The organism is Phenylobacterium sp., from assembly GCF_031984885.1.
GTDB lineage: Bacteria > Pseudomonadota > Alphaproteobacteria > Caulobacterales > Caulobacteraceae > Phenylobacterium.
In genome coordinates this window covers 166,834-276,214 of record NZ_DAMABV010000003.1, presented here as the reverse complement: position 1 = coordinate 276,214, position 109,381 = coordinate 166,834, and the positions used below count along the sequence as shown (strand labels likewise).

Genomic DNA, 109,381 nt, shown 5'->3' with positions numbered 1-109,381 from the left:
GCTCGCGCCCCAGGACTGCGTTGGCCGCCCGCAGTTCGCGGGCCAGCGCGAGGCGCCGGCTGTCCGGCTGCGGCATGGACCGCACGAACGCCTCCACCCTGGCGCCCAGCGCTTGGTCTGTCGTGTCGGGCGAGCGGCCGAGGAACTGGGCCTGGGCGAGGTAGAGGCCGCGCACCCTAGCTTGGCGCTCCAGCAACCGGGTCTCCCAAGGCGTCCGCGCGACCTCGCCGCCGAACGCCGCCCTGGCGGCCTCGCAGTAGGCGGCGCGCTGCACTCTGGCCGGCTCGCCCAAGCCCGCTTCGTGGCGCTCGCGGATTTTTCTGAGCGGTGTCCGCTCGGCCTTGCGGGTGATCCCCCGCGCCCGCCGGGGCGTCGCCTCGGCCTCAACCCCTCGGTCCCGCATGGCCTGGGCGAACACCTGCCGCCATGCCTCCAGATCGGCCTTCTTCGGGTTCAGCCGTTCGCCGTCGTCGCCCAGCGTGCGGACGGCGATATGGACGTGCGGATGGGGCGCGTCGGTATGCAGGGCGAAGGCATAGTCGAACCGATCGGCGAACACCTCGCGGGCAAAGGCGCGGGCCGCGTCGCGTACGATAGTCGGGTTCGTCTCGGCCGGCATGGACAGGATCAGCGACAGGCTGACGGGCGTGTTCGCGCGACGCCGAGGATCGGTCATGGCGAAGTCGCTCCAGTCGTCAGCCAGCTCGCGGACGGCCGCCCGGCTGTCGAGAATGGCGCCGTCGCGGTCCTCCATCTCCAGGGCGCCGTTGCGGCAGATGTAGTCCATGTGGGTGCGCAAGTGGCCTGGGTCTCGGGTGCGGCCCGTCACCTTGACCATGACCTCGGGCGCTCGGCCGGCGACCCGCGCGAGTCGGGGCCGGACTCCCTCGTCGGCGCCGCGCGGCGACAGGATCGCGCGCGGCCGGACATGGCGCGGCCGGGCCGGTGGACGCCAGACATCCTCGAACCCGTGGACGGTCTGGCAGTCGCTCATGGCCCCGCGTCCCAATAGGCCAGGTTGCCCTCGAACGCCTCGCGCAGGGCTAGCATGTGGCCCCGGACTTCGGCGCGCAGATCGTCCAGGTAGGCCAGCTCCAGCTCAAGCACCTTGCCCTCCAGAACGGCCGTGTTGAGGGCGCGGGCGATCTGGTTGGCGTTGACGCCGATCCGCCGCAGCTCGGCCTGCATCGCGGCCAGCGCCAGGGTCTCGGCCGGGCTGAAGGTCGGCCGGCCGGCGAGCCTCCGGCGGATGAGCGCGGCGGCCCAGGCGTTCGGCGTCAGGCCCATGTCGGCCGCCGCCGCGCCGAGGCCATGGGCGTCGGACGCCGCCAGCCGCACGGTCAGTTTCACCGGCCTCCGGCCGAGTCGAACCGCCCCGGGCTGGGCGGCCGTGGCGCCCCGCGAAGTCCGCTCGATGAGATGACGCAGCGCGGGCGAGCGGCCGCCATGGGCGCCAGCCCAGGCGTCGAACCGGGCCGCTAGGTCGTCGGGCACGCGCACGTTGAAGTTCGCCATCGGCCGCCGTCTGCGTAAAGACCCGCCGCCGCTAAGGCTATCCTGCCATAGACAACGGCGGGGCCTAGACTGGCGCCTCCCCTCGGCGACGGCGACACGTAACCCTACGTGCTCTCCATCGCTCGCCCGCCGCCGCTGCGCGGCGCCCCAGCCGCGCCAGGGCGTCACTTCAACCCGGCGATGAAACAGACCAAGCTTGACGGCTCGCGCCCGATTCGGCGAGGCCGCGAGCAGGAGCCTTGGGAACCACCGCGCACGATGAGCAGCCTTCGCACCATTGACCTCGGCGTCGTTGACGACCTTGTCGACTTCATCCGTGGGCGCGGCTACGTGCTGAACTTCTCGGACGCCACCTTCTCCCGGTTCTTCGCCGACGAGCTGGACATCGACATCGACGACCCGGCCTATTCGGACATGGGAGGGTCGAAGGGAAAGCGGCTGAGGCGCTTCTTGCAGAAGGTCGATGATCGTACCGCGCTCCGAACCCTCAAGGCGCTCTGGGAGCAACGGGTCGACTTCCTGCTGCGGACAGCTCAGGACGATCCGGTCAACAACGCTGAAGCCCGATACCTCGCCCTGGTCAACCGGCTGGGCGGCAGCCCCGATGCGGCGCAAGGTCCGCAGGAGGCGCCCAAGCCGGCCTTCGACCAACTCAAGATCGCGGCGCTGAGAGACGAGGTCGTGCGCCTCAGCAACCTGACCGCCCAGGCCCGTGGCTACGCCTTCGAGGGGTTCCTGAGATCGCTGTTCGAGGTCTACGGTCTGAAGCCGCGCGAAGCTTTCCGTAATCGCGGCGAGCAGATCGACGGCAGCTTCGTCCTCGCCAACGAGACCTACCTGCTGGAGGCCAAGTGGCAGGGCGCGCTGACCGGCGCGGCCGGCCTGCATGTCTTTCAGGGAAAACTGGACGAGAAGGCGAGTTGGGCGCGCGGGCTGTTCATCAGCCACAGCGGCTTCACCGAGGATGGCCTGGCCGCATTCGGCCGCGGCAAGCGGGTGGTCTGCATGGACGGCCTGGACCTCTACGAGATGCTGCAAAGGGCCTTGCCATTCGATCACGTGCTGGACCGCAAGGTCCGTCGTGCGGCGGAAACCGGGAAGCCCTTTGTTAGCGTGCGAGACCTGTTCCCGGCGTAGCCTTCCGGCGCCCGCCGCTAGGGCGGGCGCCGGTTCGGCCTAAGCGGCGTGCTGCTGTCCGGCTTGTAGCCGGTGCAGATAGTCGGCTGCCCGCTGGGCGTGGGCGGCGGCGGTGAAGATAAACCGCCGGTCGTCCTTCAGCACCTCCAGCCAGCTTGCGATGTAGCTGGCGTGGTCGGCCCTGGGGGTCAGCTCCAGGCCGAGGTCGGCGCAGAGGAACGCCGCGCCCAGCTCGGCGACCAGCTCCTCGCGGGCGTAGCCGTCATCGCCCCAGCGCTTGCGGCCGAAGTCCCGATCCAGACGTGTCGGGTGCCGGGTCCAGTGGGTGCATTCGTGGGCCAGGGTCGCATAGTAGGCCTCCGGGTCGGCGAAGCACTCGAACGGCGGCGTCTGCACGTAGTCCGGTTGCAGGGCGTAGTAGGCTTGGTTCCCGCCGTGGCGGACGTCGGCGCCGGTCGCTGTGAAGAAGGCGTCGGCGTGGGCGATCCGCTGGGCGGCGTCGAGCTGAGGTTCGGCCACAGCGTAGAAGTGCGGCGGCAGGCCCTCGACCTGTTCGACGTTGAAGACGGTGTAAGCCTTCAGGAACGGGATCTGGCGCTCGACGTCCTGGCCGTCGTCACCCGCCTCGGTGCGGACGATGCGGTTGGCGTAGACCACCGTGGAGCCCTTCTCGCCCTTGCGGACGTGGCCACCGAGCGCGAGCGCCTGGCGGAAGGTGATCCAGATCGGCGCCGTGTAGCCCTGGGCGACGGACTCGGCCCAGAGCAGGACCACGTTGATGCCGCTGTAAGGTTCGCCGGTGGAGCGGAGCGGCCGGGTGATCCGGCCGGCCAGATGCTCGGCGGACCAGGGCTTGGTCCAGGGCCGGACCCCGGTCTCCAGGTCGGCGATGATGGCGTTCGTGACCCGGCTATAGAGGTCCGGGCGTGAGGTGTCGGATGCGCGCGACATGGCGGCCTCCTGTGATGATCGGTTGTGGGGAAAGCGGCGCCCCGCCGGGTTCCGGCGGAGCGCGCTGTGGTGAGGGTCAATCGGCCTGGCGGCTGCGCGCCCAGATCAGGCTGTAGCCTTCCTCGGCGTCCACGAGGCTGGCGTAGATCGGAGCCGGGAAGCTCGGATCGTCCAGCTTGACCGACAGGTAATCCCGGTTCTCGCGGCTGGTCTTCTTCCAGGCGGCGCCGAACTCGGTCTGGCCGGAGAAGATGCGGAAGTCTGGGGCCTTGTCGCTGTCCTTCTCGACCTGGCGCAGGACGGCGGACTTGACGTTGAGGGTCAGGGTCTTGATCGCGCCGTTGTAGTTGCCGGCGCCGTCCTTGGTGAAGGTTCCGATGGTGGCCATGTGAAGTCTCCTTGGTCCTTCGGGCCGCGCCCATCGCGGCCTCGATGGCGATCAGGTCCAAGGGGCGTCGTCTTCCGCGGCCTTCAGGCCCGCAGCGCAGCGGAGAACGCCATGGGCGGCGTCTTTCTTGTCCCGCGAGGAGACCGAAGGTCGGGGAAGAAAGTCGCCGCCGGCGTTGCGGCGGACGGCGGGGCCGCTCGCGGCCCGTCCCTTTGGTCCGATCAAGCCGAAGAGGCCGTATGGGTCGGATCGGAGGTTCGGGGAGCCCCCCTGTGGCCAACCCCTTCGCCCAGGAGGGCGACGACGACGCCCTCAGCGCATCGCCTGCCCGACGGCGCGCTCACAGCGTCCGCCGCGCCCAGCCGGAACCCGGCGGCATGGGCTCCGCTGGCCATCCCCAGGGACGGGCCTTCGGCGCCGCCTGGAAGAACATCGACCGTCCCGCACGAGGGGACTCCACAAGCGCCAGATGTTCCGCCTATGTTCACGGCCGGAGGTCGCGCCCATGCCCGAGCCGAGTCCGCACCTGAGCGGCGTCCCGTTCCTGCCGCTGCACCACCACGACGGCCGTTTCATCCGGGCGGCGGGGCTGTTCGCCTTCGCCCGCCGCGACGCGCTGGGCGGCGGCCATGTCGTGCTGCACCTGGAGCTGGCCGAGGCGATCAACCGGGCCGCCGGACCCGGCCATCCCCGGTGGGCCTGGGCGCTGGGCCACGGCATGAACACACTCCTGATCCATGTCGCCGGCTGGAAGGCGGACCCGGCGTCGGGACCGGAGATGACCTGGCATCCGCAGGCCCAGGTCGCATTGGGCGAGGTCGCCGCGCCCGAGGACGCGGCCGCCGCCGTGATGGCCCAGGCGCTCCGCGCGGGCCTGAACGCACAAAGAAAGGGCCGCGCGCCCGAAAACGCACGGCCCGAAGGTGTCAGGGAGACGGGGGCCGCAAGGTGCGCGGCCCCCGCCTTGTCTCAGGCGGCTTCCTCGATCACAGGCTCGGCCTCGACGGGCTCCGCCTCGGGCTGGGCTTCCGGCTCGGCTGCAACCGCCGTCCGCAGCACGCTCGGCAGCCAGCCCTTTCCAGCCAGCAAGGTCTCGGCCTCGGCCGCCATGTCCGGCTTCTTCAAGCCGCCGATCCGCTCGGCCGCCTCGTCCGAGACGGCCTCGCGCACCGCCTCGGCGATCCTCGCCTTGGTGACGCGCCCCAGGTAGCTCGCCACGGTCGGCGTCCAGTAGCCGGTCATGTCGAGGCTCACGGCTTCGGCCAGCCGGTCGGCGTGCGCCCAGACGCCCGGCTTGCGGTCGTGCGGCCAGCGCACCGCATTGACCGTCAGGCTCGCCGCATGGGCCAGGAGGTCCAGAAGGTCGGAGGCCCCGAGGCCCTGGACGTAGGCCCACAGGTCCGCCGCTTCCCTCGGCAGGCGCACCGCCCAGGCTTCGTGCCGCTCCGCGACCCGCCGCCCGGCGGGCGTGTCGTCCAGGCCCGGCGTGTGGGCGCCGAGGTCCGCCACCACGGCCTTGATCCCGAGGCAGGTGGGCCGGTCGTAAGCCGGGTAGAACACCGACAGCGCCATGGCGTGGACCACCGCCGACAGGGCCGCCGTGGAGTCGGCGCCCAGGCGCTCTTGCAGGGCCATCGTCCGGTGGGCGGTCAGGTCCATGACCAGCCGATCCGGCAGCGGCGCGCCCGCGTCCTCCTCGGGCTCGCGCTCCCCGGACTCGCCCTTCGCTTCGCCCTCCGGCTCACCCTCGCCGGAGTCCGGCGCGGCCTCGGGCTCGGGGTCCGGCTCGGGCGCCGGAACGTCCTCCGGCCGGATCAGGCCGCGCTCGACGCGGGCGACCCCATCCTGGCCGAGGATGACGAACACCCCGCCTCGGGCGATCTCCTCGGGATCGTAGGCGGTCCCGTCGCCGAAGGCGTCGAGGGCCGCGTCGATCTCCTTGAACCGGGCCTCCACCTCGGGCGGCAGGTCTTCCACCGCATCCCACTCGCTGATCAGGGCGTCATACTCCTCGGAAAGCGCGGCGATCTGCGCCGCAGCCTCTTCCGACCGCTCGACGCTCCGGGGATAGACGCGGGCAAGGCCCTGGGCGCGGGGATAGTCGATATGGGCCTCGGCCCACTTCCACCCCTCGCGCTCGCGCACCGCCTGCGCCATCGCGGCCAGCTTTTCGGCCGCCAGCCGGTCCAGCAGGCCCGCATCCTCGAACCAGCCGCCGCCGTCCTCGGTGAACAGGTCGCGCAGGATGACCCCGCCCGATTCGCCATAGACTTCGGCGCCGACGAACAGGGCGCGCCGGTCCTGGGCCGAGACCTTGGCCTCGGTCATGGCGCGGCGGATCACATGGGGCGGCCGATCCGCCCCATACTGCTCAAGCACCTGCTCCTGGCGGGCGTGGTCCTCCGCGACGGCGAAGGCCATCATCTGATCCAGGTTCAGTTCGCCCGCCCGATAGAGCGCCATGAGCGCCGGGCTGACGGCGCCGAGCCGAAGGCGCTGGCGCACCACCTGGGCCGAGACGCCGAAGCGGGCGCCGATCTCCTCGGCGCCGAGGCCCCGCCGCTCGGCCTGTTCGCGGAACGCCTCGAACTCGTCGGCCGGGTGCATACGGAAGCGGGTGACGTTCTCGTCCAGGCTGATCTCGTGCGGGTCGTTGGTCAGGTCCACGACGCAGCGGACGGGCTGCGTCTTCTTGATCTGCTTGCGCTTGGCGCGCAGCAGCAAGGCCAACCGGCGGCCCTCGCCGATGGTGACGAGATAGCCGCCGGTCACGGCGCCCGCCGCATCCGTCTCGGGCTCGACCACCAGCGGATGCAGCATCCGCTTGGCGCCGATGCTGGCGGCCAAGGCCTCGATCTCGGCCGGGGCGTGAGGAACGCGCCGTGCGTTGCGCGGCGACTTCTTCAACCTGTTCAGCGGCACGTCGATGACATCGCCGTCCTGGTGAACGATTTGAGCTTGATCGGTCATTGTCCTGCTCCTTGGGGCATGGGTTGCAGGCGCAAGGGCGCGCCTGAAACCCTGCCCGTCGGCGAGACCGGGTGTGCAAGTGTCGGGCGGCTTCGCGGGGAACCGGCTGCGGGCCTGGCCGCCGTTGCAACCGCTCCAACCCTGCGAGGCCCGGAGCTGGGCGGAAGCCGCTCGACGCGCGCCGAGGGCGGAGCCCTAAGCACGGCCGCGCGCCAGCGCGGCGCAAGGAAGAAGATCCCATGGGGCGGGGTAGCGCTCCAATCGGTCTCCAGCAGAGTGGGGCGCGCTGCACCATCCACCCGCCGGAGCCCGCCTGATGGAAGACCAACAACCTCAAGACTACAGCGCCATCCGCACTGACCTCGGAGCGATCTTTGTGTCGCTCGAACTGAGCCGCTCAACTTGGCTGATCACCTCGCTGTCGCCTGGCGCTGGCGAAAAGCTGTCCAAACATTCGACCCAGGCCGGAGACATAGCCGCCTTGCTCGCGCGGTTCGCACAGCTCCAGCAGAAGGCGTCCGCTCGCCTCGGCAGGGTCTTTCCCATCATCGCCATCCAGGAGGCCGGCCTAGACGGCTTCTGGATTCATCGCGTCCTAGAGAGCGAGGCAGTCGAGAGTCATGTCGTTGACGCGGCGTCGATCTTGACCTCCCGTCGCCGCCGGCAGGCCAAAACGGATCGGATCGATGGCGAGACCTTGGTCCGCACGCTGCTGGCCTACAAGCGCGGAGAGCCGCGGGTATGCTCGATGGTCCGGCCACCGACCGCGGACGAAGAGGACCGACGTCGCGTCTGCCGGGAGCGCAAGACGCTGCTTGCGGAGCGCATCGAGCATACCAACCGGATCAAGGGACTCCTCTGCGCACAGGGCGTCTTTGACTATGACCCCCTGCTCCGAAACCGGCGGGCGCGCCTCGACGATCTCCAGACTGGAGATGGGCGCCCCTTGCCGACCCGTCTTAAGGCCCAGATCAGTCGCGAACTCGACCGGATCGAGTTGTTGATGGCTCAGCTCAAGATCGTTGAGGCGGAGCGCGACGTCTTGCTTGAGCCTGCTGGCGAGACGGCTCCTACGCCGGCCATGATGCTGGCGCAGCTCAAGGGGATCGGCTCTCAGATCGCCACCATCCTGTGGTCTGAGGCGCTCTACCGGCATTTCGACAATCGACGACAGGTTGCCGCCTACGCCGGCTTGGCCCCTACCCCGTGGAAGAGTGGCTCGATTGACCACGAGCAGGGCGTGTCGAGGTCTGGCAACCCGCGCCTCAGGACAACGATGATCCAGGTGGCGTGGCTTTGGACGCGGCACCAGCCCGCGTCGGCGCTCAGCCTCTGGTTCCAAGAGCGGGTCCAGCGCAACGGCGGCAGGATGCGCAAGTCCACGATCGTGGCACTGGCGCGCAAGCTCCTGGTGGCGTTCTGGAAGTACGTCAGCAGCGGTGTGGTCATCGAAGGCGCAGTGATGCAGACCGCCTGACCATCACAACTCTCGCTATCCCCAGGGCCTGATCAGCCTGACGGATCCAGGCGGGCGGACCGATTGCAGCCGTGGCCCTCAAACAGCCGCAGATGAAGAATGGTCCCGTCCTCCTGAGCCCAATGCCCATCGAATGCGGGAAGTTGGTTCAGCCGCTATGAGCGGCAACCGAATGTGAGGTTGATCTGGCCTTGACGGTCAAATCGCTTGGGGGCTCAGACCTAGGATGCCGATGGGTGTCGCCCTTTGATAACCGAGCGCGAGCCCTTCTGTGGCCCGCGCCCGGCTAGGCCGACTAATGCGCCCCGGCTCCGGCCGGCAGGTGGCTCTTGTCATGCTTGCCGACCTGGTCGACCAGTGTCTGACCGGCCCGGTTCATGCCGATCAGCTCAACCTCGGCGCCCTGACGCCGATAGCGGAACACCACCTTGTCGACGGCCGCGACACCGGTGAGGTCCCACAGGTGCGCGTCGGTCATGTCGATCTCCACACGCTTGGGATGGCCGTGGTGCTCGAAGCTTGCCGCGAAGAGGTCGGCGGAGGCGAAGAACAGCTGCCCGCTGACGCGGTAGCGCAGCACGCCATCCTCCGGGGTTTCGATCTCTTCGACGGCGATGGTCTTGCCGACCTTGCGCATGAAGAACACCGCCGAGAGCAGCACGCCCAGCACCACGCCCTTTGAGAGATCGTGGGTGGCGACCACGGTCACCGTGGTGGCGACCATGACGATGGAGGACTGAACCGGCGTCGAGCGCAGGCGAAGCACCGAGCCCCAGTCGAAGGTGCCGATCGAGACCATGATCATCACCGCCACCAGGACCGCCATCGGGATCCGGGCGACCCAGTCCTGCAGCACCAGGATCAGGAACAGCAGGAACAGCCCCGCCCAGAGCGTGGAGAGCCGTCCACGGGCGCCTGAGGTCACATTGATGATCGACTGGCCGATCATCGCGCACCCCGCCATCCCACCGAACAAGCCGGAGACGATGTTGGCGATCCCCTGGCCACGCGTCTCGCGGTCCTTGTCAGACGGCGTGTCGGTGATGTCGTCCAGCAGGTTTGCCGTCAGCAGCGACTCCAGCAAGCCGACGAAGGCCAGCGTCGCCGAGACCGGTGCGATGATGGCGAAGGTCTCCCAGGTCAACGGGATCATCGGCAGGTGGAACATCGGCAGGCTCGAGGGCATCTGGCCCATGTCGCCGACCGTCCGCACGTCCAGGCCCGTGTAGATAACCAGGGCGCTGAGCACGACGATGGCCACCAGCGGCGACGGCACCGCTTTGGTGATCCTGGGGAAGGCGTAGATGATCACGAGACCGCCCGCCACCAGGGCGAAGGTCTGCCAGTTGGCGCCGATCAGCTCCGGCATCTGGGCCAGGAAAATCAAGATCGCTAGCGAGTTGACGAAGCCGGTCATGACGCTGCGCGAGACGAACTTGATGTAGCGGCCGAGCTTCAACAGGCCGACGATGACCTGGAACACGCCCGTCAGGATCGAGGCGGCGAACAGGTATTCCACCCCGTGATCTTTCACGAGGGTCACCATGAGGAGCGCCATCGCGCCCGTGGCGGCGGAGATCATCGCCGGACGTCCGCCGACGAAGGCGATGGTCACGGCGATGACGAAGGAGGCGTAGAGGCCGACGGCCGGGTCGACACCGGCGATGATCGAAAAGGCGATGGCTTCTGGAATAAGGGCCAGCGCCACAACCGTACCCGCCAGCAGGTCGCGGCGAGGATTGGCGAGCCACTGCTGGCGCGCAGATGCAAAAACAGACATGAGAATGGGACACTTCTTCGCTGTCCCGCCTCAGCGTCGGAGGCGGCGAACGACAGCTTGTAGATTTCCCCGGGGGATCGGCGCCCAGGATAGCCACCCAGTTGAACCGGGTCCTTGTGATGGGGGCCCTTGTGCTTTGTTGCACTGCAAAACGCAACCGTCTTCGCGACGGCGGAGCCTCGCCAACGATTGTCGGTCAGTTCGAGTTCGCCTCGGTTGACTCAGAAATCCCCATGTGAGGCTGCAAGGAGCCTGCGCGACCCGACTGCAAGGAGGGGGCGCTGCACGGCGGGACGCGCCGTCGAGCGGCCGGCGGCGCCGAAGGCGCCCGCAGGGGCGGACCCGTAGGAGCCGCGGAACGCGGCGGGACCGAGCACGCCCGCCGGTCGCTCTCCGTATCCGGGGGCGTTGCGGGGGAGTCCCCCGCTCGAAGGGGTCGGCCGAGACAAAGGCTCGGCCGCAGGGGAAGGCTTTCCCCATGCCAAGCAGACAAGAAGGTCTATGAAGATGATCGAGGACCACTACGGGCACATCACGCAGGTGATAATTGGGCTGGGCCGTGGAAATGGGAACACGAGTGAGGGTTCGAATTCGTAGAAATCAGCGGCCTGTCCCGACACGACAATCTAGACCTTGCATACCCGAAGCAGGCGAATAATCTGACGTTTAGCTATCAGGCTGAGGGTCACGTCCGCAGCCAGGCCGGCGCCGCTTCGGTGTGCGAATCCGGTCCGACGCCCGTCGATAACCTGGCGTCACGACCGCTTTGTTCGATCCATGTCGAGAGCCGCCGTGACCCGGACGTTTATGTTGAATAGCCTGCCCCAACTCGATTCTTCCGGCTATACGCGCGGACCGGACCTGATCTGTCCTCAACGCTACGGCGGAAACCTACACGTCAGCCTCACGCTCCTTTGGAGAGCCGCGCCGCTCAAGGCCGGATACGAAGTCCCCACCGAGCATCTTCTCACTGTGCCCATCCTGAACGCCGCGGTCGCCTTTGCGACCCGATGCGTGGCGATAGCCATGCTCCTGAACCTGTTCGGGCCGCTGCGCAGCCCAACTACCGGCCCCGGCCCCCTGATTGCCTGAATAGAATATGCTCAGCCCTCGCCAACTCGACTGCCTGAACCTAGCCGCTCAGGGAAAGAACTCACCTGAGATCGCCGTTCTGCTGAGGATTTCATCGCGGACGGTGGATCAGCATATCGCCGAAGCCTGCGAAAGGTTGAAAGTGCGCAACCGGACTCAGGCCGTGGCCGAGGCGGTGCGGTTAGGCCTGATCTGACATTCACACAATCTGGGGCCCCGCTTTGCGGAGGAAACCGCGCCTTGGCGTCAGGGAACTCGGAGGATCACTAGCAACAGATGGAAGAGAAGCGTGAGCGTTCCTTGTCAGTTCTGAAAACTCTGTTGCTCGGTTACGTTATCGGCGCGACGATGACCTTTTCGCAAGTTATGCCGAGTGAACGAGTTGCTAATGTAGTGGATCAGACAATCACCATAGCAACTGCTATGGTTATATCACTGACTTGGCCATTATACTGGGGTTGGCGGCTTTCTGGCAGCTAGAGAGCGACGAATCCTGGTGAGTTTTCCATACTCCAAAGCGGTCGACGGTTCAGTCGCTCACGGCGCCTAGCGTCCGAGAGAGGATGAATGAGAGAATCCCTATGCTTCCATCCCATATCATACGTGATATAAAAGAGGTGTGCGCGTGAGCTGGTCGGTACTGTTCGTCAACGCGGCGGCGCAGGCGGAATTGGCAGCTATCCCTCCGGACATGCGCGCTAAGTTCGAGCACATCGTCACCCTGATGCGCGAGCTTGGTTTGGAGAAGGTGCGCGAGCCCTACGTCAAGCATCTCGAAGACAAGCTCTGGGAGATGCGGCTGACGGGGCGCGATGGGATCGCCCGCTCGATCTACGTGACGGCTTCCGGGCGGCGGATCGTGATCCTCCGCACCTTCGTCAAGAAGACCGAGAAGACGCCGCGGCGTGAACTGGAGTTGGCGCGGGAACGCGCGAAGGAGGTCGAATGAGCCGCAAGATGATCCCGGTCGAAGAGAGCTTCGCGCAATGGCGCAAGGACCCCGCCTATGGCGAGGCCCATGCCGCGCTTGAGGAGGAGTTCGCCCTGGCCAGGGCGCTGATCGACGCGCGCACCGGCGCCGATATCTCCCAAGAGGAGATCGCCAAGCGGATGCGGACCTCCCAATCGGCGGTGGCCCGCCTGGAGAGCGGGCGCGGCAACCCCTCCCTCGACACACTCCGCCGCTATGCGGAGGCTACCGGCGCCCGCCTGCGTATCGTATTTGAGCCGGTCGCTCCCCAACGTGCGAAGCGAGGATAAAGCAAGGCTGGACTATCTCTGCCGCTCGCGGCCGCGATCCGCTTCCGGGGCGGACCTTCCCATCCGGAGGGGACGGAACTTCGCCCCGTCCCGTACCAGGTCGGACACCCGCTCGCGCGCCGCAGCCAGGATGCGATCCTGCGCGGCCGGCTCGACAACGCGGGCGCGGACGACAGCCTCAACCATCCGGAGCTGGTCGCGCCCCTTGTTGGACTCCCGCTTGCGCTCCCGCTCGGCGGGCTCGACTAGCGAGCGCGCCTTGCGGGCATGGCTGCGGACCTGTTCGGTGCGTTCACGCGTCTGCCGCCGGTCGATCCGCCGGTCCAGCTCCTGCACGTCCCGCTCCGTGGGTCGATAGCCCTGCACCTCGATCCCGAGCGCCCGGCCCGCCAGCCATGCCTCCCGCCGAAAGCTGGGAGACCCTCGCACCACCACGATCGTCCAGCCGCGATGCTGGGCGATTATGGTCATGTCTCGGATGGCGTTGGGGTCGGACCTGGCGGCGGCGAGCTGGCGGCCCTGGTCGCGGAACACCGGCGCCTTGACGCTGGCATCCGCATAGAAGCCCAGGCCGGCCCCGCCTCGGCCGTCTAGGTAGTAGCGGCGGCGTAGCCGCTCGGGCACGTCGCCCTCGGCGGTCGAACGGCCACGGACGCCCGGGCTCAGGCTGTTCGGAACGGCGGGATCATCGGGCATGGTCGATCTCCTGGGCGGCGGGTTTGACGGAGGCGTCGATGAACCGCTCGACCCAGGCTTCCACCTGGGCCTCGCTGGCGCCTTCCGGCGGCAGCGGCTCCAGGCCGGCGGTCTCGAGCGCGGGCGTCACGAGGTCGAGCGTCAGATCGGCCATGTCATCTCTCATCTTGGCTTGCGGGCGCGCCGCCGGCTTCGCAGGAGCCACGACGGGCGACGCCTTCGGCCGCGGATTGGCGATAGCGGGATGGGCGGTCACGACGGGCGGCGGCAGGACGCGCTTCGCGAACGCCCGTTCGCGCCAGTAGACAATCTTCTTCCCCCGCACCGGCGGCATCCCGGCGCGCAGCACCAGGAGCCGGCTCGGCGGCATCTGGATCAATTCTTGGGGAAGCATGAGCGCGCGGCGCTGGTCGGACTCGCTGACGCTGCGATGGCCGCCGGAGAGCCCGCTTGGGCGGCTGCGGGATCGACCCTGAAAGGTCCAGTAGCCGAGCCGTTCGGAGAGGTCTTGGGCGACTTTCAGCTCCTTCGGCGCGAACGCGATCTCCACCCCGCAGTTGGCCATGATCTCCTCGGCCAGGTCGGGACCGTATTCGGCGCGGAGCTGGGCCGGGGATTGCAGGACCGGCAGCAGGCGCAGGCCATAGCCGGCGACGTAGGAGAAGCTGCGGGCGATGACCGGCGCGTGGCCGATCCTACCGAACTCGTCCATCAGCATCAGGACCGGGACACGATGGCGGTCCCCGGTCGGCAGCTCGCGGGTGTTCAGGTCCACGAGCTGCTGGAGGAGCAGGTTGTAGAGCGGCGCCACCCTGGCCAGGTTGTCGGGCGAGACGCAGAGGTAGAGCGAGATCCTGCGCTCCCGAAGGTCGCGCAGGTCGAAGTCGCTGGCCTCGGTCGCCGCGCAGACGCGGGGATTAAGCCACAGGCCGAGCCGGCTGGTGATCGTCTGCTTGACGCCCGCGAAGGTGTTTTCCGAGGCAGAGCAGAAGTCCGACAGCGCATTCGCGCAGCCGGCCGAGAGCGGCTGGCCCGCATCGACGCGGGCCGCCATGACCGCCGGCAGTCGGGTCCGAGAATCGCCTTCGGTCAGCTCGGCGTAGATCGCACCGAAGCTGAATGGCAGCTCCGGCGTCTCGGCCACATAGGCACCGACCCCGATCAGGCCGACCCGCGCCGCCTCTGCCCAGAACGGATCGGTGTGGGGCTGGACCGGAAACAGCATCACCGCGAGCTTTTGGAGTTCGTCCAACACAGCGACGGGATCGGCCCGGTCGATGTGGCCGAGGGGGTTGAACCGCGCCGTCCGGCCTTCCGGGTCAAGGGGATCGAACAGGATCACCGTCTGGCCGTGGGCGGCGCGGAAGCCGGCCGTGGCGGTCCAGTTCTCCCGCTTGATGTCGAGGACCACGACCGAGTCCGGCCAGGTCAGCAGGTTGGGGATGACAACCCCCACGCCCTTACCGGAGCGTGTTGGCGCATGGAGCATCACATGCTCCGGTCCGCCGAAGGTGAGCAGCCGGGCGCCGCTCCAGCCCAGCACGATCCCCTGGAGGGCGCGTAAGCCGCCTTGCGTCAGCTCGGTCTCGCTCGCCCAGCGCGCCGCGCCGTGCAGCGGCGGGCGCAGGCTGCGGGCGACGCCCAGGGCGACCACAGCCGCGAGGCCAAGCGCCGAGACCAAGCCAACCCCGGCCCACCGCCGGACCTCGGGATCGCCGCGGAAATACCAAAACCAGGCCGGGACGGCGGCCGGGTCGATGTCGCTGGAGAGCCGCTTCAGGCCAGCGAGCGCGATGAGCGCGGCCAAGCTCAGCAGCAGGATCGCGGTGCCAGCCGCGAGCGCCGTCACATAGGCCGCCTTAAGCGGCCAGGGCGCGCTTGCGAACCGGGTCATACCAGACCTCCGAAACCCTAAACCGGCCGGCCTCGCGGCGCATCTGCACCACCACATCCACCAGCAGGTGCAGCAAGGAGCGGATGTCATCGCGCGCCAGGTCGCGGCCGCCTTCGGACTCCTTGACCAGCAGCGTCAGTTGCTCGAAGGCCAGCATGGCGCTGTCGGCGTGGATCGTCGTGATCGAGCCCGGATGGCCGGTATTGACGTTGCGCAGGTAGAAGAACGCCGTGCCGTCCCGAAGCTCCTGGAGCAGGATGCGGTCGGGCCGCATCCGCAGCGCGGACTCCAGGAGCTGCTTAGCGCCCACCCTGGCGAGGCCCTGGCCATCCTTGGCGTAGAGCAGGTGGACGGCGTTTCGGTGCGGCAGGGTCAGCTCGCGGGCGTCCTCTATGGTCAGTAGGCGTTCGTCCGCCGGGATCAGCCGCACCAGCCCCTTGGCGAAGGTGGTCTTGCCCGAGCCGGTGGCCCCGGAGATCAGGATGTTGCGGCGGGCCTGGACCGCCAGGCGGAAGAAGGCCGGCCAGTCTCCGGCATCGCGCAGGCGCACCAGCCGGTCCTCCGCCTCCGATAACTCCTCGCTGGCCACGGCGACCGCATCGAATAGCCCGGCCTCGGCGAACGCCTCCAGGTCGAAGGTCGCGGCCGAAGGCTTGCGGATGGTGATGGAGAGCCGTTCGGCGGCCGGCGGCAGCACGAGCTGGCACCGCTCGCCCTGCGGCAGCACGGTCGAGCAGATCGGCGTCTCCTCGGTCACGTCCTGCGTCGTGTAGGCCGCCGCAGCCTTCGCCAGCGTCGCCAGCCAGGTCTCGGTCAGCTCCGGCGCTTCGCGCCACGACCAGCCACCGGCCCGCTCGATCCCCAGCTCGCCCGGCCGATTGACCACCAGCTCGGTGACGTCGGCCGGCTCCAGAGCGTGTTGCAAGGGCGCGAGGTAGTGCTGGAGGATCGAGGCGTCCTGGGCCATGTCACCGCGCCTTCAAGCCATAGACGCCCGAGAAGTCGAAGTCCTGGGCGACGAAGATGGAGACCTCGGCGCCTTGCGGTTTGGTCAGGGTCGGCGGGATGTTGATCGAGCCTTGCAGGGCGATGCCTGCGGCGTCGGACGGTAGGCGTGCCGTGCCGTACTGGTTGTTGTTCCCGGCGATGGCGTAGACCCCATCGTCCACCACGGAGAGAAGCAGAGCCCCGCCGAAGCGGTCCCAGAAGTGGGTGTCGATGTCGCCGCCGAACCCGGCGCGGCCGAGCGGATCGGCCGCGGGCGAAGCCACGCTGATCGCCACCCCTCCCGGCGTGACGGCCCGCGTCCACAGGACGAACAGCCGCCGCTGGCCCTGGCGCATCCCCGAGCGATATTCGCCGAGGACGCGGGTTCCCTTCTCCATCAGCACCACGGCGCCGTTGTCTGAGTAGACGTCGCGGGGGATCAGGCAGCTCACATAGCCGGGCGCCCCGGTGTCCATCGCCGTCTGGAGGATGCAGGGGATGGCGGCGCCGGCGACGATCAGGAAGTTGCGGTCGGGGAGCCGGCTGGCGCGAGCCCGGCCGACCGCCGAGCCGCGCCGGAGCTGGTCGAGTTCCGTGGGTTCCGCAGCGGCCTCGGCCTGGAGCATCTGCGGGGACGGATCTGCCGAGCCGCCGCGACTGCGGTTGAAGGCCAGGATCGGCGCGCCGCGGATCGCCGCCAGCTCGGCCCGCCGCTGGGCTTCGGGGTCCGCCGCCCCGGAACCGCCCACGCCGGGTTCCAGGGCCGGAACCTGGGGGCCGTCTGCTGCGAGGACCAGGGCCGGCGCGTCGGGGCCGGGCGCCGCCAGGGTCGGTTCGGCCCGCAGCGGCTCGAACGGCACGACCTGGCGGGCCGGCTGGACTGGCGCCCGCTCGGGCTTCGGCTTGTCGTCGCCCCAGGTGGCGGCGACGAACACGCCGCAGCCGGCGACCAGGGCGGCGAACACGACGGCTTTGCCGGCGAAGCTGGAGCCCAGGCGGCCAGCGACCGGCGAGATCGCCCGCTCGGCGGCGGGCGGCGGCGCCGGATCGGGCCGCGGATCGGCGTCGGTCATGGCCTTCCTCCTCGGTCGGTCCGCTCGACGTCTTCGGCGGCCGTGCCCGTTCCCGGCCGCGAGCCGTAGGGGTCGAACGCCTCATTGTAGATGCACAGCACCTCGCGGCCTCGGCGCAGGCGCAGTTCGCGGGCGACCACATGGACCACCACGAACTCACCACGCACGTCGAACGGAACCAGGCTCTCGGTCCCGCCGGCTTCCACTTGGTAGAGAGCCGGGACCGGCTGGTTGGCGGGGAAGCGCATGACCGTGAAACGGCCGTTGTCGCTGACCTCGGAAGGCTGGAGCGCCGTCGATCCCTGGACGGCGTAGGCGAGGTTGCGCCGACCTTCCACCACCGCTCGGTCGAGCTTCAATTCGAGCACCTTGCGCTCAAGGGCGGCCTGCTCGGCGGTCAGCGCGGCGACGGCCTGGGCGGCTTCGTCCGCCGGATAGCGGAATCGCAGGCCGAACACCGTGTCGGCCGTGCCCCGCGCCGACGAGCCCGCCCGCGTCGCCAGCTCGAAGGTGTAGTGGCGCGTCCCGCCCGGCCGGCTGGTGGTGACGAGGAGGTTGGTCGGCGCGCGCGGGGCCTTCGGCTTGACGAACAGGATGGCGCCTTCGGCCGCCACGTCCCAGCCGGTCGTGTCGCCCACGGCGACATGCTGGATCGCCTCGTCTTCGCCGAACAGGATTTGGGTCGCTGTGCGGAAGACGCCGGTGATCTGAACCACCGCCCAGGGGTCGTAATCGACCACCTTGATGCGCGGGTCCGAGGGGCCGGCCTGGGGCGTGCTCTGCGCCTGGGCCGCTGATGCGGCCGCCAACGCTAAGACGCCCAAGATGGCGGCCAGCCGGTTCACCGCACCGCCTCCGGGTCGGCCCGGTAGCTCGTCACCTGGAACCCCAGCGGGTTCTTCAGGCGGTCGCCCTCGGCCATCGGCGCCTTGGTGTAGGCAAAGGCGACGGTGGCGATCCAGTCGCTCTCGGCCACCTGCGGCCCCTGGCGCACCGTGCGGTGAAACCGCACGCTGGCGACGCCATCGGCCACGAAGCTGATGGCGCGGATGTCCACCTGCGCCTCCCCGGCCGGACCATAGATCACCTGCGGGCTCTGCGGGTTGGTCGGCCGGAAGGCGTCGCCCCAGCGCTGCTGCTCAGCCGGAGTGGACATGATCGAGACTTGGCGGAAGTTGGCTTCGGCCGCCGGCGCCAGCCAGCCCTCGCGGGCGCGGACATACTGCGCGACGAAGTGTTTGGTGACAGCCTCGTCGTAGCTCAGCGGCTTTTCCGACCTGAGCGCGGTCATCACGTCCACGGCCCCAGTGGCGCGATCCACGCGCACCACGAACGGCTCGACGGTCTTCAGCGGCGCCAGGGCGGCGACGGCGCCCACGGCCACGGTCGCTACCACGCCCGCACAGCCGGCGACGATCCAAGCGAAGCGGCGCGAGCGCTCGATGCTACGCGCCCAGTCGGCGTTCCAGCTCTTGGCTTCGTCGTAATAAGCTTTGAGGTCGCGCGGCTGGCTCATGCGCAGCTCCCGTAGGTCGCCGGCAGGGCCGAGAGCTTGTCGGCCGCCGCCGTGGGCGGGGCGGCGGGGTCCAGCACCGAGCCGTAGAGGTTGGCGGGCCGGCGGTGCTTGCCGTCGCAGACCGGCGCGGTCTCCTTGCCAAGACTGGCGCAGCCGGCGAGCGCCAGGGCGGCGGCGATGACGGGGACGACAGCACGCATCACCGGGCTCCCGCCGGCCGGATCGTGCCCCCGCCGCGCGGCGCGCTGCGGGCCGCCTCCTGCGGTCCTTGCGGCGAGCCGGAACGCGGGACGCCGCGCAGGGAGGCGGCGTTGGCGAAGTCCGCCAGGCCCGCGCTGGCCCCACCGGCGATGCCGGCGGCGATGGACGGGAGCTGGAGGAAGAAGATCGCGGCCAGCAGGCAGACCGCGATGAAGATCAGCCCGCCGACCGTGGGATCACTTCCGTCGATCGCGCCCCAGAACGTGCCCACCAGCGACAGGATGAGCTGGAACAGGGTGATGATGAGGGCGAACAGGACGAGGTAGTTCACGCCCTGGGAGAGCCAGCCGAAGAAGTAGCGGCGGGTCGCCTCGAACAGCGCGCTGGCGATGAAGATCGGGCCGAGCGCCACGAGCAGCGCCAGCGCCACCTTGGCGAGCAGCACCACGCAGAACCCCAGCACGGCTGCGAAGCCGCCAAGGAGATAGACAACGGTCGACAGTATCCAGGGGCCGAAGTTGATGAGGCTGGCCCGGTCGGCGATCTTGTCGGCGAGGTAGGCCGCGCGGTTGTAGAAGTCGTCGAAAGCCGACCCCACGTCCGGCGTCCCGGCGCCGCTGATCGCCTGGGTCAGGACGTTCGGCAGGACGTGGAACAGCGGGTCCGTGACCCAGCTCGAATAGGCCGTGGTCGTGGCCAGCAAGTAGATGATGGCGAGCTTGATGCTGCGAACCGCGAAATCCATGATCGGCTCGGCGATGGCGCCGCGCAGGATGGCGAAGCCGTAGAGCAGCACATAGAGCACCAAGGCCGCGCGCATCGGCCCGGAGACCACGGCGATGACGGCCGAGGCCCGTTCGTTCAGGAACACGCCGAGCCTGTCGTCCACGAAGCCGTAGGCCGGCTGAAAGAAGGTGATCGGCTCCAAGCGTCAATCCTTCGAGAAGCCCTTGCGGAAGGCGTTCATGCGCTCGGTGCGCTGAGCCGCCGCCACGCCGGCTTCGGCGTTCACGCACTCCTGGCCCCGGTGCGTCCCGGCCTTGCAGGCGTCGGCCACCTTCGCGGCCTCGTCAGGATGGGCCTCGAAATAGCTGGCGCTACGGGGTTCGGGCGAGCAGGCCGCCAGGCCCGCAAGCGCCAGGACGGCGACGAGGCGGCCGATCATGAGAACCCCCGCTTGAAGGCGGCCATGCGCGCCGCACGGTCGGCCATCATCCGCTCGCGCTCGCGCTGGGCCTGGAGGCGGTCTTCCGCCGCCTGGGCCATGGCGAGGCCCTGGAGCCGCATCTGGTCGTTGGCGATCATGGCCTGTTCGGTCGTGGCGCGGGCCTGGAGGTCCATGACCGCGCGGGCATTTGGTGCGCTGTCGATGGCGGCTTGGAGTTCCTTCAAGCCCTCCAGCCGCTCCTTGCCGGCGGTCGCCACCGCCTCGCCGAGCGCCAGGTCGCGCGCGGTCCGGTCGCCCGCCGCCTCGATGTCGGCGCCGACCTCGTCGCCATCGGCCGGCGTGTAGAGCCGAGCGGCCGACCTGATCTCGTCGGCGCGCTCGCCGATCTTCCCGAGCGAGGCCAGGTCGCCCTTGGCCGCCGCTGTCAGGGCGTCGATCTCCGGCAAGAACTCCCGCAAGCTCGGAACCCCGAGCTGGCCGGCGATGCTGCTGACGATCGACGCCTCGTTGAGGCTGGTGAACAGCTCCTGGCCCTGTTGCACGCGGGTCTTCAGCTCATTGAGCTGGTCGAGCGCCGTCTGCGCCTGGGCGATCAGCTTGGCGTAGCTGGTCGGGTCGTGGACGATCATCTGCGCCTGGGCGGCGGTCACGCCCACGCCGAGGACCAGTGCGGCCGAGGCCGCTACGAGCGTCTTCTTCATCACATGGCCCTCCGGGCTTGGTGGAAAGGTTCGAGCCAGGCGGCCGGATCGTCGCCGTGCTCGGCGCGGATGCGGTCGAGCACGGCCACGGTCTCGGTGCGGCCGGACAGCACGGCCAACTCATCGTCCAGGCCGTCGAGCCTCAACTCGGCGACCACCGAGTTGAGGCCCTGTCGGATGAGGAACTGGCGGGATTCCGGCGCCAGCTCCTCGCGGACCAGGGCGAACTCCCGCTGAGTCAGGCCGAATCCTTCGACGTAGTGCTTGGCCTGGGCGTAGGGGTTCGGAAGGTAGATCTTGGTGAGGCACTGTTCGAGGATCGTCGTGGCGATCTTCGATTCCATGGCGTCGGCCACCGATTGCGTCCCGAACACCACCATGGCGTTCTGCTTGCGGAAGGTCTTCAGGCCGTTCTTCGCCAAGTCCTGGAAGGCCTCGTCGTCCAGCACCTTCCAGAACTCGTCGATGTCCAGCACCAGGCGCCGCCCGTCCATCAGGGCGGCCAGGCGGTGGAGCAGATACATCATGATCGGGGTGCGGATTTCCGCGTGGTCCAGGAAGGAGGTCACGTCGAAGCCGATGAAGCGGGCGTCGAGCGAAAGGGCGTCATCGTCGTTATCGAGCACCCAGCCGAGCGGGCCACCCTTGCACCACCGCTCCAGCCGCGCCCCGGCGCCGCCAGCGTCGCGCTGGCCGAGTAGCGCGCGCAACGCCGAGAACGACCGCTGCGCCGGCGGCAGGGGCGCCAGCGAGGCGATGGCGTCCTCGATCGCCCGATCCTCCTGAGCGGTCAGGCTGCGGTCGGGAGGCGTGGCGAGCTTGCGCACGAGGTCGGCCAGGAAGCGGCGGTTGGCCGCCGTGAAGTCGAGCGCCTTCAGCGGAGCAAAGCCCGTGGGCTCGCCCATGTTCAGGACCAGGTAAGTGCCACCGCAGGCGCGCACGAAGATCTCGGCCCCGCGATCCTTGTCCACGAACACCATCTGCGGCGCGAACTTCTCAAGCTGGGCCAGCATGAAGTTCTGCACCACCGTCTTGCCGGAGCCGGTCGGGCCGCAGATGAAGGTGTGGCCGGCGTCGCCGACGTGGAAGCTGAAGTGGAACGGCGAGCCCGCCGAGGTGCGCAGCAACGCCACCGCCGGACCCCAGTGGTTTCCGTCCGCCTTACCCGCGGGATAGGTATGGAAGGGCGCGAAGCTGGCGAAGTTGCGCGAGGTGATCGCCGCCGGCCGCACCCGGCGGCTGAAGTTGCCCGGGAACTGCGCCCAGAAGGCCGCCTCCAGGGCCAGGTCCTCGCGCGCCGCCACCAGGCCGGAGTCGGCCAGCAAGGCGCGGGCCGCCGAGAGGTTGTCGGCGAGCTGGCGCGGATCGTCGCCATAGACCAGCACGTTCGCCTGGTGGTCGCCCATGGCGAAGCGGCCGGACATCAGCTCGTCTAGGGCGTCGCTCAGGCCCTCGACCTGCGACGCGGCCCGGTCTCGCGCCGACAGCATCTGGTTCTGCTTGCGCTCCATCACCGCGCGGGCGGCGGCCTTGGAGAGGAAGGCGAAGGACTGGCTGGCGACCAGCGGGAAGCGCGCCGAAAGCAACCCGTTCCATAGGCCCGGCCGCGTGGTCGCCGGATACTCCTTGATCCCGAACATGCCGGCGTAGCGGGCCTCGGCGGCGGCGCGTATCTCCAGGGCCTCGCGGCCGAAGATCACGCGCTCGGTATAGATCGCCGAGCCAAGATGACCGCGGATCAGCGGGACGCGCTCGCGCCGGCCGGTCAGGACCAGGCGCAGCACCTCCATCGGCTCAGAGAACCACAGGCTATTGTGCTGGTAGAGCCCGAGCGGCCGGACGCCGTAACGGCCAAGGTATTGCGCCAGGTCGCGGCCGGCGTCCTCTAGGCGGCGGATGGCGTCGTCTTCACCTCCGGTCGCGGCCTGGCGGCGCAGGAGCCAGGCCCCGGCCCGATCCGCCGCGTCGCGGCCGGGATGCAGCACCAAGGTGACGTAGAGCTCGTTGACGAACATCTGCGTCGCCCCCAGCCGGGCGCGGTAGCGCGCATTGAGGTCGGCGGCGAAGGCCGAGCGGAAGCGGCCCTCGGGGTAGCCGTGATGCTCGCGCCGGACGAGGTGATGCCAGACCGCCAGCCGGTCGTCGGCGAGGTTGCGCCAAGCGCCGTTCAGCTTGGCGTGCCAGTCGTTGAGGTCGCGGACGTCCGCCGTCTCGAAGCTTGCCCCGTCGAGCTGGAAGCTCATCATCAGGGTCTGGGTGTCCAGGGCGATGATATGGTCCGTGACGTGGCGCGCGTAGGGAAGGCTCGCCCGTGGATCGAGGTCGCGCGCCAGCGCCGAGGTCGTCGGCCGGGGCTGGAGGGCGAGCCTAGCCACGCAGCGCCTCCTGCAAGGTGTAGCGGCGCTTCAGCGGCAGCGGCGTCGCCGAGCTGCCGCCCCAGGCGGCGCCGTTGCGCGACCGGCCCTTGGTCTCCACGAACATCCACAGCACCCGGAAGGCGTTGTGGTCGTGCTTGCAGATCGCCCGGAAGACGACGTGCAACACAGGTGCGATCAGCAGCCAGACAGGCGAGTGAGCGGCCAGGAACACCGTGGCCGAGACGATCAGGTTAAGGCCCACGGCCTCCATCGGCACGCCGCCGACCATCGCCGGCCGAGTGCAGGCCAGGAACAGCACGTCCTCCGCGAGGCGTTCCTCGGGTTCGGCGGCCATGGCCTCAACCTCCGCCGCCGGTGATGAGGTCTACGATAGTGGCGGCCGAGAAGATGACGATGATGCCGACAATGACCGTGCCCGCTCGGCGCAGGTCCAGGTGACCGAACATCCAGGCGATGCCGGTGACGATGATGGCGATGATCGCCAGCCCCCGGATCACGTTGCTGTTGAGAATGTCGATGAGATTTTGAATGAAGCCGCCGATGTCGCCGCCGACGGTCTGGGCGTAGGCAGGTCCTGCGGCGAGCGCGATCGCTCCGGCCAGAACCAGGAGAGCAAAGGGGCGGCGGCTCACGGCGCGTCCCCCGGCACCGACACTCGGATCACGAAGCTCGCGGGCGCGGCCTGGCCGAACACGTCCCAGGCGGGCGGCGAGGACTCGGCCGTCTCAGGCGTCGGCGAAGGCAGCCGGACGGGCTGCGCCTGAATCGCCGGGACGACCTCTGCTGCGGCCCGCTCGACCTTGGCGACATACCCGTTCGTGAAGCCACGTCGGGCGTCGCCGGTATTGTACCGGGAGAGCGCCCGGCGCAGCGCCGGCTGCGCGTCAGCGCCGCCCTCATAGCCGGCCTGGAGCACGCGCGCGCCGGCGGCCAGGTTGCGGCAGGGATCGAACGCCGCTTCGACGCTCAGGCCCAGCCAGCCGAGGTTCTTGCTGTTAATCTGGGCGAGGCCGAGATCGACGCTGCGGCCCGCCGCGATCAGGGCGGCCGCCTTGGTGGCGGCCTCCTGCGGTGTCGAGGCCGACACCGTGACTCGCGGTGTGCCGTTGACGCCGATGGCGAGGGGGTTGAAGCGGCTCTCCACCTGCACGATCGACAACAAGGTTTCCGGCGCGACGGCCGGCGCACATTGAGCGGCGAGCGCCAACACAGCCGGCAGCGTCAACGTCATGACGCACTGTCCGAGTGCTGGGCGGATAGAGAATAGGTGAACCTGAACATGAGCGCTCCTCCTGCTTTCAGCCTCGCGCGGCGTTACAGGGCCACGCTAGGCGTAAGGCTACGCGCTACGGGCGCGTAAACTTACGGCGCGGGTCGATCAGGCCGAGGTCGCGCGCTCTGAGCAGTGCCTGCACGCGGGTCTTCACCCCAAGGTGCGAGCAGATTTTCAGGAGGTGGCCTTCGACGGTGCGCTGCGAGATACCGAGGATGCCGCCAATATCGCTGGCGCTCTTGCCTTCTTCCACCCAGGCCAGGCATTCAAGCTGCCGCTTGGTGATTTCGCATAGCAGACGGCCCCGATCGGGCGGCGCGGGCGGCGTCGTGAGCCCGCCCTGGGCTGTTGGGGCACGGGATACGATCAGATCGTTCATGGACATAGGGGGTTGCTCACCACTTTGGCGCTCCCCCCGGTGCGCCTCCTTAAGCTGTCTTAACTACAACCTATTGAGTTGACACTTGAAATAGCGCCACCATTGATTGTGTTTCCCCGTCAACAATGAAGCAATCCGGAAAATTGCGGTCTGTAGAATTGCGGAGGCGCCACTTTATATCCTGGACGATCGAAGCCATCCGTTTTGATCGCGGCGATAAAAATGGCGCGTGGTGCGGGCGGTCGGACTCGAACCGACACGAGCCTTGCGGCCCTACGGATTTTCGTACCACTTCGGCTTTCGCCGCCGCCTCAGGCGTTCGTGGTCTGGACTATCCCTTCGCCTTGGCCGTCAGGCTGTAGGCGCCGCCCGTCTAGTCTCTACACCTTCCCCATTGGGGCTTGGCTCGGGATCGCCATTTCACAGGGTTCCCCGAATTTGAGCGGTTCTACATCCGGGATTTCTCCCGGCGCACTCAGTCTTTGGCCTAAGTCCGTTGCGTCTACCAATTCCGCCACGCCCGCGTAGCGGGTCCGAATTGCCATAATCCTCAGGGGTCCGTCTACAGGAAGCGACAGTAGGCGTTCGCCCGGCGGCGCTTAGGCGTTCGCCAGCGCCTTTGCGGAAGGTGCCTTCCGCGATTTGGGTTTCCTGCGCACGTTGATCGCGGCCGCGTCCAACGTGTTCTTGATGTGCGAGGCGTAGTACTTCTCGATCATCTCTACGCTTGTGCGGCAATTTTTGGCTACTTGGTAGATGTCGGCCCCCTCCATCAGGCGCAGGCAGATGTAGGTGTGTCGGAGGCTGTAGGCGGTGCGCGCGTTACCGTCGCGGTCCTTCTTCAGGTCGAGTTCGCCCAGCACTGCGTTCAGCAGCTCGCGCTGAACCGGCCCGAACACGAGTTCGGTCGGCCGACCGTTCTTGCGCTTCTTGACCCGCTGGAACGGGAGCACCGCGCCGGGCATGCTCTTGCAGTAGCCCACGCCGCGCTTGCCTCGCACCTCGATCTCGAGGATGCGCTCTCCGGTATCTGCATCGACGACGACCGAGACGTCGCGGAACTCTAGGCGTTGCGCCTCGTCCGGCCGCAGTCCGGTATTGACCATGAACAGCACATAGTCGTGGAACTGCTCGCACTCGCCGCGCCAACGCTCTTTCTTCGGATTCCGCGCCCGCTCGCGCGTCGCTTCGAACAGGCGCTTGTACTCCCCGGGGGAGAACCAGGCGCGATGGCTGATCTTGCCGGACGCGCGGTATGGGCTGGACATATCCGGCAGGGCCGAAATCCAGCCCTTGCGGTTGGCAGCCTTCAGAACCTGCCGCAGGCACACGATTTCATTGTGGAGGGTTTGTCGGCTCGGCCTCATCCACTTGCGTGGCTTGCCGATCAGCTCGCGCCCTTTCACTTGGTAATGCGCCGGCTTAACCTCGGTGGGCGGGGTGACGCGGTGCAGCCGGTACTCCTGAATCCTGCCTGCCGTGACCTGCGAGATCGGCAGGTCGCCGAAGAACGGCAGCAGGTAGAGCCTGAGCACGCGACCCTTGCTTGCGACGTAGCTGGCGTTTCGTTCGCCTAGCGTCATGGCCTCATACTCCCGCTGGAATGCGACGGCCGCTTCGCGGAAGGTCTTCTCGCCAGGCAGCCGGGGCTTCACATACTCGGGCGACTGGACGGGTATCCCAGCCGGAGCAGGCAGCACGCCGCGGCGGCGCAGCCGGTCCTCAGCTACGCGGTCAAGGTACCAGTCCCGTGCAAATTCAAGCGCATAGGCGATGTTGTCCTGCTTCGTCGATTGGCGGTGATTTCGGCCGCTCAGGTAGGTCGCGCACTGCCAGAAGCGGCTGTTTTCTCGACGATACACATGAACCTTGCCGTCCATGATCGTGTGGCTCTCGGACACAACGCCTCCTCGCCGTCACCGGCGTATGTGTAAGGCATGTGTAAGAGTCTAGGCCAATTAACCCGCTGAATTCACTAGGTAAGTTTACGGGTTACGATTTTAAGTCGCTTGCGTCTACCAGTTCCGCCATGTCCCCAAGCGCTGGCGAGCGGCACGAAGCATGCGCCGCCGCGCCGATGCAAGGGCGAACTTGCCGGGAACCGATCGGCGCCCTGCTTGCTTTATCCACCTCCTCAGGTCCCGTTTCGAGACGGGTCTGGTCCAGGAGAGGCAGATGGGCGAACTGGCCTATGCGATCGATCCGGCCGACCATGGCTGGCGCTGGCGCGTCTTCGACTACGAGGGCGAACTGGTGGCCGGCGGTGTCGCGCCCAGCCAGGCGGAAGCCGAATCGGCCGCCGCCGCCCTCTTCGACAAGGGCGCCGTCCCGGCCCCCTCCAACTAGCCTTTCGGCAGCCCGGCGACGGCCTCACGCAGCGCCGCCAGCCTGGGACCGTCGGCCGGGTGGGTGGACAGCACCTCCGGCGGCTGCGGCCGCGTCGCCCCCTCCGCCGCCATCCGCTCGAAGAACCTGACGGCGCCGGCCGGGTCCATGCCCGCGCGCTGGGCCAGGTCCACGCCGATGCGGTCGGCCTCCAGCTCGTGATTGCGCGAATAGGGCAGGATCACCCCATAGAGCGCGCCCATGCCCAGCGCCCCGGCGATGTCGCCCGCATGCTCGGCGTACTCGCCGTTCGCCAGGATCGCCTGCAGCACCCCGACCCCCAGCTCGACGGCCATCTGCTGGCTGACCCGCTCGGAGGGATGGCGCGCCAGCACGTGCCCGACCTCGTGGCCGAGCACCCCGGCCAGCTCGTCGTCGTCACGCACGAACTCCATCAGCCCCCGGAAGGCGCCGACCTTGCCGTTCGGCAGGACGAAGGCGTTGATCTCGGGCCGCTCGAAGACCACGAACTCCCAGTCCAGGTCCGTGCGGCCGCTGGCCTCGACGATCCGGCCGCCGATGCGCCCCAGCCGCCCCTGCATCGCCGGGTCGGCCGCCGCCGCGCTCTGGCCGCGCAGGTCGGCCCAGGCCTGGTCGGCCATCTGCATCAGGGCCTCGTCCGGAACCACGGCGAACTGGCTGCGGCCGGTGGCGGCGTTCTCCGAGCAGGCGACCAGCACCGCGCCCGCGCCGAGCAGCGCCAGCAGGTTGCGGCGCGACACCGGGCGCGCCGCCGGCTCCCCGCCGCAGCCGCACGCCATGCTCACGCCTCCGCCCGGGCCGCCGCCTCCCATTCGCGAAACTCCGGCGTCGCCAGCAGGCGTGTGACATAGGCGCCGCAGGCCCCGTCGTCTCCGTAGTCGGACAGATGCACGCCATAGGTGCGGAACCTCGTCGCCACCGGGGTGTAGAACGCATCGGCGATCGACCACGCCCCGCCCAGGAACGGCCCGCCCGAGCGGGCCAGCAGGTCCCCCCACATCGCCACGATCCGGCGCACGTTCTTCTGGGTCGCCTCGGACAGGGTGGCGACCTTGGGCTCGGTCTCCAGCGCCATCGGGCATTCGCCGCGCAGCGACTGGAAGCCGGAATGCATCTCCGCCGCCGCCGCCCGGGTCAGGGCGCGCAAAGCAGGGTCGCTGGGCCACAGCTTCGCCTCGGGAAATTTTTCGGCCAGGTATTCGCAGATCGCCAGCGAATCCCAGACGGTCAGGTCGCCGTCGTTCAGCACCGGAACCAGCCCCGAGGGCGAGTGCGGCAAGATCGCGGCCTCGGTGCGCCCGTCGTCCTGGCGCAGGCCGATCAGGGTCTCGGTGAAGGGCGCGCCGGTGCGTTTCAGCGCAAGCCAGGGTCGCAGCGACCACGTCGACCACCGCTTGGTTCCGATTACGAGTTCCATAGGCCGCTCCTTTTCGTTACGTCAGCCTATTGCCCAAGCCCCCGGCGCCTCGTCTAGAGTGCGCCGACAATAAGAAAATTCAGTTCGCCCTATTTTGCAGGAAACGCCTTTCATGACCGAGACCGCCGCGCCGTCGGTTGAACCAGCCGCTCCGCCTGTCGCTCCCGCGGTCAGCGCAGCCCCATTTTCCGCTTCTTACACCCGGTATGCGATGTTCCTCCTCCTGGGGATCTACATCGTCAACTTCCTCGACCGGGCGGTGGTCAACATTCTGGCCGAACCGATCAAGAACGATCTGGGGCTCGCCGACTGGCAACTGGGCCTGATGAGCGGCCTGGCCTTCGCCATCTTCTACACCGTCCTGGGCATTCCGATCGCCCGCCTGGCCGAGCGCAAGAACCGCCCGATGATCATCGGCACCGCCGTCGCGGTCTGGTCGGGCTTCACCGCGCTGTCGGGCATGGCCCAGAACTTCGTCCAGTTGGTGATCTTCCGCATCGGCGTGGGCGTCGGCGAGGCCGGCTGCACCCCGCCCGCCCACTCGCTGATCGCCGACTACGTGCCCAAGGAGAAGCGCGCCTCGGCCCTGGCCTTCTATTCGATGGGCACGCCGCTGGGCGGCCTGCTCGGCCTGGTGATGGGCGGCCTGATCGCCGACGCCTACGGCTGGCGCGTGGCCTTCTTCGTGGCCGGCGCTCCCGGCATCCTCTTCGCCCTGCTCTGCTGGTTCACCCTGAAGGAACCGCGCAAGATCATGGCCCAGCACTCGGCCGCCATCCAGGCGACCCAGGCCACCTTCGGCGAGACCCTCAAGTACCTCGGCAAGAAGAAGACCTTCTGGCTGATCGCGCTCGGCGCGGCGATCAAGGCGTTCATCGGCTACGGCCACGCCCCGTTCACCGCCTCGTTCTTCCTGCGCGTCCATGGTGAAGAGGTCGCGGGCCTGGCGTCCTTCTTCAACCTCCAGTCCGTCGGCTTCCTGGGCCTGGCGCTCGGCCTGATGGGCGGCACCGCCGGCGCCATCTCGGCCTATCTCGGCGGCCAGATCGCCGACCGCTTCGCCAAGACCGACCTGCGCGGCTATGTGTCGGTTCCGGCCATCGCCTCGCTGCTGGCCGTGCCGATCTACATCCTCGCGGTCAGCGTCCCTTCGGCCTCGGTCGCGCTGTGGATCCTGGTCATCAACGGCCTGCTCGGCTCGCTCTGGTACGGCCCGGTCTACGCCATCGGCCAGTCGATCGTGCCGCCGCACATGCGCGCCACCACCTCGGCCATCCTGCTGTTCACGATCAACCTGATCGGCCTGGGCCTGGGCCCGCTCGCCGTCGGCATCCTGTCCGACGTCATGAGCAACGGCTTCGGCCTCGGCTCGGCCCAGGGCGTGCGCTGGGCGCTGATGCTGTCGACCTGCTTCGGCTTCCTCGCCTTCGGCCTCTTCTGGATCGCCCGCAAGACGATCCGCGAGGAAATGGTCAGCTAAGGACCTTGCGGGGGCGCCGCCCGGCGTCCCCGCACCCCTCGCCCCGCCGGGGCGAGGCTAATGCGGCAGCAGCACCAGCCACGCGGCGGTCGCGCCGAAGATCAGGCCGAACACCAGGTTCAGCCACCTGGCCCGCCGCACGGGCCGCCCCAGCGCCGCCTGGACCAGGAACACCGCCGCCGCCAGCGCGCAGCCCGCCCCCGCCAGCCAGAACTTGGCCGGCGGCGCCACGAAGATCGCCCCCGCCACCATCGCCAGGGCCGCCATCCGCCCGATCAGTTCCGGCGCCAGCCGCCTGCCGGAGTTCCCGCCTGTCATCGTCTTGCCTCCTGCCCGGGGCCGGCGCGTCCAGCCGACGCGCCCAGAAGCCACGGACGCGCGCCCAGGTCGAGGCCCGCCTGACCGCCTAAGGCTCGGCTGCAACCGCCCGGGCCGGCGGCGGCGGCGCGCTCGCCGCCTCCTCGATCAGCCAGTCGCGGAACGCCGCCATCACCGGCCGCGCGTTCGCCTTGGGGGCGATGAAGTGAAAGCGCGCCGGCGTGCGCACGAACCCATAGGGCGCCGCCAGCCGCCCCGAGGCGATGTCGCCGGCCACATAGATCCAGGGCGAGACGCCGGCCCCCAGCCCCGCCACCGCCGCCTCCAGCATGTAGAACAGGTGCTCGTACTCGCGATGCTCGGCGCCCTCGCCGACCGTCACGCCGGAGTGCTCGGCCCACTCGCGCCACGCCTGCCGGTGCGGCCGGGTGTGCAGCCGCGGCGCGCCGGCCAGCCCGGCCTCGGCCAGGCCCGGGGCCATCACCGGCCCATGGAAGTTGTCGAGGAACGGCGTCGCCTCCAGCCCCTCGCCGGCGATGGTCTCGGCCAGCCGGATGGCCGCGTCGAACGGGTCGCGGCCGAAATCGACCGGGCCATAGGCCTCCGTCACCCGGATGTTCAGGCCCGGATGCCGGGCGTGGAAGGCCGGCAGCCGCGGGATCAGCCAGCGCATGGCCAGGGTGCCGACGCAGGAGACGTGCAGCTCCCGGTCCGCCGCCGACCTCAGGGCCGTGAACGTCCGCTCGATCCCGTCGAAGGCGCCGCCCAGGCTCTCGGCCAGGCTCAGCCCCGCCTCGGTCAGGCGCAGGCTGTTGCGCGGCCCTTGCGTCAGCCGCACCCCGCACAGCCGCTCCAGGCTGCGCACCTGCCGGCTGATCGCCCCGTGGGTGACGCACAGTTCGTCCGCGGCCAGGTTCATCCGCCCCAGTCTCGCGAACGCCTCGAAGGCGCGCAGGGCGGTCAGCGGCGGCAGGTTTCGCTTAGGCATGTGACCTCAGATCACAGACATACCGTGGTTATACGCTACGCCCGTCCCTGCGACAGCAGGCTTCACTGATCTTTCGCGCCACGCCCCTGCAGCACCCGCATCCACGCCTCCGGCGGGTCTTCCAGGCACGACCGCGGAATGAAGTGCTTGGCCGCCACATGCGCCCTGACGATCCACCAGCAGCAGGCCCACAGCCTGTGCAGCTCGTAGATCGCCCGGTCCAGGAACCAGCGGGCGATCCCGCGCTCGGGCGCCCCCGTCATCGACATCTGCTCGACCAGCATCGCTCAGCCCTCGATCCACGCCGACAGGATGCGAAGCGCCGCGCGCCGCCGCAAACGATGAGTTCGCCGCCTGTTCGTGAGCTGGCATCACGAAGCCGCCGCCGACCTGAAAGCCAAAAACCCCACTTCTGGTCGACTAGGTCCTCGCAGGTCCGACCAGCGGTTTTATAGTCGGCCCTGTCGGGAACGGGCGCCTCCGCCCGTCCTTAGGGAGAACGGGACAGACCCATGCGCTACGCGATCCTCTGCTACAACGACGAAGCCGTCACCTCCGCCTGGACCAAGGAAGAGGACGACGCGGTCATGGCCAAGCTCGAAGTGGTGCAGGAGCGCCTGCGCCAGGAGGGCAAGCTCGGCCCCGCCATCCGCCTGCTGCCCACCACCTCGGCCACCACCCTGCGCAAGGCGCAGAACCTGGTGGTCGACGGCCCCTTCGCCGAGACCAAGGAACAGTTGCTCGGCTTCTACATCGTCGAGGTCGAAACCCTGGAGGACGGCCTGCAGATCGCCCGCGACCTGGCCGCGGCCAACCCCGGCGGCGCCTACGAACTGCGCCCCATCGCCCTCTTCCTGCCTGGAATCGAGATGACGTGACCACCGACCCCGCCTGGATCGACGCCGCCCTGACCTCCGCCCGCCCGCAGGCGGTCAGCGCCCTGCTGCGCTACTTCCGCGACCTCGACCTGGCCGAGGAGGCGTTCCAGGACGCCTGCCTGCGGGCCCTGAAGTCCTGGCCGGAAAAGGGCCCGCCGCGCGATCCGGCCGCCTGGCTGATCCTCGTCGGCCGCAACAGCGGCATCGACGCCACCCGCCGCCGCGCGCGGCTCCAGGCGCTGCCCTCCGAGGACGTCCTCTCCGATCTCGACGACGCCGAGGCGCCGCTGGCCGAGCGCCTCGACGGCTCGGACTATCGCGACGACATCCTGCGGCTGCTGTTCATCTGCTGCCACCCGGACCTGCCGGCGGTGCAGCAGGTGGCCGTCGCCCTGCGCATCGTCAGCGGCCTTTCGGTCAAGCAGATCGCCCGCGCCTTCCTGGTCAGCGAGGCGGCCATGGAACAGCGCATCACCCGCGCCAAGGCCAAGATCGGCCAGGCCAAGGTGGCCTTCGAGGCGCCCGGCCCGGTCGAGCGCGCCGAGCGCCTGGCCGCCGTCGCCTCGGTGATCTACCTGATCTTCAACGAGGGCTATTCCTCGACCGTCGCCGAGGCCGACGCCCGCGCCCCCTTCGCCGAGGAGGCCATCCGCCTCGCCCGCCTGCTGCTGCGGCTGTTCCAGACCGAGCCGGAGATCATGGGCCTGACCGCCCTGATGCTGCTGCAGCACTCGCGCGCCGCCGCCCGCTTCGACTCGGACGGCCAGATCGTGCTGCTGGAGGACCAGGACCGCGGCCTCTGGAACCAGGCGATGATCGCCGAGGGCCTGGCCCTGATCGACAAGGCCCTGCGCCACGCCGCCCCCGGCCCCTACCAGGTCCAGGCCGCCATCGCCGCCCTGCACGCCCGCGCGCCCCAGGCCGCCGACACCGACTGGCGCCAGATCGACCGGCTCTATGCGGCGCTGGAGCAGATGAACCCCTCGCCCGTCGTCACCCTCAACCGCTCGGTGGCGATCTCCAAGACCGAGGGGCCGGAGGCGGCGCTGGCGATGATCGAGCCCCTGGCCGCTCAGCTTTCCGGCTACTTCTACTTCCACGGCGCCCGCGGTAGCTTCCTCAAGCAGCTCGGCCGCAGGGAAGAGGCCCGCATCGCCTTCGACCGCGCCATCGCCCTGGCCAACAGCGCCCCGGAGGCCGCCCATATCCGCCAGCACCTCGACAGCCTGGCCGGCGAGGCCGGTTGAAACTTTTTCCAGGCCACGCTGTCGGAACGCGCTAACCTCGCGCGTCCTCGGATCAGACGCCCCGCCCGGGGCCTGCCAGGAAGGATCGACGCCATGTCCGTCACCGCCACCATGGAAACCGCCGCCCAGCAGCTCGCCGCCATCGAGGCGCCGCCGATGACCGGCGTCACGCCGCACCTCAACCTCGTCGGAGCCAGCGACGCATCGGAGTTCTACCAGCGCGCCTTCGGCGCCACCGAGCTCTTCCGGCTTCCCGCCGACGACGGCCAGCGGCTCCTGCACTGCGCCCTGGTGATCAACGGCGGCACGCTGATGATCTGCGACTGCTTCCCGGAGATGGGACACGGCTTCGAGCACCAGCCGTCCGGCTCCTTCACCATGCACCTCCAGGTCGAGGACATCGACGCCTGGTTCAAGCGCGCGGCCGAGGCCGGCGCCGAGGTCCTCCAGCCCGTCGAAGCGATGTTCTGGGGCGACCGCTACGCCCGCCTGCGCGACCCGTACGGCGTCCACTGGTCGCTCGGCGAAACGCCCAAGGCCGCCTGAGCGCGTCACAAGGAAACCCCATGCTCACGACGCTCGTCGCCATCCTGATCCTCGCGGTCCTGGGCCTCGTCGCCTACGCCGCCAACCACCCCGGCGACTTCCGCGTCGAGCGGACGGCCACCGTCCGCGCCGCGCCGGAAACGCTCTACGACCTGATCGAGGACTTCCACCGCTGGACCGCCTGGTCGCCTTACGAGAACATCGACGCCGACCTCAAGCGCACCTATGCCGGCGCCGAGCGCGGGGTCGGGGCGATCTACGGCTGGGAAGGCCGCAAGACGGGCGTCGGCCGCATGGCCATCACCGAGGCGGTCAGGCCCTCCCAGGTGCTGATCGAGCTGATCTTCCTCAAGCCGTTCCAGGCCCACAACACCGCCGAGTTCACCCTCGAACCGACGGGCGAGGCCACCAAGGTCACCTGGGCGATGAGCGGCCACAACGGCCTGTTCGCCAAGCTGATCAGCCTGTTCTTCAGCATGGACAAGATGGTCGGCCCGCAGTTCGAACAGGGCCTGGCCAAACTCAAGGCCCTCGCCGAACGCGAAGGCTCCGAATAGCGGGCAAGGCGTCCGAACGCGCCCCCCCTCGTGTCATCCCGGTTTCGGCCATCGGCCGAAGACCGGGACCCATGAACACCTGATCCCGCCAGCCATGGCGCACCCCGCGCCATTCCCCCAACACCGCGTCGCCGGAAAAACGCCGACAGCCACGCTTCGTTGCGTCCCGCCGCCGCCCGACGCATGGCCTCTTCCCCTCGGCCCCGGCTCCCGCCATGCTCGCCGCAACGAACATGTCGGGGAGAGAACCACACCCATGGCCGCCACAGATGCGGGCGCCGCCGCGCCGCCCCGCCAGCCGCTGTTCTCGGAGGGCTACAAGCAGTCCGTCCTATGGCTGCTGGTCCTGGCCTACACCTTCAACTTCATCGACCGGACGATCATCTCGACGATCGGCCAGGCGATCAAGGTCGACCTCAAGCTGACCGACACCCAGCTCGGCCTGCTGGGCGGCCTGGCCTTCGCCCTGCTCTACACCACCCTCGGCATCCCGATCGCGCGGCTCGCCGAGCGCCACAGCCGGGTCAACATCATCACCATCGCCATCGTCGTCTGGTCCGGGTTCACCGCGCTCTGCGGCATGGCCACCAGCTTCTTCCAGTTGCTGCTGTTCCGCGTCGGGGTCGGCGTTGGCGAGGCCGGCCTCTCCCCGCCCGCCCACTCGCTGATCTCGGACTATTTCGAGCCCAAGAAGCGCGCCTCGGCCCTGTCGATCTATTCGTTCGGGATTCCGCTCGGCACCATGTTCGGCGCCGTCGCCGGCGGCTGGATCGCCCAGAACCTCGACTGGCGCATGGCCTTCATGATGGTCGGCCTGCCCGGGATCATCGTCGCCATCCTGCTCAAGATCTTCGTCAAGGAGCCGCCGCGCGGCTACTCCGACAGCCTGATCGCGGCCCAGGCCGCCGACGCCCCGGTCCTGGAGGGCGACGAGACCGCCCCGGCCGTGCACGCCAAGCCGCCCTCGATCCTGGCCGTCGCCAAGCGCATCTTCGGCAAGTGGGGCTTCTTCCACATGGTCGCGGGCATCACCGTCGCCTCGTTCGCCAGCTACGGCACCGGCCAGTATTCGGCGCCCTACTTCATCCGCATGTTCGGCCTCGACCTGGCCACGGTCGGCCTGATCTTCGGGGTCATCGGCGGCGTCGCCGCCGGGATCGGCACCCTGCTCGGCGGCTTCCTCACCGACTATGCGGCCAGGAAGTCGGGCCGCTGGTACGCCCTGGTCCCGGCCATCGGCCTGTTGATCGCCTGCCCGCTCTACATCCTCGTCTACACGCGCGACGACTGGAAGCTGGCCGCCGGCCTGCTGCTGATCCCGGGCATCTTCCACTACACCTATCTCGGCCCGACCTTCGGGGTGATCCAGAACGCCGTCAGCCTGCGCATGCGCGCCACCGCCACGGCGCTGCTGTTCTTCGTGCTGAACCTGATCGCCCTGGGCTTCGGACCGCCCTTCTGCGGCTGGGTGATCGACATGCTCAGCCAGGCGCAGTTCGCCGCCAAGGATCTCGGCCCGTTCTTCGAGCTGTGCCCCGGCGGCGTCGGCAAGGAAGGCGCGGGCGCGGCCATCGACGCGGCCTGCAAGGCCGCGGTCGCCCAGGGCACGCGCGAGGGGATCGTCTGGAACCTGCTGATCTACGGCTGGGCCGGCCTCCACTACCTGCTCGCCGCCATCACCCTGCCCAGGGACATGGCCGACGCCCTCGCCAAGACCGAGGCCGAAGCCACGGCCGGGGCCTAGCCTGGACAGGTCAGCCGCATGCGGAAGCCAGATCACCCGATCCGCCTTCCCGGGCGGCTGACCGACGGCGTCGTGGTCCTCGACGGCCACCGCGTCGCCGACGCCGAGGCGCATCTGGCCGGCGAGGACGAGGAGATGCTCCGGCGCTTCGACGCCCCGCACGCCTCCACCCTCGAACAGACCCGCGCCGCCATCCAACGCTGGATCGACGCGCGGTCAGCCGGCGGCCCGATGATCGCCTACGCCATGCGCCGCCCATCGGGCCTGCTGCTCGGCGGCTGCGAGCTGCGACCGGTCGCGGCCGATCGCATCGACGTCTCCTACTGGACCTTCCCCTCGTTCCGGGGACGCGGCTATGCCGGCCGCGCATTGGCCCTGCTCTGCGAGGCGGCCGCGACACTGGACGGCGTGCGTAGGATCGAGGCGCATATCGACGCCGACAACCTCGCTTCGCGCCGGGTCGCCGAACGGGCGGGGTTCGTCGAGCGTGGCCTGGTCACCGACGAGGCCTGGTCCGGCGAGACATCGACCCGCGTCCTCTACACGCGCGCCCTCGGCGCCGGCCGAGCCCGAACGCTATCGGCAGGTACCTGAGACCCGTGGCGTTTAACCTGCCGATCCCGGCGCGCGGACCGCATATCGCGACGTCGACGCCGAACTCGAAACCGGGCGCCTCCTCGCGGATGAAGCGGCGCGGATCGTTGCGGTCCTTGGCGTTGAGCCTGGTTCGGCGGCTGGAGAGCGTTTGCGCGCAACCGGCGCGCTATCGGCAGCGATCGTCACGTTGTCGCGCCTGCGATCCGATAGCGTCCCGGCGCCACGGCCTAGCCTGGCGCCCACGCTTGCGCGTACCTTCGCGGCCGCATGACTCTCGCCGATCTCAGCCCCCTGCCCCTCACCACCGTCGTCGGCGCCTTCCTCCTGGCGTTCCCGGCCCTGTTCTCGATCGTCAATCCGGTCGGGGCGGCGATCACCTTTCACCAGGTCACCGAGGGGCGCACGGACCGGCACGAGCTGGCCTGGCGCATCGCCTTCAACGCCCTGCTGATCCTGCTGGGATCGCTGCTGCTGGGCGGCTACATCCTCAACTTCTTCGGGGTCAGCCTGGGCGCCCTGCGGGTCGCGGGCGGGTTGGTCGTGGCCATCCGCGCCTGGCAACTGCTGATGCAGCCCGAGGCCCAGGAAAGCCGCAAGGCCAACGCCGCCGCCTCGGCCGAGCAGCACGTGCAGGAAGACGTCGCCTTCTTCCCGCTGACCATGCCCTTCACCACCGGCCCCGGCGCGATCTCGGTGGCCATCGCGCTCGCCTCCCAGCGGCCGGCCGACGGCCAGGGCGTGCTCTCGTTCTTCGCCGGGGTCAGCATCGCGGCGGTCCTGGTCGCCCTGCTGGTCGGCGTCTCCTACCGCTGGTCCAGCAAGGTGCTGTCGCTGCTGGGCGCGTCGGGCGCGCGGGTGATGTCGCGGCTGGTGGCCTTCCTGCTGCTCTGCGTCGGCGTCCAGATCATCTCCAGCGGCCTCGAAAGCCTGGTCACGTCCTATCTGAAAGCCGCGGCGTAACGCCCCCGAACATTGCGATTACGGCTCTAGGAGGCTAACACCCGCCGCGAAGGAGCCCCGCCATGATCCCCCGTTACGCCCGCCCGGAAGCCGCCAAGATCTGGGATCCGCAGACGCGCTTCAAGATCATGTTCGAGATCGAGGCCCACGCCGCCGACAAGATGGCCGAGCTGGGCGTGATCCCGAAGCAGGCCGCGCAGACCATCTGGGAAAAGGGCCGCGACGCGATCTTCGACGTCGAGCGCATCGACGCCATCGAGCGCGAAGTGAAGCACGACGTCATCGCCTTCCTGACCCACGTGACCGAGATCGTCGGCCCCGAAGCGCGCTTCCTGCACCAGGGCATGACCTCGTCGGACGTCAACGACACCGCCCTGGCCGTCCAGCTCAGCCGCGCCACCGACCTGCTGATCGAGGACGTCGACCTGGTCCTGGCCGCGCTGCAGAAGCGCGCCTTCGAGCACAAGCTGACCCCGACCGTCGGGCGCAGCCACGGCATCCACGCCGAGCCGACCACCTTCGGCCTCAAGCTCGCCGGCCACTACGCCGAGTTCGTGCGCGCCAAGGAACGCCTGGCGATGGCCAAGTTCGAGATCGCCACCTGCGCGATCTCCGGCGCGGTCGGCACCTTCGCCAACGTCGCCCCCGAGGTCGAGGCCCACGTGGCCGAGAAGATGGGCCTGGCCGTCGAGCCGGTCTCCACCCAGGTGATCCCGCGCGACCGTCACGCCGCCTATTTCGCGGCCCTCGGCGTCGTCGCCAGCTCCATCGAGCGCCTCGCCGTCGAGATCCGCCACCTGCAGCGCACCGAAGTGCTTGAAGCCGAAGAGTTTTTCGACGTCGGCCAAAAAGGCTCCTCGGCCATGCCGCACAAGCGCAACCCGATCCTCACCGAGAACCTGACGGGCCTGGCCCGCCTGGTCCGCTCGGCCGTCGTCCCGGCCATGGAGAACGTCGCCCTCTGGCACGAGCGCGACATCAGCCACTCCTCGGTCGAGCGCGGCATCGCCCCGGACTCGACCATCCACCTCGATTTCGCCCTGCGCCGGCTGGCCAACGTCGTCGACCGCCTGCTGATCTATCCGCAGAACATGCTGAAGAACCTCGACCGCCTCGGCGGCCTGGTCCACTCCCAGCGCGTGCTGCTGGCCCTGACCCAGAAGGACATCTCCCGCGAGGCCGCCTACGCCGCGGTCCAGCGCAACGCCATGAAGGTCTGGCGCGGCGAAGGGAACTTCCTCGACTTCCTGAAGGCCGACCCCGAGGTGATCCTGTCGGACGCCGAACTCGCCGAGCTCTTCGACCTCGGCTACCACTTCAAGAACGTCGACACCGTCTTCGCCCGCGTGTTCGGGCAGGAGGCGATGGCCAAGGCGGCGGCGGAGTAGTTCCGTCGCGCGCCAAGTCAGGCTAGAGATCGGTCATGATCACCACCGCACGTGGCCGGCGGCGCTTCTGGCTCCGCCGCACCCAGGGCCCGACCTGCATCGTATGACGCCCCCGCAAGCGAGGCCGCGCACGCGCGCGGCCTATTGGGCGGCGCGGCCGTCGGCGACATTACGAGACCTCTGACATGACCATCCAAAGCACCGACTGGGCCCAGCGCTTCAGCGACCGCATGTCCCGCGTTCGCGCCAACGAGATCCGCGAGCTCCTGAAGCTCCTCGACCAGCCCGACATCCTCTCCTTCGCCGGCGGCATCCCCGACCCAGGCCTGTTCCCGGCCGAGCGCATCCAGGCCGGATACGACGCGATCCTGGCCGACCCCGACCTGTCGCGGCAGGCCCTGCAATACTCGGTCAGCGAGGGCTACCTGCCGCTGCGCGAGTGGATCGCCGAGCGCATGGCCGCGCACGGCGTCCCCTGCGGGCCCGACAACATCATGCTCACCGCCGGCTCGCAGCAGGCGCTCGACCTGCTGGGCAAGCTGTTCATCAGCCCCGGCGACACCGTGATGGTCGCCCGGCCGACCTATCTGGGCGCGCTGCAGGCCTTCACCGCCTACGAGCCGCGCTATCTCGACCTGCCGGAGGACGCGCTGGACGGCGGCTGCGACGCGCAGGCGCTGATGGCCGGCCGCGCGCCGCGGCCGCTCGGCTACTTTGTCCCCGACTACGCCAACCCGACCGGCGAGAGCCTGCCGCTGGCCCAGCGCGAGGCCCTGCTGGACCTCGCCCAGCAGCTCGACATGACCCTGATCGAGGACGCCGCCTATCGCGAGTTGCGCTTCGCCGGCGAGATCCAGCCCAGCCTGCTGGCCCTCGACGTCGCCCGCTCGGGCTCGATCGAACAGGCCCGCACCCTGTTCTGCGGCACCTTCTCCAAGACCATCTCGCCGGCCCTGCGGCTGGGCTGGGTCTGCGGGCCGAAGGCGGTGATCGAGAAGCTGGTCCTGCTCAAGCAGGGCAGCGACCTGCACGTCTCGACGATCAACCAGATGGTCGGCTGGCGCGCCGTCACCGAGGACTACGAGCAGCACCTCTCGCGCCTGCGCAACGCCTACGGCGCCAAGGCCCAGGCGACCCTGGACGCCCTGGCCCGCCACATGCCGCAAGGCGTCACCTGGTCGAAACCGGAGGGCGGCATGTTCGTCTGGCTGCGGCTGCCCGGCGGCCTGGACGGCAAGCACCTGCTGGAACGCGCCATCGCCGAGGAGCGCGTCGCCTTCGTGCCGGGCGAGCCGTTCTTCGCCGAGGTCCCGGCCGCCAACGCCATCCGGCTCAGCTATTCGCTGCCGACGGCGGCCGAGATCGACGACGGGGTCGGCCGCCTGGCCCGCCTGATCGCCCGGCACGGCTGAGCCACAGCCCATAGCGACTTCGCGCCAGAGTTGAACCTCCGAAGGCGACGCGCGTTCCGTCTCCGTGTCAGTTCGGCGCGCACGGAGGCGGCATGCTCGACCCCAAGATCTCCCAGGTCTGGCTGGTGGGCGGCGGGGTCGCCTCCCTGGCCGCCGCCGTCTTCCTGATCCGCGACGCCGGCGTTCCCGGCCCGAACATCCACATCCTGGAGGAGCTTCCGATCGCCGGCGGCGCCCTCGACGGCGCGGTCTCGCCGGCCCAGAGGGGCTTCGTCACCCGCGGCGGGCGGATGCTGGAGGAAGAGGCCTATCAGTGCCTCTGGAACCTGCTCGAGACGATCCCCTCGCTGGACGATCCCAAGGTCAGCGTCCGCGCCGAAACCCTCGCCTTCAACGAACGCGTCAAGACCGAGGCCCACGCCCGGCTGATCGCCGCCGGGGCGAAGATCCTCGACGCCGCGGAATACGGCTTCGACACCCGCGACCGCGTCGAGCTGATGCGGCTGCTCGCCCTGCCCGAGCGCGTCATCGGCGCCCGGCGCATCGACGACTTCTTCTCCGAGCACTTCTTTGCGACCAACTTCTGGCAGATGTGGCGGACCACCTTCGCCTTCCAGAACTGGCACAGCGCCATCGAGCTCAAGCGCTATTTCCTGCGCTTCGTGCAGGAGTTCTCGCGCATCCACACCCTCTCGGGCGTGCGGCGCACCAAGTACAATCAGTACGATTCCCTCGTCCGCCCGATCCAGAACTGGCTGAAGGAGCGCGAGGTCGACGTCCGCTTCGGGACCCGCGTCACCGACGTCGACTTCGACCAGTCCGATCCGGGCGCGCGGCGGGCGACCAGGATCCACGTCCAGGTCGACGGCTCCGCCGGGACCATCGACCTGGGCCCCCACGACGTCGCCATGATGACGATCGGCTCGATCACCGCCGATGCGACCTATGCCGGCGACGACACCGTGCCCGAACTAATCCGCGAGCGCCGCGACGGCGGCTGGTCGCTGTGGGAGACGCTCGCCGCCAAGGCCACCGACTTCGGACGCCCCAACACCTTCTTCGGCAATGTCGACGAGAACAAATGGGAGTCCTTCACCCTGACCATGCACGGCGACGCGCTGCTGAAGCGCATCGTGGAGTTCTCGAACAACGAGCCGGGCACGGGCGCCCTGATGACCTTCGTGGACTCCGGCTGGCTGATGTCGATCGTCGTGCCCTACCAGCCGCACTTCGCCGACATGCCCAGGGACCAGTTCACGCTCTGGGGCTATGGCCTGTTCATCGACGCGCCCGGAGACTTCGTGAAGACGCCGATGGCCAAGTGCACGGGCAAGGAAATCCTCACCGAGCTGATCCATCAGCTCGGCTTCGAGGACATGCTGGACGACGTCCTGGCGACGACGGACGTCACCACCGTGATGATGCCCTACGCCTCGGCGCTGTTCAGCCGCCGGGTTCCCGAGGACCGGCCCCTGGTGCTGCCGGCCGGGGCGGCGAACTTCGCGTTCCTGGGCCAGTTCACCGAGTTGCCCGAGGACGTGGTCTTCACGGTCGAATACTCTGTCCACGGCGCCATGCACGCCGTCTACGGGCTCTACGGCGTGGCCCTGGACATTCCGCCGATCTACCACGGGCTCAGCGACCCGAAGGTGGGCCTCAAGGCGCTGGAATCGGCCTTCCGCTAGCCGGACGCGGGGGCCGCGGCGGGAACGCCGCCTCCGCTCAGATCTCCACCTTGTCGGGCAAGGCGTCCACCACCTCGGCGAAGACCGCCTTGGGGTCGGCGTTCAGCGCCATGACGATGGCGTAGAACTCCACCACGTCGATCCGGCGCTCGCAGTTCTCGACATAGGAGATGAACTGCTGGGTCCGGCCCAGCCGCCGCGCCAACTCCGCCTGGCTCACCGCCTGCTCCTTCCGCAAGCGGGTCAGCACCGAGATCATCAATGCGTAGGCGTCGGTGAACACCGATCTGGCCATAGGCGTCCCGGTTCGTGGAAGCAGGGGCCATGGCTAAACGCCTATTCGAGTTACATGATTTTCATGTACATGATTTTGGTGTATTCGGAGCCGGCTGAGTTGGGGGCTTGACCTTTGGGGCCGGGAAGACATGGCGAAACGCAGGCCGGCTCCGGGCCTGCGTCGGACGAACTGCGCGAGATCGAGCGCCAGCTCCTGCTCGACGAGCTTGAGCTGCGCAGCGCGCCCGAGGCCGGGAAGGCCCAGCCCCGCGCGACCGCAGCGGCGGCGCTGGCCGCTGCTGCATTCGTCATCCTGCTCGCCGTCGTCGCCCCGGCCGCCTGCTCGGGCGACGGGAGCGCAGCGGGGCGCCCTACACCCGCTCGACGATGATCGCCGGGGCCATGCCGCCGGCGGCGCACATGGTCACCAGGCCGCGCTTGAGGTCGCGGCGCTCCAGTTCATCCAGGATGGTGCCGATCAGGATCGAGCCCGTCGCGCCGATCGGATGGCCCAGCGCCATGGCGCCGCCGTTCACATTGACCTTGTCGCGGTCCAGCTTCAGGTCGCGGATGAACTTCTCGGCCACCACCGCGAAGGCCTCGTTGATCTCGAAGAGGTCGATGTCGTCGAGGGTCAGGCCGGCCTTGGCCAGCACCTTGCGGGCCGCCGGCACGGGAGCGTTCAGCATCAGGGTCGGGGAATCGCCCATATTGGCCATGGCCACGACCCGGCCGCGCGCCTTCAGGCCGTTCTTGGCCGCATAGGCCGGCGAGGCGAGCAGCACCGCGGCCGCCCCGTCGACCACGCCCGAGGAGTTCCCCGCATGGTGCATGTGGGTGATCTTCAGGTCGGGATAGACCTGCCGGATCAGGTCGCCGTAGGTGGTGCCCTTGTCGTCCACGGGCACGTTGACGATCATCTCGAACGACGCCTTCAGGGCCGAGAGCCCCTCCAGCGTGGTCTGCGGCCGCGGGAATTCCTCGTGGTCCAGGGCCAGCGAGCCGTCCTCGCGATAGACCGGCACCAGCGACTTGTCGAAACGGCCGCCCTTGATCGCCGCGTCAGCGCGCTGCTGGCTGAGCAGGGCCAGTTCGTCCAGCGCCCGGCGGTCGATGCCCTCCATCGTGGCGATGGCGTCGGCGCAGACGCCCTGCTGGCTCTGCGGATGGCGCGCGCGCAGGCGCAGGTTGCCGGCGTCCATCATCGGCGGGGTCGAGGGATCGGCGCTGGCGCTGGTGTAGGACATCATCTCGGTCCCGCCGGCGATCACCAGGTCTTCCATGCCCGACATGATCTGGGCGGCGGCCAGGTTCACCGTCGTGATGCCCGAGCCGCAGAAGCGGTCCAGGGTCATGCCGCTGGCCTTGACGTCATAGCCGGCGTCGAGCGCCGCCATCCGGCCGAGGTCCCCGCCCTGCTTGCCGCGCTGGCTGGAGGTGCCCCAGATGATGTCGTCGACTTCGCCGGTCTTCAGGTCGTTGCGCTCGGCCAGGGCCTTCAGCACCGTGGCGGCCAGGTGCTGCGGGTGAAAATCGGCCAGCGCTCCTTTGCCGACCTTGCCGATCCCGCGGGGGGTGCGGCAGGCGTCGATGATCAGGGCCTCGGGCATAGTCTCGTTCCTTCCCAGTGGTTGCGGCGGCGCCGGCTCGTTCCTGGCAGACAAGCCCACCCGCCGTTACGGCAGTCCAGCGCCTTTTCCGTGCGGCGGGCGGTCGCAACCACGCCAGGGTAGGCGGCGCCGCGACATGGGGTTTCACCCGATCCCGCCGGCGGCTTCGCCGGGGTCTCCTGGCCGCTCACATAGTCCGGAGCCAAGCCATGCCCGCCAAACCGCCGAACATCCTCGTCATCTGGGGCGACGACATCGGTCAGTCGAACCTCAGTTGCTACACCCACGGCCTGATGGGCTATCGGACGCCCAACATCGACCGCATCGCCAGGGAAGGCATGCTGTTCACCGACAGCTACGGCGAACAGTCCTGCACCGCCGGCCGCTCCTCGTTCATCACCGGCCAGAGCGTCTATCGCACGGGTTTGTCCAAGGTCGGCATTCCCGCCTCGCCAGTCGGCATGCCGGACGGGACCGTCACGATCGCCGCCCTGCTCAAGAACCAGGGCTACGCCACAGGCCAGTTCGGCAAGAACCACCTCGGCGACCTGAACCACATGTTGCCGACCAATCACGGCTTCGACGAGTTCTTCGGCAACCTCTACCACCTCAACGCCGAGGAAGAGCCGGAGATGCCCGACTACCCCTCGGAGACGGACTTCCCGAACTTCCGCAAGATGTTCGGTCCGCGCGGGGTGATCCACTCCTGGGCGACCGACAAGGACGACCCGACCGTCCACGAGCGGTGGGGCAAGGTCGGCAAGCAGAGGATCGAGGACACCGGCCCGCTGACCAAAGCGCGCATGGAGACCTGCGACGATGATTTCGTCGAGGCCGCCTCAGACTTCATCAAGCGGCAGCATGCCGACGACAAGCCGTTCTTCGTCTGGCTGAACACCACGCATATGCACATGTTCACCCACACCAAGAAGTCGAGCCTGGGTCAGGCCGGCCGCTGGCAGTCGCCCTATCACGACACCATGATCGATCATGACAAGAACGTCGGGCAGATGCTGGACCTGCTCGACGAACTGGGCATCGCCGAAGACACCTTCGTCATGTACTCGACCGACAACGGCCCGCACCGCAACTCCTGGCCGGACGGCGGCATGACGCCCTTCCGCAGCGAGAAAAACACGAACTGGGAAGGCGCCTTCCGCATTCCAATGCTGATCCGCTGGCCTTCTCGGATCGAAGCGGGGTCGGTCGCCAACGGCATCGTCCAGCACCACGACTGGTTGCCGACCTTCCTGGAGATGGCCGGAGCGCCCGACGTCGTCGACAAGCTGAAGACGGGCTACGAAGCGGCCGGCCGAACCTACAAGAACCACATCGATGGGGTCAGCCTGCTCGGCTACATAACCGGCAAGGAAACGAAGAGCCCTCGCAACTTCTTCTTCTATTTCAGCGACGACGGCGACGTTCTGGCCATGCGCTTCGACAACTGGAAAATCGTGTTCATGGAGCAACGCTGCGCGGGCACCATGCAGGTTTGGGCCGAGCCCTTCACCCGCTTGCGTGTGCCGAAGCTATTCAACCTCCGCACCGACCCGTACGAGTTCGCGGACGTGACTTCGAACACCTACTACGACTGGTTCCTGTACCACGGCTACTTCATCCTGGTGGCGCAGGCGGCTGCGGCCAAATTCGTAGAAACCTTCAAGGAATTTCCACCGGCTCAACGCCCCGGCAGCTTCACCATTGATGACGCCATGGCGAAAATGACTGAAACCGCCGGCTCGGCTTGAGCCATGGAGGCCGGGGCGGCGGCTCTGGCACGCCGCCACGCGCCTTTAGTGTGTTTACTTCCATTCCGTAACGTCACTATCCGAACATCCGCCGGATAAGTCGGGAGGAGACGAGACGTCATGGACGCTGCTGCGATGAACGCCCTGTTGGCCAAGCAAAAGGCCGCTCACCTGCGTGACGGGGAGCCCTCGGCCGAGGTCCGCATCAACCGCATCGACCGGGCGATCGCCCTGCTGATCGACAATCGCGCGGCGATCGAGAACGCGATCAACGAGGACTTCGGGTCCCGCTCGCGCGAGGCGACCGCCTTCACCGACATCGCCGGCTCCATCGGCCCGCTCAAGCACGCCAAGGAGCACCTGGCCAAGTGGATGCGGCCGGAGAAGCGCAAGCCGACCCCGGCCATCCTCGGCCTGTTCGGCGCCAAGGCCGAGATCCGCTTCCAGCCCAAGGGCGTGGTCGGGATCATCAGCCCCTGGAACTTCCCGGTGAACCTCACCTTCGCGCCGCTGGCCGGGGTGCTGGCCGCCGGCAACCGGGCGATGATCAAGCCGTCCGAGTTCACCCCCGCCACCTCGGACCTGCTGGCCAAGATGTTCGCCGGCGCCTTCTCCGACGAGGAGATCGCGGTGGTCACCGGCGGGCCCGAGGTCGGCCAGGCGTTCTCCTCGCTGGCCTTCGACCACCTGATCTTCACCGGCGCGACCTCGATCGCCCGCCACGTCATGCGCGCGGCGGCCGAGAACCTGGTGCCGCTGACCCTGGAGCTGGGCGGCAAGAGCCCGGTGATCCTCGGCAAGTCGGCGGACATCGACGTCGCCTCGGCCCGGATCATGAACGGCAAGACGCTGAACGCCGGCCAGATCTGCCTGGCCCCCGACTATGTCCTGACGCCCAAGGAGAGCCTGGAGCCCTTCATCGCCGGCGCCCAGGCCTCGGTGGCCAAGCTGTTCCCGACCCTGAAGGACAATCCCGACTACACCGCCATCGTCGCCCAGCGGCACTACGACCGCATCAAGGGCTATGTCGACGAGGCCCGGGCCAAGGGCGCGCGGGTGATCGAGCTGAAACCGGAGGGCGAGGACCTCTCTCAGCAGGAGCACCGCAAGATCGCCCCGACCCTGATCATCGATCCCAGCGACGACCTGAAGGTCATGCAGGAGGAGATCTTCGGGCCGGTGCTGCCGGTGAAGACCTATTCGGGCATCGACGAGGCTATCGCCTATGTGAACAAGGGCGAGCGCCCGCTGGGCCTCTACTACTTCGGGTCGGACGAGGCCGAGCGCGAGAAGGTCCTGAAGCACACCACCTCGGGCGGGGTCACGGTCAACGACGTGGTCTTCCACGTGGCTCAGGAGAACCTGCCCTTCGGCGGCGTCGGCCCGTCGGGCATGGGCAGCTATCACGGCGTCGACGGCTTCCGCGAGTTCAGCCACGCCAAGGCGATCTACACCCAGATCAAGGCCGACAAGCCGCTGCAGCAGATGCGCCCGCCCTTCGGCCCGGCCATCCGCAAGTATCTGGACGGCCAACTGAAGCGGTAGGTCCAGGGCAGGGCGAGGCGACGAATCCCCGCGTCATCCCGGTTTGCGGAGCAAGACCGGGACGACGCGCAGGATATGCGATCCCCGGGGGGGCATCTGGGGTCTCGCCGCCGCGCGCCCAACAAAAAACGCCGCCCCGAAGGACGGCGTTCTTTTTGTCGAGACTGGAAGTCCTACTCGCCGGAGCGGAGCTGTTCGCGGGCCTGGGCCAGCAGTTCGTCCATCTTCATGCGGACCTCGCCCTCGCTGACGGAGACGCCCGAGCCTTTCAGGTCCTCGAACACCTTGCGCAGCACGTCCTCGTCGCCCGGCAGCTCGAAGTCGGACTTGACCACGGCCTTGGCGTATTCGGCGACGCTGTCGGCCGAGAGGCCCATCAGGCCCGCGGCCCATTCGCCCAGCAAGCGGTTGCGACGCGCCCCGGCCTTGAACTCTTGCTCCTGGTCGAGCTCGAACTTCTTTTCAAAGCCACGCTCGCGATCGTCGAAGGTCGTCATGTGTTCCCCAGTAGGCGGTCGGTCGGCGTTGCATATCCCGTGAACCGCCCCGTAGCAACGTAAACGCACGAACCGGCGCTGCGGCTCTTGCGCCGTTTGCGCCGAGGCGCCCATTCCATTAGTTTTTTCGAGCCTCATATGAGTGAGAGGGCCATACGGTCGGAGCCGCGCGCGTTTGAATCGAACTGCGCGCGTTTTTCGTTTTTCCGCTGGCGGCCAAGCCCTCGCTCTGGGAGAAGGCGCACATGACCACCCGCCGCAAGAAGATCTACGAAGGCAAGGCCAAGATCCTCTATGAGGGCCCCGAGCCCGGAACCCTGATCCAGTACTTCAAGGACGACGCCACCGCGTTCAATGCGCAGAAGAAGGCGATCCTGGAAGGCAAGGGCGTCATCAACAACCGCATCAGCGAGTATGTGATGACCAAGCTGAACTCCATCGGGGTTCAGAACCACCTCATCCGTCGCCTGAACCTGCGCGAGCAGTTGATCCGCGAGGTCGAGATCATCCCGCTGGAGGTCGTCTGCCGCAACGTGGCGGCCGGCAGCCTGGCGCAGCGCTTCGGCCTGCCCGAGGGCCAGGCCCTGCCGCGCTCGATCATCGAGTTCTACCTGAAGGACGACAAGCTCTCCGACCCGATGGTCGCCGAGGAGCACATCACCGCGTTCAACTGGGCCTCGACCCAGGAGATCGACGACATGATGGCCCTGACCCTGCGGGTGAACGACTTCCTCACCGGCCTGTTCGCCGGGGTCGGCATCACCCTGGTCGACTTCAAGGTCGAGTACGGCCGCATCTACGAGAACGACTTCTCGCGGGTGATCCTGGCCGACGAGATCAGCCCCGATTCGTGCCGCCTCTGGGACAGCCAGACGAACGAGAAGCTGGACAAGGACCGCTTCCGCCGCGACATGGGCGACGTCATCGAGGGGTACACCGAAGTGGCCCGTCGCCTCGGCATCATGAAAGAGATGCCCACCGTCATCCAAGGAGGCCTGCACTAGTGCGCGCGAAAGTTCATGTGTTCCTGAAACCCGGCGTGCTGGACGTTCAGGGCAAGGCCGTCGAGAACGCCCTGCACGGCCTGGGCTGGCCGCAGGTCGACGGCGTGCGCGTCGGCAAGACCATCGAGTTCGACCTGAAGGACGCCGCCGACAAGGCCGCCGCCGAGGCCCAGGTGAAGGACATGTGCGAGAAGCTGCTCGCCAACACCGTCATCGAAAGCTACCGGATCGAGGTGGCGTGAGAGGGCTCGCCGCCCTCTCCCCTGTCCTCCCGCTGATCCTGACCGCCTGCGCGCCGCCGCCCGAGCCGCCTCGGCCGCGGCTGGCGCTGGACTGCGCGCTCGCCTACGAGGCCCTGTCCGCCAAGGTGCTGGCCCAGCCGGGCCTGATCCCCGCGCCCCAGGAGCGCGGCGAGCCCTATCGCTTCTACAACATGCAGGGCGGCGGCGAGGCCTTCGTCCTGACCCAGGCGGGCGCGCCCGGCCATCCGGCGGTCTTCAAGCAGGAAGCCGTGCAGGAAAGCGGCCGCAAGGTCATGAAGAACACCGGCTGCGCCTATGGCGACAAGGCTGGATTCGACCAGGTGATGGCCTATCTGGAGAGCTTGAGCGCCAGGTAACGGACACCCAGATGACGAGCTACCATCTCGCCCAGATCAATGTCGGCCGCCTGAAGGCGCCGATCGACGCACCCGAGACGGCGGACTTCACCGACAATCTCGACCGCATCAACGCCCTGGCCGAATCCTCGCCGGGCTTCGTCTGGCGGCTGACCGGGGACGGGAACGACGCCACCGACCTCGTCGCCTTCGACGATCCCATGGTCATCACCAACATGTCGGTCTGGGAGAGCCCCGCCGCGCTGGGCGCCTTCGTCTATCGCTCGGGCCACAGCCAGATCATGCGCCGCCGGGCCGAGTGGTTCCACCCCATGGAGGTCTTCATGGCCCTCTGGTGGGTCCCGGTCGGTCACGAACCGACGGTGGCGGAGGGCGTAGCCAGGCTCGCCCGGCTCGAGCGCGAGGGGCCGTCGCCCGAGGCCTTCACCTTCCGCACGCCCTATCCGGCGCCGGATGCGACCACCTCCCCCCTCCCAATTCTCGACAAATGCGCGTAAAGGGCCGCCCATGAAAGCCGCCGTCATCGTCTTCCCGGGTTCCAACTGCGATCGCGACTGCAAGGTCGCCGTCGAACGCTCCACCGGCGCCAAGGTGGACATGGTCTGGCACGGCGACACCGCCCTGCCCCAGGGCCTCGACCTGATCGTCCTGCCCGGCGGCTTCTCCTACGGCGACTACCTGCGCTGCGCGGCCATGGCCTCGCTCTCGCCGGTGATGAGCGAGGTGCGCGCGGCGGCCGAGCGCGGCGTCGCCGTGGTCGGCATCTGCAACGGCTTCCAGGTTCTGACCGAGTCCAAGCTGCTGCCCGGCGCCCTGCTGCGCAACGAGAAGCTCAAATACGTCTGCAAGCCGGTGGCGCTCGAGGTCACCAACGCCCAGACCCGCTTCACCGCCGGCTACAACGGCCGCCGCGAGGTCGAGATGACGGTCGGCAACGGCGAGGGCAACTACTTCGCGGACGAGGAGACCCTCGACCGGCTGGAGGGCGAGGGCCAGGTGGTCTTCCGCTATCTCGACAATCCCAACGGCTCGGCGCGCGACATCGCCGGCATCGTCAACAAGCAGGGCAACGTCATCGGCCTGATGCCGCACCCCGACCGCGCCTTCGAGGCCGAGCTCGGCTCGGCCGACGGGGCCATCCTGTTCCAGAGCGCGCTCGCCAGCGCCTAGTCTTCCTCGTCCTCGCCGGTCTCGTCGCCGATCGCCTCGGTGACCAGCCGGCGCCAGACCGGATCGCTGTCGTCGACCAGGTCGACGTCCTCCAGCAGGGCCACCGCGCCGCCGCCGTCGGGCAGCACCAGGCCCAGCACCTCCATGGTCTCGCCGTCCTCGGAATCGTGCGCCTCGGCCTGGACGGCCACGGCCGCGACCTCGCCGTCGTCCTCCCACCAGATCACCGGCTGGGGCAGGTCCATGTCGATCGGCCGGCCGCCGCGGGTGTCGCCCAGGGCGAAGATCGCCAGGCGGTTGCGCACGTCCTCCAGCGTCGCCACGGCGCCGGTGAAGGGCTTCAGCCGCGACCAGTCCTCGGCGTCATAGCCGCCGCCGTCGAAGCCGGGTTCGTCGTCATTGTCGTTCATCGGGCCTGCCTAGCCCCGAAGCTGACGAGACTCCAGCGTCCAGCGCTCAGTGAACGGTCGCCGACACGCTCGGTTCGTCGTCCCACATCCGCACCGGCAGCGGAAAGCCGGCCTTGCTGAGCGCCACGTTCAGCGTCCGGGCCAGCAGCACCGGCGTCTCCGGCGTCGCCACCAGCGGCCGCAGCAGTTGCAGCGCCACGTCCGGCGCGATCCGCGCCACGCCGCAGGCCAGCACCACCCGCTGTTCGTCGTGCGAATAGCCGCCGCAGGCGACGCAGTGCACCTCCATCGCCCGCACCGCGTCGCGCTCGATATGCTCCATCAGCGCCACGAACACGCTGGCCACGGGTTTGGAGCTGATGTGGGTCAGGCCCGGACGGATCAGTTCGCGCGGGTCGTCCCCCGCCATCCGCGCCCGCGCCCAGGCGCGCAGCGAGGCCAGCACCAGTTGCTCGGAGACCGCCAGGCCGTGGGGCCCGACGCGCAAGGACGCCGCGGCGAGGGGGGCGATGGCCATGGGAGCGCTCCTTAATTGCGAATGACTCGCAATATCGATACGCTCACCTACCCCGCCGGTCAATCGGGCTGCACGCCTTCGGGAGCCGATTTCCGGAACCCTACGCCCCGGACGGAGGCGGCTCTGGCGACCATCGGACATCATCGGCAGATTTTGCGCTGACGCCGCGTCAATGCCCTAAGCACCCCCGGGCAACCTGCGGAGGCGACATGCAGAAGCTGATGGGATCGGGCGAGTTGCTCGACGCGAACGGACATCTGGTCGAGCGCGGCTGGGCCGCCGCCGAGGTTCGTCGCTACGACCGCGCGGCTATCGGCGCGCCGCACGACGATCCGGCGATCAAGGAGTGGGACTACTACGCGATCCTCTCCCCGGACTTCGGCCTGGCGCTGACCGTCGCCGACAACGGCCACATGGGCTTCCTGGGCGTCTCATGGATGGATTTCCAGGCTCGGAGCTTCGTCAACGGCGGCGTCGGCCTGCCCGCCCCGCACGGCGCGATGGCGCTGCCGCCCAGCGCCGACGCCGGCGACATCGTCCACGAGCATCCGAAGATGCAGATCGCCTTCCGCATCGAGCCGGGCGGGCGGCGGCTGACCATCTACGCCCCGGGCTTCGACAAGGGCGCGGGCCTGTCGGGCGAGATCTGGCTGGATCAGCCGCCGATGGACCGCATGGTCATCGCCACGCCCTTCGCCGAACAGCCGACCGCCTTCTACTACAACCAGAAGATCAACTGCATGCCGGCCCGCGGACACATCGTCTACGCCGGGAAGCGCTACGCGTTCGAGCCGTCCAGCGCCTTCGCCGTGCTCGACTGGGGTCGCGGGGTCTGGACCTTCGACAACACCTGGTATTGGGGTTCGGCCTCGGGCCTGGTGGACGGCAAGCCGTTCGGCTTCAACATCGGCTACGGCTTTGGCGACACCTCGGCGGCCAGCGAGAACATCCTCTTCTTCGACGGCAAGGCGCACAAGCTGACCGAGCTGAAGTTCCACCTGCCCGACGGGCCCCACGACAGCGGCCCCTGGCGCTTCACCTCAACCGACGGCCGTTTCGAGATGACCTTCGAGCCGATCGTCGATCGCCATGCCGACTTCGCCATGGGCGCCATCAGCAGCCGCCAGCACCAGGTGTTCGGCAGGTTCTCGGGCGTCGCGGTGCTCGACGACGGCACGCGCCTCGAGATCCGCGACCTGATCGGCTTCGCCGAAGAGGTCGAGAACCACTGGTAGGGCCGGACGTCGCCCCCCGCGTCATCCGGGTCTTCGGCTGCGCCGAAACCGGGACGACATCTTTGGCCTCGCTTACGCCTGCTGGTGCTTGAGCGGCAGCAGCGCCGCCAGGCTGATCAGGGCCGCGACGGCCAGGTAGATCCCGACCGGCACGAGGCCGCCCTGCGTCGACAGCGCCTGGGCGATCATCGGGGTGAGGCCGCCGCCAATGATGCCGCCGACGTTGAACGCCATCGAGGCGCCGGTGTAGCGCACCCGCGCCGGGAACAGGCCCGGCAGGAACGCCCCCAGCGGGCCGTAGACGAAGCCCATGGTCAGCAGCGCCAGCGACAGGAACGCCCAGGCGCCCAGCAGCGAGCCATGGCCCATCATCGGCGCCATCAGCGCGCCCACGGCGATGGCCATGAAGCAGCCGGCCATCAGCACCCGCCGCGGATTGCTGGCGTCCGACCAATATCCCGCCGCGACGATGCCCAGCGCCATGAAGCCGATCGCCCCCAGTTGCACGCCCAGGAAGGTCTCGCGGCTGTAGCCCAGGGTCTGGGTGCCGTAACCCAGGGCGAAGGCGGTCGCGAGATAGAAGGTCGCGAAGCACGCCACCACCGCGAAGGTGCCGGCCAGCGTCGGGGCCAGGTGGCGCTTGAACAGCTCGGCCAGGGGCACGTCGGAGGGCTTCTCCTCGGCCAGGGCCTTGGAGAAGGCCGGCGTCTCGGTCAGCTTCAGGCGAACCCACAGGCCGACCCCGACCAGCAGGGCGCTGCCCAGGAACGGAATGCGCCAGCCCCAGCTCTGGAACTGCTCGGGCGTCAGCAGCATGCCGAGGATCAGGAACAGGCCGTTGGCGGCGATGAAGCCGACCGGGGCGCCGAGCTGGGGGAACATGCCATAGCGCGCGCGCCAGCCGGGCGGCGCGTTCTCCACCGCCAGCAGGGCCGCGCCGCCCCACTCGCCGCCGAGCCCGAAGCCTTGGCCGAAGCGCAGCACGCAGAGCAGCACCGGCGCCAGCCAGCCGGCCTGCTGGTAGGTCGGCAGGAAGGCGATCAGCACGGTCGAGGCGCCCATCAGCAGCAGCGAGGCCACCAGGGTCGACTTGCGGCCGATGCGGTCGCCGAAGTGGCCGAACACGATCGCCCCGACCGGGCGCGCGAAGAACGCCACCGCCATGCTGGCATAGGACGACAGCAACTGCATCGAGGGCGAGGCGGCCGGGAAGAACAGCGGCCCGAACACCAGCGAGGCGGCGGTCGCATAGATATAGAAGTCGTAGAACTCGACGGCGGTGCCGACCAGACTCGCGCCCAGGATTCGCCGCGCCGACGGCGCCTCAGAACTCTTCGACATCCACACCCCCGATTGTCGGCGTTCGGCTTCGCGCCTGACGCCTGTCAGGTCAAGGCGTTTGGCGTCCGAAAACGCGTCTTCGGGCTTGCGACAGTTCGCCTAATTGGCGTCTATCTGACCAGGGATTCGCCGGGGACGGGAAAGTGACGCCAGGACTTGGGGCTCTGCGAATACTGGTCGTCGACGATAACGAGCAGATGCGGACGATCGTCGGCACGGTTCTCGCCGCCGCAGGCGTCGGCCGGCTCTTCTATGCGACCGACGGCAGGCATGCTCTGGACCTGGTCATGCGCGATCCGGTCGACGTGGCCTATGTCGATTACGAGATGCCGGTGATGAACGGCCTCGACTTCATTTCGCGGGTCCGGTTGCTGCCCGGCGAGATGCGCTACCTGCCGATCATCATGCTGACCGGGCATTCCGACCTGCCGCGGCTCAACGCGGCGCGCGACCGCGGGGTCAACGAGTTCCTGGCCAAGCCGGTCACCGCGCGCAACATCCTGCTGCGGCTGGAGTCGGTGATCATGCGGCCCCGGCCCTTCGTCGCCGCCAGCGACTTCTTCGGTCCCGACCGGCGGCGACGCGCGCAGGCGGGTTACGTCGGCCCCCTGCGCCGCGCGGTCGACCAGGCCGGCGTGCTGGAGCTCTAACGCGCGACGGCGGGCTATGCGCGCACCCTGGCCGGATTGCCGACCACCGTCGCGCCGGCCGGGACGTCGCGGGTCACCACCGCCCCGGCGCCGATCAGCGCGTCGTCGCCGACGCTGACGCCCGGCAGGATGATCGCCCCGCCGCCGATCCATACATTGGCGCCGATGCGGATCGGGCGGCCGAACTCCAGGCCGCCGGCCCGCTCGGCCGGATCGCGCGGATGGTCGGCGGCGAGGATCTGCACGCCCGGCCCGATCTGGGTCCTGGCGCCGATGCTCACCGCGACGACGTCGAGGATCACGCAGTTGAAGTTGAGGAACACCCCGGCCCCGAGGCTGATGTTGAACCCGTAGTCGCAATGGAACGGCGGCCGGATCGTCGCCCCCGCGCCCACCGCCGCGAAGCGCTCGACCAGCAGCTCGTGGCGGCGTTCCGGCGGCAGGTCGAGGGCGTTGAAGCGGCTCATCCAGGCGACCGCGGCGGCATGGTCGGCCTGGATCTGCGGGTCGCCGGCATCATAGAGCTCGCCCGCCAGCATCTTCTGCTTTTCCGTTCGCGCCATGCCGATCCGCGCCAGATGCTGACGCCCTCCTTGATCGCCTCGTCCCCCTCCGCGAGGCCGGCCTGCCCGGCGCCGCCGGGTTTCCTTGATTTGCAGGGTAGCTTACGCCAGATGGTCGGCATGTCCCTGCGCATCGACCCGTTCCACGCCATTTCCGTCAGCGGCCTGGCCCATCGCCTGAAGGCCGAGGGCCGGTCGGTGATCCACATGGAGTTCGGCCAGCCGTCGACCGGCGCGCCGAAGGCGGCGATCGAGGCGGCGCACCGCGTGCTCGACACCGACCCGATGGGCTACTGGGAAAGCCCGGCGCTGAAGGCGCGGATCGCCCGGCACTATCTCGACAAGTACGGCGTCACCGTCGCGCCCAACCAGATCACCCTGACCTGCGGCGCCTCGCCGGCGCTGGTGCTGGCCCTGGCCTCGGCCTTCTCGCCCGGCGACCGCGTCGCCCTGGCCCGGCCCGGCTACGTCGCCTATCGCAATACGCTCAAGGCCCTGCATATCGAGCCGATCGAACTGGCCTGCGGCGCGAACGAGCGCTTCCAGCTCTCGGCCGAACGCATCGCCGCCCTCGACCCGGCCCCGGCCGGCGTGATCATCGCCAGCCCGGCCAACCCGACCGGCACGATCATCCCCGCAGCCGAGCTCGAAGCCATCGCCAGGGTCTGCCGCGAGCGCGGGATCAAGCTGGTCTCCGACGAGATCTATCACGGCCTCAGCTATGTCGAGCCGGCGCGCTCGATCCTGGAGTTCGAGCCGAACGCCTTCGTGGTGAACTCGTTCTCCAAGTACTTCAGCATGGCCGGCTGGCGGCTGGGCTGGCTGCTCTCGCCGCCCGACCACGTGAAGGCGGCCATCGCCTATATGGGCGCGCTGTTCCTCACCCCGCCCTCGCTGGCCCAGCATGCGGCCCTGGCGGCGATGGACAGCACCCAGGAGCTCGAGGGCCACGTCGAGGTCTACCGCGCCAACCGCGCCCTGCTGCTGGAGGCGCTGCCGCGCCTGGGCCTCTCGGCCATCGCCCCGCCCGACGGCGCCTTCTACATCTATGCCGACGTCGGCCACCTGACGGACGACAGCCTCGCCTTCTGCCAGCGCCTGCTGCAGGACACGGGCGTCGCCACCGCGCCCGGCGTCGACTTCGACCCGATCGAGGGCCACCACTTCATCCGCATGTCGTTCGCCGTCTCCACCCCGGAGATCAAGGACGCCATCTCGCGGCTCGAGCCCTGGTTCGCGGCCCAGGGCGCGGCGACGGCGAAATAGGCGTCCAGCCGCCGCACTCAATTCCCACAAGAATTAGCGACGACCTTCCCCTTAAGTTGACTCCGACGAGGCCTGCCCGCAACCTAACGTCGTTCGCTGACGAAGGGCCGCCGGCATGGCAGACTCAACGCCCAAGGCCATCCGCGAGAACTTCGCCAAGACCCGCGTGGCGCTCGATCTGCTGGCGGTGCTGGGCGATGATCCCCAGCGCGTGATCATCGAGTTCAACGCCAACTTCCCGGGCGGCCAGACCGCGGCGCGCGCCCTGCTGCTCAGCCGCCTGCTCGGCCTCGAGCCCTTCGACTACGACGACATCCTGCGGCCCAGTTGGGCCGTGGCCGCGCCCATGCTGGCCAACGTCGAACTGCGCGAACCGCCGCGCATCGGCCGCGAGGAGATGGAGCTCTTCAACTCGCTGCTGACCGAGAGCTACCTGTTCACCAGCCTCGACAAGGAGCGCGTCCTGGCGCTGGCCCAACTCACCGCCGCGGTCCCCGGGACCGAACAGGACGTCAACCTCGTCTACCGCATCTGGGCCGACCCGACCCTCACCCCCCAGGTCTATGTCTCGCGCCGGACCATCAAGGCCGACGCCGCGCGCGCCGCCTTCAGCGCCGCCGGCCAGGACATCGTCTGGGCGGTGGCCGACACCGGCGTCCATCCCCATCCGCACTTCGACCTGCACCGGAACCTTGAGCTGGGCGATGGCCTGCGCCACTGGGACTTCACCGCCGATCATGCCAACGCCGCCGACGCGGAGGCCGAGGCGCTCAAGGACACGGCCGGGCACGGGACCCACGTCGCCGGCATCATCGCCGGCGAGACCATCACCGGCGAGGCCGCGCGCAACGTCGCCCAGATCGACGTCAAGCAGTTGATCCGCAAGGACGAGGCCCAGGTCGCCAGCACCACCCTGAGGGGCGCCGTGTCCGAGATCTCCGGCGTCGCCCCCCGCTGCAAGATCCTCAGCCTCAAGGTCATGACCAGCAAGGCCGACGGCCACGCCAGCCGCCTGATCGCCGCCATCGGCTACATCCGCCTGCTCAACGGCCAGAGCCCCGAGCCGAAGATCCAGGGCCTCAACATCAGCCTCGGCTACCCCTTCGACCCGACCACCTTCGCCGCGGGCCAGAGCCCGCTCTGCCGGGCGGTGGACAAGCTGGTCTCCAGCGGCGTGGCCGTCGTGGTCGCCGCCGGCAACGGCGGCTATGGCGAGGTCTCGGTCACCGGCGGCTTCGCGCCCGCCGCCCACGCCTCGACCATCGCCGACCCGGGCAACGCCGACCTGGCCATCACCGTCGGATCGACCCACCGCGACATGCCGCACCGCTACGGCGTCTCACACTTCTCGGCCAAGGGGCCGACCGCCGACGGCCGCCTCAAGCCCGACCTCGTCGCGCCCGGCGAGCGGATCATCTCCTGCGAACTGCCGGCCCAGGCGGGCGCGCCGGCGACCTTCAAGGAGGACACCGGCACCAGCATGGCCGCGCCCCACGTCTCGGGCGCGATCGCCGCCTTCCTATCGGTGCGCCGCGAGTTCCGCGGCGCGCCGCTGCTGGTGAAGAAGCTCTTCCTCGACAACGCCACCAGCCTCGGCCGCCAGGCGACGTTTGAAGGCCATGGCCTGGTCGACCTGATGCGCACCCTCCAGGCCGTCTAGAGAAAGGACGCCCATGACCAGGATCGGCGCCTCGCCCTTCGTCTGGCTGAAGTTCGACAAGGCCGGCCGGCTGGATGGCGGCGCGGCCGCCGCGCTCAAGGCCGCGCTGACGCCCGACATCAGCCATCTCGTCGTTCTCTCCCACGGCTGGAAGAACGACGAGACCTCGGCCTGGAAACTCTATTCCGCGCTCTGGCCGAACACCGCGCCGCACCTGGGCGCCATCGACCCGGCCAGGGTGCTGGTGGCCGGCGTGGCCTGGCCTTCGCGCCGCTATGCCCTGCCGGTCGACGCCAAGGCGCTGGCCGAGGCGGCGAGCGACGGGGGCGGCGCCCTGTCGGCAGGGACCACCGCGCCCGGCGTGCCCGACCTCACCGCCGCCCAGCTCAAGGCTCGCCTGGCCGCCGAACTGGGCGGCGTCGGCGCCAAGGCCGCCGCCAGGATCCGGGCCACGGCCGCCGCCTATGTCGCCGCGCCCTCCGAGCAGACCGCCGCCGACCTGGTCGGCGCCTTCATCGACGCCCGCAGCGCGCCGAAGAATATGGGTGAGGAGGCCGACACCCTGGCCGCCGTCGCCGCCAGCCCCGGCGCGCGGATGAGCAACCTGGCCCTGCCGCCCAGGTACACGACCCAGGCCGGGGTCGGCGCGGTCCAGGGCGGGTTGGGCGATCTCGGCGACGGGATCTCGGACCTTGTGCGCGGACCCAAGGCCGCGGTGCTGCGCCTGGCCGAGCAATTCAGCTACTACGAGATGAAGACCCGCGCCGGGGTGGTCGGCGCCAGGCTGGGCCAGGTGCTGGGCGCCCTGGCTCCCGCGCATGGCGTGAAGCTGCACCTGGCGGGGCACAGCTTCGGCGCCCGCCTGGTCACCGCCGCGGCCCAGGCGTTCCCGGCCGGCGGCGCGCTCGACCTCTTCAGCCTGACGCTGCTGCAGGGCGCCTTCTCGCACAACGGCCTGTCGGCGGCGCGCCGCGGCGGCTTCGCCAACGTCGTCGGCAAGCCCAGCGGCCCGATCGCCATTTCGCACACCCACAAGGACGACGCCTGCACCCTGGCCTACGCCCTGGCCTCGCGGCTGGTCCGCGACGCGGCCCTGGCGGTGGGCGACCGCAACGACAGGTTCGGGGCCATGGGCGCGAACGGCGCGCAGTTCGACCCCGGCGAGGCCGGCGCGGTCAGCGTCGCCGGCACGACCTTCGCGCCCGCCCGCGGGGCGATCACCAACTTCCTGGCCGACGGCTATATCGGCGACCACAACGACGTGACCAACCCCACCGTCGGCAAGCTGCTCGCCGCGGCGATCAGGGCCTGACGCGGCGCACCGTTCCGCGCGCCTTTGACGTCGATCAAGGCGCGGCGCATCCCTTCGGCCCAGTTAGGCGTTGCAGTGACCGGGAGGTCGCCATGGCGCTTCTGTCCCACCCTCTGAAGACGCCGCGGCGCCTGTCTGGTCCGCGGCGGCCATCCCCCGATCGGCCGCCGGGCGCTGCGCCCCCGCCGCTTCGTCTATCGCCAGGACGTGCGGCGGCGGGCGCGTTGCTCGCCATCATCGGCCTGGCGGCGCTGGCGGCCCAGGTCTTCATCCTCAACTGCGGCTCCCAGGCCTGCGATCGAGCGATGATGACCATCGGCCTGGCGCTCGGCGCGGCCCTGGCGGCCCTGGCGCAGTTCGCGATCATCCTTGGCCTCTGGCTGCTCTGGACCGCCTGGCGGCGCGGCGCCTAAGGGCCTTGCCGCCTCCCATCCCCACGCCTAGGCTGGCTCCATTAATTTACGCCATAAAGGGAAGCGACGATGAGCGCGGCGGTGGAAACGACCACGAAATCGGAAGAAGTGCTCTATGAGGCGGCGGACGGCATCGCCACCCTCACCCTGAACCGGCCCGAGCGGCTGAACACGATTTCCGGGCCGATGCTGGCCCGCCTGACCCAGTTGCTGATCAAGGCCAACGAGGATCCCGCGGTTCGCGTCATCGTGCTGACCGGGACCGGCCGCGCGTTCTGCGCCGGGCTCGACCTGGTCGACGCGACCCAGGGCTCGGGCATCGGCTCGGACAAGCAGGCCAGCGCCGTCTCGGTGAACATCGACCTGCGCAACACGCCCCCGACCGTGCTGTTCGCCATGGACAAGCCGACCATCTGCGCCCTCAACGGCTCGGCCGCGGGCTATGGCATGGACACCGCCATGGGCTGCGACATCCGCATCGCCGGCGAGAGCGCCAAGATGGCGGCCGCCTTCGTCAAGCGCGGCGTGGTGCCCGAGAGCGGCGGCACCTGGATCCTGCCGCGGCTGCTGGGCTGGGCCAAGGCCGCCGAGCTGATCTTCACCGGCCGCACCCTGTCGGCGCGCGAAAGCCTCGAACTCGGCCTGGTCAACCACGTGGTCCCCGACGCCGAGCTGGCCGCCAAGACCCGCGAGATCGCCCTGGAGATGGCCGCCAACGCCCCGCTCGCCGTGCAGTCGGCCAAGCGGCTGATGCGGATGGGCCTGTCGGAGACCTTCAACGACCACGTCCACCACGTCTATCTGCAGTTCCTGCAGTTGATCCGCACCCAGGACTTCAAGGAAGGCATGACCTCCTTCCTCGAAAAGCGGCCGGCGGACTTCCAGGGCCGCTGAAGGCGCCGCCGGCGCCTGCGGCAGGCCGGCCTCATCCTCTCGCGAGGACGGTGAACCTGTCGCAGGCCTCAGGCCCTGGCTCCAAATCCGATGCTGCCGTCATCGTCGGCGGCCAGGCTCTGGACCGCCAGTACCGAAGCCGCCGGCGGCCCGCCGCGGCAGGCCGCCACCATCCGCTCCAGGGCGATCTCGTCGCCGATGGCCAGCAGCTCGACCGACCCGTCGGGGCAGTTGCGCACCCAGCCGTCCAGCGCCAGCCCGCGGGCCTGGCGCTCGGCCCACCAGCGATAACCGACCCCCTGCACCTGTCCGGTGATCCGCAGCCTGACCGCACGCCGTTCCATACGGGAGAAAATGCGCCGCGCGCCGCGCCGGTTCAATGTCGTGCTCGTGAATGTCCTACGCTCTTCCCCTGACGCATGGTCACCCGCATAGGCTGCGTAGAACAGGCTGACAGGGAGAAGAACAGATGGTCAGGCAAGCATGGATCCTCGCCGTTGCGGCGCTGGCGGCGAGTTGCGCGACGCCGGGCGGACAGGCGCCCCAGGCTCAGGCGCAGGCCGAGCCCAAGCCGATCCCCGAGATCCGCCCCGGCTACCTGGCCGGCTATATGCCCATGGGCGGCGCCCCCAACAGCCTCGCCATCCTGCCGCCCCCGCCCGCCGCGGGGTCGCCCGCCCAGGCCAGGGACGACGCCTCCGCCAAGGCGGCGGAGGCCCTGCGGGGAAGCCCGCGCTGGTCGGTGGCGACGCAGGACGCCGAGCTGAAGTTCCCGGCCGCGGCCGAGACCTTTTCCTGCGCGCTCGGCGTGAAGGTCAGCCAGGAGACCACGCCGCGGCTCTACGTCCTGCTGCGTCGCACCCTGGTCGACAACGGCCTCTCCACCTATCCGACCAAGACCAGGTACCAGCGCGCCCGGCCGTTCATGGTCAACAATACGCCGATGTGCACGCCGCAGGAGGAAGACGAGCTGCGCAAGGACGGCTCCTACCCCTCCGGCCACAGCGCCGTGGGCTGGGGCTGGGCGCTGATCCTGGCCGAGGCCGCCCCCGACCGCGCCACCGAGGTGCTGGCCCGCGGCCGCGCCTTCACCCAGAGCCGGGTGGTGTGCAACGTCCACTGGCTGAGCGACACCGAGGAAGGCCGGATGATGGGCGCAGCCACGGTCGCCAAGCTGCACGACAACGCCGACTTCAAGGCCGACCTGGAAGCCGCCAAGGCCGAGATCGTCGCAGCGCGGGCCGCCGGCCATCTGCCCACCCGCGACTGCGCCGCCGAGGCCGCCGCCCTGGTCGGCGGCTAGGTTCGCGGGCCGCGCCCCAACGCCGGACGCGAACTCGGTAGAACACCCGATTGCCGCCGCCGCCGGCCCGCGCCCAAGCTTCCCGCGCACCAGCACGGGAACGCGGCGTGGCCCAGCAGCCATCGATCTCGCCGGTCATCGGCGCCGAAACGATCTTCGAGGGCGGCCCGCCCCGGCGGCTGACGGCCCTGGCGCGGCTGCCCTCGCCCATCGCACCGAACGCCGGGGTGCGGACGATGCTCACCCTGGGGCTCGGCTGGCTTCCGCTGGCGGTGCTGGTCGCCGTCGACATCGCGATGGGCCGCGCCGGCGTTCTCCACAGCTTCGTCGAGGACATCGGCGTCCACGCCCGCTACGCCATCGCCGCGCCGCTGCTGGTGCTGGCCCACGTCGTCTGCGCGCGGCGGCTCGGCGTCATCGCCCGCCACTTCCAAGGCTCGGGCCTGCTTGGCGAGGACGACGAAGCGCGCGCGGCGCAGGCGCTGGAGGCCACCCGGCGCCGGGTGCATTCCCTGTGGGCCGAGGCCGCCGTCCTGATCGCCGTCTACGGGCAGGTCGCCGCCCTGTTCCTGACCGAGCCGGCCATACTGCGGCAGGCCCAGTGGCAGGTCGCCGCGGACGGCGCGGGCCTGTCGGCGGCCGGATGGTGGCACGCCATGGTCAGCGTGCCGCTGCTGCTCGCCCTGCTGCTCGGCTGGGCCTGGCGCATCGGCAACTGGGCGTGGTTCCTGCGCAGCGTCGCGCGACTGGACCTGCGGCTCATCGCGGCCCACCCCGACCAGTCGGGCGGCCTCGGCTTCCTCGCCCAATCGGTCAGGGCGTTCAGCATCGTCGGCATGGGGCTGGGCGCGATCGTCGCCGGCCGCTTCGCCTATGTGCACCGGCACGACCTGGCGACCCCATACACCGATCCGATGCTGATGGCGGGGATCGTGGTGCTGGTCCTGGCCTTCGCCGTCGGCCCGCTGCTGTTCTTCATGAGGCCGCTGATGCAGGCCTGGCGGCAGGGGGCCCTGCGCTACGGGGTCCTGGCGACCGACATGGGCGTCCAGTTCGAGCGGAACTGGTTTCGCGGCGCGCCCGGCCGCCCGATGCTGTCTGAGCCGGACTTCTCCGCCGCCACCGACCTCTATCAGGTGGTCTCCAACGTCTATGGGATGCGGTTCGTCCCGGTCGACCCGCGCAGCCTGGTGATGCTGGTCGCCGCCACCCTCGCCCCGTTCGTGCCGGCGATGTTCCTCTCCATGCCGGCCCAGGTCGTCATCGACGAACTGAAGGCGCTGCTGTTCTGAAGCGCGGCGGCCTTACCTCTGCAGCCAGCGGCGCCAGCCTCGCTTCGGTTCCGGCGGCGGCGTGGGCGGGGCCGGGGCCGCGACGGGCGGGGCGGCCGCCGGCTCGGGCTTCGGCGGCGGCGCGGGCGGCAGGCTGAAGAGGTCGCGGTCGGCCACGCGGAAGTCGATGGTCGTCAGCTTGCGCTCGCGCGGCGCGGCCAGGTCGCCGCCGGAGGTCGCCACCCGGAACGGGACCTGCACCGGCCCGACCCGGCGATAGTCGGACACCTCGATGGTGAGCGGCGCGCCGACGCCGTCGTGCTCGACCATGCGGGCCAGCAGCCCGCTGCGCGCGTCGAACCACAGCTCGCGCGGGACGCCGCCGGCCGGCTGCACGCGCAGCACCTCGAAGCTGCGGCCCTGATGCTGGCGGGTCCCCAGGTGCGAGCTGCGCAGGTCGAACCGGCTGGGATAGAAATAGCCGTAGGCGCCGAAGAAGGCCTCCGAGCGCACCTTGGCGACGAACGGGCCCTTGTCGGAGCCGGTCGCGACGCCGCCGGCCAGGATCCGCCACTCGGCCGCGCCGTTATAGCCCTGGACCAGCTTGTCGCCGCCCTGCGCCTGGGTCTCCTGGCGCAGGCCATAGCGCAGCGGATCGAGCCAGCGCTCGACCTGCGCCCCGCCCTCCTCGCCGACCTCGTGCACGCCGCGCAGCATGTTCCAGCCCGCCGCGCCGCCCGAGGCCGCCCGAGCCTTGTCCAGCACCCGCTGGGCGGCCGGGGAGTTTTGCGCTTGCGCGGCGCCTGCGGCGACCAGCACCGCAAGGGCGACCACCGCGGCGAACTGCTGACGCATCGGCGAAATCCACATGAGCCGGGGAAGGAAGCGGCGAAGGTTGTCGAGAATGCGGCGACTCGCGCCCCCGCCGCCTCTGTTAGCCCGCCGGGCCCCAACCGCAAAACACCGCCCTCGCCGCTTGCCCCTCCAGATGTCCCCGCGGCGAGCCGCGCTTCAGGTCACGGCGACGCGGGTGATGTGGCGCCGGCGCCAGGACGCCAGGCTCCCCCACTTAATTACGATACTTTCGCGTTGACATAATAAGCGCCGCGGGAGAAGGCTCGGCCAAATAACGCTGTGCGAGCAGCCGGACGCCTCGGGCGCGCCGGGCAGAAATCCAGGGGAAACTTCATGATCCACACCACCATCAAGCGCTCATCCACGGCCATGAAGCGTGCGCTGCTGGCCAGCGCCGCGGCGGCCGTCGCGCTGGGCGCGGCCCCGGCGGCCAACGCCCAGGACAGCGACATCACGCTCGGCGAGCTGGTGGTCACCGCCCAGAAGCGCACCGAGCGGCTGCAGGATGTCCCGGTTTCGGTGAACGTCGTCTCCGCCCAGGCCCTGGCCGACAGCCACGTCTCGGGCCTGCAGCAGTTGCAGCAGCTTTCGCCGTCGCTGACCTTCACGCCCTCGGCCAACACCCGCGGCCAGGGCCTGTCGGTGCGCGGCCTCGGCACCCTCAACTTCTCGGACGGCGTCGAGCCGACGGTCTCGGTGGTCCTGGACGGCGTGGTCATCGGCCGCAGCGCCGGCTCGTTCTTCGACTTCAACGACGTCGAGCGGATCGAGGTGCTGCGCGGGCCCCAGGGCATGCTGTTCGGCAAGAACGCGGCGGCCGGGGTGATCAACATCGTCACCGCCCGCCCGAACCTGACCGAGTTCGAGGCCGACGCCTCGATCAGCTACGCCACCTTCGACGAGGTCCGCGCCAAGGGCTCGGTGTCCGTGCCGATCAAGAGCGGCGAGCTGGCGGCCCGGATCTCCGGTTTCTACAATGAATCCGAGGGCGTCATCACCAACGTCTTCGACGGCAAGAAGTACAACGGCCTCAACTCCTACGGCGTGCGCGGCAAGCTGGTCTGGAGCCCGGACGACAGCTTCGACCTCTTCGCGACGCTCGACTACACCCGCGCCGACCAGGACTGCTGCGTCAGCACCGTGCGCTCGATCCTGCCGACCACCCGCTACTTCGGCCCGACCGGCCCGACCCGCGCCTCGCTGTTCGCCGGCGTCGATGTCGGCCCCTACAGCCGCGAGGCGAACTTCGACGGCAAGGCGTTCAACGACCAGAACACCTGGGGCGCCTCGGTCGAGATGAACAAGACGTTCGAGGCCTTCACCCTGACCTCCATCACCGCCTATCGGGCGTTCGAGGTCGAGGACAACAACGACGCCGACGGCGGCCCGCTGGCCCTGCTGAACGTCAACAGCGCCCACCAGAAGCAGGACCAGTTCACCCAGGAACTGCGCATCACCTCGCCGGCCGGCCAGCGGCTGGAATACGTGGCCGGCCTGTTCTACTTCGACCAGGACGTCTCCACGACGACCGAGATCCGCGGCAACTTCGGCCAGGTCCTGCCGGCCGGCGCCTACCTCCAGAACTTCATCGACCGGGCGATCAGCACCCGCAACTTCGCCGCCTTCGGCCAGGCGACCTTCAACCTCACCGACGACCTGCGCCTGATCGGCGGCCTGCGCTACACCAACGAGGAGCTGAAGGCCCGCTTCCTGCGCACCATCCCGGCCGGCGCGCTGGCCGCCGTCCCGGGCCTCGGCGGCCCCGCGCTCGACGCGCCGGACCTGCACGCCAAGGACGACGACCTCTCCGGCAAGCTCGGCGTGCAGTACAAGTTCAACAGCGACGTCATGGCCTACGCGACCTACTCGCGCGGCTACAAGGGCCAGGCGATCAACCTTCTGAACAACCTCAGCGCCGCGACCGTCAATTCCGGCCAGTACGTGCTCGCCCCCGAGACGGTGAACAACTACGAGGTCGGCCTGCGCACCACGCCGTTCGACCGCCGGGTGATCTTCAACCTCACGCTCTTCCAGACCGAGATCGAGAACTTCCAGGCCCAGACCTTCGACGCGGCCACCACCAGCTTCGCCCTCTCCAACGCCGGCGAACTGCGCTCGCGCGGGGTCGAGCTGGAGACCCAGTACCGCCCGAACCAGGCCTTCCAGTTCTCCGGCAATGTCGCCTATGCCGACACCCGGGTCGAAGACTTCGCCCCGGCCTGCTATCCCGGCCAGACGGCGGCCCAGGGCTGCGTCGGCGGGCGCCAGGAGGTGACCGGCAGCGCGCTCACCAACGCCCCGATGTGGTCCTACACCCTGGGCGCCAGCTACAATCGCGAACTGGAGTCCATCCCGTTCGACCTGACCGCCGACATCTCCTACAGCTACCGCTCGTCGGTGTTCTTCACCTTCCGCGACCCCAACACCATCCAGCCGGGCTATGGCCTGCTGAACCTGAACGTCGGGCTGCAGAGCACGGACGGCCGCTACGGCGTCACCGTCTTCGCGCGCAACCTGCTGGACGAGCAGTTCGTGTCCGGCATCGGCACCGGCTTCCTGGACACCAGCGCCACCGGCGCCGGCTACACCCAGAGCCTGACCCAGGACGCGTTCCGCCGCGTCGGCGTCGAGGCCCGCGTCCACTTCTGACCGGCCTCCGGCTCGCCCCCGTGGCGAGCCGGCCACATCGTTTCCCGACTGGGCGCCGTGCAAGCGGCGCCCTTTTTCCTGCCCTACTCGCTGAAGTACCGGGCGAAGCGGCAGAGCAGCTCCGGCGGCTGGGCCAGCGGCCCCGAGCCGTAGCGGTCCCACTCCTGCGCCCACAGCCGCTGCAGCCGCGCCAGCACCTCGGGATGGCGCTGCGCCAGGTCGACGCTCTCGGCATAGTCGACGTCGGTGTTGTAGAGCTCCCAGCGATCCTCCTCGAAGGCGCTGCCGCACCGGTGCATGGCCACCGCCCGCCAGCCGCCGTCGGTGATCGCCCGGTTGCCGCGCAGCTCGAAGTACTGCGTGGTCCTGGCCGGCGGGGCCTTGGGATCGGTGAAGGTCGCCCCGAACGAGCGCCCCGCGACCGGCAGTTGGGCCTGGCCGCCCACCACCTCGGCGAACCTCGTCCCGGCCGCGTCCAGCAGGGTCGGGGCGATGTCGACCACGTCGACGAACTGGCCGCGCACCGCCCCGCCGTCCTTGATCCTGGCCGGCCAGGAGACGATCAGCGGCGTGCGCACCCCGCCCAGATAGGGCCACAGCTTGTAGCGGCGGAAGGGCGTCACCCCCGCCATCGCCCACGGCCGCGGATAGGCCGCCTGGGTCTCGCCGGCGCCGAGCTGCGCCAGCCGCGCCCGCTGCTCGGCCGGGGTCAGGGCGTTGGGCCGGTAGAGCCCGTCGAACTCGCCGGCCTGCCCGGCCTCCGACGCCGCGCCGTTGTCGGAAAACAGGACCACGAGGGTGTTCTCCTCCAGCCCCGCCTGCTCCAGATAGCCCAGCAGCCGGCCGATCTGTTCGTCGGCATGCTCCATGAAGCCGGCATAGACCTCCATGTAGCGGGCGAAGACCGCCTTCTCGTCCTTGCTCAGCTCGGCCCACGGCCGGTCGCCCTCGTTGGCGGGCGGCAGGGCGGTGTCGGCCGGGATCACCCCCAGCGACTTCATGCGGGCGAAGCGCGCGCGGCGGATCTCGTCCCAGCCCTTGTCGTAGACCCCGGCATAGGCGTCGGCGTAGCGGGCCGGGACCTGGAGGGGGGCGTGCGCGACGCCCAGGCCCAGGTGCAGGAAGAACGGCTGGTCGGGGGCCTTGCGCCGATGCTCGCCGACCAGCGAGATCGACCTGTCCACCAGGTCGCTCGACAGGTGATAATCGGCCGGCAGCTCCGGATGGATGTAGTCGTTGTTCTCGACCAGGTCGGGCCGGTACTGGTCCGTCCAGCCCCGGGCGAAGCCGTAGAAGTAGTCGAAGCCGCGCTGCAGCGGCCAGTCGCCGCGCTCGGTTCCCTCGCCCAATTGCTGCTTGGGGATCAGGTGCCACTTGCCGACGATCCAGTTGGCGTAGCCGGCGCCCTTCAGGGCCTGGGCCAGGTTCTGGGCGTTCTGCGGGATATGGAACGCGGTCTTCGGGAAGGCGCCGGCCGGCGCGGCCATGCTCAGGTCGGGAACGTCGGGCATGTTGACCGTATGGCCGTTGCGGCCAGTGAACATCGCCGCCCGCGTCGTCGAGCACACCGCCTTGGTGTCGAACCGGTTGTAGCGCAGGCCGCGGCTGGCCAGCCGGTCGATGTTCGGCGTGCGGATCTCGGCCCCGAAGCAGCCCAGGTCGGAGAAGCCCACGTCGTCGAGCACGATGGTGACGATGTTCGGCGGCCTGGAGGTCGGCCGCGGCGCCGCCGCAGCCACGCGCGCGAAAGCCGTGGACGCGAGCAGGGAGGTGAGCAGGACGCGGCGGTGGATCATGGCGGGTTCCCGGATACGATCCGCCCGCCGAGGCTGCGAGCGGGGCCTCGTGCAGACGGCCAGCGCCGCCCTCCGCCGCAGGTTTCGGCCTGCGCCGATATTATGTCAACTCCATAGTATCGTAATTCAGCGCGCGCCGGGCGGCGTCAGCAGGCTCTGGATCAGCACCCGCAGTTCCTCGTCGCTCACCGGCCAGTTCAGCGAATGGATGTTGCGCGCGACACCGTTGAGAACATTGAGGATCACGCCCGCCGAAAGCGCCGGCGGGCCGGGCATCCGGTCCAGCGCCTGTTGCAGCCCACCGCTGTTCCGCGTTCGCCGGAACTGCGCAGCGGCGTTCAGCGCCGCGCCGATCTCCCTGTTCACCCGCCCCTCGGTCTGCAGCGCCACCGAGCACGCGCCGAGCTGCGAATGGCTGTAGAGCTCGATGAGCTTGTGGGCGAAGGCTTCCAGGTCGTCGGCCGGCGCGCCGGTGTCCTTGAACTCCGCCTCGTTCCAGACCTCGAGGAACGCCTCCACCACGCAGGCGGTCGGCGTGTCCCAGCGGCGGTAGAAGGTCGCCTTGGTCACCCCGGCCTCGGCGCAGACCCGGTCCAGCGTCATGCCCGAGAAGCCGTGCCGCGCCAGCACGGTCAGGGCGGCCGTCTTGATCCGCTCCTGCAGGCCGCTGTCGCGCGGACGGCCGCGGCCTCTGCGCGCCGGCTCGGCCGCCTTGGTTTCCATAGGACTCATGCCTCCTAGAGGCCCGCCTCGCCCCAGGCCGTCAAGTCCCCGCCCTCGGCGCCGGCAGGACGCTCGGGCCGCGGCGTTGACTTGAGGCGCGCCCCGGCTCCATCTCGTCGGAATGTCGAAGGAACGAGCGCCCCGCCGATGGTCCGACGCCACCCGCGCCAGCCTGCTCGAGGCGGGGATCGCGGCCTTCGGCGAACACGGCTTCGACGCGCTCAGCGAAGACGCCATCGCGCGGCGGGCGGACCTGACCCGGGGCGCGCTGCAGTATCAGTTCGGCGGCAAGAAGGGGCTGTTCGCGGCCGCCTTCGACCACGTCCTCCAGGAGACCGCCCGCCTCATCGCCGACCAGACGATGGAGCGGGCCCATTCGGTCGCCGAGCTGGGCGAGGGCGTCGGCGTGCTCATGGACCTGGCCCTCGACCCGCGCCGACGACGGCTGCTGTTCGTCGAGGCGCCGGTGGTGCTCGGTTGGAACGACTGGCGCGAGGGCCTGCGCCGGGCCTTCGAGCCGCTGCTGCATCACGCGCTGGGCCATTGGGTCGAGGGCGGCCTGATCTCCGAGCATGAGGTCGCCGGCCACGCCGAGGTGCTGCTCGGCGCCGGCGTCCAGGCGGCCCTGGCCCAGGGCGCGGGCGATCCGCGGCCGCGCGCGGCGCTGGAGGCGATGATCGCACGGCTCGCCGCCCGGCCTTGAGCGAACGCCGTTGCGCCGCGCTTCTATTTCATTCACGGTGCATGAAATAGAGACTGGAGGTCCCGATGTCGCCCGCCGCCCGCTTCGCTGTTCCGTCCGCCGCCCTCCTCGGCGTCCTGTTCCCGGTCCTTGAGACCGCCCGCCGCGGCCTCGGCGCCTGGCTGACGACGCCGGTGACGCTGCTGGAGGACTATGTCGCCGGCGCCCTGCTGCTGTGGGCCGCCTTCGCCGTGCTGCGCAGCCGGCCCGCCGGATGGCTCATCATGCTCGCCGCCAGCGCCTACACGACCGGCATGATGTCCTCGAGCTTCCTCAAGCAACTGGAGGCCCAGCTCCAGGGCGTCGCCTGGGAGGCGAACCAGGGGCTGGTCGTCGCGATCAAGCTGTTCCTGTGGGGCCTGCCGCTTATCCTGACGATCGTGGCGGCCAGGACCCTGCTCGGCCGCGCGAACGCAATCTAGGCCGGCGGCGCGGCGCCCCGGCCAGCCGTCCATGCCGCAAAGGCCGGCCGCGCCGATTGCGCCGCCTGCGCCAGCGACGTCCGGTCAAGGACGGCCATGAACGCCGCCACGGCGTCGGCGAGGATGCTGCTGGTCTCGCAGCCCAGCCGCAGCTCGCAATTGGCGCAGTCGGCCATCCGCATGCCCGGCTCCAGCGCCCGCACGACGTCGCCCACGGTGATCTCCGAGGGCGCCCGGGCCAGGGCGACGCCGCCGTTGCGTCCGCGCAGGCTCCTGATGAACCCGGCCCGCACCAGCGCCTGGGCGACCTTGGACACGTGATTGTAGGACAGCCGCTGCTCGGACGCGAAGCTGGGCAGGGAGATCGGCCCGCCGTCCATCCGCGCCAGGACGATCAGGAGGCGCAGGCCGAAATCGGTGTGCTGGGTGAGCTGCATGCCGTGGCCAGTGTGGAAAATGCGCTTGCCGCAATCAAGCACATATAATACCGGCTTTTTAATTACCGCTTTTAAGGAGTCTCGATATGCGCGTCGCTTCCGCCCAGGCCATGGCCATCGTCAAGTCCACCGCGCCCGCCCTCCAGCAGCACGGCCTGGCGATCACCACGGCGATGTACGCGCGCCTGTTCGAGAATGCGGAGATCGCGGCGATGTTCGATCGCGCCGCCCAGGCCAGCGGCGAGCAGCCGCGCCGTCTGGCCGGCGCCATCCTCGCCTACGCCAAGAACATCGACCGGCTCGAGAACCTCGGCCCGGCGGTGCAGAGCATGGTCGCCCGCCACGTGGACACCGGCGTGAAGCCCGAGCACTACCCGCACGTGGCCAACGCCCTGCTGCCGGCGATCCGCGAGGTGCTGGGCGCGGACGTCGCCACGGACGAGGTGCTGGCCGCCTGGGGCGAGGCCTATTGGATGCTGGCCGACATCCTCATCGCCGCCGAAGCCCAAGCCTATGAGGACGCGCAGGCGGCCTGACCACGCTTGCCGGCGTCGGCCTTCCCGGTCGGCGCCGACTGCGCCCAGGTCGCCGCAGTTTCCCGCACCCCCTCCCCCTGACGCCAGAGTCCCGCTATATGCGCGCCCATGAGCGCTCAGCCTGGCAAGACCCTCCGCGAAACCGCCGCCGAGTACGGCCTTAAGTCGGAAGAATACGACGTCATCCTGCAACGCCTGAACCGCGAGCCCAACGAGGTTGAGCTGGGCGTGTTCTCGGTGATGTGGTCGGAGCACTGCTCCTACAAGTCCAGCAAGAAGCACCTGGGCAAGTTCCCGACCTCGGGCCCGCGCGTGATCTGCGGCCCGGGCGAGAACGCCGGGGTGATCGACATCGGCGACGGCCAGGCCTGCATCTTCAAGATGGAGAGCCACAACCACCCCTCCTACATCGAGCCCTATCAGGGCGCGGCGACCGGCGTCGGCGGCATCATGCGCGACGTCTTCACCATGGGCGCGCGCCCGGTGGCGCTGCTCAACGCCCTGCGCTTCGGCGATCCGTCGCACCCCAAGACCAAGCGCCTGGTGTCGGGCGTGGTCAGCGGCATCGGCGGCTACGGCAACTGCGTGGGCGTGCCCACCGTCGCCGGCGAGACCAACTTCCACCGCGGCTATGACGGCAACATCCTGGTCAACGCCATGTGCGTGGGCCTGGCCGACGCCGACAAGATCTTCTACTCGGCCGCCCCGGCGCCCGGCCTGCCGGTGGTCTATTTCGGCTCCAAGACCGGCCGCGACGGCATCCACGGCGCGACCATGGCCTCGGCCGAGTTCGACGACGCCTCGGACGAGAAGCGCCCGACCGTGCAGGTCGGCGACCCCTTCGCCGAGAAGCTGCTGATCGAAGCCACCCTCGAACTGATGGCCTCGGGCGCCGTCGCCGCCATCCAGGACATGGGCGCGGCGGGCCTCACCTCCTCCTCGGTCGAGATGGCCGGCAAGGGCGGGGTCGGCATCGAGCTGATCCTCGACGACGTGCCCCAGCGCGAAGAGGGCATGAGCGCCTACGAGATGATGCTGTCGGAAAGCCAGGAGCGCATGCTGGCGATCCTCAAGCCCGGCCGCGAGGAAGACGGCCGCCGGATCTTCGAGAAGTGGGGCCTGGACGCCGCCACGATCGGCCGCACCACCGACACCGGACACCTGGTCCTGAAGCACAAGGGCGAGGTCGTCTGCGACGTGCCGCTGGCCCCGCTGTTCGACGACGCCCCGCTCTATGACCGCCCGTGGGTCGCCTCGCCGCAGCTTCCGCGCCTGACGGCGGCCGAGGTCGCGGCCCCGGCCGACTACGCCGACGCCGTGGTCAGGCTGATGAGCGCCCCCGACATGGCCTCCAAGCGCTGGCTGTGGGAGCAGTACGACCGCCACGTCATGGCCGACACCCTGGAGGACTCCTCCACCGGGGCCGACGCCGGCATCGTGCGCGTGCACGGCACGAAGAAGGCCCTGGCCGTCACCTCCGACTGCACCCCGCGCTATGTCCAGGCCGACCCGTTCGAGGGCGGCAAGCAGGTCGTGGCCGAGGCCTGGCGCAACCTGACCGCCGTCGGCGCCGACCCGATCGCCATCACCGACAACCTGAACTTCGGCAATCCCGAGCGGCCCGAGATCATGGGCCAGATCGTCCGCGCCATCGAAGGCATGGCCCAGGCCTGCCGCGACCTCGACTTCCCGGTCGTGAGCGGCAATGTCAGCCTCTACAACGAGACCAACGGCGCGGCCATTCCGCCGACCCCGACCGTCGGCGCCGTGGGCCTGATCGCCGACTACGCGCACCGCGCCGACTTCGCGGGCATGAAGGACGGCGACGCCCTGGTGCTGGTCGGCTCGACCGTCGGCGAGCTGGGCGCCTCGATGTACCTGCGCGAGGTTCAGGGCCAGGAGGCCGGCGCGCCCCCGCTCGTCGACCTTACCCTGGAACGCAAGGTCGGCGACTTCATCCGCAACCTGATTCTCTCCGACCAAGTCACTGTTTGCCATGACCTTTCGGATGGCGGCCTGATCGCCGCCGCAGCCGATATGGCCCTGGCCTCCAAGGTCGGCTTCACGCTGCAGCAGGACCGGTCGATCCCCGCGCACGCCTTCCTGTTCGGCGAGGACCAGGCCCGCTACCTGGTCGCCGTGAAGGACGCCGCCCCCATCCTCGCGGCGGCCAAGGCGGCCGGCGTGGAGGCGGCCGTGGTCGGCGAGGCCGGCGGTTCGGACCTGGCGGTCGAGGGCCTCTTCACCCTGCCGCTGGACAGGCTGCGCGCCGAGCACGAGGGCTGGATGCCGGCCTATATGGGCGACTGATGGCCAAGCTCCGCCGCCTCATCGATCTGCCCGGCGTCCGCGACCTGGAAGACAAGGCGCTGATGCAGCCCCGCTACGCCGACGCGGACGCCCGCTCGACCTATCCCGAGATCGACGAGGTGTCGCGCGCCCTGTTCGGCATCACCCAGGACGAGGCCGACGACGCGCCGCGCCCCGAGGGCTGGGACCGCATCGAGCGCAAGCCGACCCGCGACCAGGTGATCGCCTTCGAGGCCGAGGGCTGGGACGTCACCGACGACAAGCGCCGCCCGTTGCGGATGCTCGACCATTTCGCGCCGCAGCTCTGGCTCGCCCTGCGCGGCGTGGCCGGCGAACTGCCCTTCCAGGCCGAACCCGACCCGGACGACGCGGTCTATTCGTCCCTCGCCGCCGACGCGGCCAAGTTCCGGCGCGACCGGCGCTAGAGCGAGGCCTTCGCCAGCAGCTCCAGGGCCGCGGCCGCGAACGCCTCCATGTTCGCGGCGCGGTCGGCCGATCCGGTCTCGATCGTGGTCACGAACTCGATGGGGCCGGACACCGCCACGCAGGTATGGCCCGCAGCGTCGCCGTAGCCATTGCCCGTCGGCCCGGCCGCGCCGGTTTCCGACAGCCCCCAGGTCGCGCCGAACCGCTCGCGCACGGTCCTGGCCAGCAGCAGCGCATAGGGCTCGCTGGCCGAACGCATGCCGGCCAGCGCCTCCTTGGGGATCTCCATCAGCATCACCCGGGCCTTGGGCGTGTAGACCACGCCGCCGCCGAGATAGTAGGCCGAGGCCCCCGGCACGCTCAGCAGCGCGGCGCTGATCAGGCCGCCGGACGAACTCTCCGCCACCGCGACGGTTTGCCTGGCCGCCTTCAGCCGTTCGCCCAGCTCAGCGGCCTGGGCCATCAAGGCCTGCATCCTATTGCTCCTCGTCCAGTCGATAGGTGGCCCGCGCCACGTCGCGGAACAGCAGCGCCTTCTCGTCGGCGCTGGCGCCGGACGCCAGGCGCTTCAGCGCGTTCCAGAGGGTGGCGTAGTCGCAACTGACCCGGTCGACCGGGAAGTTGCTTTCGAACATGGCCCGCTGCGGCCCGAACAGCGCGATGCAGGTCTCGATATAGGGTCGCCATGCGTCGGCCAGCTCCGCCGATGACGGCGGGCGCTCACGCTTGTGGAAGTCGAAGCCGCAGATCGCCATGCCCAGCCCGCCCAGCTTGACCACGACGTTCTCATGCGCCGCCACCTGCGCCATGTCGCGCTTCCAGCGGGCGAACTCCTCGTCGCGGCGGCCGGCATAGGGGCCGATGCCCAACACCCCGCCGACATGGTCCAGCACGATCGTCGTCTCGGGGAAGGCGCCGGCCAGGTCTGCCACTTCCGGCAATTGCGGATGGAACTGCCAGGCCTCGAAGGACAGGCCGTTGGGCGCGAGCTGGGCGAAGCCCCGCCGGAAGTCTTCGCGTCCGTACAGCCCCTGCGGGGGGTTTGTATGGCCGTTGCGCACGGCGTCGCTGGGATCCCAGGCCCCGGTGTGCCTGACGCCGCGGAACCGGCCGCCGCCGGCGCGGATGTGCCCCTCCAGCGCCTGGCCCACGTCCGCGTGCGTCAGGTCGGCGAACCCGACGATCCCGGCGCAGGCCCGCACCGCCCCGTACCGGCCGCTGGCCGACATCGCCGTCACGCCGTTGACGAACTCGGTCTCGCCCACCGGCGCCATCAGCCGGCTCTTATCGGCGCTGTACATGGCGCCGCACTCGACGAAGACCGTGCTCTCGACCTTGTGCCCCGATCCGAGGTCCGCCAGCAGCTCGTCCAGCAGGTAGCGCCCGTTCGGAAAATCCCAGAGGTGATGGTGCGGATCGCAGATCGGCAGGTCGGGTTCGATGATCTCTTCGGTCACGCGCTTACGCCTCCCCTGCTCGTTTTTCTTGGCTTCCGTACGTCGGCGCGCTCATGATGCCCGCCAATTAGAACGACCGCCATTTCTTCGGGAGGAATTTTATGGACGCCCAATCTCAGTGGACCGGCCTCGACGCCGCGCGCCTGGAACGCATTACCGACCACCTCGAGCGCAACTACATCGGCCCGCAGAAGATCATGGGCGCCCAGGTCGCGGTCGCCCGGCGCGGCCAGCTCGCCTACCGCAAGTCCTTCGGCTCCATGGACCTGGAGCGGAGCAAGCCGATGGCCGACGACGCCATCTTCCGCATCTATTCGATGACCAAGCCGATCACCTCGGTCGCGCTGATGACCCTCTACGAGAAGGGCTATTTCCAGCTCAACGATCCGATCAGCCGCTACGTGCCGTCCTGGAAGGCGCCCCGCGTCTACGTCTCGGGCGAGGACGAGGCCATGGTCACCGAGCCGGCCCGGCGGCCGGTCTCGTTCCGCGACGTGCTCTCCCACACCTCGGGCCTGACCTATGGCGGCGGCCTGCCCGGCGTCGGCGTCCAGCATCCGGTCGACAAGCTCTATCGCGCCCTCAAGGTCCGCACCTTCGGCGGCGAGGACACCATGCAGGGCTTCCTGGACAAGCTCAGCCAAGTGCCGCTGGTCTACCATCCGGGCGAGCGCTGGATGTACTCGCTGGCCACCGACGTCTGCGGCGCCCTGGTCGAGGTGATCTCCGGCAAGCCCTTCGGCCAGTACCTGCAGGACGAGATCTTCGACCCGCTGGGCATGAAGGACACCTCGTTCTCGGTCGCGCCCGACAAGGTCGATCGCTTCTGCGCCAACTACCAGCGCGGCCCCGACAAGAAGCTCAAGCTGATCGACGATCCGGCGACCAGCGCCTTCGCCCGCCAGGCCGGGTTCGAATCGGGCGGCGGCGGCCTGACCGGCACCACCGACGACTACATGCGCTTCTGCGAGATGCTGCGCCGCGGCGGCGAGCTGGACGGCGCGCGCATCCTGGGGCCGCGCACCCTGGAGATGATGCACATGAACCACCTGGCCGGCGGCCAGGACCTGTCGACCATCGCCCTGGGCAGCTTCTCCGAAACCGCCAATGACGGCGTCGGCTTCGGGCTCGGCTTCGCCGCCACCAAGGGCCAGGTCGAGACCGCCTCGCTCGGCGCCGGCGACTATTACTGGGGCGGCGCGGCCTCGACCATCTTCTGGGTCGACCCCAAGGAGGAACTGTCGGTGGTGTTCATGACCCAGCTCATGCCGTCGGGCACCTTCAATTTCCGCGGCCAGCTCAAGAGCCTGATCTACTCGGCCATCGTCGACTGATCGCGCGGGGGCGCCGATCGACCCGCGTGTCGATCTCGGCGTCCCCGACCTCGCCGATCTGACGTCCTGGCGGCAGGGGGACCCATATCCCGATCCAGCGGTTGTTAAGCTTTCTGCCGCAGAAAGATTCGCCGAGTGGAGTTCCCCCGATGCCCATGTCCATCGCCGACCTGGAAGCCAATCTGAAAGAGGCCTTCCCCGACGCCGAGATCGCGATCGACGATCTGGCCGGCGACGGCGACCATTACCGCGCGCGCATCGTGTCCTCGGCCTTCGCGGGCCTGTCGCGGATCAAGCAGCATCAGCTCGTCTACGGCGCGCTCAAGGGCAAGGTCGGCGGCGAGTTGCACGCCTTGGCCCTCGAAACCTCAGCGCCGGCTTAAGAGGTCCCGGCCCGTGCGCTACCGTCCCTTCGGCGCATCGGGAAAGGCGGTTTCCGCCGTCAGCCTGCTGTTGCGCGACGCCCCGAACATGGGCGCGCCGGGCGCGTGGCGGTCCCTGATCATCTCGGCCATGGAAAACGGGGTGAACAGCTTCGAGGCGACCGCCGGCTCGGACGTCCTGGCCATCGGCCTCGGCGAGGCGCTGAGCGTGGTCGAGCGCCGCCTGATCTTCCTGGCCTGGCGCCTGCGCGGCAATCCGGCCGGCGCGATCACCGCCCGCGACATCGCCGACAACGTGCGCGCCGCCCTGCAGCGGACCCGCGCCGGCTATCTCGACCTGCTGATGATGGACGAGACCGCCGCCGAGACCATGACGCCGGACGCCCACAGCTACCTGGCCGACCTTCGCAACGGCGGCGTCTGCCTGCAGATCGGCGTCGCCGGCGAGGGGCCCGTCATCGACCGCTGCATCAGCAGCGACGTGTTCGACGTCCTGGCCACCTCCTTCAACCTGGTGTCCGACTGGCAGACCCGCCGGCGCATCCGCGACGCCTCCGCCGCCAACATGACCCTGATCGGCGCCGACCCGTTCCCCACCGGCCTGCACGCCACGCCCGCGGCCCGCGGCGAGACCGAGCGGCCGATGCGCCGGGGCCTGCTGGGGGGCGGGCGCCGTCCCGAGCCGCTGGCCAATGTCGGCGCCTACGGCTTCCTGCACGACACCCCCGGCTGGTCCTACGAGGAGCTCTGCCTGGCCTTCGCGCTCACCGAGCCGGCCTTCGCCAGCATCCAGCTCGAAGCCGGCCGCGCCGACATGATCGAGCGCATGGCCGCGGTCACCGACAGGGACCTGCCGACCGGCGTCGCCGCCCAGATCGAGATGGCCCGCTTCGGCCAGATCGCGGCCCAGCGCCGCGCCTGAGTTCGCCGCCGCTTGACCCGAGCGCCCCGGCTCCCTAGCTCTGGGACGAATTCCTCGCCGCAAAGGCCCTCGTCATGACCGACACCACGACCGCCAACCCCGTCCACGACTTCATCGCCAAGGCGGTGGCCGACCACCCGGTGGTGCTGTTCATGAAAGGCGTGCCGGAAGAACCGCGCTGCGGCTTCTCCTCGGTCGTCGTGCAGATCCTCGACCATCTCGGCGCGGACTTCGTCGGCGTCGACGTCCTGCAGAGCGAGCCCCTGCGCGAAGGCATCAAGACCTTCACCGACTGGCCGACCATCCCGCAGCTCTATGTGAAGGGCGAGTTCGTCGGCGGCGCGGACATCATCCGCGAGATGTTCCAGTCCGGCGAGCTGAAGACCCTCCTGGTCGAACAGGGCGTCCTGACGGCGTGAGCCGTCTGCTCGAACCGCCTCCCGGGCGCCAGGTCTTCTCGCTCCAGTTCACCCCGTCCGCGTCGGACATCGACGCGAACGGGCACGTGAACAATGTCGTCTATGTCCGCTGGATCCAGGACATGGCGACCTCGCACTGGGCGTCGCGGCAACCGGCCGACGAACAGGCCCGCTGGGCCTGGATCGTGCTGCGCCACGAGATCGACTATCGCCGCGCCCTTATGCCGGGCGAGACCGCCACCGCCCGCACCTGGGTCGCCGAGGCCGCCGAAGGCCCCCGCTTCGACCGCTTCGTGCGCATCGACGGCCCCGATGGCGCCATGTGTGCGCAGGCGCGCACCGTCTGGTGCATGATCGACGCGGCCAGCGGCCGCCCCAAGCGCGTCACCCCCGAGATCATCGAACGCTTCGTCTGAGACCGCCGGCGGCCGCCCTAGCTTCCCGGCCCGGTCCAGGCGGCCAGCGGATTGAGCAGGAACACCGGCGCCGACGGCTCCAGGCCCAGCTCGGCCCAGGTGAAGCGCAGCTCGGTCTTGCCCATGGCGAAGGAACGGCACGTATCCACCCGCTTGCGGGCGAACGCGACGCTCGCCGCCGGCCCCCTGCGCTCGACATAGAAGGTGAAGTCGTCCTTGCGGGTGCAGCCGTTCGAGGCGACCTGGATGGTCAGGGCCTCGCGCCCGGCCGCCGCCGAGTACACCGCCTCCAGTTCGGGGGGCGTCGCATCGGCGGACGCCTGGAGCGTCGGCGCGGTGGCGCAGCCGGTCAGCAGGCCAAGGCCCGCAAGCAGCAACAGTCGACGATTCATCGCCGGAGTCCGCCACAGATCGGCGCAAAGCAAAAGGCCCCGGATCGCTCCGGGGCCTTCGCAATCTCGATATGGTCGTCGGCGTCGATCAGGACGCGTAGAATTCGATAACCAGGTTCGGCTCCATCTTCACCGGGTACGGGACCTCGGAGAATTCCGGGATGCGGATGAACTTGGCGCTCATGGCCTTCGGATCGACCTCGACATAGTCGGGGGTGTCACGTTCGCCCGATTGCAGGGCTTCCAGCACCAGGGCCATGTTGCGCGAACGCTCGCGCACGGTGACCACGTCGCCGACCTTCACGCGGTAGGAGGCGATGTTGACGCGCTTGCCGTTCACCAGGACGTGGCCGTGGTTCACGAACTGACGGGCCGCGAACACGGTCGGCACGAACTTCGCGCGGTAGACCACCGCGTCCAGACGCGATTCCAGCAGGCCGATCAGGTTTTCCGAGGTGTTGCCCTTGCGGCGGGCGGCCTCGGTGTAGGTGCGCGAGAATTGCTTCTCGGTCAGGTTGCCGTAGTAGCCCTTCAGCTTTTGCTTGGCGCGGAGCTGCAGACCGAAGTCCGAGACCTTCTGCTTGCGGCGCTGACCGTGCTGGCCGGGACCGTAGGAGCGCTGGTTGATCGGGGACTTCGGGCGACCCCAGATGTTTTCGCCCATCCGGCGGTCGATCTTGTACTTGGCGCTATGGCGCTTCGACATAGTCGTCTCTTTCACTTCGACCTGGGCCGGCGTCCCCGCAAGTGAGGACACGATCTCAACGGCGGCGTCAGGTCACCCGTCATAGATCGCAGACCACCGGACGAGGTCCGGCGGCGCGAAGGGGCGGTGTATGACGTCAGCAGGCCGAAGAGTCAATCTCGGCAGGGGCTACTTGCAGCGCGCCTTGCCCAGCAGGTCGACGCGGCAACTGGTCTTGGCGCCCCGGTCGTCGGTGACCACCGCGTTGCCCAGCACGTCGCGGCGGACCGAGACGCGGTTGCCGTCGCTGTCCTCGATGATCCGGTTGCCCAGCACGTCCCGGCGCACCGAGACCTGGTTGCCGTACTCGTCGACCCAGGTCGCCTTGCCCAGCACGTCCTTCGTGCCGACGACCGAGTTGCCGTAGATGTCGTAGCAGGTGGCCCGGCCGGCGTCCTGGCGGCACATGACCTGGGCGGCGGCGGGCGTGGCCATCATGGCCAGGGCGGCGAGGGACAGGACGAGCTTCTTCACGGCGCACCTCAAGCGTTACCTCGAACCACCTTAGCGTGAAACGCTCGCGCTCGCCAGGATCGGACGGGTCAGGCCGAGGTTCGCGCCGACAGCCGCCCCGCGGCGTCCTGCGCCTCGCGCCACCAGACCCTGACCATCTCGCCGGCGTCGCCGGGCCTGGCCAGCCGAACGCCCTGCCCCGCCCAGAGCGAAATCATGTCGGGCTCGCCGGCCTGGGCGGCGGCGGCGCGCAGCGGCTGGGTCAGGCGGTTCTGGACCGGATAGGCGGGAACCTCGTCCTCGACCGGCCGCAGTTCTCGCATGAAGCGGTTCTCGATCCCGCGGGCGTAGCGCCCCGTGAACGCCCGGGTCAGCAGCGTCGCATCGTCCGCCGCCGTCTCGATCGCCGCGCGCCAGGGCGCGCTGACGCCGGTCTGCCCGGCCAGCAGGAACGCCGTGCCCATCTGCACCGCAGACGCCCCCAGCGCCAGGGCGGCGGCGACGCCGGCGCCGTTCATGATCCCCCCGGCGGCGATGACCGGCAGGTCCACCGCATCGAGGATCAGGGCGGTCAGGGCCATGGTCCCGACCAGGCTCGCCTCGGGCTCGGCCAGGAAGTACCCGCGGTGGCCGCCGGCCTCGAAGCCCTGGGCGCAGATCCCGTCCGCCCCGGCCAGCGCCCAGGCGCGCGCCTCGGCGACCGTCGTGGCCGTGCCGACCACCCAGGTTCCCGCCCTGTGCAGGGCCTCGATCTGCGCTGCGCTCAGGACGCCGAAGGTGAACGAGGCCACCGGCGGGGCGGCCTGGACGACCGCCGCAAGCTGCGCCTCGAAATCCGGGGCGAAGCTGTTGGGATGGGCCGGCGTCGGTACGCCAAGCTCGGCGTACCAGGGCGCCAGCCGCGCCAGGGCGGCGTCGATGGTCGATGCGTCGGGCCGCGCCGCGGGCGCCATCAGCAGGTTGACCCCGAAGGGCGCGTCCGTCGCCGCCCGCAGCCGCTCGATCTCGGGCCCGATCTGATCGGGCGCCATCGCGCCGGCCGCGAGCGAGCCCATGCCGCCGGCCCGCGAGACCGCCAGCGCCATTTCGGGGGGCGAGGCGCCGACCATCGGGGCCTGGAGGATCGGAATCGCCAGGCCGTCCAGCAGGTCGCGCAGCGCCATCAGCCTTCTCCTTCGCCCGCCTTCCGGCGGGCCAGCTTTTCCAGCGAGCGCCCGCGCCCCCTGGACAGCGCCGTGACCACGCCGCGGAACGTGCGGACCTCCTGGTCCGAGAACCGCGCCCGGCCCAGCGCCGAGCGCAGGTTCTGCATCATCGAGGGCTTCTTCTCCGGCGGGTGGAAGAAGCCGGCGTCCTCCAGCTCGCGCTCGAAGTGCTCGTAGAGGCCCAGCATGGCTTCGGCGGGCGCCGGCGGCGGGCCTTCGCGGAAGATCGGCGGCGCGCCGGTCTCCACCGTCATCCGCCACTCATAGGCGTTGATGGCCACGGCCTGGGCCAGGTTGAGCGAGCGGAAGCGCGGGTCGATCGGCAGGGTGACCACGGCCTGGCAAAGGGCGATGTCGGCGGTCTCCAGGCCCGCGCGCTCGCCGCCGAACAGCAAGCCGACGGCGCGGCCCTCGGCGACCTCGTGCGCCAGGTTCGCCGCCGCCTCGCGCGGCCCCAGCACCGGCAGTTGCAGCTCTCGCGGACGCGCGGTGGTCGCATAGACCAGATGCAGGTCGGCGATCGCCGCCTCGACGCTGTCATAGACCCGCGCGGCGTTCAGCGGCCATTCGGCGCCCGACGCCGCCGCCCAGGCCCGCTCCTGCGGCCAGCCGTCCCGCGGATTGACCAGGCGCAGGTCGGCCAGGCCGAAATTGGCCATCACGCGGGCCACGGCGCCGATATTCTGGGCCAGTTGGGGAACATTGAGGATGATGCAGGGCGGCGCGGCGGATTCCATGCCGCGTTTTGAGATGCGAGCGGCCGCGAATGCAAGCGCCGCCTGCCCGATCGCGCCTGGCGCAGGTCAATAGGGGGTGACCTCCCCTTTGCGTCCGGGCCTTGGCCTAGTATACGGCCCTTACCCTATCTACCCTACCCTACCCCTATCCGTTACGCCCCCGGAGCGCTCTGCCCTCATGGCCAAGATTAAAGTCGCGAACCCCGTCGTAGACATCGACGGGGACGAGATGACCCGCATCATCTGGAAGTGGATCAAGGACAAGCTGATCTTCCCGCATCTGGATATCGATCTGGATTACTACGACCTGGGGATCGAGCACCGCGACGCCACCGACGACAAGGTCACCGTCGACGCGGCCGAGGCCATCAAGCGTCATGGCGTGGGCGTGAAGTGCGCCACCATCACCCCGGACGAGGCCCGGGTCGAAGAGTTCGGCCTGAAGAAGATGTGGAAGTCGCCGAACGGCACCATCCGCAACATCCTCGGCGGCGTGGTCTTCCGCGAGCCCATCATCTGCAAGAACGTCCCGCGGCTGATCCCGGGCTGGACCCAGCCGATCATCGTCGGCCGTCACGCCTTCGGCGACCAGTACAAGGCGACCGACTTCCGCGTCCCCGGCAAGGGCCGCCTGACCATCAAGTGGGAAGGCGAGAACGGCGACACCATCGAGCATGAAGTGTTCGAGTTCCCGGGCGGCGGCGTCGCCATGGGCATGTACAACCTCGACGACTCGATCCGCGAATTCGCGCACGCCTGCCTGAACTACGGCCTGCAGCGGAAGTACCCGGTCTACCTGTCGACCAAGAACACGATCCTCAAGGCCTATGACGGCCGCTTCAAGGACATCTTCGCCGAGGTCTACGAGGCCGAGTACGCCGGCAAGTTCAAGGAAGCCGGCATCGTCTACGAGCATCGCCTGATCGACGACATGGTCGCCTCGGCCCTGAAGTGGTCCGGCGGCTTCGTCTGGGCCTGCAAGAACTACGACGGCGACGTGCAGTCCGACCAGGTCGCCCAGGGCTTCGGCTCGCTGGGCCTGATGACCTCGGTCCTGATCACCCCGGACGGCAAGATCATGGAATCGGAAGCCGCCCACGGCACCGTGACCCGCCACTTCCGCCAGCATCAGCGCGGCGAATCGACCTCGACCAACTCGATCGCCTCGATCTTCGCCTGGACCCAGGGCCTGAAGCACCGCGCCAAGCTCGACGGCAACGCCGAGCTGGCCCACTTCGCCGAGACCCTGGAGAAGGTCTGCGTCGACACCGTCGAGGCCGGCTCGATGACCAAGGACCTGGCGCTGCTGGTCGGCGACACCCAGGGCTGGCTGACCACCGAGGGCTTCATCGACAAGGTCGCCGCCAATCTGGAAGCGGCCCTGGCCAAGACCCCGGCCTGAGGCTCATGGACGACCGCGCGACAGGGGACTGGAGCCTCGGACGCGCGGTCTTCCGCCTGATCGTCACCCTGATCGTGGGAACGGCGCTGGTCTTCGCGACCGCGCCGTTCTTTGCTTTCCGGGCCATGAAGGCCGCCGCCCGCGACGGCGACGGCCAGGCGCTGGGCCAGCTCGTCGACTATCCGGCGGTTCGCCAGGGCCTGCGCCCGCAGATCGCCGCCAAACCCGTGGCCGCGCCGCCCCCGCCCGACATCTGGAGCGATCCCATCGGCGCCGTGAAGCGTGCGATCGAACCGATCGTGCCCGCCCCGCCCTCGCTCGAGCCCTACCTGACCGCGCCGGGCCTCTACGACCTCGCCCGCGGCTATGCGCCCGGAGCGGCGCCGGCGACGGTGGGAAACTCCGGGCTCCCACGGCTCCGCTATTGGGGCCCCAACCGCGCCCGCTTCCTGGTCCTGGCCAAGGGCGTGAAGGCGGCGGACCAGGGCGTGGTCTTCACCTTCGAGCGGCGCGACCTCTTCCAGTGGAAGCTGGTGCAGATCCGGCTGCCCAAGGCCTCGGCGCCGGTCGCGTGACCCGCGCCCTGCCGATCATGGCGTTGGCGGCGATCCTGGCCGTCCCCTGCCTGGCGGCTGCGGCCCCGCTACAGGCCTGCACGGCGCCGGCCCGCATCGCGCCCGCCCGCTCGGCGCCGCCCCCTCCCGCAGAGATCGTGCGCGACGTGCCGATCGCCGCCTACATGCTGGCCCTGACCTGGTCGCCGGAATGGTGCCGCACCCGCCACAACGCGCCTGACGCCCAGTTCCAGTGCCGCCAGAACCACCTCGGCTTCGTCGTCCACGGCCTTTGGCCCAACGGCCGCGGCAAGCGTCATCCGCGCTACTGCGCCCCCGCCCCGGCCCTGAGCGCGGCGACCGTCCGCAAGCACTACTGCATGACGCCCTCGGCCGACCTGCAGCAGCACGAGTGGGCCGCCCACGGCGCCTGCGGCTGGCGGACGCCCGAGGCCTATTTCGACAGGGCGCAGGCGCTGTGGGCGGCGATCGACGCGCCCGACCTCGCCTTCCCGCCGGGCCGGACGGTCACGGCCGGCGACGTCCGCGACGCCTTCCTGGCCCGCAATCCCCGCCTGCGCCGAAGCGGCATCTTTCTGAAGGTCGGCGACGGAAACCGGCTGATGGAGGCCCGGCTCTGCTACGATCTCCAGTTCCGCCCGGCCGCCTGCCCGGGCGGTCTGGGCGCCCCCGACCAGGCCAGGATCCGCGTCCAGCACTAGCGGCATTTGTTCTTGTTTTGTTCGATTCTCGGCGCTAATTTCCGCCCCTGAACTCAGGGAGACGAACGACATGATCGGCTATGTCACCATCGGGGCGCTGAACGTCGAGGAGGCCATGCCCTTCTACGACGCCGTGCTGGGCGCGATCGGCTATGAGCGCCAGTTCTTCGACAGCGGCTGGGCGGGCTATGGTCCCAAGGGGCAGGACGCCAACACCTTCATCTGCCCGCCTTTCGACGGCCAGCAGGCCCGCGGCGGCAACGGCGTCATGATCGCCTTCCACGGCCCCGACCGGGCGGCGGTGGACGCCGCCCACGCCGCGGCGCTCGCCTGCGGCGGGACCGACGAGGGCGCGCCCGGCCCCCGCCCCGCCGACTCGACCAGCTTCTACGGCGCCTATGTCCGCGACATGACCGGCAACAAGATCGCCATCTTCACCAAGTCCTGAGCGGGCGCGTTCCGCACAAGTGATTGACGGTGCAATAAAAAAGGCCGGGGTCGCCCCCGGCCTTTCTGCCTGCTGACCTGGCTCGGGTCAGGCCGCGACGAGGCTCTCGCGACGACGGCGGATGGCGACGCCGGCTAGGCCGAAGCCGGTGATCATCATCGCCCAGGTCGCCGGCTCCGGAACCGCCGACGGCAGTTCGACGAGCTTGAACCTGGCTTCCACGACCGCGCCGTATTGCTGGCCCGGGTTGGTTTCGGGATTGAACAGGGACCAGTCGCCCCAGTTGAAGTTGGTGTTGTTCAGCGAGACCTCCAGCTTGCCGCCGTTGCCGAAGGTGTAGGTGGCCGGGCCATCCCACTCGACGCGGCCGCCTTCCTTGAAGACGCCCCAGACGCCGAAGGTCTCGCCACCGATCGGACCGCCCGTCCACGGGCCGGTCGGAGACGAGAACTGCAGTTGAACGAAGATGTTGCTGCGAGCCAGGTCGTCCCAGCCGATGTCGGCTTCGTTGGTCCAGATCGAGAAGAGGCCGACCGGGGCGCTGGTCACGCCGACTTCCAGCGGCAGGCTGAAGCTGTTGAAGTTGCCGGTCTGCACGACCAGGCCAGGATCGACGTTGTTCGCCTGGATGGTGTTGACGGTCCCGGAGAAGACCGTGGCGGCCTCGGCAGCCGGAACGGCGGCGAAGCCAAGGGCGACCGCCGCGGCCGCAGCGGGCAGATACCTGAACATAAAACCCATCCTTACGTTGATCGCGCACCCCGCGAGGCGCCCCTCTAGATGGTGAATTAAAGCCTAAACGTGGCCCCCTCAACGTAACTCGCCCCACGCGGGTATCTGAATTTTACATTCGCCGATCGACGTTCGACTTGGGCGACAGGCCCGCGCGACGCCCCGACAGCAGGCGCGAAAAAGGGGCGCGAAGGTCACCCTTCACGCCCCTGAATCTGCATCCATCGCGGCGAATCAGGCGCTCAGCAGAGCCTTGACCGCGGCGAGCCCCTCGGCCGCCTTGGCGCCGTCCGGGGCGCCGCCCTGGGCGAAGTCGGGCCGCCCTCCGGCGCCCTGGCCGCCCATGGCCTGGACGGCGGCCTTGGCCAGATCGACCGCGCTGAACTTGCCCGCGGCCGCCCCGGTCACCGCCACGGTGACCGCCGCCTTGCCGTCGGCCGAACCGACCAGCGCGATGACCCCGTCCGGCAACTGCTTCTTGAACTCCTCGGCGATCGGCCGAAGGTCCTTGCCCCCGACGCCGTCCATGACCCGGGCGATGACCTGCACCCCGCCGATCTCTTCAGGACCAGCCGGCGCCCCGCCCCCGCCGCCGCCCATGGCCAGTTGGCGCTTGGCGTCGGCCAGCTCCTTCTCGAGCTTGCGGCGCTGCGCTTCAAGCGCCTCGACCCGCGCGGCGACTTCGACGACCGGAACCTTGAACTGGTCGGCCAGGGTCTTGGCGACGCTCGCCTGCTCGATCAGCCAGCGGCGCGCCGCTTCTCCGGTCAGGGCCTCGATCCGGCGCACGCCGGCCGCGACGCCGCCTTCCGAGACGACCTTGAAGAGGGCGATGTCGCCGGTGCGCGCGACGTGCGTGCCGCCGCAGAGCTCGACCGAATAGTCGCCCTCGCCGCCCAGCGCCTTGCCCAGCGAGAGCACGCGGACGGTCTCGCCGTACTTCTCGCCGAACAGGGCCATGGCCCCGGCCTCGATCGCCTTCTCCGGCGCCATCTCCTGGGTCACCGCCGGCAGGTTCTGGCGGACGACGGCGTTCACCTCGGCCTCGATGCGGTCGATCTCGTCGGCGCTCAGCGGACCGCCGTGGCTGAAGTCGAAGCGGATGCGCTCGCCGTCGACCATCTGCCCCTTCTGCGAGACGTGCGGGCCCAGGACATTGCGCAGGGCCGCGTGCAGCAGGTGGGTGGCCGAGTGGTTGGCGCGGGTCGTGGTGCGCAGGTCCGGATCGACCGCCAGGCGCGCCTCGACGCCGGGCGCCAGCTCACCCTGCAGGATCTCGATCTCGTGCACGAAGAGGTCGCCGGCCTGCTTCTGGGTGTCGAGCACCCGGGCCTTGCCGCCGTTCCACTCGATCTCGCCGACATCGCCGGCCTGGCCGCCGCTCTCGGCGTAGAAGGGGGTGCGATCGAACACCGCCAGCACGGTCTCGCCGCTCTTGGCGGCGTCGACTTCAGCCCCGCCGGCCACCAGGGCCAGCAGCTTGCCGGTGGCTTCGGTGGTGTCGTAGCCGAGGAACTGGGTCGCCCCGAGCCGCTCGCGGATCGCGAACCATTCGGCGCCTTGCGCGGACTGGCCAGAGCCGGTCCAGGCCTCGCGCGCCTGCTCGCGCTGGCGCTTCATGGCGTCCTCGAAGCCCGACAGGTCGACGCTGATGCCCTTGTTGCGCACCGCGTCCTGCGTCAGGTCCAGCGGGAAGCCGTAGGTGTCGTAGAGCTTGAAGGCGGTTTCGCCCGACAGCATGTCGCCGGCGTTCATCTTGGCCGTCGCTTCGTCCAGCAGGGCCATGCCGCGGCCCAGGGTGCGGCGGAACCGCTCCTCCTCCTGGCGCAGGGTCTCGACGATCACCGGCTCGGCGCGGCGCAGCTCCGGATAGGCCTCGCCCATCTCGGCGACCAGGACCGGCGCCAGGCGGTGCATCAACGGCTCTTCGGCGCCCAGCAGGTGCGCGTGGCGCATGGCGCGGCGCATGATGCGGCGCAGCACATAGCCGCGGCCTTCGTTCGACGGCGAGACGCCGTCGGCGATCAGGAAGCTGGTCGAACGCAGGTGGTCGGCGATGACCCGGTGCGAGGGGCCGTTTGTGCCGTCGCCCACCAGGTTCTTCGAGGCCGCGATCAAGGTGCGGAACAGGTCGACGTCATAGTTGTCGTGCACGCCCTGCAGCACGGCGGCGATCCGCTCCAGCCCCATGCCGGTGTCGATCTGCGGCTTGGGCAGGTCGATGCGCCGGCCGTCGGCGAACTGCTCGAACTGCATGAAGACCAGGTTCCAGATCTCCACGAACCGGTCGCCGTCCTCGTCCGGGCTGCCCGGGGGGCCGCCGGGGATGTGCGCGCCGTGGTCGTAGAAGATTTCCGAGCACGGGCCGCAGGGGCCGGTGTCGCCCATCGACCAGAAATTGTCGCTGGTGGCGATGCGGATGATCTTCCCGTCCGGCAGGCCGGCGATCTTCTTCCAGAGCTCGGCCGCCTCGTCGTCGGTGTGGTAGATCGTGACGCACAGCTTCTCCGCCGGAATCTTGAATTCCTTGGTCAGCAGCGTCCAGGCGTGCTCGATCGCTCCGGCCTTGAAATAGTCGCCGAAGGAGAAGTTCCCCAGCATCTCGAAGAAGGTGTGGTGGCGGGCGGTGTAGCCGACATTGTCGAGGTCGTTGTGCTTGCCGCCGGCGCGCACGGACTTCTGCGAGGACGCGGCGCGCGGCGCCGGCGGGGTCTCGGCGCCGGTGAAGTAGTTCTTGAACGGCACCATGCCCGCATTGACGAACAGCAGGGTCGGGTCGTTCTGCGGCACGAGGGGAGCCGACGGAATGATCAGGTGATCATTCTTCTCGAAGTAGCCCAGGAACGCAGCTCTGATTTCGTTGAGGCTCGGCATGGCTCGTCGGACGTTTGAAACGGAAAAATAGATAAGGGCTCGCGCATCGTTGCGCCGCCCCGCGCGCGACCGTTTACGGATTTTGTCGGCGCCCGCAAAGGAAAAGGACGCTTGGACGGTCTGCGTCCAAGCGTCCTTACGCATCACGGAGAACAGCCGCGCGGGGGCTCGGCCTGCTCGGGCGGGTCCGGACGTCGGGTTGGACGCGTCCGGTTCCGAGAGGCCGTGGCGGCCGCTCCGCGACGCGGATCCCTAGTCTTCGGTCCCTTCCTCGCCGGTCGGGCCGACCAGCAGCTCTTCCTCGATCACTTCCTTGGCGCCGCGGACCTGGCGTTCGATCTGCTGGGCGATGTCGGGGTTGTTCTTCAGGAATTCACGAGCGTTGTCGCGGCCTTGGCCGATCCGCGTCGAGTTCCAGGAGAACCATGAGCCGGACTTCTCGACCACGCCGGCCTTGACGCCCAGATCGATGATCTCGCCCAGCTTGGAGATCCCCTCGCCGTACATGATGTCGAACTCGACCTCGCGGAACGGCGGGGCGACCTTGTTCTTCACCACCTTCACGCGGACATTGTTGCCGACGATCTCGTCGCGCACCTTGACCGAGCCGGTGCGGCGGATGTCCAGGCGCACCGAGGCGTAGAACTTCAAGGCGTTGCCGCCCGTGGTCGTCTCGGGGCTACCGTACATCACCCCGATCTTCATGCGGATCTGGTTGATGAAGATGACCAGGGTGCCGGCCTTGGAGATCGAGGCGGTCAGCTTGCGCAGGGCCTGGCTCATCAGGCGGGCCTGAAGGCCGGGCAGGCTGTCGCCCATTTCGCCCTCGATCTCGGCCTTCGGCGTCAGGGCCGCGACCGAGTCGATGACGATGATGTCGACGGCGCCCGAGCGCACCAGGGTGTCGGTGATCTCCAGCGCCTGCTCGCCGGTGTCGGGCTGCGACACCAGCAGGTCGTCGAGGTTCACGCCCAGCTTGCGGGCGTAGGCCGGATCGAGCGCATGCTCGGCGTCCACGAAGGCCGCGACGCCGCCCGCCTTCTGGACCTCGGCCACCACATGCAGGGCGAGCGTCGTCTTGCCGGAGCTTTCCGGACCATAGACCTCGACCACGCGGCCCTTCGGCAGGCCGCCGATGCCGAGCGCGATATCAAGGCCCAGCGAGCCGGTCGAAACCGCCTCGACCTCGATCTGGCTCTTGGAGCCAAGTTTCATCACCGAGCCTTTGCCAAAGGCCCGATCGATCTGCGCAATCGCCGCTTCCAGAGCGCGTTGCTTATCGCCTTCTTCTCGTCCCACGAGCTTTAACGCCGACTGACTCATTGCAAGGGCGCTCCTTGTTTCATGATTCCAACCCGACAGTCCGAAGCCCGAGAGCGTCGTCGGTCGCTGAAACAAGGCGTACGCGCTTTGTTCCAGGTTCACAAGATGTTCTTTTCGCACCCAGCGCCGGGATATAGGCACCGGCCGGGTGAGCCACGATCTAGGCACTACCCTCGTGAACCGCCCCCATCCATGTGGGCGGCTAATATGCGGGCGACCTCGGTGGCAAGGCTGTTTGGGTCCTTCATGGCTCTTTGAACCGCCGAAGCTCTGTGAGCTTGGTCGAAGGTGTCCTTTAGGTCGGTAACAAGCTTCTGTAGCTGCGCAGCTTTGCTCGCGAGTAGCCGGATGTCCTTGACTGTGAAGCGCGGCTGATCTGGCTTGTTCTCAATTGCACGAGCCCCGCCGAAGGGAATGAAAACTGGTCCGTCACCCCCATAGGCGATCATCGAATGGGCAGCCTGATTGCGCTTCCCACCAATGTCTTTCGCTAGCTTCGAAATCCTTATCAGCGTCGGGCGCTGATCGGGGAACAGCGTAGCAAAGGCCCTCAGCAGGTCGCATTTGCGCTGAAAATCCAGCGTGTTGATCAGCGGAACAGCGAGCCCGTTTCCCTGAAAGCCGGCGAGGCTCGCGATCAGGAGTGAGAGGCCTAACTCTAGCGCATTGTGAAGCACGATTAGCTCGCCGAGCTTTTGATGAGCATAAGCCATCTTGGCGTCAGTCGCTGGCAAACAATCCTCCGTCCGGTTTTCTGGTCACGTCGTCACGGTATACCCACGTGGATTTCTTCGAGCTTGAACCATCCATTTGCGATCAGTTGGTCCCACCCGCCCCATTGAGACCAAGTTGGTAGCCTATGAAAACGATCTCTCGGAAAGATCTCTTCAAGGACGTTTGTGCGCGTCCGCTGACCAAGATCGCGCCTGAGCTAGGAATCAGCCACGTCGCGCTTCGGAAGATTTGCGACCGCCACGAGATTCCGACGCCTGGGCGGTGCTATTGGGCTCAGGCCACAAGCAGCAGGAGATTTCATCCGCCGCCGTTCCGGTCAGCCGAGGATCCGCATCTGAACGACGCTAGGGCGATGGGACCTACTTAGTCCGGCCTAGCCAGTCTCACGCCCTCGCCTCTTTCGCCGGCAGCAAGAAACTCGACGCCGGCCCGAGCCAGCGCTTTTTCAACGGCGGCTAGCGTGCTCACTCGCGGGTCGACTTGGCCTCGTTCTAGGCGATTGATCGCGTTCACGGACACAATCGCCTTGTCCGCTAGCTCTTGTTGAGACCAGCCCAACAAGCCGCGCGCTGCCCTGATCTGTCGCGGTGTGACCATGACGGCCAACCAGCGTCATTGCGCGAGGGCTCGCCACCATAAGGTATTTATTGAACCTTATGAGGTGTATATTACACCCATTAGATCCACATTTCGGGCTTTGAGCGTGATGGTGCGAATTACTGATTCGATTAGGAACTTCGCCGTCGCTTCAGCGATGTCCCTATTGGCTATCGGCAGCGCGTCTTCTGCTGATTTTAGCCATGCGGGCGCCCGCAAAACGCAAGTCATCTGGCAGGCGCTGAAATCTACTGAGGTCAACGGCTTCAGGACCGGGATGTCCATTAAGGAAGTCGCATCCCGCATTACCCTGCGCCCGCTCGGCAATGGGGACTTCCAGGCCTCGGGGGGCGGCACCACCTATGGGTTCGGCTTTACGCCTTTAGGCCGTCTCTATCGCATCGATTCCGCGCAGCCGCTTGGCCGCTTCGTCCCGGATCACGCAACCGCAAGGGAGCTGACAGCACGCCTAACGGCGAAGTTTGGCGAACCGAACCAAAACCAATTGCCGGGCGGTCCGGCAGCTTGGACGCGATACATGACGATGCCGTCGCCCGACGGGCGACGGCAAGAAGCACGACAGGCTCAAACCCTGTCCGTCATGTTCCAAGGCGGGCGCAGCGCGCAGGTTGAGCTCTGGATCAAGCTCGTAGATTTCTCCATCCTTTGGGAGGACAACGCGCGGATCAACGCCAGCCCCAAGACAAGGGCGGAGGACGCGATCCGCTTCTAGGGCGTGGGCGTCGGCGAGATGACCAGTTCCGCGATCCACTTAGCGAGCTGGGGTACGAGCCGGCAGACGCCATTGGATTTCAGTACGAAATCGGCCCCGGTCAAAGGCGTCTTCAGCATGAACCTCAGAACCTTTGCATCAACCTCGGCACGCCGAGATTCGATCATGTCGAACACCCAGGCGAAGGCGTCACCATCCTCGCGGTCGTGATGCATGATGCCGCGGCGAGGGTCGTAGCCTTTAGCGATCGCTTCGATGTGAACCTGACTGCTAAGCATCCCGTAGGCGTAGTTCAGCACCGCGTTCATCGGGTGCTTGGCGTTACGATTTGAGAGTGAGCGCCCTTTGCCGGACGAACCACGCGGGCCAATGGTGAGCCACGCGTCAGGTACGGGATGCTTCCACTTGGAACGCCAGACCAAGGGCAGTCCTTGCCATGCGCTGAAGTAGCTCGCCGCCGCGGCGGCTTCGGTCATTCGCACCTCATCGACCGAGCGCACGAAGCCGCCACGAATGCGATTGATCGCCGCCTCGGCCCGACCAATCGCAACCATGCGGCTCGGGCTGTCGGGAATGACCTCAACGAGCGTCCGGAGACTGGCCTCGATCTTGGCCGCGATGAGATCGCAGCAGAACGCCAACCGGCGCGCCGGATCGTTACGCGTATCGATCTGCCACTGGACCTTTTCCGGGCTCATCGCGAAGCCCGCTCCGCCGATCACGCTCACGACCTCGCCCTGATAGTCCAATCTGACCAGCGGAATGCCTTGGGCCGAAAGCCAGGACATCACGTCAAAGGACAGTGTTCCGCTGCCATCCAACATCACGATGCGAGGTGGTAGATCCCGAGCGCCCTTGAAGAGGCGATATTCAACGCGCTCTTGCGGCCAGTGGGTGAAGCCATCGCGGATTAGGAGGGTGCCTTTGTCTACCTTCAGAGAGACGCCATGCCCGCAGAGAATGAGTGGTTCGGCTCTGCGTCCTCGCGTCGGATGATATCGTCGAGTGACCGTCTTGAAGGCGTTCCAATGCTCATTGCGAGCAGCCCAGGCGACATCGTCTTCGAGGATTTCCGCCATTGCTCCCACGGTCGAAAGTCGGGCTTTGGAAACGTGTAACCCGCTAATTCTTCTAGCAATTTCTCGTACTCTTGAGAATCCCAGAACGCGCGTTTCAGTCGTTTTGGCCCTATCAATTTGCGCATTTCGGGGTGCGTTGTCTGAAGGTCGCGGAAGTAGTTCGCAGTTAGCCAGATCGCCTCGGCTCGATCGGCCAGCGCTGCAATTTCAAGGCTCGACAGGAGCGAATTTGATTGCTGACGGAGACGGGCAAAGCCGAGCGTGATTTGGAAGATCACCGGCATGCTCATCGTCCGAGCTATGTAGGCGGCCGTCCGTAGTCCGAACGCTTGCGGGCCGTAGATCCACGCCAGCGCATCGTGGAGGCAGTACGCCATCTTCAAGGTGTTGCGAACATCGTCACGAGCGGATCGAATTTCGGAATCCGAGAGATCCTGAAGGTTGGTTTTGGAGGTGACGCCGGAATAGTCGGAAAGCACCTGGCCGAGGCCTGGCGCTAGGTGAAGGGGATCTTCAAAGATGCGATCGCCTTCCGCGCTCGGAAAATCGAAGGCGATCAAGGCCACGTCTTCGGACGTGAATTCATCTCGATCCGATGCTGGGGGCTCGAACCGCTCGAACGCTCCGGTAAGCACTTCGATGCCGAGGTTCATCAGCCGGGCTAGCTGTGGTTCGTCGAGCCGGCGCGCCCACTTGGCTAGGATGCCTGTGGAGCCGCCACGCGCAACCGCCCTCTCCCCAAGCGTCATCTCGTCGCGATCACGCCGGATGAACTTGAGACAGATATCGGTTATCCGCCGAGTAACGCGGTCGGCCCCCTCTAGCTGCTCCCGCCAATATCGATCATCGACTTCAAACCCGGCAGCCCAAAGGACCGCACCGGCCTCTTTGAAGTCACGCTTCACATCAAGCGCACGTTCGATCGCGCGTACCTGCCGGACGGCCGTCGCCGGGTGTTCCACGATGCTGCCGCGATAGTTCGGACGCTGGCGAGGTCGCGGAAGCAACAGGCCTTCATTGCGCCAGCGCTCATGCTGCCGGGGCGTGGAGGTGCAACCCAAGCTCACCAGCCCAGCATCGAACTCCGCTTGTGATATCCACCCGCCCGCCACGACCAAGAGCTCCCCGCGAACGGCCAATTCCCGCTGATTCGCATCGCTGATGGTCGCGCTCCACCAGAAAGGAGCGCAACCATGGCGCGGAAACGTAACTACAAGCTGGAGTACCAACGCCGCATTCAACGCGGGATGACGAGCGGTAAGAGCCGCTCCGCGGCGCGCGGCCATCCCCGAGCGGCCGATCTCCCGAGGGCTGAGAGTTCGCCGATCGACCGGACCGCGCCGGTTGAACGGGCGCTCACGAAGATGCGGCGCGGGCTGTGGCAGGCCGAAGCGGCGAGGTCAGAAGGCGTGACCGTGGAGCGGTTGCGGCGTCACCGGCTCCTGAACACGGCGTCTCAGCTCCAGCGCGGGAAATGGGTGATCTTCGACGCGCGCCCTCAAGCCTATTGGATTGCGGCGGCGGGTAAGCTCCTGAGCGTAACCTTGCCGAATGACGAGGGCAGCGCGGTCAGCGCCTATTGGCGAGCCGTCGATGCTTTCCTCTATTCGAATGACGACGCGCATCCGCACCCGTTCGAAGGCGAGGGTGTGTTCGATCTGCGGGGGCGCTTCCATCAATACGAGACCCGGCCCAACGTCCTGCGCCGGCTCGAAGCGGTCGGGGAGCTGAACTTCATCGAAATCTACGCCGACGTGCAGTGACGAAGGCCATGGAAGAGAACGAGCGCTATCGGCGGCGGCTGAAAGTTCGGCACCACGCCCTCCGTCGACTTAAGGTCGCCAACGTTCATTGCATCTGCGGAGAGGCCGATCCGGTGTGCTTCGAGGCTGATCACATCTACCGGCAAGACCTCGACGGCGCGTGCTGGGCTATCTGCAAAAACTGCCATGCGAAACGGTCGGCTCGTGGCTGGTCCGAGCACCCGCCGGTCAGACCGGGACCGCATGATCCCCGAGAGCGATTGGCCCACCTGCTGTTGGGCGCTTCCGACTACCTGGAATTCATCGCCAGCCACCTTCGCCTGGCCGCGGCTTTCCTCCTGGGCGAACTGGCACCAACCACCATGGAGTAAGTCATGACCGAGTCCGACAGGGGACCGACGACTGACGCCCCTGTCGATCGGCTCGTCATCCAGTTGCGAGCCTATGTGGCAGGGCGGAACAAGCGGGGTGGTCGCCGCGCCGCAAGGCCGTGGACGTCCGGAATTGCGGTCGTCTTCGATACGGAGACGGTGATCGACGCGTCCCAAAGACTGCGATTTGGCGTCTACCAAGTTCGCGACCGCGGTCAGTTAATCGAGCGGGGCCTGTTCCATGACGATGACGCGCCCGGCGAGGACCTGGCGGCGTTGCGGGCGCACTTCGCCACGCTGGAACCGAGTGAGACCGGTGAAGAGCTCAGGCTGCTGAGCCGCGCCGAATTCGTCGAACGGGTCATCTTCGGTTGGGGCTTGGAAGTCGGCGGTCAGATCGTCGGCTTCAATCTCCCATTCGACCTTTCCCGCATCGCGATTTCCCACACCTACGGAAAAGGCACGATGAAGGGCGGCTTCAGCTTCACTCTGGCTGAAGGTCGCCCCAACCTGCGCATAAAGCACCTCTCCCAGCGCGCCGCCTTCATCAACTTCGCCGGCAAGAACGGCGACGACAAAACGCCCGACCGTGGGTTCTTCGTGGATGTGAAGACGCTTGCCGCGTCGCTCACCGGCCAGTCGCACTCATTGCAGAGCTTGAGCAAACTCCTTCGGACGACGCCGAAGAGCCCTCTCGACAGCTACGACGGTGCGATCACGCCCGAGATGATCGGCTATTGCATGAACGACGTGCAGGCGACGTGGGAGTGCTTCGAGAAGCTCGCCGAGCGGTATGCCGGCTTCGGCCTGGCGCAGACCGGCATGCATGAACTCTACAGCGAAGCCAGCCTCGGCAAGGCCTACCTTCAGGCCATGGGGATCAACCCCTGGCAGGAGGTCCAACCGGACTTTCCGCCCGAGCTGATCGGTCAGATCATGAGCACCTACTTCGGCGGGCGCGCCGAGGTGCATATCCGCCGCGAGATCACTCCGGTGATCCACTGCGACTTTCTCTCCATGTATCCGACCGTCTGCACGCTCATGGGCCTTTGGCGGTTCGTGATCGCGGACGGCATGACCTGGCTCGATGCGACCGAGGAGGTCCGAGCGTTCGTTGACGGCTGCGATCTTGCGCAGCTCCGCGCCCCGGCGATCTGGCGCGAGCTGCATTGCATCGTGCAGGTCCGCGCGGACGACGACGTGTTCCGGGTGCGAGCGCAGTATGAGCCGGAAGGCCCGGCCACTATCGGGGTCAACCGGCTGACGAGCCGGGAACCGATGTGGTTCACGTTGGCCGATGTCCTCGCGGCCAAGCTCTTGAGTGGCAAGACGCCCGAGATCATTGCGGCGACCAGGTTCGCACCGATGAAGCCGCAGGCTGGGTTGAAGAGCGTCGTCCTTGCGGGGGCGGAGGTGCGGCCGGCCACTGATGATTTCTATGCGCTGCTGATTAATCAGCGTCGTCGCGCCCAAGCGCAGGAGGACGCTGCCACGGGAGATGACAAGGCCGGATACAACGCGATTCAGCAGGGCCTGAAGATCCTCGCTAACTCGACCAGCTACGGCATCTTCGTTGAGCTGAACGTTCAGCAGCTCGACAAATCCCGCGTCGTCCTCTGCTACGACTTTCGTGGCGTCGGGCGGAAGATGACCACGAGCAAGCTGGAGGACGCCGGCCGCTACTTTCACCCGCTGCTCGGAAGCCTGATCACCGGTGCAGCCAGGCTCATGCTTGCCTTGGCGGAGCGGAATGCTCTCGATCAGGGTTTGAGCTGGGCGTTCTGCGACACCGACAGTCTCGCCATCGCCAATGCGGCCAACCTCAACAAGCGCGACTCTATCGACCGGGTGAAGGCTGTGCTGGTCTGGTTTGAGCCGCTGAATCCCTACGAGGCGAAGGGTTCCATCCTCCAGTTGGAGAAGGTCAATTTCCCGCCCGGCCAACACCGGAATCCTGACGCGCTGCTCCCGGTAAACTGCCTGGCGATTTCGGCGAAACGCTACGTCCTTTTCGACCGTGCGGCTGGCAGCGCGCCGGTCATTCGAAAGGCGTCCGCCCATGGCCTGGGTCACATGTTGCCGCCCTACAAGGATCCCGATCCCACGCGCGTCGGGCGCATTGGTGTGCAGCTCTGGCAGGAGGAGCTCTGGCGCCAGATTGTCCTTGCCTACGACCTTGGCCGCCCTGATCAGCCCGACTTAAGCGGCCTTGCTGGATTGGATCAGCCTGCGCCAACTCGATACGCCGTGACCAACCAAGCGCTCATGGCCTGGTTCAAGGGATACAATCAGCGGATTCCAGAGCACGAGCGCGTCCGCCCGTTCAACTTCCTGCTCACCTTCCAGGCCAAGTCGCGAATGGAGATGGCAAGCACCGATCAGGAGGGGTTGGGAGCGGCCGCATGGAATAGGCGGACACCAAAGCCGGCGTCGCGATACTCCTCAAACATCGTGGAGGATCGTCCTGACGTCTTCGATCGAGCGACAGGTGAACCCGTTCCGTGGAATTGGTTGAGGTCGTACCGGCGTGCGTTGGCCGCTCATCATCTCCACTCCGAGAGCAAGTTCCTCGGTGGCGAGGGCAACGCGCGTGGACCGTTGATGCGCCGACATGTGGAAGCGTGGGCCGTTATTCCGATCGGCAAGGAGGCTGACAATCTCGAAGAGCGGGAGGTGTTCGGCGCGGGCGAAGGCGCGGTCGAGTGGGAGCTTGCGCGTGCAGATCGCCAGCGATTGCTCGCCGACATCACGAGTCTTCAAGCGTCGCACCATATTAGCGATCGAACTTTGACCGACGCGGCGCATGTATCGCACCATACGCTCAACGCTCTTCGGAACGGGCGTCCGATGACATCAACGTCGGTTCTGAGGTTGGCCTGCGCCGCTGAGGAACTTCGGCGGGACGCGGTTTCTCAAGCGGCCGAGCGGACCGGTTGGCTTGAGAAGTTGCATGCGCTTCGGGAGCGCGTGGGAAGCGGGAACCGACTTGCGGACCTACTCGGCGTCAGCAGGCCGTATCTGCACCGGGTGATGAGGGGAACTAAGCCGTTGACGAATGAACTCGTGGATCGGCTTGAAGCCGTGCTCGACAAGGCGGCGCTGCCGGGCTCGTAGATAGCATGTCCCTAAGTGTTAGGCCGCTTCGGGCTCCAAGACGACGTTGAGAAGGTCCGCTAGTTGGCGCCGAGCCTAAGGGTCAAGGGGGACCGCGTCATACACCTGGGTGACGATGTACATTTTCGGTTCGTCGTCGATCACCTGAACGAGCACGTCAACGATGTACCCGGTGTTCGCAATGGGGTTTGCACCGTCGCGGCGGATCGCGTCTTTCGGATCGCCGCTAACGCCCTTGCGGAAGTACGTCGGCATAGCCTTGTCGCTAACCTCCGGCACGATGGCTCGATCGTGAGTCTTGCCCTTCTCGCGACCAGCGGCGCGCGAGGCCACGTCGAAGTACAGCAGCACCTCGGACAAGGGCCTTGTCGCCGTTGCAGGCTTATCCGGCTGTGTTTCGAGGGACCGGTCAATCGCCAGCGCTGCTCGGTTGATCGCCGCCTCGTCGAATGCGTACTCCACCAGCACTTCGCGATCCCCGTCGCGCTCATGGTAGCGCGCGTGGCTGATCGCCAGCTGAGACCTTGCCCTACCCGTGAGAGGCTTCACGAACTCCCTGAGGTCTGCGGCGTCTTCTCGCGGCGTTGCGGGCACCGCCGCGCTGGTTTCCATGCCAGAGAATGCACGCAGTGCGCGGTTCAACCGGTTGGCAAAATCGGCAATTGTGACCGAATGGTCCATGGCCATGTAGGCTTGGCCCACGATCACGGCGTATGGCGCAACTTCTGCAATCACGCTGCCGCTTGTAAGCTTGGTCACATAGAGCTTGGGGGCAGTTTCAGTGGCCTCGTCGGCCCGATAGTGGCGCGCGTACATGCGAGCCAACGCTGCGAAGCTGTCGGTCAACTCCGTTAGCTCGATCGGGCCACCCGGGTCCAGATAGAGGACAAGCCGGTCGCCCACCTCCCCTAACTCGGCGGCCATTCAGCGCTCCCACGTTACTGCGGCAAGCTATGCCTTAGACAGGCTAGTGGTCCACCCTTGAGGTGGTCGCGCGTACGTTCGGTCGCGGGAATCCGCCGCTCTCGCGCCTCACGAACCGAGCTTCATGCCCGGCGGCGGGCGCGCAGGGCGTAGAAGGAGCGGCTCGCCGTGGTTCAGCCCCGGCCGCCCGGATTTTTGCGTTTGCTCTCCCGCAGCTGCTTCAGCGCCCAAGCGGGCCATGCGGTACGGGCCTGGTGTTGGCGGATGCTCTCCGGCGCCCGGGCGAGGAGCCGGGAAGAGACTCTTGGCCAGGCGACGTTCTCTTGTCGGTGGCGGCGTTGCTCGACGCAGTTGCCGATCAGCCGGACGTAGTCGCGCACGTCCACTGCGGCGTCGCGGCAGGCGCGGTATTCGGTGAGCAACTCCTTCTCGGCAATCTTCTGAGCCCGCCGGTTATGGGCCCAGGTGTGGGCGCGGACCTCGCCGACCTTGAGGAAGTGCGCGCGGTCTTGGATGGACAGGGCATCGACATCGACGACGAGGTGGAGCGGCACGTGGACTGCGTTGTTGCGGCGATCCTCGATGTCACCAATCTCGGTAAGCAACCAAGGAACGTAGAGGCGAAGCTCTTCGGTCCAGCCGGGCGGTTCACGCTCCATCTCGCCCACGGCTTTGCCGAGCCACTTGCGCTTCTCGCCATCCACGCGCGAGCGTTGCCATTCCTCCAGCTGGGCCGTGCGCACGCTGCGCGTCAGCACGATACCGTAGAGGCGGCCTAGGTGCTCATGTAGGTCGTTCCAGGCCAGAGCCGCTTGGCCGATGGCGAGGGCGTAGGGGCGGAAGGGTCCTTCGGTGAACCTCACGCCCATCAGCGACCGCAGAGCTTCAGACGGCACGAGTCGCCTCCGAGTTTTTGTCGGGCGAAGGATAGCATGCACGGCGCGTTGCGGTCGGCGAAGGCGAGGTGGCCTCGCGGCTGGGTTTCAACGCGGGCTCCTGGCGCCCGGCGGTCATTCAACCGCCTGAACCGTCAACGGCCCGAAGGCGGACGGGCGCAACGTCTCTTCGGGGTGGCTTGGCGACACTGCACCGGCTGGTCAGCGGGGAAGCCTGAGAACCCTTTTGACGATCAGAAGCAAGGCGACCAATGGGAGAGCCCCGGCCGCTCCCGCCGCGCCAATTAGCCACGGCCGCAGGCTCGGGCCCCACCTATTGAATACGTCGAACCATTCGGACGGGGCGGCCTCGATCCAGAGCAGGAGCGGGACGCCATACGCAAAACAACAGAGCGCACTGGCGGTCGCCTCAACGAGGTCAGCTTTCCAAGATCGCATCTAGGTCCGGGGTTTATGGTGCTCGCGCATTGTTGCGCCCTCACCGCAGGTCTGCAACGGGTCGCAAGGGGGCGGTGCTAGGTGTCCGCTAGCGGACCTCAACCGGCGTCCGCTTCTCGGCTTCGCGCCAACTTCCGCTCATGGCGCAATGCCGCCGAACGGCCCCTGGTGCCCAGATCGCGGCTCATCCGGCCGGTGCCTATATCCCTTCGCACCCAGCGCCATCATGCGTCCGATCCTGACGCACCGCCAGCGGGGCCGTTCAGAAATCGTAGGTGGCGGTCAGGCCGAAGCGCCGCGGACGCGGCTCGAACGCCAGGGGGTGCCGTCCGGTGGTGGCGAAGCTGGGGTCGTCCGTGCCGGTCAGGTTCTCGACATAGGCGCCCACGCTCCAGGAGCCGCCGCGGAGCACGGCCCGCGCATTGACCAGCCAATAGTCGCCGAGCGCGACGTCCACGCCGACGCCCGGCTTGAAGGTGCTGTGCGAGGGGCCGACGAAGGCCGCGTCGGTCCGGACCATCAGCTCGAGGCCGCCCGACAGGTCGCGGCGATATTCCAGCCATGCGTCGGCCGCCACCCGCGGGATCGCCGGGATGCGGTCGCCCGCCGAGCCCAGCCCGACCCCATCGTCGCTGGCCTGGTCGCTGGTCAGGATCGCGTCGGTGAGCGCCAGGTTCGCCCCGCCCCGCAGCGCCGGATTGATCACGAACGCGGCGTCGGCCTCCAGCCCGTTCACCCGCGCGCGCCCCAGATTGGTGATGAACGAAAACGCGCCGTTGGTGCTGTTGGCCGTGTACTGCATGTCGCGCCAATCGATGTGATAGAGCGCCGCATTGAACGCCAGGCGATTGTTCAGCCAGGTGCTCTTCAGGCCGATCTCATAGTTCCAGAGGCCGTCGGCGCCATAGGCCGACAGGTTCGGCGGCAGCCCGGGCACGGTGTTCACCCCGCCCGGACGGAATCCCTGCGAGGCCTGGGCGTAGCCCATCGCCGCCGGACCGAAGCGATGGCTGGCCAGCAGCTTGAGACTCCAGCCGCTCTCCTCCGTCGTGTTGTGGAAATTGGCCTCGGTGGTGTTGGAGATCACATTGACCACCAGCGCCTGGCCTCTCGTCCGCTTGTCATAGGCGAAGTGGCGCGCGCCCAGCACGAAGGAGGTGTCGCGGTCGGCGCCGAGCGTCACCTCGCCGAAGACCGCCTGCTGGGTCAGGCGGCTGTCGACGATGCGCCGGCCGGTGAAACCCTCGCCGGGGCGCGGCAGGCCGGTGGCGGCGTCGCTGGCGATCACCTGGCTGTCGATCGTGTCCGTCCGCACTTCCCGGAACAGCCCCGCCGTCCAGGCCAGGAAGCCCGGGGTTTCCGACTGCAGGCGCACTTCCTGCACCTCCGCCTTCAGGTCGATCGGCTGGTAGAGAAGGCCCGGCGCACGGCTGTCGACATAGGCCGAATAGATATCCAGTTGGGCCGGCGTGCAGGTCGCCGTCGCCGCCAACTGGAGATAGCGCTTGCAGCCTTCGAGGCTGAGGCGTTCGGTCTGCAGCGTGCCGGTGTAGTCGATGTGGCGCGTGCTCTTCCAGGTATAGGAGGCCGCGTTGGCCGAGAGCCGCATCCCCGAGAACCGCCAGCTCAGCGCGCCCTCGTACATGGTGGTGCGGCTGTCGAACGGCGTGCGGACGTAGCCGTAGGAGACGTAGGGCGGCGCCTCGGCCCAACTGGCGCTGGTGTCGCCCTCGTGGGTGTCCTGGTGCGCGGCGGTTAGGTTGACCTGGAGGTCGCCCTCGAACTGGAAGCCGACCCCCAGCCGCGCGCCCCACGTGGAGGCTTCGTTGACGCCTTTCAGGCCCAGGCGCGCATTGTCGATATAGGCCGGGTCGCGCCGGTGATAGGCGGCCAGCCGCACGCCGACCTGGTCCTGCACGACCGGCTGGTTGAGCACCACGGTCTGGGCCTCGCCCCAATAGCCGGCGTTGGTCGACAGCTCGCCCGCCAGCGACGCGCTGGCCTGGGAAAGGTCGGGCCGCTTGAAGACCACCTTCAGGGCGCCGCCCATGGCGCTGGAGCCGTAGAGCGTGCCCTGCGGCCCGCGCAGCAACTCCAGCCGCTCGACGTCGACCAGCAGGAACTCGGGCGACGAGCCGCCGGGATCGGCGGTGGTCCCGCTGGGCCCGGTGACCGGGATGTCGTCATAATAGAGCGCCGTCGTCGCCTCGCCCGAGCCGTAGACGCCGCGCAGGCTGAGGCGGTTGCGGCCGGTGCCGGTGCTCGTCTGGGTCAGGCCCGGCAGCAGGTTCGTCGCCTGGGTGAAGGTCGCCGCCCCGGCGCGGGTGAGCTCTTCGCCGGAGAAGGCGCGCACGGACATCGGCGTCAGGCGATCGAGAGTCGGGCGCCGCAGGGCGGTCACCACCACGCCCTCGACCTCGGCCTCGGTCTCGACTTCGCCCCTCTCGGGCCTGGCGCGTTCGACGAGATAGCGGCCCTGGAACTCGCGCCAGGTCAGGCCCGACCCGCGCAGCAGCGCGTCCAGCGCCGCGCCGGCTTCCATTCGCCCCGACACGCCCCTGCTGCGCCGGCCCTCGACCATCGCCGGGGTGAACAGGATGTCGCGGTCGCTCTGGGCCGAGAACATCGTCAACGCGCGATCGAGAGGCGCCCCGGACGGAATCGAGAACTGCGCCTGGCGGCCGGCGGCCAGAGCCGACGTCCCGGGCAGGACGGCGCACGACACGCACGCGACAACGATCCCGAGACGGAGAATACTCAACGGCTACAAGGCTCCGCGCCAACGCCACGGCCTTCCGACAGCCAGCCTTCTATGACCAGCCGAATGCGCCAGCCAGTGCGCTCTTTGCCGCTCTCCGCCCACATGGCGCCGACGACCGCCCCACCGTTGCCCGAAAACCCAGCACGGGGACCGCCAGGCGACTCCCCTTCCCAAACGTCATTGACCTGGGCGCCCCCATCAACAACCATGACTGCAATAAGACAATCGGGGTGTTCAGGATTTTTCCATGGCGTGGGCGGAAACGACCGGAGCCAGGGGCGAGCCGGAGGGGTTGGCGCATGCCTCGCTCCCCTACCAGCAAGCCTTACGCGCCTTCTTTCGGCGCAGGGCCGACGGGCACGAAATCGACGACCTGATTCAGGAAGTGCTGCTCCGGCTGCACAACCGTCGCAATGGCGGCGAGGTCACCAACCTCTCCAGCTTCATTTTCCAGACCGCCACCAACGTCCTGCTGGACCGTCGGCGCCGCGACACGGTGAGGCGCCGGGGCGCGCATTGTGAACTCGAAGAAGCCCACCATCCGCTGGACGAACTGTCGCCCGACAGGATTCTGCAGGCCAAGCAGACGGCTTCCGTGGCCCTGGAGGCCCTGAACCAGCTCTCGCCGCGCACCCGCGCGGCATTCATGCTCGTCCGCTTCGAGGGCTTGAGCTACAAGGCTACCGCGGCGCAACTTGGCATTTCGGTCAGCGCCGTCGAAAAACACGTCACCAAGGCTCTACGGATCGTCTCGATCCGGCTGCAGGAAATCGATGAACGACAACCAACGACAAATCGGTCCTTCCGGTAGCCCGGACGCCGCGTCGTGGTTTGTGCGGTTGCAACGCCATCCCGGCGACATGGATGTGCGGCGCGAGTTCGAGACCTGGCTGGCGGCTGATCCGGCGCATGGCGACGACTGGGCGAGCGTCAACGGAGCCTGGGGCCGCCTGGGCGCCCTGAAGGACGATCCGCAGGTCCTGGCCGCCCGCGAGGCGCTGAAGGCCGAGCTGGCCGCCGAGCGTCGGCGTCCGCACATGCGCTGGGCTGCGGGAATCGCGGCGGCCGTGGTCACCGGCGGCGCCGTGCTGGGCTTCGGCTCCTGGCAGCAGGCCCAGCGTCAGACCGATGCGCCGGTGACGGCCCAGGCCGCGCCGGCCGCGCTCGCCGTCTATCGCACCCCCGTCGGCGGCCAGCAGACCATCACCCTGCAGGACGGCTCGAAGGTCACGCTCAGCACCGACACCGAGGTGCGCCTGACCGAATGGGATCGCCGCCGCGGCCTGACCCTGGTCCGGGGCGAGGCCTATTTCCAGGTCGCCAAGAACCCCGAGAAGCCGTTCGTGGTCGCCGCGGCCGGCCGCACGGTCACCGCGCTCGGCACCGCCTTCGACGTCCGCGTCGATCCGGGCCGATGGTCGGTCAGCCTGGTCGAGGGCAAGGTCCGGGTGAACGGGGCGCATGCGAGCGTCGAGATGACGCCCGGCCATCATCTGGTCCAGACGGGCGACGCGCCCTGGAGGCTCGAGCAGCGCAACCTCGCCGACCTGACGAGCTGGCGCGACGGCAGCCTGGTCTTCGAGAATCGCCCGCTGGCGTCCATCGTCGAGGAAATGAACCGCTACTCCACGCGCAAGGTGCGGATCGCCGACGCCGGCCTGGCGGCCACGCCGCTCAGCGGCCGCTTCAAGTCGGGCGACGTCACCGGCTTCGTCGCCACGCTGGAAGCCTATGGCATGGCCAGGGCCAGCCGCAGTTCGGCCGGCACGATCGAGCTTCTCCCGCCCGCGGGGGAGTGAGGAAACCCGCCACGCCTGCGTCTTGAAGGGGAGCGCCGGCGCCCTTATGCGCTGGCGTCCTGGAGGACCCATGAAGATGATTTCGAAGGCGCTGGCGACCAGCGCGCTCTGCGCTACGGCCTGGCTCGCCGCCACGGCCGCCACCGCCGCCCCCCTGAGCGCGGCCGACAAGGGCCAGCTCACCGCGGCGGTCGACGCGTTCACCCCGAAGATGAACGACGCGGCCCTGAAGATCTGGAGCTATGCCGAGCTCGGCTACCAGGAGACCAAGAGCACTGCGGTCCTCCAGGACCAGTTGAAGGCGGCCGGCTTCAAGGTCCAGGCCGGCGTGGCCGGCGAGCCGACCGGCTTCGTCGCCAGCTTCAAGAACGGCAGCGGCCCGGTCATCGCCATCCTGGCCGAGTTCGACGCCCTGCCCGGCCTGTCGCAGGCCGCCGTTCCCACCAAGCAGCCGGTCTCGGGCCAGGATAACGGCCACGGCTGCGGCCACAGCCTGTTCGGCGCGGCCTCGGTGGCCAGCGCCGTCGCGCTGAAGCAGTGGATGGTCGCCAACAAGGTCCAGGGCGAGGTCCGCGTCTACGGCACCCCGGCCGAAGAAGGCGGTTCGGGCAAGGTCTACATGGTCCGCGACGGCCTGTTCAACGACGTCGACATCACCCTGCACTGGCACCCGGGCAACACCAACTCGGCCAACCAGGGCACCTCGATGGCCAACATCAGCGGCAAGTTCCGCTTCTATGGCCAATCCAGCCACGCCTCGGGCGCGCCGTGGGCCGGCCGCTCGGCGCTCGACGGCGTCGAGATCATGAACGTCGCCAACAACTACCTGCGCGAACACATCCCGGACCGCACGCGGATCCACTACGTGGTCACCAACGGCGGCAAGGCCCCGAACGTCGTTCCCGACTTCGCCGAGGTCTACTACTACGTCCGCAACGCCGACCCGAAGATCGTCGTCGACGTCATGGAGCGCGTGAAGACCGCGGCCCAGGGCGCGGCCATGATCACCGGCACCAAGGTCGAGTTCGAACAGACCGGCGGCGTCTACAACCTGCTGCCCAACGACGTGCTGGGCAAGGTCATGTACGATTCGCTGAACAGCGTCGGCGGCATCACCTGGACGCCGGAAGAGACCAAGTTCGCGCAGGAGCTGGCCAAGTCCCTGCCGAACGGCGGCGGCGACCTGAGCTCGGTCGGCAAGATCCAGCCCTACAAGAACGCCGACACCTCCGGCGACGCCGGCGGCGGCTCGACCGACGTGTCGGACGTCTCGTGGGTCACCCCGACGGTGGGCCTCTCGACCGCCACCTTCGTGCCCGGTTCGGCCGGCCATAGCTGGCAGAACGTGGCGGCGGCCGGCATGAGCATCGGCCTCAAGGGCGCGGCCGTCGCGGCCAAGACCCTGTCGATCACGGGCGCCGAACTGCTGTCGAACCCCGAGCTGATCGAACAGGCCAAGGCCGAGCTGAAGCAACGCCAGGGTTCGGACTTCACCTACAAGTCGATGGTCGGCGACCGCAAGCCGCCGCTCGACTACCGCAAGGCCGGCGGCGCCGAGTAAGCCGCCCCGACGGGATCGGGCCGAGCGGTCCGGTCCCGTCATTTTTTCTGTGCACCGGTATCCTCCCGTGCCGTGAAATTGATCCGCAACCAGAGGTGCGGAATCGAAGCGCCCTTGCGTCTCGTCTACTGAGGCAGGTCCATTGGTAGGACTGCCTGTTCAGGCAAACGTGACGGGGGATGGAATGACGCGAAAACACGCAATGACGGGCGCCGCGCTGGCGCTGGTCATGATCATGGGCGGAGCCGCGAACGCCGCGACCGTAACCCCGCCGAGCGAGGCCTTCGCCCAGAACCCGGGCAGCGACTACTTCCTCGCCGACTACACGGCCTACGAGGCCTATCTCAAGACCCTGGCCAGCCAGTCCGACCGCATGAAGCTGGTCGACTTCGGCAAGTCCGAAGAGGGCCGCACCCAGTGGATGGCGGTGGTCTCCTCCCCCGCCAACCTCGCCAAGCTCGATCACTACAAGTCGATCTCCAAGCGCCTGGCCAAGGCCGAGGGGCTGAGCAAGGAAGAGGCCGCCAGGCTCGCCGCCGAAGGCAAGGCCATCGTCTGGATCGACGCGGGCCTGCACGCCACCGAGACCGTGACCTCCCAGGGCCAGATCCAGGTGCTCTACCGCATGCTGTCTCAGGACGATCCCGAGACCCTGCGCATGCTGGACGACGTGATCATCCTGTTCGCGCACGACAACCCGGACGGCATGGAGCTGGTGTCCGACTGGTACATGCGCCACGACGACCCGAAGAAGCGCGAGTTCCACTCGATCCCGCGCCTCTACCAGAAGTACGTGGGCCACGATAACAACCGCGACAGCTACATGTCGCAGATGGCCGAGACGACCAACGTCAACAAGCAGTTGTTCCGCGAGTGGTTCCCGCAGATCATCTTCAACCAGCACCAGACCGGCCCGACCGGCATGGTGGTGTTCGTCCCGCCGTTCCGCGACCCGTTCAACTACAACTACGACCCGCTGGTCATGACCTCGCTGCAGGAAGTCGGCATGGCCATGCACAGCCGCCTGGTCGCCGAGGACAAGCCCGGCTCGGGCGCCCGCAGCGCGGCCTCCTACTCCACCTGGCACAACGGGATGGAGCGCTCGATCGCCTACTTCCACAACTCGATCGGCCTGCTGACCGAGATCATCGGCGGCCCGACCCCCGAGACCGTGAAGCTGGTGCCGAACCTGCAACTGCCGAACGGCGACCGTCCGATGCCGATCGCGCCGCAGACCTGGCATCTGTCGCAGACCGTCGAGTACCAGTGGACGATGAACCGCGCGGTCATCGACTACGCCTCGCGCAACCGCGAACGCCTGCTGTCCAACATCTACAAGATGGGCGCGAACAGCATCGAGCGCGGCTCCCGGGATAGCTGGACCGTCACCCCGACCAAGATCGACCTGCTCAACGAAGCCGCCAAGGACGCCAAGCCCGCGGGCGAGGACGAGATGATGGCCTCGTTCTTCG

114 protein-coding genes and 1 other annotated feature (2 of these 115 running past the window's edge) are annotated in these 109,381 nt (G+C 68.4%); of the genes, 57 read left to right on the top strand and 57 right to left on the bottom strand.

Annotated features, from left to right (window positions below; translation table 11 throughout):
* Together RTL41_RS07055 and mobC are read right to left on the bottom strand one after the other, a co-directional pair.
* Positions 1–994, bottom strand: the 5' portion of a protein-coding gene (locus RTL41_RS07055) for a relaxase/mobilization nuclease domain-containing protein (RefSeq protein ID WP_312162748.1). The gene continues 32 nt to the left of window position 1, outside the view; the window shows 994 of its 1,026 coding nt (coding positions 1–994); it begins with the start codon at positions 992–994; the stop codon falls past the left edge of the window.
* Positions 991–1,515 (bottom strand): plasmid mobilization relaxosome protein MobC, encoded by a 525-nt coding sequence (gene mobC, locus RTL41_RS07050; RefSeq protein WP_312162747.1) that lies wholly within the window; start codon positions 1,513–1,515, stop codon positions 991–993. Before mobC ends, RTL41_RS07055 begins: the two co-directional genes overlap by 4 nt.
* A gap of 258 nt (positions 1,516–1,773) precedes the next feature.
* Between mobC and RTL41_RS07045 the strand changes: the two genes are divergently transcribed.
* Complete coding sequence (locus RTL41_RS07045; RefSeq protein WP_312162745.1) at positions 1,774–2,652, top strand: restriction endonuclease; 879 nt, start codon at positions 1,774–1,776, stop codon at positions 2,650–2,652.
* Between the two features lie 39 nt (positions 2,653–2,691).
* On the opposite strand, the gene RTL41_RS07040 is transcribed toward RTL41_RS07045, so the two are convergent.
* From RTL41_RS07040 to RTL41_RS07025, 4 genes are all read right to left on the bottom strand, one after another.
* Positions 2,692–3,603, bottom strand: coding sequence for a zincin-like metallopeptidase domain-containing protein (locus RTL41_RS07040; protein ID WP_312162744.1), 912 nt, complete (start codon positions 3,601–3,603; stop codon positions 2,692–2,694).
* 76 nt (positions 3,604–3,679) lie between these two features.
* Positions 3,680–3,991: a DUF736 domain-containing protein gene (locus RTL41_RS07035; protein WP_312162742.1), complete on the bottom strand. Its 312-nt coding sequence runs from the start codon at positions 3,989–3,991 to the stop codon at positions 3,680–3,682.
* Between the two features lie 484 nt (positions 3,992–4,475).
* On the bottom strand, positions 4,476–4,679 hold the full coding sequence (locus RTL41_RS07030; RefSeq protein ID WP_312162740.1) for a hypothetical protein: 204 nt from the start codon (positions 4,677–4,679) through the stop codon (positions 4,476–4,478).
* Between the two features lie 281 nt (positions 4,680–4,960).
* Positions 4,961–6,961, bottom strand: coding sequence for a ParB/RepB/Spo0J family partition protein (locus tag RTL41_RS07025; protein ID WP_312162738.1), 2,001 nt, complete (start codon positions 6,959–6,961; stop codon positions 4,961–4,963).
* A gap of 316 nt (positions 6,962–7,277) precedes the next feature.
* On the opposite strand from RTL41_RS07025, the gene RTL41_RS07020 reads away from it, so the two are divergent.
* Positions 7,278–8,438, top strand: a complete 1,161-nt coding sequence (locus RTL41_RS07020; protein WP_312162736.1) for an IS110 family transposase — start codon at positions 7,278–7,280, stop codon at positions 8,436–8,438.
* Between the two features lie 295 nt (positions 8,439–8,733).
* Here the strand turns inward: RTL41_RS07020 and RTL41_RS07015 are convergent, their stop codons facing one another.
* On the bottom strand, positions 8,734–10,218 hold the full coding sequence (locus RTL41_RS07015; protein ID WP_312162734.1) for a SulP family inorganic anion transporter: 1,485 nt from the start codon (positions 10,216–10,218) through the stop codon (positions 8,734–8,736).
* 63 nt (positions 10,219–10,281) lie between these two features.
* Positions 10,282–10,335: a sequence feature (sul1 is cis-regulatory element that is thought to sense ions involved in sulfur or methionine metabolism; They are found in Alphaproteobacteria), on the bottom strand.
* Between the two features lie 675 nt (positions 10,336–11,010).
* Here RTL41_RS07015 and RTL41_RS07010 point away from each other — a divergent pair.
* The 4 genes from RTL41_RS07010 to RTL41_RS07000 all read left to right on the top strand — a co-directional run bounded on the left by RTL41_RS07010 (position 11,011) and on the right by RTL41_RS07000 (position 12,570).
* Positions 11,011–11,310: a hypothetical protein gene (locus RTL41_RS07010; protein ID WP_312162732.1), complete on the top strand. Its 300-nt coding sequence runs from the start codon at positions 11,011–11,013 to the stop codon at positions 11,308–11,310.
* Between the two features lie 7 nt (positions 11,311–11,317).
* Positions 11,318–11,506: a LuxR C-terminal-related transcriptional regulator gene (locus tag RTL41_RS20855; RefSeq protein WP_409418313.1), complete on the top strand. Its 189-nt coding sequence runs from the start codon at positions 11,318–11,320 to the stop codon at positions 11,504–11,506.
* A 429-nt stretch (positions 11,507–11,935) separates the two neighbouring features.
* Complete coding sequence (locus tag RTL41_RS07005; RefSeq protein ID WP_312162729.1) at positions 11,936–12,259, top strand: type II toxin-antitoxin system RelE/ParE family toxin; 324 nt, start codon at positions 11,936–11,938, stop codon at positions 12,257–12,259.
* Positions 12,256–12,570, top strand: coding sequence for a helix-turn-helix transcriptional regulator (locus RTL41_RS07000; RefSeq protein WP_312162727.1), 315 nt, complete (start codon positions 12,256–12,258; stop codon positions 12,568–12,570). Before RTL41_RS07005 ends, RTL41_RS07000 begins: the two co-directional genes overlap by 4 nt.
* A 12-nt stretch (positions 12,571–12,582) precedes the next feature.
* Here the strand turns inward: RTL41_RS07000 and RTL41_RS06995 are convergent, their stop codons facing one another.
* From RTL41_RS06995 to RTL41_RS06920, 16 genes are all read right to left on the bottom strand, one after another.
* Positions 12,583–13,266, bottom strand: coding sequence for an LPD7 domain-containing protein (locus tag RTL41_RS06995; RefSeq protein WP_312162725.1), 684 nt, complete (start codon positions 13,264–13,266; stop codon positions 12,583–12,585).
* Positions 13,256–15,115: a type IV secretory system conjugative DNA transfer family protein gene (locus tag RTL41_RS06990; RefSeq protein WP_312162723.1), complete on the bottom strand. Its 1,860-nt coding sequence runs from the start codon at positions 15,113–15,115 to the stop codon at positions 13,256–13,258. The genes RTL41_RS06995 and RTL41_RS06990 overlap by 11 nt, the downstream gene beginning before the upstream one ends.
* A gap of 10 nt (positions 15,116–15,125) precedes the next feature.
* The gene (gene virB11, locus RTL41_RS06985; protein ID WP_312162721.1) at positions 15,126–16,127 is read right to left on the bottom strand and encodes a P-type DNA transfer ATPase VirB11; all 1,002 of its coding nucleotides are present in this window, start codon (positions 16,125–16,127) and stop codon (positions 15,126–15,128) included.
* A 1-nt stretch (position 16,128) separates the two neighbouring features.
* A complete protein-coding gene (virB10, locus tag RTL41_RS06980; RefSeq protein ID WP_312162719.1) occupies positions 16,129–17,220 on the bottom strand; it encodes a type IV secretion system protein VirB10 in 1,092 nt (363 codons plus the stop codon).
* A complete protein-coding gene (locus tag RTL41_RS06975) occupies positions 17,217–18,029 on the bottom strand; it encodes a TrbG/VirB9 family P-type conjugative transfer protein (protein WP_312162718.1) in 813 nt (270 codons plus the stop codon). Before RTL41_RS06975 ends, virB10 begins: the two co-directional genes overlap by 4 nt.
* A gap of 32 nt (positions 18,030–18,061) precedes the next feature.
* Positions 18,062–18,736, bottom strand: a complete 675-nt coding sequence (locus tag RTL41_RS06970; RefSeq protein WP_312162717.1) for a VirB8/TrbF family protein — start codon at positions 18,734–18,736, stop codon at positions 18,062–18,064.
* The gene (locus RTL41_RS06965) at positions 18,733–18,936 is read right to left on the bottom strand and encodes a hypothetical protein (RefSeq protein ID WP_312162715.1); all 204 of its coding nucleotides are present in this window, start codon (positions 18,934–18,936) and stop codon (positions 18,733–18,735) included. The genes RTL41_RS06970 and RTL41_RS06965 overlap by 4 nt, the downstream gene beginning before the upstream one ends.
* The gene (locus RTL41_RS06960) at positions 18,936–19,865 is read right to left on the bottom strand and encodes a type IV secretion system protein (RefSeq protein ID WP_312162713.1); all 930 of its coding nucleotides are present in this window, start codon (positions 19,863–19,865) and stop codon (positions 18,936–18,938) included. The genes RTL41_RS06965 and RTL41_RS06960 overlap by 1 nt, the downstream gene beginning before the upstream one ends.
* 3 nt (positions 19,866–19,868) lie before the next feature.
* Positions 19,869–20,102, bottom strand: a complete 234-nt coding sequence (locus RTL41_RS06955) for an EexN family lipoprotein (RefSeq protein ID WP_312162711.1) — start codon at positions 20,100–20,102, stop codon at positions 19,869–19,871.
* Complete coding sequence (locus RTL41_RS06950) at positions 20,099–20,806, bottom strand: type IV secretion system protein (RefSeq protein WP_312162708.1); 708 nt, start codon at positions 20,804–20,806, stop codon at positions 20,099–20,101. The genes RTL41_RS06955 and RTL41_RS06950 overlap by 4 nt, the downstream gene beginning before the upstream one ends.
* On the bottom strand, positions 20,806–23,181 hold the full coding sequence (locus tag RTL41_RS06945; protein WP_312162706.1) for a VirB4 family type IV secretion/conjugal transfer ATPase: 2,376 nt from the start codon (positions 23,179–23,181) through the stop codon (positions 20,806–20,808). Before RTL41_RS06945 ends, RTL41_RS06950 begins: the two co-directional genes overlap by 1 nt.
* Positions 23,174–23,518 (bottom strand): type IV secretion system protein VirB3, encoded by a 345-nt coding sequence (locus RTL41_RS06940; RefSeq protein WP_312162704.1) that lies wholly within the window; start codon positions 23,516–23,518, stop codon positions 23,174–23,176. The genes RTL41_RS06945 and RTL41_RS06940 overlap by 8 nt, the downstream gene beginning before the upstream one ends.
* Before the next feature lie 4 nt (positions 23,519–23,522).
* On the bottom strand, positions 23,523–23,816 hold the full coding sequence (locus tag RTL41_RS06935) for a TrbC/VirB2 family protein (protein ID WP_312162702.1): 294 nt from the start codon (positions 23,814–23,816) through the stop codon (positions 23,523–23,525).
* Positions 23,813–24,415 carry a lytic transglycosylase domain-containing protein gene (locus RTL41_RS06930; RefSeq protein ID WP_312162700.1) on the bottom strand — a complete coding sequence of 201 codons (603 nt, stop codon included), beginning with the start codon at positions 24,413–24,415 and terminating at the stop codon, positions 23,813–23,815. Before RTL41_RS06930 ends, RTL41_RS06935 begins: the two co-directional genes overlap by 4 nt.
* Positions 24,416–24,530: 115 nt before the next feature.
* Positions 24,531–24,836 (bottom strand): helix-turn-helix transcriptional regulator, encoded by a 306-nt coding sequence (locus tag RTL41_RS06925; RefSeq protein WP_312162698.1) that lies wholly within the window; start codon positions 24,834–24,836, stop codon positions 24,531–24,533.
* A gap of 599 nt (positions 24,837–25,435) precedes the next feature.
* Entirely contained in the window at positions 25,436–26,737 is a 1,302-nt protein-coding gene (locus RTL41_RS06920) for a site-specific integrase (protein WP_312162697.1), read from the bottom strand.
* Between the two features lie 274 nt (positions 26,738–27,011).
* Between RTL41_RS06920 and RTL41_RS06915 the strand changes: the two genes are divergently transcribed.
* The gene (locus tag RTL41_RS06915) at positions 27,012–27,182 is read left to right on the top strand and encodes a hypothetical protein (RefSeq protein WP_312162696.1); all 171 of its coding nucleotides are present in this window, start codon (positions 27,012–27,014) and stop codon (positions 27,180–27,182) included.
* Here the strand turns inward: RTL41_RS06915 and RTL41_RS06910 are convergent.
* On the bottom strand, positions 27,179–27,982 hold the full coding sequence (locus RTL41_RS06910) for a M48 family metallopeptidase (RefSeq protein ID WP_312162694.1): 804 nt from the start codon (positions 27,980–27,982) through the stop codon (positions 27,179–27,181). The two genes, RTL41_RS06915 and RTL41_RS06910, sit on opposite strands and share 4 nt — an antisense overlap.
* A gap of 2 nt (positions 27,983–27,984) precedes the next feature.
* Positions 27,985–28,620: a glutathione S-transferase family protein gene (locus tag RTL41_RS06905; protein ID WP_312162692.1), complete on the bottom strand. Its 636-nt coding sequence runs from the start codon at positions 28,618–28,620 to the stop codon at positions 27,985–27,987.
* A gap of 211 nt (positions 28,621–28,831) precedes the next feature.
* Between RTL41_RS06905 and RTL41_RS06900 the strand changes: the two genes are divergently transcribed.
* The gene (locus tag RTL41_RS06900; RefSeq protein ID WP_312162690.1) at positions 28,832–30,100 is read left to right on the top strand and encodes an MFS transporter; all 1,269 of its coding nucleotides are present in this window, start codon (positions 28,832–28,834) and stop codon (positions 30,098–30,100) included.
* Positions 30,101–30,157: 57 nt separating this feature from the next.
* Here RTL41_RS06900 and RTL41_RS06895 read toward each other — a convergent pair whose 3' ends face one another.
* From RTL41_RS06895 to RTL41_RS06885, 3 genes are all read right to left on the bottom strand, one after another.
* Complete coding sequence (locus RTL41_RS06895) at positions 30,158–30,418, bottom strand: hypothetical protein (RefSeq protein WP_312162688.1); 261 nt, start codon at positions 30,416–30,418, stop codon at positions 30,158–30,160.
* An 88-nt stretch (positions 30,419–30,506) separates the two neighbouring features.
* Complete coding sequence (locus tag RTL41_RS06890) at positions 30,507–31,406, bottom strand: LysR substrate-binding domain-containing protein (RefSeq protein ID WP_312162686.1); 900 nt, start codon at positions 31,404–31,406, stop codon at positions 30,507–30,509.
* A 62-nt stretch (positions 31,407–31,468) separates the two neighbouring features.
* Positions 31,469–31,690: a hypothetical protein gene (locus RTL41_RS06885; RefSeq protein WP_312162684.1), complete on the bottom strand. Its 222-nt coding sequence runs from the start codon at positions 31,688–31,690 to the stop codon at positions 31,469–31,471.
* A gap of 228 nt (positions 31,691–31,918) precedes the next feature.
* Between RTL41_RS06885 and RTL41_RS06880 the strand changes: the two genes are divergently transcribed.
* The 10 genes from RTL41_RS06880 (at position 31,919) to RTL41_RS06835 (ending at position 42,420) form a co-directional block, all read left to right on the top strand.
* Positions 31,919–32,284, top strand: coding sequence for a YciI family protein (locus tag RTL41_RS06880; RefSeq protein ID WP_312162682.1), 366 nt, complete (start codon positions 31,919–31,921; stop codon positions 32,282–32,284).
* Positions 32,281–33,531 carry an RNA polymerase sigma factor gene (locus RTL41_RS06875; protein WP_312162680.1) on the top strand — a complete coding sequence of 417 codons (1,251 nt, stop codon included), beginning with the start codon at positions 32,281–32,283 and terminating at the stop codon, positions 33,529–33,531. The genes RTL41_RS06880 and RTL41_RS06875 overlap by 4 nt, the downstream gene beginning before the upstream one ends.
* Positions 33,532–33,624: 93 nt before the next feature.
* Positions 33,625–34,077 (top strand): VOC family protein, encoded by a 453-nt coding sequence (locus RTL41_RS06870; protein ID WP_312162678.1) that lies wholly within the window; start codon positions 33,625–33,627, stop codon positions 34,075–34,077.
* Positions 34,078–34,097: 20 nt separating this feature from the next.
* Entirely contained in the window at positions 34,098–34,634 is a 537-nt protein-coding gene (locus RTL41_RS06865) for an SRPBCC family protein (protein ID WP_312162677.1), read from the top strand.
* Positions 34,635–34,890: 256 nt separating this feature from the next.
* The gene (locus RTL41_RS06860; RefSeq protein ID WP_312162675.1) at positions 34,891–36,378 is read left to right on the top strand and encodes an MFS transporter; all 1,488 of its coding nucleotides are present in this window, start codon (positions 34,891–34,893) and stop codon (positions 36,376–36,378) included.
* 18 nt (positions 36,379–36,396) lie between these two features.
* On the top strand, positions 36,397–36,972 hold the full coding sequence (locus tag RTL41_RS06855) for a GNAT family N-acetyltransferase (protein WP_312162673.1): 576 nt from the start codon (positions 36,397–36,399) through the stop codon (positions 36,970–36,972).
* A 270-nt stretch (positions 36,973–37,242) separates the two neighbouring features.
* Positions 37,243–37,935 carry a MarC family protein gene (locus RTL41_RS06850; RefSeq protein ID WP_312162672.1) on the top strand — a complete coding sequence of 231 codons (693 nt, stop codon included), beginning with the start codon at positions 37,243–37,245 and terminating at the stop codon, positions 37,933–37,935.
* A gap of 62 nt (positions 37,936–37,997) precedes the next feature.
* Entirely contained in the window at positions 37,998–39,323 is a 1,326-nt protein-coding gene (gene purB, locus RTL41_RS06845) for an adenylosuccinate lyase (RefSeq protein WP_312162671.1), read from the top strand.
* A gap of 185 nt (positions 39,324–39,508) precedes the next feature.
* A complete protein-coding gene (locus RTL41_RS06840) occupies positions 39,509–40,735 on the top strand; it encodes a PLP-dependent aminotransferase family protein (RefSeq protein WP_312162669.1) in 1,227 nt (408 codons plus the stop codon).
* Positions 40,736–40,827: 92 nt separating this feature from the next.
* A complete protein-coding gene (locus RTL41_RS06835) occupies positions 40,828–42,420 on the top strand; it encodes an oleate hydratase (RefSeq protein ID WP_312162666.1) in 1,593 nt (530 codons plus the stop codon).
* A 37-nt stretch (positions 42,421–42,457) separates the two neighbouring features.
* Here RTL41_RS06835 and RTL41_RS06830 read toward each other — a convergent pair whose 3' ends face one another.
* Positions 42,458–42,715, bottom strand: a complete 258-nt coding sequence (locus RTL41_RS06830; protein WP_312162663.1) for a helix-turn-helix transcriptional regulator — start codon at positions 42,713–42,715, stop codon at positions 42,458–42,460.
* A gap of 352 nt (positions 42,716–43,067) precedes the next feature.
* The gene (locus RTL41_RS06825) at positions 43,068–44,306 is read right to left on the bottom strand and encodes an acetyl-CoA C-acetyltransferase (RefSeq protein WP_312162661.1); all 1,239 of its coding nucleotides are present in this window, start codon (positions 44,304–44,306) and stop codon (positions 43,068–43,070) included.
* A 209-nt stretch (positions 44,307–44,515) separates the two neighbouring features.
* On the opposite strand from RTL41_RS06825, the gene RTL41_RS06820 reads away from it, so the two are divergent.
* Both RTL41_RS06820 and RTL41_RS06815 read left to right on the top strand, forming a co-directional pair.
* The gene (locus tag RTL41_RS06820; RefSeq protein ID WP_312162659.1) at positions 44,516–46,054 is read left to right on the top strand and encodes an arylsulfatase; all 1,539 of its coding nucleotides are present in this window, start codon (positions 44,516–44,518) and stop codon (positions 46,052–46,054) included.
* A 120-nt stretch (positions 46,055–46,174) separates the two neighbouring features.
* Positions 46,175–47,599 carry a coniferyl aldehyde dehydrogenase gene (locus RTL41_RS06815; protein WP_312162657.1) on the top strand — a complete coding sequence of 475 codons (1,425 nt, stop codon included), beginning with the start codon at positions 46,175–46,177 and terminating at the stop codon, positions 47,597–47,599.
* Between the two features lie 173 nt (positions 47,600–47,772).
* Here the strand turns inward: RTL41_RS06815 and RTL41_RS06810 are convergent, their stop codons facing one another.
* Positions 47,773–48,096: a DUF1476 domain-containing protein gene (locus tag RTL41_RS06810; RefSeq protein ID WP_312162655.1), complete on the bottom strand. Its 324-nt coding sequence runs from the start codon at positions 48,094–48,096 to the stop codon at positions 47,773–47,775.
* A 245-nt stretch (positions 48,097–48,341) separates the two neighbouring features.
* On the opposite strand from RTL41_RS06810, the gene purC reads away from it, so the two are divergent.
* The 5 genes from purC to purQ are packed head-to-tail and all read left to right on the top strand — an operon-like array spanning position 48,342 to position 50,889.
* Entirely contained in the window at positions 48,342–49,100 is a 759-nt protein-coding gene (purC, locus tag RTL41_RS06805) for a phosphoribosylaminoimidazolesuccinocarboxamide synthase (protein WP_312162653.1), read from the top strand.
* Positions 49,100–49,342 carry a phosphoribosylformylglycinamidine synthase subunit PurS gene (gene purS / locus RTL41_RS06800; RefSeq protein WP_312162650.1) on the top strand — a complete coding sequence of 81 codons (243 nt, stop codon included), beginning with the start codon at positions 49,100–49,102 and terminating at the stop codon, positions 49,340–49,342. Before purC ends, purS begins: the two co-directional genes overlap by 1 nt.
* Positions 49,339–49,719 carry a hypothetical protein gene (locus RTL41_RS06795; RefSeq protein ID WP_312162648.1) on the top strand — a complete coding sequence of 127 codons (381 nt, stop codon included), beginning with the start codon at positions 49,339–49,341 and terminating at the stop codon, positions 49,717–49,719. The genes purS and RTL41_RS06795 overlap by 4 nt, the downstream gene beginning before the upstream one ends.
* A gap of 11 nt (positions 49,720–49,730) precedes the next feature.
* Positions 49,731–50,216, top strand: coding sequence for a DUF3291 domain-containing protein (locus tag RTL41_RS06790; RefSeq protein WP_312162646.1), 486 nt, complete (start codon positions 49,731–49,733; stop codon positions 50,214–50,216).
* A 10-nt stretch (positions 50,217–50,226) separates the two neighbouring features.
* Positions 50,227–50,889, top strand: a complete 663-nt coding sequence (gene purQ, locus RTL41_RS06785; RefSeq protein ID WP_312162644.1) for a phosphoribosylformylglycinamidine synthase subunit PurQ — start codon at positions 50,227–50,229, stop codon at positions 50,887–50,889.
* Here the strand turns inward: purQ and RTL41_RS06780 are convergent.
* Together RTL41_RS06780 and RTL41_RS06775 are read right to left on the bottom strand one after the other, a co-directional pair.
* Positions 50,886–51,299: a hypothetical protein gene (locus tag RTL41_RS06780; protein ID WP_312162642.1), complete on the bottom strand. Its 414-nt coding sequence runs from the start codon at positions 51,297–51,299 to the stop codon at positions 50,886–50,888. The two genes, purQ and RTL41_RS06780, sit on opposite strands and share 4 nt — an antisense overlap.
* A 46-nt stretch (positions 51,300–51,345) precedes the next feature.
* Entirely contained in the window at positions 51,346–51,816 is a 471-nt protein-coding gene (locus RTL41_RS06775) for a hypothetical protein (protein WP_312162640.1), read from the bottom strand.
* A gap of 209 nt (positions 51,817–52,025) precedes the next feature.
* Between RTL41_RS06775 and RTL41_RS06770 the strand changes: the two genes are divergently transcribed.
* Complete coding sequence (locus RTL41_RS06770; protein ID WP_312162638.1) at positions 52,026–53,051, top strand: DUF2804 domain-containing protein; 1,026 nt, start codon at positions 52,026–52,028, stop codon at positions 53,049–53,051.
* Between the two features lie 72 nt (positions 53,052–53,123).
* Here the strand turns inward: RTL41_RS06770 and RTL41_RS06765 are convergent, their stop codons facing one another.
* Positions 53,124–54,392, bottom strand: coding sequence for an MFS transporter (locus RTL41_RS06765; RefSeq protein ID WP_312162636.1), 1,269 nt, complete (start codon positions 54,390–54,392; stop codon positions 53,124–53,126).
* A 143-nt stretch (positions 54,393–54,535) separates the two neighbouring features.
* Between RTL41_RS06765 and RTL41_RS06760 the strand changes: the two genes are divergently transcribed.
* The gene (locus RTL41_RS06760; protein ID WP_312162635.1) at positions 54,536–55,042 is read left to right on the top strand and encodes a response regulator; all 507 of its coding nucleotides are present in this window, start codon (positions 54,536–54,538) and stop codon (positions 55,040–55,042) included.
* Positions 55,043–55,056: 14 nt separating this feature from the next.
* Here RTL41_RS06760 and RTL41_RS06755 read toward each other — a convergent pair whose 3' ends face one another.
* Positions 55,057–55,605 carry a sugar O-acetyltransferase gene (locus RTL41_RS06755; RefSeq protein WP_312162634.1) on the bottom strand — a complete coding sequence of 183 codons (549 nt, stop codon included), beginning with the start codon at positions 55,603–55,605 and terminating at the stop codon, positions 55,057–55,059.
* A 120-nt stretch (positions 55,606–55,725) separates the two neighbouring features.
* On the opposite strand from RTL41_RS06755, the gene RTL41_RS06750 reads away from it, so the two are divergent.
* The 5 genes from RTL41_RS06750 to RTL41_RS06730 all read left to right on the top strand — a co-directional run bounded on the left by RTL41_RS06750 (position 55,726) and on the right by RTL41_RS06730 (position 61,150).
* The gene (locus RTL41_RS06750; protein ID WP_312162633.1) at positions 55,726–56,871 is read left to right on the top strand and encodes an aminotransferase class I/II-fold pyridoxal phosphate-dependent enzyme; all 1,146 of its coding nucleotides are present in this window, start codon (positions 55,726–55,728) and stop codon (positions 56,869–56,871) included.
* A 115-nt stretch (positions 56,872–56,986) separates the two neighbouring features.
* Positions 56,987–58,531 (top strand): S8 family serine peptidase, encoded by a 1,545-nt coding sequence (locus RTL41_RS06745; protein WP_312162631.1) that lies wholly within the window; start codon positions 56,987–56,989, stop codon positions 58,529–58,531.
* A gap of 13 nt (positions 58,532–58,544) precedes the next feature.
* Positions 58,545–59,843, top strand: coding sequence for a hypothetical protein (locus RTL41_RS06740; protein WP_312162629.1), 1,299 nt, complete (start codon positions 58,545–58,547; stop codon positions 59,841–59,843).
* A 224-nt stretch (positions 59,844–60,067) separates the two neighbouring features.
* Positions 60,068–60,256, top strand: coding sequence for a hypothetical protein (locus tag RTL41_RS06735; protein ID WP_312162627.1), 189 nt, complete (start codon positions 60,068–60,070; stop codon positions 60,254–60,256).
* A gap of 69 nt (positions 60,257–60,325) precedes the next feature.
* On the top strand, positions 60,326–61,150 hold the full coding sequence (locus RTL41_RS06730) for an enoyl-CoA hydratase-related protein (RefSeq protein WP_312162625.1): 825 nt from the start codon (positions 60,326–60,328) through the stop codon (positions 61,148–61,150).
* 68 nt (positions 61,151–61,218) lie between these two features.
* Here the strand turns inward: RTL41_RS06730 and RTL41_RS06725 are convergent, their stop codons facing one another.
* Positions 61,219–61,494, bottom strand: a complete 276-nt coding sequence (locus RTL41_RS06725) for an acylphosphatase (RefSeq protein WP_312162623.1) — start codon at positions 61,492–61,494, stop codon at positions 61,219–61,221.
* Positions 61,495–61,619: 125 nt separating this feature from the next.
* On the opposite strand from RTL41_RS06725, the gene RTL41_RS06720 reads away from it, so the two are divergent.
* Together RTL41_RS06720 and RTL41_RS06715 are read left to right on the top strand one after the other, a co-directional pair.
* Complete coding sequence (locus RTL41_RS06720; RefSeq protein ID WP_312162622.1) at positions 61,620–62,453, top strand: phosphatase PAP2 family protein; 834 nt, start codon at positions 61,620–61,622, stop codon at positions 62,451–62,453.
* 107 nt (positions 62,454–62,560) lie between these two features.
* Positions 62,561–63,745 carry a hypothetical protein gene (locus RTL41_RS06715; protein WP_312162620.1) on the top strand — a complete coding sequence of 395 codons (1,185 nt, stop codon included), beginning with the start codon at positions 62,561–62,563 and terminating at the stop codon, positions 63,743–63,745.
* A gap of 12 nt (positions 63,746–63,757) precedes the next feature.
* Here RTL41_RS06715 and RTL41_RS06710 read toward each other — a convergent pair whose 3' ends face one another.
* Complete coding sequence (locus RTL41_RS06710; protein WP_312162618.1) at positions 63,758–64,579, bottom strand: hypothetical protein; 822 nt, start codon at positions 64,577–64,579, stop codon at positions 63,758–63,760.
* Positions 64,580–64,912: 333 nt separating this feature from the next.
* Between RTL41_RS06710 and RTL41_RS06705 the strand changes: the two genes are divergently transcribed.
* On the top strand, positions 64,913–67,228 hold the full coding sequence (locus tag RTL41_RS06705; RefSeq protein WP_312162616.1) for a TonB-dependent receptor: 2,316 nt from the start codon (positions 64,913–64,915) through the stop codon (positions 67,226–67,228).
* Positions 67,229–67,311: 83 nt separating this feature from the next.
* Here the strand turns inward: RTL41_RS06705 and RTL41_RS06700 are convergent, their stop codons facing one another.
* Together RTL41_RS06700 and RTL41_RS06695 are read right to left on the bottom strand one after the other, a co-directional pair.
* Entirely contained in the window at positions 67,312–69,024 is a 1,713-nt protein-coding gene (locus RTL41_RS06700; RefSeq protein WP_312162614.1) for an arylsulfatase, read from the bottom strand.
* 126 nt (positions 69,025–69,150) lie between these two features.
* Entirely contained in the window at positions 69,151–69,747 is a 597-nt protein-coding gene (locus RTL41_RS06695) for a TetR/AcrR family transcriptional regulator (RefSeq protein WP_312162612.1), read from the bottom strand.
* A 121-nt stretch (positions 69,748–69,868) separates the two neighbouring features.
* Here RTL41_RS06695 and RTL41_RS06690 point away from each other — a divergent pair, with 121 nt between their 5' ends.
* Both RTL41_RS06690 and RTL41_RS06685 read left to right on the top strand, forming a co-directional pair.
* Positions 69,869–70,450, top strand: coding sequence for a TetR/AcrR family transcriptional regulator (locus tag RTL41_RS06690; protein ID WP_312162610.1), 582 nt, complete (start codon positions 69,869–69,871; stop codon positions 70,448–70,450).
* A gap of 65 nt (positions 70,451–70,515) precedes the next feature.
* Positions 70,516–70,911, top strand: a complete 396-nt coding sequence (locus RTL41_RS06685) for a hypothetical protein (protein WP_312162608.1) — start codon at positions 70,516–70,518, stop codon at positions 70,909–70,911.
* On the opposite strand, the gene RTL41_RS06680 is transcribed toward RTL41_RS06685, so the two are convergent.
* The gene (locus tag RTL41_RS06680; RefSeq protein ID WP_312162606.1) at positions 70,908–71,348 is read right to left on the bottom strand and encodes an Rrf2 family transcriptional regulator; all 441 of its coding nucleotides are present in this window, start codon (positions 71,346–71,348) and stop codon (positions 70,908–70,910) included. The genes RTL41_RS06685 and RTL41_RS06680 overlap by 4 nt on opposite strands.
* Before the next feature lie 86 nt (positions 71,349–71,434).
* Between RTL41_RS06680 and RTL41_RS06675 the strand changes: the two genes are divergently transcribed.
* The 3 genes from RTL41_RS06675 to RTL41_RS06665 all read left to right on the top strand — a co-directional run bounded on the left by RTL41_RS06675 (position 71,435) and on the right by RTL41_RS06665 (position 74,619).
* The gene (locus RTL41_RS06675) at positions 71,435–71,884 is read left to right on the top strand and encodes a globin domain-containing protein (protein ID WP_312162603.1); all 450 of its coding nucleotides are present in this window, start codon (positions 71,435–71,437) and stop codon (positions 71,882–71,884) included.
* Between the two features lie 108 nt (positions 71,885–71,992).
* A complete protein-coding gene (purL, locus tag RTL41_RS06670) occupies positions 71,993–74,194 on the top strand; it encodes a phosphoribosylformylglycinamidine synthase subunit PurL (protein ID WP_312162601.1) in 2,202 nt (733 codons plus the stop codon).
* The gene (locus RTL41_RS06665; RefSeq protein WP_312162598.1) at positions 74,194–74,619 is read left to right on the top strand and encodes a hypothetical protein; all 426 of its coding nucleotides are present in this window, start codon (positions 74,194–74,196) and stop codon (positions 74,617–74,619) included. The genes purL and RTL41_RS06665 overlap by 1 nt, the downstream gene beginning before the upstream one ends.
* Here the strand turns inward: RTL41_RS06665 and RTL41_RS06660 are convergent.
* Positions 74,616–75,095, bottom strand: a complete 480-nt coding sequence (locus tag RTL41_RS06660) for a CinA family protein (protein ID WP_312162596.1) — start codon at positions 75,093–75,095, stop codon at positions 74,616–74,618. The genes RTL41_RS06665 and RTL41_RS06660 overlap by 4 nt on opposite strands.
* Before the next feature lies 1 nt (position 75,096).
* The gene (locus RTL41_RS06655; RefSeq protein ID WP_312162593.1) at positions 75,097–76,077 is read right to left on the bottom strand and encodes an amidohydrolase family protein; all 981 of its coding nucleotides are present in this window, start codon (positions 76,075–76,077) and stop codon (positions 75,097–75,099) included.
* Positions 76,078–76,178: 101 nt separating this feature from the next.
* Between RTL41_RS06655 and RTL41_RS06650 the strand changes: the two genes are divergently transcribed.
* The 5 genes from RTL41_RS06650 (at position 76,179) to RTL41_RS06630 (ending at position 79,551) form a co-directional block, all read left to right on the top strand.
* On the top strand, positions 76,179–77,411 hold the full coding sequence (locus tag RTL41_RS06650; RefSeq protein WP_312162591.1) for a serine hydrolase domain-containing protein: 1,233 nt from the start codon (positions 76,179–76,181) through the stop codon (positions 77,409–77,411).
* Between the two features lie 149 nt (positions 77,412–77,560).
* Positions 77,561–77,794, top strand: a complete 234-nt coding sequence (locus RTL41_RS06645; protein ID WP_312162588.1) for a BolA family transcriptional regulator — start codon at positions 77,561–77,563, stop codon at positions 77,792–77,794.
* A 13-nt stretch (positions 77,795–77,807) separates the two neighbouring features.
* Positions 77,808–78,716, top strand: coding sequence for an aldo/keto reductase (locus tag RTL41_RS06640; RefSeq protein WP_312162586.1), 909 nt, complete (start codon positions 77,808–77,810; stop codon positions 78,714–78,716).
* A 74-nt stretch (positions 78,717–78,790) separates the two neighbouring features.
* Complete coding sequence (gene grxD / locus RTL41_RS06635; RefSeq protein WP_312162584.1) at positions 78,791–79,135, top strand: Grx4 family monothiol glutaredoxin; 345 nt, start codon at positions 78,791–78,793, stop codon at positions 79,133–79,135.
* On the top strand, positions 79,132–79,551 hold the full coding sequence (locus RTL41_RS06630; RefSeq protein ID WP_312162583.1) for a thioesterase family protein: 420 nt from the start codon (positions 79,132–79,134) through the stop codon (positions 79,549–79,551). The genes grxD and RTL41_RS06630 overlap by 4 nt, the downstream gene beginning before the upstream one ends.
* Positions 79,552–79,568: 17 nt before the next feature.
* On the opposite strand, the gene RTL41_RS06625 is transcribed toward RTL41_RS06630, so the two are convergent.
* The 5 genes from RTL41_RS06625 to RTL41_RS06605 all read right to left on the bottom strand — a co-directional run bounded on the left by RTL41_RS06625 (position 79,569) and on the right by RTL41_RS06605 (position 83,083).
* The gene (locus RTL41_RS06625) at positions 79,569–79,943 is read right to left on the bottom strand and encodes a hypothetical protein (protein ID WP_312162581.1); all 375 of its coding nucleotides are present in this window, start codon (positions 79,941–79,943) and stop codon (positions 79,569–79,571) included.
* Between the two features lie 88 nt (positions 79,944–80,031).
* Positions 80,032–80,649 (bottom strand): 30S ribosomal protein S4, encoded by a 618-nt coding sequence (gene rpsD / locus RTL41_RS06620; RefSeq protein WP_312162579.1) that lies wholly within the window; start codon positions 80,647–80,649, stop codon positions 80,032–80,034.
* 168 nt (positions 80,650–80,817) lie between these two features.
* A complete protein-coding gene (locus RTL41_RS06615) occupies positions 80,818–81,162 on the bottom strand; it encodes a hypothetical protein (RefSeq protein ID WP_312162577.1) in 345 nt (114 codons plus the stop codon).
* 68 nt (positions 81,163–81,230) lie between these two features.
* Positions 81,231–82,304: a nitronate monooxygenase gene (locus tag RTL41_RS06610; RefSeq protein WP_312162575.1), complete on the bottom strand. Its 1,074-nt coding sequence runs from the start codon at positions 82,302–82,304 to the stop codon at positions 81,231–81,233.
* Positions 82,304–83,083 (bottom strand): RNA methyltransferase, encoded by a 780-nt coding sequence (locus RTL41_RS06605; protein WP_312162573.1) that lies wholly within the window; start codon positions 83,081–83,083, stop codon positions 82,304–82,306. Before RTL41_RS06605 ends, RTL41_RS06610 begins: the two co-directional genes overlap by 1 nt.
* 178 nt (positions 83,084–83,261) lie before the next feature.
* Between RTL41_RS06605 and RTL41_RS06600 the strand changes: the two genes are divergently transcribed.
* From RTL41_RS06600 to RTL41_RS06585, 4 genes are all read left to right on the top strand, one after another.
* Entirely contained in the window at positions 83,262–84,485 is a 1,224-nt protein-coding gene (locus RTL41_RS06600; protein ID WP_312162570.1) for an NADP-dependent isocitrate dehydrogenase, read from the top strand.
* A gap of 5 nt (positions 84,486–84,490) precedes the next feature.
* Entirely contained in the window at positions 84,491–85,060 is a 570-nt protein-coding gene (locus RTL41_RS06595) for a DUF2939 domain-containing protein (RefSeq protein ID WP_312162568.1), read from the top strand.
* Positions 85,057–85,761, top strand: coding sequence for a ribonuclease T2 family protein (locus RTL41_RS06590; RefSeq protein ID WP_312162566.1), 705 nt, complete (start codon positions 85,057–85,059; stop codon positions 85,759–85,761). Before RTL41_RS06595 ends, RTL41_RS06590 begins: the two co-directional genes overlap by 4 nt.
* A gap of 70 nt (positions 85,762–85,831) precedes the next feature.
* Complete coding sequence (locus RTL41_RS06585; protein WP_312162564.1) at positions 85,832–86,209, top strand: VOC family protein; 378 nt, start codon at positions 85,832–85,834, stop codon at positions 86,207–86,209.
* 87 nt (positions 86,210–86,296) lie between these two features.
* On the opposite strand, the gene RTL41_RS06580 is transcribed toward RTL41_RS06585, so the two are convergent.
* The 5 genes from RTL41_RS06580 to RTL41_RS06560 form a co-directional block, all read right to left on the bottom strand.
* Positions 86,297–86,941 carry a PEPxxWA-CTERM sorting domain-containing protein gene (locus tag RTL41_RS06580; RefSeq protein ID WP_312162560.1) on the bottom strand — a complete coding sequence of 215 codons (645 nt, stop codon included), beginning with the start codon at positions 86,939–86,941 and terminating at the stop codon, positions 86,297–86,299.
* Positions 86,942–87,175: 234 nt separating this feature from the next.
* The gene (alaS, locus tag RTL41_RS06575) at positions 87,176–89,815 is read right to left on the bottom strand and encodes an alanine--tRNA ligase (RefSeq protein WP_312162558.1); all 2,640 of its coding nucleotides are present in this window, start codon (positions 89,813–89,815) and stop codon (positions 87,176–87,178) included.
* Between the two features lie 252 nt (positions 89,816–90,067).
* Positions 90,068–91,138 carry a recombinase RecA gene (gene recA / locus RTL41_RS06570; protein ID WP_312162556.1) on the bottom strand — a complete coding sequence of 357 codons (1,071 nt, stop codon included), beginning with the start codon at positions 91,136–91,138 and terminating at the stop codon, positions 90,068–90,070.
* A 167-nt stretch (positions 91,139–91,305) separates the two neighbouring features.
* A complete protein-coding gene (locus RTL41_RS06565) occupies positions 91,306–91,872 on the bottom strand; it encodes a hypothetical protein (protein WP_312162554.1) in 567 nt (188 codons plus the stop codon).
* A gap of 364 nt (positions 91,873–92,236) precedes the next feature.
* Complete coding sequence (locus RTL41_RS06560) at positions 92,237–92,470, bottom strand: helix-turn-helix transcriptional regulator (RefSeq protein ID WP_312162908.1); 234 nt, start codon at positions 92,468–92,470, stop codon at positions 92,237–92,239.
* On the opposite strand from RTL41_RS06560, the gene RTL41_RS06555 reads away from it, so the two are divergent.
* On the top strand, positions 92,469–93,203 hold the full coding sequence (locus tag RTL41_RS06555) for a hypothetical protein (protein WP_312162552.1): 735 nt from the start codon (positions 92,469–92,471) through the stop codon (positions 93,201–93,203). The two genes, RTL41_RS06560 and RTL41_RS06555, sit on opposite strands and share 2 nt — an antisense overlap.
* Here RTL41_RS06555 and RTL41_RS06550 read toward each other — a convergent pair.
* A complete protein-coding gene (locus RTL41_RS06550; protein WP_312162905.1) occupies positions 93,200–94,027 on the bottom strand; it encodes a CRISPR-associated endonuclease Cas1 in 828 nt (275 codons plus the stop codon). The genes RTL41_RS06555 and RTL41_RS06550 overlap by 4 nt on opposite strands.
* 110 nt (positions 94,028–94,137) lie before the next feature.
* On the bottom strand, positions 94,138–95,400 hold the full coding sequence (locus RTL41_RS06545; protein WP_312162550.1) for a hypothetical protein: 1,263 nt from the start codon (positions 95,398–95,400) through the stop codon (positions 94,138–94,140).
* Between the two features lie 75 nt (positions 95,401–95,475).
* Between RTL41_RS06545 and RTL41_RS06540 the strand changes: the two genes are divergently transcribed.
* The 3 genes from RTL41_RS06540 to RTL41_RS06530 are packed head-to-tail and all read left to right on the top strand — an operon-like array spanning position 95,476 to position 99,530.
* Entirely contained in the window at positions 95,476–96,045 is a 570-nt protein-coding gene (locus RTL41_RS06540; RefSeq protein WP_312162548.1) for a hypothetical protein, read from the top strand.
* Positions 96,046–96,053: 8 nt separating this feature from the next.
* The gene (locus tag RTL41_RS06535; RefSeq protein WP_312162546.1) at positions 96,054–96,416 is read left to right on the top strand and encodes a hypothetical protein; all 363 of its coding nucleotides are present in this window, start codon (positions 96,054–96,056) and stop codon (positions 96,414–96,416) included.
* 3 nt (positions 96,417–96,419) lie between these two features.
* The gene (locus tag RTL41_RS06530) at positions 96,420–99,530 is read left to right on the top strand and encodes a helix-turn-helix transcriptional regulator (protein ID WP_312162545.1); all 3,111 of its coding nucleotides are present in this window, start codon (positions 96,420–96,422) and stop codon (positions 99,528–99,530) included.
* 75 nt (positions 99,531–99,605) lie between these two features.
* Here RTL41_RS06530 and RTL41_RS06525 read toward each other — a convergent pair whose 3' ends face one another.
* The 3 genes from RTL41_RS06525 to RTL41_RS06515 form a co-directional block, all read right to left on the bottom strand.
* Positions 99,606–100,454: a hypothetical protein gene (locus RTL41_RS06525; protein ID WP_312162542.1), complete on the bottom strand. Its 849-nt coding sequence runs from the start codon at positions 100,452–100,454 to the stop codon at positions 99,606–99,608.
* Positions 100,455–100,627: 173 nt separating this feature from the next.
* A complete protein-coding gene (locus tag RTL41_RS06520) occupies positions 100,628–101,350 on the bottom strand; it encodes a hypothetical protein (protein WP_312162539.1) in 723 nt (240 codons plus the stop codon).
* A 700-nt stretch (positions 101,351–102,050) separates the two neighbouring features.
* Entirely contained in the window at positions 102,051–104,513 is a 2,463-nt protein-coding gene (locus tag RTL41_RS06515; protein ID WP_312162537.1) for a TonB-dependent receptor, read from the bottom strand.
* A gap of 283 nt (positions 104,514–104,796) precedes the next feature.
* Between RTL41_RS06515 and RTL41_RS06510 the strand changes: the two genes are divergently transcribed.
* From RTL41_RS06510 to RTL41_RS06495, 4 genes are all read left to right on the top strand, one after another.
* A complete protein-coding gene (locus RTL41_RS06510) occupies positions 104,797–105,360 on the top strand; it encodes an RNA polymerase sigma factor (RefSeq protein ID WP_312162535.1) in 564 nt (187 codons plus the stop codon).
* A complete protein-coding gene (locus RTL41_RS06505) occupies positions 105,323–106,348 on the top strand; it encodes a FecR domain-containing protein (protein WP_312162533.1) in 1,026 nt (341 codons plus the stop codon). Before RTL41_RS06510 ends, RTL41_RS06505 begins: the two co-directional genes overlap by 38 nt.
* Positions 106,349–106,418: 70 nt before the next feature.
* Positions 106,419–107,909 carry an amidohydrolase gene (locus tag RTL41_RS06500; RefSeq protein ID WP_312162532.1) on the top strand — a complete coding sequence of 497 codons (1,491 nt, stop codon included), beginning with the start codon at positions 106,419–106,421 and terminating at the stop codon, positions 107,907–107,909.
* Positions 107,910–108,111: 202 nt separating this feature from the next.
* A protein-coding gene (locus tag RTL41_RS06495; RefSeq protein ID WP_312162530.1) for a M14 family metallopeptidase crosses the window boundary here: on the top strand, positions 108,112–109,381 show its beginning. 1,490 nt of this gene lie beyond the right edge of the window; the window shows 1,270 of its 2,760 coding nt (coding positions 1–1,270); its start codon is at positions 108,112–108,114; the stop codon falls past the right edge of the window.

Bases quoted from the DNA above. Each gene is read 5' to 3' on its own strand.
- mobC (WP_312162747.1), bottom strand. From the start codon at position 1,515: ATGGCGAACTTCAACGTGCGCGTGCCCGACGACCTAGCGGCCCGGTTC.
- RTL41_RS07045 (WP_312162745.1), top strand. From the start codon at position 1,774: ATGAGCAGCCTTCGCACCATTGACCTCGGCGTCGTTGACGACCTTGTC.
- RTL41_RS07040 (WP_312162744.1), bottom strand. From the start codon at position 3,603: ATGTCGCGCGCATCCGACACCTCACGCCCGGACCTCTATAGCCGGGTC.
- RTL41_RS07035 (WP_312162742.1), bottom strand. From the start codon at position 3,991: ATGGCCACCATCGGAACCTTCACCAAGGACGGCGCCGGCAACTACAAC.
- RTL41_RS07030 (WP_312162740.1), bottom strand. From the start codon at position 4,679: ATGGCCGGGTCCGGCGGCCCGGTTGATCGCCTCGGCCAGCTCCAGGTG.
- RTL41_RS07025 (WP_312162738.1), bottom strand. From the start codon at position 6,961: ATGACCGATCAAGCTCAAATCGTTCACCAGGACGGCGATGTCATCGAC.
- RTL41_RS07020 (WP_312162736.1), top strand. From the start codon at position 7,278: ATGGAAGACCAACAACCTCAAGACTACAGCGCCATCCGCACTGACCTC.
- RTL41_RS07015 (WP_312162734.1), bottom strand. From the start codon at position 10,218: ATGTCTGTTTTTGCATCTGCGCGCCAGCAGTGGCTCGCCAATCCTCGC.
- RTL41_RS20855 (WP_409418313.1), top strand. From the start codon at position 11,318: ATGCTCAGCCCTCGCCAACTCGACTGCCTGAACCTAGCCGCTCAGGGA.
- RTL41_RS07000 (WP_312162727.1), top strand. From the start codon at position 12,256: ATGAGCCGCAAGATGATCCCGGTCGAAGAGAGCTTCGCGCAATGGCGC.
- RTL41_RS06995 (WP_312162725.1), bottom strand. From the start codon at position 13,266: ATGCCCGATGATCCCGCCGTTCCGAACAGCCTGAGCCCGGGCGTCCGT.
- virB11 (WP_312162721.1), bottom strand. From the start codon at position 16,127: ATGGCCCAGGACGCCTCGATCCTCCAGCACTACCTCGCGCCCTTGCAA.
- virB10 (WP_312162719.1), bottom strand. From the start codon at position 17,220: ATGACCGACGCCGATCCGCGGCCCGATCCGGCGCCGCCGCCCGCCGCC.
- RTL41_RS06970 (WP_312162717.1), bottom strand. From the start codon at position 18,736: ATGAGCCAGCCGCGCGACCTCAAAGCTTATTACGACGAAGCCAAGAGC.
- RTL41_RS06965 (WP_312162715.1), bottom strand. From the start codon at position 18,936: ATGCGTGCTGTCGTCCCCGTCATCGCCGCCGCCCTGGCGCTCGCCGGC.
- RTL41_RS06955 (WP_312162711.1), bottom strand. From the start codon at position 20,102: ATGATCGGCCGCCTCGTCGCCGTCCTGGCGCTTGCGGGCCTGGCGGCC.
- RTL41_RS06950 (WP_312162708.1), bottom strand. From the start codon at position 20,806: ATGAAGAAGACGCTCGTAGCGGCCTCGGCCGCACTGGTCCTCGGCGTG.
- RTL41_RS06940 (WP_312162704.1), bottom strand. From the start codon at position 23,518: ATGGCCGCCGAACCCGAGGAACGCCTCGCGGAGGACGTGCTGTTCCTG.
- RTL41_RS06930 (WP_312162700.1), bottom strand. From the start codon at position 24,415: ATGACGTTGACGCTGCCGGCTGTGTTGGCGCTCGCCGCTCAATGTGCG.
- RTL41_RS06925 (WP_312162698.1), bottom strand. From the start codon at position 24,836: ATGAACGATCTGATCGTATCCCGTGCCCCAACAGCCCAGGGCGGGCTC.
- RTL41_RS06915 (WP_312162696.1), top strand. From the start codon at position 27,012: ATGGGCGAACTGGCCTATGCGATCGATCCGGCCGACCATGGCTGGCGC.
- RTL41_RS06910 (WP_312162694.1), bottom strand. From the start codon at position 27,982: ATGGCGTGCGGCTGCGGCGGGGAGCCGGCGGCGCGCCCGGTGTCGCGC.
- RTL41_RS06905 (WP_312162692.1), bottom strand. From the start codon at position 28,620: ATGGAACTCGTAATCGGAACCAAGCGGTGGTCGACGTGGTCGCTGCGA.
- RTL41_RS06900 (WP_312162690.1), top strand. From the start codon at position 28,832: ATGTTCCTCCTCCTGGGGATCTACATCGTCAACTTCCTCGACCGGGCG.
- RTL41_RS06895 (WP_312162688.1), bottom strand. From the start codon at position 30,418: ATGACAGGCGGGAACTCCGGCAGGCGGCTGGCGCCGGAACTGATCGGG.
- RTL41_RS06890 (WP_312162686.1), bottom strand. From the start codon at position 31,406: ATGCCTAAGCGAAACCTGCCGCCGCTGACCGCCCTGCGCGCCTTCGAG.
- RTL41_RS06885 (WP_312162684.1), bottom strand. From the start codon at position 31,690: ATGCTGGTCGAGCAGATGTCGATGACGGGGGCGCCCGAGCGCGGGATC.
- RTL41_RS06880 (WP_312162682.1), top strand. From the start codon at position 31,919: ATGCGCTACGCGATCCTCTGCTACAACGACGAAGCCGTCACCTCCGCC.
- RTL41_RS06870 (WP_312162678.1), top strand. From the start codon at position 33,625: ATGTCCGTCACCGCCACCATGGAAACCGCCGCCCAGCAGCTCGCCGCC.
- RTL41_RS06865 (WP_312162677.1), top strand. From the start codon at position 34,098: ATGCTCACGACGCTCGTCGCCATCCTGATCCTCGCGGTCCTGGGCCTC.
- RTL41_RS06860 (WP_312162675.1), top strand. From the start codon at position 34,891: ATGGCCGCCACAGATGCGGGCGCCGCCGCGCCGCCCCGCCAGCCGCTG.
- RTL41_RS06855 (WP_312162673.1), top strand. From the start codon at position 36,397: ATGCGGAAGCCAGATCACCCGATCCGCCTTCCCGGGCGGCTGACCGAC.
- RTL41_RS06850 (WP_312162672.1), top strand. From the start codon at position 37,243: ATGACTCTCGCCGATCTCAGCCCCCTGCCCCTCACCACCGTCGTCGGC.
- purB (WP_312162671.1), top strand. From the start codon at position 37,998: ATGATCCCCCGTTACGCCCGCCCGGAAGCCGCCAAGATCTGGGATCCG.
- RTL41_RS06840 (WP_312162669.1), top strand. From the start codon at position 39,509: ATGACCATCCAAAGCACCGACTGGGCCCAGCGCTTCAGCGACCGCATG.
- RTL41_RS06835 (WP_312162666.1), top strand. From the start codon at position 40,828: ATGCTCGACCCCAAGATCTCCCAGGTCTGGCTGGTGGGCGGCGGGGTC.
- RTL41_RS06830 (WP_312162663.1), bottom strand. From the start codon at position 42,715: ATGGCCAGATCGGTGTTCACCGACGCCTACGCATTGATGATCTCGGTG.
- RTL41_RS06825 (WP_312162661.1), bottom strand. From the start codon at position 44,306: ATGCCCGAGGCCCTGATCATCGACGCCTGCCGCACCCCCCGCGGGATC.
- RTL41_RS06820 (WP_312162659.1), top strand. From the start codon at position 44,516: ATGCCCGCCAAACCGCCGAACATCCTCGTCATCTGGGGCGACGACATC.
- RTL41_RS06815 (WP_312162657.1), top strand. From the start codon at position 46,175: ATGGACGCTGCTGCGATGAACGCCCTGTTGGCCAAGCAAAAGGCCGCT.
- RTL41_RS06810 (WP_312162655.1), bottom strand. From the start codon at position 48,096: ATGACGACCTTCGACGATCGCGAGCGTGGCTTTGAAAAGAAGTTCGAG.
- purC (WP_312162653.1), top strand. From the start codon at position 48,342: ATGACCACCCGCCGCAAGAAGATCTACGAAGGCAAGGCCAAGATCCTC.
- RTL41_RS06790 (WP_312162646.1), top strand. From the start codon at position 49,731: ATGACGAGCTACCATCTCGCCCAGATCAATGTCGGCCGCCTGAAGGCG.
- purQ (WP_312162644.1), top strand. From the start codon at position 50,227: ATGAAAGCCGCCGTCATCGTCTTCCCGGGTTCCAACTGCGATCGCGAC.
- RTL41_RS06780 (WP_312162642.1), bottom strand. From the start codon at position 51,299: ATGAACGACAATGACGACGAACCCGGCTTCGACGGCGGCGGCTATGAC.
- RTL41_RS06775 (WP_312162640.1), bottom strand. From the start codon at position 51,816: ATGGCCATCGCCCCCCTCGCCGCGGCGTCCTTGCGCGTCGGGCCCCAC.
- RTL41_RS06770 (WP_312162638.1), top strand. From the start codon at position 52,026: ATGCAGAAGCTGATGGGATCGGGCGAGTTGCTCGACGCGAACGGACAT.
- RTL41_RS06765 (WP_312162636.1), bottom strand. From the start codon at position 54,392: ATGTCGAAGAGTTCTGAGGCGCCGTCGGCGCGGCGAATCCTGGGCGCG.
- RTL41_RS06755 (WP_312162634.1), bottom strand. From the start codon at position 55,605: ATGGCGCGAACGGAAAAGCAGAAGATGCTGGCGGGCGAGCTCTATGAT.
- RTL41_RS06750 (WP_312162633.1), top strand. From the start codon at position 55,726: ATGTCCCTGCGCATCGACCCGTTCCACGCCATTTCCGTCAGCGGCCTG.
- RTL41_RS06745 (WP_312162631.1), top strand. From the start codon at position 56,987: ATGGCAGACTCAACGCCCAAGGCCATCCGCGAGAACTTCGCCAAGACC.
- RTL41_RS06740 (WP_312162629.1), top strand. From the start codon at position 58,545: ATGACCAGGATCGGCGCCTCGCCCTTCGTCTGGCTGAAGTTCGACAAG.
- RTL41_RS06730 (WP_312162625.1), top strand. From the start codon at position 60,326: ATGAGCGCGGCGGTGGAAACGACCACGAAATCGGAAGAAGTGCTCTAT.
- RTL41_RS06725 (WP_312162623.1), bottom strand. From the start codon at position 61,494: ATGGAACGGCGTGCGGTCAGGCTGCGGATCACCGGACAGGTGCAGGGG.
- RTL41_RS06720 (WP_312162622.1), top strand. From the start codon at position 61,620: ATGGTCAGGCAAGCATGGATCCTCGCCGTTGCGGCGCTGGCGGCGAGT.
- RTL41_RS06710 (WP_312162618.1), bottom strand. From the start codon at position 64,579: ATGCGTCAGCAGTTCGCCGCGGTGGTCGCCCTTGCGGTGCTGGTCGCC.
- RTL41_RS06705 (WP_312162616.1), top strand. From the start codon at position 64,913: ATGATCCACACCACCATCAAGCGCTCATCCACGGCCATGAAGCGTGCG.
- RTL41_RS06700 (WP_312162614.1), bottom strand. From the start codon at position 69,024: ATGATCCACCGCCGCGTCCTGCTCACCTCCCTGCTCGCGTCCACGGCT.
- RTL41_RS06695 (WP_312162612.1), bottom strand. From the start codon at position 69,747: ATGGAAACCAAGGCGGCCGAGCCGGCGCGCAGAGGCCGCGGCCGTCCG.
- RTL41_RS06690 (WP_312162610.1), top strand. From the start codon at position 69,869: ATGTCGAAGGAACGAGCGCCCCGCCGATGGTCCGACGCCACCCGCGCC.
- RTL41_RS06685 (WP_312162608.1), top strand. From the start codon at position 70,516: ATGTCGCCCGCCGCCCGCTTCGCTGTTCCGTCCGCCGCCCTCCTCGGC.
- RTL41_RS06680 (WP_312162606.1), bottom strand. From the start codon at position 71,348: ATGCAGCTCACCCAGCACACCGATTTCGGCCTGCGCCTCCTGATCGTC.
- RTL41_RS06675 (WP_312162603.1), top strand. From the start codon at position 71,435: ATGCGCGTCGCTTCCGCCCAGGCCATGGCCATCGTCAAGTCCACCGCG.
- purL (WP_312162601.1), top strand. From the start codon at position 71,993: ATGAGCGCTCAGCCTGGCAAGACCCTCCGCGAAACCGCCGCCGAGTAC.
- RTL41_RS06665 (WP_312162598.1), top strand. From the start codon at position 74,194: ATGGCCAAGCTCCGCCGCCTCATCGATCTGCCCGGCGTCCGCGACCTG.
- RTL41_RS06660 (WP_312162596.1), bottom strand. From the start codon at position 75,095: ATGCAGGCCTTGATGGCCCAGGCCGCTGAGCTGGGCGAACGGCTGAAG.
- RTL41_RS06650 (WP_312162591.1), top strand. From the start codon at position 76,179: ATGGACGCCCAATCTCAGTGGACCGGCCTCGACGCCGCGCGCCTGGAA.
- RTL41_RS06645 (WP_312162588.1), top strand. From the start codon at position 77,561: ATGCCCATGTCCATCGCCGACCTGGAAGCCAATCTGAAAGAGGCCTTC.
- grxD (WP_312162584.1), top strand. From the start codon at position 78,791: ATGACCGACACCACGACCGCCAACCCCGTCCACGACTTCATCGCCAAG.
- RTL41_RS06625 (WP_312162581.1), bottom strand. From the start codon at position 79,943: ATGAATCGTCGACTGTTGCTGCTTGCGGGCCTTGGCCTGCTGACCGGC.
- rpsD (WP_312162579.1), bottom strand. From the start codon at position 80,649: ATGTCGAAGCGCCATAGCGCCAAGTACAAGATCGACCGCCGGATGGGC.
- RTL41_RS06610 (WP_312162575.1), bottom strand. From the start codon at position 82,304: ATGGCGCTGCGCGACCTGCTGGACGGCCTGGCGATTCCGATCCTCCAG.
- RTL41_RS06605 (WP_312162573.1), bottom strand. From the start codon at position 83,083: ATGGAATCCGCCGCGCCGCCCTGCATCATCCTCAATGTTCCCCAACTG.
- RTL41_RS06600 (WP_312162570.1), top strand. From the start codon at position 83,262: ATGGCCAAGATTAAAGTCGCGAACCCCGTCGTAGACATCGACGGGGAC.
- RTL41_RS06595 (WP_312162568.1), top strand. From the start codon at position 84,491: ATGGACGACCGCGCGACAGGGGACTGGAGCCTCGGACGCGCGGTCTTC.
- RTL41_RS06585 (WP_312162564.1), top strand. From the start codon at position 85,832: ATGATCGGCTATGTCACCATCGGGGCGCTGAACGTCGAGGAGGCCATG.
- RTL41_RS06580 (WP_312162560.1), bottom strand. From the start codon at position 86,941: ATGTTCAGGTATCTGCCCGCTGCGGCCGCGGCGGTCGCCCTTGGCTTC.
- alaS (WP_312162558.1), bottom strand. From the start codon at position 89,815: ATGCCGAGCCTCAACGAAATCAGAGCTGCGTTCCTGGGCTACTTCGAG.
- recA (WP_312162556.1), bottom strand. From the start codon at position 91,138: ATGAGTCAGTCGGCGTTAAAGCTCGTGGGACGAGAAGAAGGCGATAAG.
- RTL41_RS06555 (WP_312162552.1), top strand. From the start codon at position 92,469: ATGACGGCCAACCAGCGTCATTGCGCGAGGGCTCGCCACCATAAGGTA.
- RTL41_RS06560 (WP_312162908.1), bottom strand. From the start codon at position 92,470: ATGGTCACACCGCGACAGATCAGGGCAGCGCGCGGCTTGTTGGGCTGG.
- RTL41_RS06550 (WP_312162905.1), bottom strand. From the start codon at position 94,027: ATGTTGGATGGCAGCGGAACACTGTCCTTTGACGTGATGTCCTGGCTT.
- RTL41_RS06540 (WP_312162548.1), top strand. From the start codon at position 95,476: ATGGCGCGGAAACGTAACTACAAGCTGGAGTACCAACGCCGCATTCAA.
- RTL41_RS06535 (WP_312162546.1), top strand. From the start codon at position 96,054: ATGGAAGAGAACGAGCGCTATCGGCGGCGGCTGAAAGTTCGGCACCAC.
- RTL41_RS06530 (WP_312162545.1), top strand. From the start codon at position 96,420: ATGACCGAGTCCGACAGGGGACCGACGACTGACGCCCCTGTCGATCGG.
- RTL41_RS06525 (WP_312162542.1), bottom strand. From the start codon at position 100,454: ATGGCCGCCGAGTTAGGGGAGGTGGGCGACCGGCTTGTCCTCTATCTG.
- RTL41_RS06510 (WP_312162535.1), top strand. From the start codon at position 104,797: ATGGCGTGGGCGGAAACGACCGGAGCCAGGGGCGAGCCGGAGGGGTTG.
- RTL41_RS06505 (WP_312162533.1), top strand. From the start codon at position 105,323: ATGAACGACAACCAACGACAAATCGGTCCTTCCGGTAGCCCGGACGCC.
- RTL41_RS06500 (WP_312162532.1), top strand. From the start codon at position 106,419: ATGAAGATGATTTCGAAGGCGCTGGCGACCAGCGCGCTCTGCGCTACG.